This is a genomic window from Rhizobium sp. M10 (genome assembly GCF_002531955.1).
GTDB lineage: Bacteria > Pseudomonadota > Alphaproteobacteria > Rhizobiales > Rhizobiaceae > Rhizobium > Rhizobium etli_C.
Genome location: NZ_NWTA01000004.1, coordinates 228,425 through 342,604 on the forward strand (window position 1 = coordinate 228,425; position 114,180 = coordinate 342,604).

General features: G+C 62.0%; 110 protein-coding genes (2 of these 110 only partly in view). 36 read left to right on the plus strand and 74 right to left on the minus strand.

What is annotated here, in order from left to right:
* The 3 genes from CO671_RS08755 to CO671_RS08760 form a co-directional block, all read right to left on the minus strand.
* Positions 1-2,204 carry the 5' portion of a methyl-accepting chemotaxis protein gene (locus CO671_RS08755; RefSeq protein ID WP_097605610.1) on the minus strand. Its footprint begins 328 nt before the window's first position, so the window shows 2,204 of its 2,532 coding nt (coding positions 1-2,204); it begins with the start codon at positions 2,202-2,204; its stop codon lies off the left edge, out of view.
* A gap of 311 nt (positions 2,205-2,515) precedes the next feature.
* Entirely contained in the window at positions 2,516-2,659 is a 144-nt protein-coding gene (locus CO671_RS33690) for a hypothetical protein (RefSeq protein WP_170964951.1), read from the minus strand.
* A 176-nt stretch (positions 2,660-2,835) separates the two neighbouring features.
* Positions 2,836-4,056 carry an NAD(P)/FAD-dependent oxidoreductase gene (locus tag CO671_RS08760; protein ID WP_097605611.1) on the minus strand — a complete coding sequence of 407 codons (1,221 nt, stop codon included), beginning with the start codon at positions 4,054-4,056 and terminating at the stop codon, positions 2,836-2,838.
* Between the two features lie 87 nt (positions 4,057-4,143).
* Between CO671_RS08760 and CO671_RS08765 the strand changes: the two genes are divergently transcribed.
* The 5 genes from CO671_RS08765 (at position 4,144) to edd (ending at position 11,094) form a co-directional block, all read left to right on the plus strand.
* Complete coding sequence (locus CO671_RS08765) at positions 4,144-5,580, plus strand: glutamine synthetase family protein (RefSeq protein ID WP_097605612.1); 1,437 nt, start codon at positions 4,144-4,146, stop codon at positions 5,578-5,580.
* A gap of 10 nt (positions 5,581-5,590) precedes the next feature.
* On the plus strand, positions 5,591-6,886 hold the full coding sequence (locus CO671_RS08770) for an FAD-binding oxidoreductase (protein ID WP_097605613.1): 1,296 nt from the start codon (positions 5,591-5,593) through the stop codon (positions 6,884-6,886).
* Positions 6,887-7,021: 135 nt separating this feature from the next.
* Positions 7,022-8,497: a glucose-6-phosphate dehydrogenase gene (zwf, locus tag CO671_RS08775; protein ID WP_097605614.1), complete on the plus strand. Its 1,476-nt coding sequence runs from the start codon at positions 7,022-7,024 to the stop codon at positions 8,495-8,497.
* 10 nt (positions 8,498-8,507) lie between these two features.
* Entirely contained in the window at positions 8,508-9,206 is a 699-nt protein-coding gene (gene pgl, locus CO671_RS08780) for a 6-phosphogluconolactonase (protein ID WP_097605615.1), read from the plus strand.
* A 67-nt stretch (positions 9,207-9,273) separates the two neighbouring features.
* The gene (edd, locus tag CO671_RS08785; RefSeq protein ID WP_097605616.1) at positions 9,274-11,094 is read left to right on the plus strand and encodes a phosphogluconate dehydratase; all 1,821 of its coding nucleotides are present in this window, start codon (positions 9,274-9,276) and stop codon (positions 11,092-11,094) included.
* A gap of 84 nt (positions 11,095-11,178) precedes the next feature.
* Here the strand turns inward: edd and CO671_RS08790 are convergent, their stop codons facing one another.
* The 6 genes from CO671_RS08790 to CO671_RS08815 all read right to left on the minus strand — a co-directional run bounded on the left by CO671_RS08790 (position 11,179) and on the right by CO671_RS08815 (position 18,232).
* On the minus strand, positions 11,179-11,532 hold the full coding sequence (locus CO671_RS08790) for a hypothetical protein (protein ID WP_020920408.1): 354 nt from the start codon (positions 11,530-11,532) through the stop codon (positions 11,179-11,181).
* Positions 11,533-11,708: 176 nt separating this feature from the next.
* Positions 11,709-12,797, minus strand: a complete 1,089-nt coding sequence (gene ugpC, locus CO671_RS08795) for a sn-glycerol-3-phosphate ABC transporter ATP-binding protein UgpC (protein ID WP_097584623.1) — start codon at positions 12,795-12,797, stop codon at positions 11,709-11,711.
* A gap of 21 nt (positions 12,798-12,818) precedes the next feature.
* Positions 12,819-14,471, minus strand: a complete 1,653-nt coding sequence (locus CO671_RS08800) for an alpha-glucosidase (RefSeq protein WP_097605617.1) — start codon at positions 14,469-14,471, stop codon at positions 12,819-12,821.
* A gap of 34 nt (positions 14,472-14,505) precedes the next feature.
* The gene (locus tag CO671_RS08805; RefSeq protein ID WP_097605618.1) at positions 14,506-15,669 is read right to left on the minus strand and encodes a carbohydrate ABC transporter permease; all 1,164 of its coding nucleotides are present in this window, start codon (positions 15,667-15,669) and stop codon (positions 14,506-14,508) included.
* 1 nt (position 15,670) lies between these two features.
* Positions 15,671-16,684 (minus strand): sugar ABC transporter permease, encoded by a 1,014-nt coding sequence (locus tag CO671_RS08810; RefSeq protein WP_064681102.1) that lies wholly within the window; start codon positions 16,682-16,684, stop codon positions 15,671-15,673.
* A gap of 186 nt (positions 16,685-16,870) precedes the next feature.
* Positions 16,871-18,232: an ABC transporter substrate-binding protein gene (locus CO671_RS08815; RefSeq protein WP_097605619.1), complete on the minus strand. Its 1,362-nt coding sequence runs from the start codon at positions 18,230-18,232 to the stop codon at positions 16,871-16,873.
* A 298-nt stretch (positions 18,233-18,530) separates the two neighbouring features.
* Here CO671_RS08815 and CO671_RS08820 point away from each other — a divergent pair, with 298 nt between their 5' ends.
* Positions 18,531-19,565: a substrate-binding domain-containing protein gene (locus CO671_RS08820; protein WP_097605620.1), complete on the plus strand. Its 1,035-nt coding sequence runs from the start codon at positions 18,531-18,533 to the stop codon at positions 19,563-19,565.
* A gap of 8 nt (positions 19,566-19,573) precedes the next feature.
* Here CO671_RS08820 and folD read toward each other — a convergent pair whose 3' ends face one another.
* From folD to CO671_RS08950, 26 genes are all read right to left on the minus strand, one after another.
* Positions 19,574-20,473 carry a bifunctional methylenetetrahydrofolate dehydrogenase/methenyltetrahydrofolate cyclohydrolase FolD gene (gene folD / locus CO671_RS08825; protein WP_097605621.1) on the minus strand — a complete coding sequence of 300 codons (900 nt, stop codon included), beginning with the start codon at positions 20,471-20,473 and terminating at the stop codon, positions 19,574-19,576.
* A 121-nt stretch (positions 20,474-20,594) separates the two neighbouring features.
* Positions 20,595-22,355: a succinoglycan biosynthesis protein exop gene (locus CO671_RS08830; RefSeq protein ID WP_097605622.1), complete on the minus strand. Its 1,761-nt coding sequence runs from the start codon at positions 22,353-22,355 to the stop codon at positions 20,595-20,597.
* A gap of 157 nt (positions 22,356-22,512) precedes the next feature.
* Complete coding sequence (locus tag CO671_RS08835) at positions 22,513-23,352, minus strand: WecB/TagA/CpsF family glycosyltransferase (RefSeq protein ID WP_097605623.1); 840 nt, start codon at positions 23,350-23,352, stop codon at positions 22,513-22,515.
* 294 nt (positions 23,353-23,646) lie between these two features.
* Positions 23,647-24,186 (minus strand): hypothetical protein, encoded by a 540-nt coding sequence (locus CO671_RS08840; RefSeq protein WP_097605624.1) that lies wholly within the window; start codon positions 24,184-24,186, stop codon positions 23,647-23,649.
* Entirely contained in the window at positions 24,186-24,551 is a 366-nt protein-coding gene (locus tag CO671_RS08845) for a hypothetical protein (RefSeq protein ID WP_003545575.1), read from the minus strand. Before CO671_RS08845 ends, CO671_RS08840 begins: the two co-directional genes overlap by 1 nt.
* 124 nt (positions 24,552-24,675) lie before the next feature.
* On the minus strand, positions 24,676-25,239 hold the full coding sequence (locus tag CO671_RS08850) for a rod-binding protein (RefSeq protein WP_097582579.1): 564 nt from the start codon (positions 25,237-25,239) through the stop codon (positions 24,676-24,678).
* Positions 25,240-25,270: 31 nt separating this feature from the next.
* The gene (locus CO671_RS08855) at positions 25,271-25,684 is read right to left on the minus strand and encodes a hypothetical protein (RefSeq protein WP_037114486.1); all 414 of its coding nucleotides are present in this window, start codon (positions 25,682-25,684) and stop codon (positions 25,271-25,273) included.
* A 7-nt stretch (positions 25,685-25,691) separates the two neighbouring features.
* Positions 25,692-26,444 carry a flagellar biosynthetic protein FliR gene (gene fliR, locus CO671_RS08860; RefSeq protein WP_097605625.1) on the minus strand — a complete coding sequence of 251 codons (753 nt, stop codon included), beginning with the start codon at positions 26,442-26,444 and terminating at the stop codon, positions 25,692-25,694.
* Entirely contained in the window at positions 26,441-28,528 is a 2,088-nt protein-coding gene (gene flhA / locus CO671_RS08865; protein WP_038686924.1) for a flagellar biosynthesis protein FlhA, read from the minus strand. The genes fliR and flhA overlap by 4 nt, the downstream gene beginning before the upstream one ends.
* Positions 28,529-28,719: 191 nt before the next feature.
* Positions 28,720-28,986, minus strand: a complete 267-nt coding sequence (gene fliQ / locus CO671_RS08870) for a flagellar biosynthesis protein FliQ (protein ID WP_009992823.1) — start codon at positions 28,984-28,986, stop codon at positions 28,720-28,722.
* 89 nt (positions 28,987-29,075) lie between these two features.
* On the minus strand, positions 29,076-29,510 hold the full coding sequence (flgD, locus tag CO671_RS08875) for a flagellar hook assembly protein FlgD (RefSeq protein ID WP_097605626.1): 435 nt from the start codon (positions 29,508-29,510) through the stop codon (positions 29,076-29,078).
* Positions 29,501-29,950: a flagellar biosynthesis repressor FlbT gene (gene flbT, locus CO671_RS08880; RefSeq protein ID WP_012482697.1), complete on the minus strand. Its 450-nt coding sequence runs from the start codon at positions 29,948-29,950 to the stop codon at positions 29,501-29,503. The genes flgD and flbT overlap by 10 nt, the downstream gene beginning before the upstream one ends.
* Positions 29,947-30,294 carry a flagellar biosynthesis regulator FlaF gene (gene flaF / locus CO671_RS08885; RefSeq protein ID WP_010028573.1) on the minus strand — a complete coding sequence of 116 codons (348 nt, stop codon included), beginning with the start codon at positions 30,292-30,294 and terminating at the stop codon, positions 29,947-29,949. Before flaF ends, flbT begins: the two co-directional genes overlap by 4 nt.
* A gap of 36 nt (positions 30,295-30,330) precedes the next feature.
* Positions 30,331-31,377, minus strand: a complete 1,047-nt coding sequence (locus tag CO671_RS08890; protein ID WP_097605627.1) for a flagellar hook-associated family protein — start codon at positions 31,375-31,377, stop codon at positions 30,331-30,333.
* Positions 31,378-31,380: 3 nt separating this feature from the next.
* On the minus strand, positions 31,381-32,868 hold the full coding sequence (gene flgK / locus CO671_RS08895; RefSeq protein ID WP_097605628.1) for a flagellar hook-associated protein FlgK: 1,488 nt from the start codon (positions 32,866-32,868) through the stop codon (positions 31,381-31,383).
* Positions 32,869-32,887: 19 nt separating this feature from the next.
* Positions 32,888-34,189, minus strand: a complete 1,302-nt coding sequence (locus CO671_RS08900) for a flagellar hook protein FlgE (protein WP_010032828.1) — start codon at positions 34,187-34,189, stop codon at positions 32,888-32,890.
* Positions 34,190-34,313: 124 nt separating this feature from the next.
* Positions 34,314-34,985, minus strand: coding sequence for a winged helix-turn-helix domain-containing protein (locus CO671_RS08905; RefSeq protein ID WP_009993745.1), 672 nt, complete (start codon positions 34,983-34,985; stop codon positions 34,314-34,316).
* A 280-nt stretch (positions 34,986-35,265) separates the two neighbouring features.
* Positions 35,266-35,829: a lytic transglycosylase domain-containing protein gene (locus tag CO671_RS08910; RefSeq protein ID WP_097605629.1), complete on the minus strand. Its 564-nt coding sequence runs from the start codon at positions 35,827-35,829 to the stop codon at positions 35,266-35,268.
* Positions 35,771-37,213, minus strand: coding sequence for a flagellar hook-length control protein FliK (locus tag CO671_RS08915; RefSeq protein WP_097605630.1), 1,443 nt, complete (start codon positions 37,211-37,213; stop codon positions 35,771-35,773). The genes CO671_RS08910 and CO671_RS08915 overlap by 59 nt, the downstream gene beginning before the upstream one ends.
* On the minus strand, positions 37,210-38,505 hold the full coding sequence (gene motC, locus CO671_RS08920; RefSeq protein WP_097605631.1) for a chemotaxis protein MotC: 1,296 nt from the start codon (positions 38,503-38,505) through the stop codon (positions 37,210-37,212). Before motC ends, CO671_RS08915 begins: the two co-directional genes overlap by 4 nt.
* 10 nt (positions 38,506-38,515) lie before the next feature.
* On the minus strand, positions 38,516-39,835 hold the full coding sequence (locus CO671_RS08925) for a MotB family protein (protein ID WP_097605632.1): 1,320 nt from the start codon (positions 39,833-39,835) through the stop codon (positions 38,516-38,518).
* Complete coding sequence (locus tag CO671_RS08930) at positions 39,832-40,461, minus strand: hypothetical protein (RefSeq protein WP_010035517.1); 630 nt, start codon at positions 40,459-40,461, stop codon at positions 39,832-39,834. Before CO671_RS08930 ends, CO671_RS08925 begins: the two co-directional genes overlap by 4 nt.
* Before the next feature lie 201 nt (positions 40,462-40,662).
* Positions 40,663-41,625, minus strand: a complete 963-nt coding sequence (locus tag CO671_RS08935) for a flagellin (protein WP_097605740.1) — start codon at positions 41,623-41,625, stop codon at positions 40,663-40,665.
* Positions 41,626-41,924: 299 nt separating this feature from the next.
* Positions 41,925-42,836 (minus strand): flagellin, encoded by a 912-nt coding sequence (locus tag CO671_RS08940; RefSeq protein WP_097605633.1) that lies wholly within the window; start codon positions 42,834-42,836, stop codon positions 41,925-41,927.
* Between the two features lie 246 nt (positions 42,837-43,082).
* The gene (locus CO671_RS08945; protein ID WP_010035521.1) at positions 43,083-43,991 is read right to left on the minus strand and encodes a flagellin; all 909 of its coding nucleotides are present in this window, start codon (positions 43,989-43,991) and stop codon (positions 43,083-43,085) included.
* A 281-nt stretch (positions 43,992-44,272) separates the two neighbouring features.
* Positions 44,273-45,178, minus strand: a complete 906-nt coding sequence (locus CO671_RS08950) for a flagellin (protein WP_097605634.1) — start codon at positions 45,176-45,178, stop codon at positions 44,273-44,275.
* 431 nt (positions 45,179-45,609) lie between these two features.
* Here CO671_RS08950 and CO671_RS08960 point away from each other — a divergent pair, with 431 nt between their 5' ends.
* Complete coding sequence (locus tag CO671_RS08960) at positions 45,610-47,526, plus strand: glycosyltransferase family 41 protein (RefSeq protein ID WP_097605635.1); 1,917 nt, start codon at positions 45,610-45,612, stop codon at positions 47,524-47,526.
* Between the two features lie 74 nt (positions 47,527-47,600).
* Here CO671_RS08960 and fliP read toward each other — a convergent pair whose 3' ends face one another.
* From fliP to flgF, 13 genes are all read right to left on the minus strand, one after another.
* Complete coding sequence (gene fliP / locus CO671_RS08965; protein WP_097605636.1) at positions 47,601-48,338, minus strand: flagellar type III secretion system pore protein FliP; 738 nt, start codon at positions 48,336-48,338, stop codon at positions 47,601-47,603.
* Entirely contained in the window at positions 48,335-48,841 is a 507-nt protein-coding gene (locus CO671_RS08970; RefSeq protein ID WP_097605637.1) for a flagellar basal body-associated FliL family protein, read from the minus strand. The genes fliP and CO671_RS08970 overlap by 4 nt, the downstream gene beginning before the upstream one ends.
* A gap of 12 nt (positions 48,842-48,853) precedes the next feature.
* Complete coding sequence (gene flgH, locus CO671_RS08975; RefSeq protein ID WP_097605638.1) at positions 48,854-49,570, minus strand: flagellar basal body L-ring protein FlgH; 717 nt, start codon at positions 49,568-49,570, stop codon at positions 48,854-48,856.
* Positions 49,567-50,106, minus strand: a complete 540-nt coding sequence (locus tag CO671_RS08980) for a MotE family protein (RefSeq protein ID WP_097605639.1) — start codon at positions 50,104-50,106, stop codon at positions 49,567-49,569. The genes flgH and CO671_RS08980 overlap by 4 nt, the downstream gene beginning before the upstream one ends.
* Complete coding sequence (locus CO671_RS08985; protein WP_097605640.1) at positions 50,103-51,224, minus strand: flagellar basal body P-ring protein FlgI; 1,122 nt, start codon at positions 51,222-51,224, stop codon at positions 50,103-50,105. The genes CO671_RS08980 and CO671_RS08985 overlap by 4 nt, the downstream gene beginning before the upstream one ends.
* Entirely contained in the window at positions 51,221-51,703 is a 483-nt protein-coding gene (gene flgA, locus CO671_RS08990; protein ID WP_097605641.1) for a flagellar basal body P-ring formation chaperone FlgA, read from the minus strand. Before flgA ends, CO671_RS08985 begins: the two co-directional genes overlap by 4 nt.
* Positions 51,704-51,719: 16 nt before the next feature.
* On the minus strand, positions 51,720-52,508 hold the full coding sequence (gene flgG / locus CO671_RS08995; RefSeq protein WP_064681134.1) for a flagellar basal-body rod protein FlgG: 789 nt from the start codon (positions 52,506-52,508) through the stop codon (positions 51,720-51,722).
* 19 nt (positions 52,509-52,527) lie between these two features.
* On the minus strand, positions 52,528-52,869 hold the full coding sequence (locus CO671_RS09000; protein WP_010029464.1) for a flagellar hook-basal body complex protein FliE: 342 nt from the start codon (positions 52,867-52,869) through the stop codon (positions 52,528-52,530).
* Positions 52,870-52,872: 3 nt separating this feature from the next.
* On the minus strand, positions 52,873-53,289 hold the full coding sequence (gene flgC / locus CO671_RS09005; RefSeq protein ID WP_010029463.1) for a flagellar basal body rod protein FlgC: 417 nt from the start codon (positions 53,287-53,289) through the stop codon (positions 52,873-52,875).
* 5 nt (positions 53,290-53,294) lie between these two features.
* Positions 53,295-53,687, minus strand: coding sequence for a flagellar basal body rod protein FlgB (gene flgB, locus CO671_RS09010; RefSeq protein WP_097605642.1), 393 nt, complete (start codon positions 53,685-53,687; stop codon positions 53,295-53,297).
* 175 nt (positions 53,688-53,862) lie between these two features.
* The gene (locus CO671_RS09015; RefSeq protein ID WP_064681137.1) at positions 53,863-54,405 is read right to left on the minus strand and encodes a hypothetical protein; all 543 of its coding nucleotides are present in this window, start codon (positions 54,403-54,405) and stop codon (positions 53,863-53,865) included.
* 2 nt (positions 54,406-54,407) lie between these two features.
* The gene (gene fliI, locus CO671_RS09020; protein WP_097605643.1) at positions 54,408-55,802 is read right to left on the minus strand and encodes a flagellar protein export ATPase FliI; all 1,395 of its coding nucleotides are present in this window, start codon (positions 55,800-55,802) and stop codon (positions 54,408-54,410) included.
* Between the two features lie 95 nt (positions 55,803-55,897).
* Positions 55,898-56,632, minus strand: coding sequence for a flagellar basal-body rod protein FlgF (gene flgF, locus CO671_RS09025; protein ID WP_010030152.1), 735 nt, complete (start codon positions 56,630-56,632; stop codon positions 55,898-55,900).
* A 253-nt stretch (positions 56,633-56,885) separates the two neighbouring features.
* Here flgF and motA point away from each other — a divergent pair, with 253 nt between their 5' ends.
* From motA to CO671_RS09055, 6 genes are all read left to right on the plus strand, one after another.
* Positions 56,886-57,758: a flagellar motor stator protein MotA gene (gene motA / locus CO671_RS09030; RefSeq protein ID WP_009993223.1), complete on the plus strand. Its 873-nt coding sequence runs from the start codon at positions 56,886-56,888 to the stop codon at positions 57,756-57,758.
* A complete protein-coding gene (locus CO671_RS09035) occupies positions 57,759-58,709 on the plus strand; it encodes a FliM/FliN family flagellar motor switch protein (protein WP_097605644.1) in 951 nt (316 codons plus the stop codon).
* 65 nt (positions 58,710-58,774) lie between these two features.
* Positions 58,775-59,362, plus strand: a complete 588-nt coding sequence (fliN, locus tag CO671_RS09040) for a flagellar motor switch protein FliN (RefSeq protein ID WP_097605645.1) — start codon at positions 58,775-58,777, stop codon at positions 59,360-59,362.
* A 27-nt stretch (positions 59,363-59,389) separates the two neighbouring features.
* Positions 59,390-60,430 (plus strand): flagellar motor switch protein FliG, encoded by a 1,041-nt coding sequence (fliG, locus tag CO671_RS09045; RefSeq protein WP_010029728.1) that lies wholly within the window; start codon positions 59,390-59,392, stop codon positions 60,428-60,430.
* Positions 60,431-60,658: 228 nt separating this feature from the next.
* Entirely contained in the window at positions 60,659-61,738 is a 1,080-nt protein-coding gene (gene flhB, locus CO671_RS09050; RefSeq protein WP_097605646.1) for a flagellar biosynthesis protein FlhB, read from the plus strand.
* Positions 61,739-61,743: 5 nt separating this feature from the next.
* Positions 61,744-62,184 carry a hypothetical protein gene (locus CO671_RS09055; RefSeq protein WP_010030050.1) on the plus strand — a complete coding sequence of 147 codons (441 nt, stop codon included), beginning with the start codon at positions 61,744-61,746 and terminating at the stop codon, positions 62,182-62,184.
* 56 nt (positions 62,185-62,240) lie between these two features.
* On the opposite strand, the gene CO671_RS09060 is transcribed toward CO671_RS09055, so the two are convergent.
* From CO671_RS09060 to CO671_RS09120, 13 genes are all read right to left on the minus strand, one after another.
* Positions 62,241-62,987 carry a helix-turn-helix transcriptional regulator gene (locus CO671_RS09060; RefSeq protein WP_097605647.1) on the minus strand — a complete coding sequence of 249 codons (747 nt, stop codon included), beginning with the start codon at positions 62,985-62,987 and terminating at the stop codon, positions 62,241-62,243.
* A gap of 9 nt (positions 62,988-62,996) precedes the next feature.
* A complete protein-coding gene (locus CO671_RS09065) occupies positions 62,997-63,743 on the minus strand; it encodes a helix-turn-helix transcriptional regulator (RefSeq protein ID WP_097605648.1) in 747 nt (248 codons plus the stop codon).
* A gap of 383 nt (positions 63,744-64,126) precedes the next feature.
* Entirely contained in the window at positions 64,127-65,818 is a 1,692-nt protein-coding gene (gene fliF / locus CO671_RS09070) for a flagellar basal-body MS-ring/collar protein FliF (protein WP_097605649.1), read from the minus strand.
* Positions 65,819-66,017: 199 nt separating this feature from the next.
* Positions 66,018-66,407, minus strand: a complete 390-nt coding sequence (locus CO671_RS09075) for a hypothetical protein (protein WP_097582510.1) — start codon at positions 66,405-66,407, stop codon at positions 66,018-66,020.
* 16 nt (positions 66,408-66,423) lie between these two features.
* Positions 66,424-66,978, minus strand: a complete 555-nt coding sequence (gene cheD / locus CO671_RS09080) for a chemoreceptor glutamine deamidase CheD (protein WP_097605650.1) — start codon at positions 66,976-66,978, stop codon at positions 66,424-66,426.
* Positions 66,975-67,364, minus strand: coding sequence for a response regulator (locus CO671_RS09085; RefSeq protein WP_004672258.1), 390 nt, complete (start codon positions 67,362-67,364; stop codon positions 66,975-66,977). Before CO671_RS09085 ends, cheD begins: the two co-directional genes overlap by 4 nt.
* Before the next feature lies 1 nt (position 67,365).
* Positions 67,366-68,409, minus strand: coding sequence for a protein-glutamate O-methylesterase CheB (gene cheB / locus CO671_RS09090; protein WP_097605651.1), 1,044 nt, complete (start codon positions 68,407-68,409; stop codon positions 67,366-67,368).
* A complete protein-coding gene (gene cheR, locus CO671_RS09095) occupies positions 68,406-69,314 on the minus strand; it encodes a protein-glutamate O-methyltransferase CheR (RefSeq protein WP_097605652.1) in 909 nt (302 codons plus the stop codon). Before cheR ends, cheB begins: the two co-directional genes overlap by 4 nt.
* Positions 69,311-69,778 carry a chemotaxis protein CheW gene (locus CO671_RS09100; RefSeq protein WP_097605653.1) on the minus strand — a complete coding sequence of 156 codons (468 nt, stop codon included), beginning with the start codon at positions 69,776-69,778 and terminating at the stop codon, positions 69,311-69,313. The genes cheR and CO671_RS09100 overlap by 4 nt, the downstream gene beginning before the upstream one ends.
* A gap of 4 nt (positions 69,779-69,782) precedes the next feature.
* A complete protein-coding gene (locus tag CO671_RS09105) occupies positions 69,783-72,068 on the minus strand; it encodes a chemotaxis protein CheA (RefSeq protein WP_097605654.1) in 2,286 nt (761 codons plus the stop codon).
* A gap of 17 nt (positions 72,069-72,085) precedes the next feature.
* The gene (gene cheY1 / locus CO671_RS09110; RefSeq protein ID WP_003570362.1) at positions 72,086-72,451 is read right to left on the minus strand and encodes a chemotaxis response regulator CheY1; all 366 of its coding nucleotides are present in this window, start codon (positions 72,449-72,451) and stop codon (positions 72,086-72,088) included.
* Entirely contained in the window at positions 72,448-72,744 is a 297-nt protein-coding gene (locus tag CO671_RS09115) for an STAS domain-containing protein (protein ID WP_097605655.1), read from the minus strand. The genes cheY1 and CO671_RS09115 overlap by 4 nt, the downstream gene beginning before the upstream one ends.
* 63 nt (positions 72,745-72,807) lie before the next feature.
* Positions 72,808-74,442: a globin-coupled sensor protein gene (locus CO671_RS09120; RefSeq protein WP_097605656.1), complete on the minus strand. Its 1,635-nt coding sequence runs from the start codon at positions 74,440-74,442 to the stop codon at positions 72,808-72,810.
* A 305-nt stretch (positions 74,443-74,747) separates the two neighbouring features.
* On the opposite strand from CO671_RS09120, the gene CO671_RS33330 reads away from it, so the two are divergent.
* On the plus strand, positions 74,748-74,987 hold the full coding sequence (locus CO671_RS33330; RefSeq protein ID WP_141514460.1) for a hypothetical protein: 240 nt from the start codon (positions 74,748-74,750) through the stop codon (positions 74,985-74,987).
* A gap of 78 nt (positions 74,988-75,065) precedes the next feature.
* Positions 75,066-76,487, plus strand: a complete 1,422-nt coding sequence (locus tag CO671_RS09125; protein WP_097605657.1) for a glycosyltransferase family 39 protein — start codon at positions 75,066-75,068, stop codon at positions 76,485-76,487.
* A gap of 361 nt (positions 76,488-76,848) precedes the next feature.
* On the opposite strand, the gene CO671_RS09140 is transcribed toward CO671_RS09125, so the two are convergent.
* Positions 76,849-77,109 (minus strand): helix-turn-helix transcriptional regulator, encoded by a 261-nt coding sequence (locus CO671_RS09140; protein WP_097582495.1) that lies wholly within the window; start codon positions 77,107-77,109, stop codon positions 76,849-76,851.
* Between the two features lie 79 nt (positions 77,110-77,188).
* Here CO671_RS09140 and ybaL point away from each other — a divergent pair, with 79 nt between their 5' ends.
* From ybaL to CO671_RS09160, 4 genes are all read left to right on the plus strand, one after another.
* Positions 77,189-78,997 (plus strand): YbaL family putative K(+) efflux transporter, encoded by a 1,809-nt coding sequence (gene ybaL, locus CO671_RS09145; protein ID WP_097605658.1) that lies wholly within the window; start codon positions 77,189-77,191, stop codon positions 78,995-78,997.
* 54 nt (positions 78,998-79,051) lie between these two features.
* Complete coding sequence (locus CO671_RS09150; protein WP_097605659.1) at positions 79,052-79,432, plus strand: hypothetical protein; 381 nt, start codon at positions 79,052-79,054, stop codon at positions 79,430-79,432.
* 84 nt (positions 79,433-79,516) lie between these two features.
* Positions 79,517-82,063 (plus strand): protein translocase subunit SecD, encoded by a 2,547-nt coding sequence (secD, locus tag CO671_RS09155; protein ID WP_097605660.1) that lies wholly within the window; start codon positions 79,517-79,519, stop codon positions 82,061-82,063.
* Positions 82,064-82,234: 171 nt separating this feature from the next.
* Positions 82,235-82,945, plus strand: coding sequence for a HAMP domain-containing sensor histidine kinase (locus tag CO671_RS09160; protein ID WP_097605661.1), 711 nt, complete (start codon positions 82,235-82,237; stop codon positions 82,943-82,945).
* Between the two features lie 68 nt (positions 82,946-83,013).
* Here CO671_RS09160 and CO671_RS09165 read toward each other — a convergent pair whose 3' ends face one another.
* From CO671_RS09165 to CO671_RS09175, 3 genes are all read right to left on the minus strand, one after another.
* Entirely contained in the window at positions 83,014-83,451 is a 438-nt protein-coding gene (locus CO671_RS09165) for a response regulator (protein WP_010022093.1), read from the minus strand.
* Positions 83,452-83,480: 29 nt separating this feature from the next.
* Positions 83,481-84,185, minus strand: coding sequence for a LuxR C-terminal-related transcriptional regulator (locus tag CO671_RS09170; RefSeq protein ID WP_097605662.1), 705 nt, complete (start codon positions 84,183-84,185; stop codon positions 83,481-83,483).
* A gap of 470 nt (positions 84,186-84,655) precedes the next feature.
* Positions 84,656-85,033 carry a response regulator gene (locus tag CO671_RS09175; RefSeq protein WP_064681162.1) on the minus strand — a complete coding sequence of 126 codons (378 nt, stop codon included), beginning with the start codon at positions 85,031-85,033 and terminating at the stop codon, positions 84,656-84,658.
* A gap of 193 nt (positions 85,034-85,226) precedes the next feature.
* Here CO671_RS09175 and CO671_RS09180 point away from each other — a divergent pair, with 193 nt between their 5' ends.
* Genes CO671_RS09180 through CO671_RS09195 form a run of 4 tightly spaced genes read left to right on the plus strand, consistent with a single transcriptional unit; the run spans position 85,227 to position 91,084 of the window.
* Complete coding sequence (locus CO671_RS09180) at positions 85,227-87,368, plus strand: PAS domain-containing sensor histidine kinase (protein ID WP_097605663.1); 2,142 nt, start codon at positions 85,227-85,229, stop codon at positions 87,366-87,368.
* A complete protein-coding gene (locus CO671_RS09185; RefSeq protein ID WP_064681164.1) occupies positions 87,355-87,780 on the plus strand; it encodes a response regulator in 426 nt (141 codons plus the stop codon). The genes CO671_RS09180 and CO671_RS09185 overlap by 14 nt, the downstream gene beginning before the upstream one ends.
* A 4-nt stretch (positions 87,781-87,784) precedes the next feature.
* A complete protein-coding gene (locus CO671_RS09190; protein ID WP_097605664.1) occupies positions 87,785-89,380 on the plus strand; it encodes a response regulator in 1,596 nt (531 codons plus the stop codon).
* A 21-nt stretch (positions 89,381-89,401) separates the two neighbouring features.
* On the plus strand, positions 89,402-91,084 hold the full coding sequence (locus tag CO671_RS09195) for a VOC family protein (RefSeq protein ID WP_245424963.1): 1,683 nt from the start codon (positions 89,402-89,404) through the stop codon (positions 91,082-91,084).
* On the opposite strand, the gene CO671_RS09200 is transcribed toward CO671_RS09195, so the two are convergent.
* The 3 genes from CO671_RS09200 to CO671_RS09210 form a co-directional block, all read right to left on the minus strand.
* On the minus strand, positions 91,050-91,955 hold the full coding sequence (locus CO671_RS09200; RefSeq protein WP_097605665.1) for a DMT family transporter: 906 nt from the start codon (positions 91,953-91,955) through the stop codon (positions 91,050-91,052). The two genes, CO671_RS09195 and CO671_RS09200, sit on opposite strands and share 35 nt — an antisense overlap.
* A gap of 113 nt (positions 91,956-92,068) precedes the next feature.
* A complete protein-coding gene (locus tag CO671_RS09205) occupies positions 92,069-93,553 on the minus strand; it encodes an FAD/NAD(P)-binding protein (RefSeq protein ID WP_170964954.1) in 1,485 nt (494 codons plus the stop codon).
* Between the two features lie 42 nt (positions 93,554-93,595).
* On the minus strand, positions 93,596-94,024 hold the full coding sequence (locus CO671_RS09210; protein ID WP_097605742.1) for an OsmC family protein: 429 nt from the start codon (positions 94,022-94,024) through the stop codon (positions 93,596-93,598).
* 145 nt (positions 94,025-94,169) lie between these two features.
* On the opposite strand from CO671_RS09210, the gene CO671_RS09215 reads away from it, so the two are divergent.
* The 4 genes from CO671_RS09215 (at position 94,170) to ligD (ending at position 98,120) form a co-directional block, all read left to right on the plus strand.
* Positions 94,170-94,430 (plus strand): hypothetical protein, encoded by a 261-nt coding sequence (locus CO671_RS09215; RefSeq protein ID WP_097582477.1) that lies wholly within the window; start codon positions 94,170-94,172, stop codon positions 94,428-94,430.
* A gap of 74 nt (positions 94,431-94,504) precedes the next feature.
* Positions 94,505-94,735 carry a DUF2188 domain-containing protein gene (locus CO671_RS09220; protein ID WP_010025636.1) on the plus strand — a complete coding sequence of 77 codons (231 nt, stop codon included), beginning with the start codon at positions 94,505-94,507 and terminating at the stop codon, positions 94,733-94,735.
* A gap of 18 nt (positions 94,736-94,753) precedes the next feature.
* Complete coding sequence (locus CO671_RS09225; protein ID WP_097605667.1) at positions 94,754-95,605, plus strand: Ku protein; 852 nt, start codon at positions 94,754-94,756, stop codon at positions 95,603-95,605.
* 1 nt (position 95,606) lies between these two features.
* Positions 95,607-98,120, plus strand: coding sequence for a DNA ligase D (ligD, locus tag CO671_RS09230; protein WP_097605668.1), 2,514 nt, complete (start codon positions 95,607-95,609; stop codon positions 98,118-98,120).
* A gap of 3 nt (positions 98,121-98,123) precedes the next feature.
* Here ligD and CO671_RS09235 read toward each other — a convergent pair whose 3' ends face one another.
* The 5 genes from CO671_RS09235 to CO671_RS09255 all read right to left on the minus strand — a co-directional run bounded on the left by CO671_RS09235 (position 98,124) and on the right by CO671_RS09255 (position 104,184).
* Positions 98,124-98,924: a Ku protein gene (locus CO671_RS09235; RefSeq protein ID WP_097605669.1), complete on the minus strand. Its 801-nt coding sequence runs from the start codon at positions 98,922-98,924 to the stop codon at positions 98,124-98,126.
* A 94-nt stretch (positions 98,925-99,018) separates the two neighbouring features.
* Positions 99,019-100,164 carry a right-handed parallel beta-helix repeat-containing protein gene (locus tag CO671_RS09240; RefSeq protein WP_097605670.1) on the minus strand — a complete coding sequence of 382 codons (1,146 nt, stop codon included), beginning with the start codon at positions 100,162-100,164 and terminating at the stop codon, positions 99,019-99,021.
* 334 nt (positions 100,165-100,498) lie between these two features.
* Positions 100,499-101,521 carry an ABC transporter permease gene (locus CO671_RS09245; RefSeq protein ID WP_097605671.1) on the minus strand — a complete coding sequence of 341 codons (1,023 nt, stop codon included), beginning with the start codon at positions 101,519-101,521 and terminating at the stop codon, positions 100,499-100,501.
* Positions 101,505-103,025 (minus strand): sugar ABC transporter ATP-binding protein, encoded by a 1,521-nt coding sequence (locus tag CO671_RS09250; protein WP_097605672.1) that lies wholly within the window; start codon positions 103,023-103,025, stop codon positions 101,505-101,507. The genes CO671_RS09245 and CO671_RS09250 overlap by 17 nt, the downstream gene beginning before the upstream one ends.
* A gap of 172 nt (positions 103,026-103,197) precedes the next feature.
* On the minus strand, positions 103,198-104,184 hold the full coding sequence (locus CO671_RS09255; protein WP_097605673.1) for a sugar ABC transporter substrate-binding protein: 987 nt from the start codon (positions 104,182-104,184) through the stop codon (positions 103,198-103,200).
* Between the two features lie 315 nt (positions 104,185-104,499).
* On the opposite strand from CO671_RS09255, the gene CO671_RS09260 reads away from it, so the two are divergent.
* The 9 genes from CO671_RS09260 (at position 104,500) to CO671_RS09300 (ending at position 113,811) form a co-directional block, all read left to right on the plus strand.
* Positions 104,500-105,510, plus strand: coding sequence for a LacI family DNA-binding transcriptional regulator (locus tag CO671_RS09260; protein WP_097605674.1), 1,011 nt, complete (start codon positions 104,500-104,502; stop codon positions 105,508-105,510).
* A gap of 209 nt (positions 105,511-105,719) precedes the next feature.
* The gene (locus tag CO671_RS09265; RefSeq protein ID WP_097605675.1) at positions 105,720-106,451 is read left to right on the plus strand and encodes a FadR/GntR family transcriptional regulator; all 732 of its coding nucleotides are present in this window, start codon (positions 105,720-105,722) and stop codon (positions 106,449-106,451) included.
* Complete coding sequence (locus CO671_RS09270) at positions 106,448-108,034, plus strand: ABC transporter substrate-binding protein (RefSeq protein ID WP_097605676.1); 1,587 nt, start codon at positions 106,448-106,450, stop codon at positions 108,032-108,034. Before CO671_RS09265 ends, CO671_RS09270 begins: the two co-directional genes overlap by 4 nt.
* A gap of 74 nt (positions 108,035-108,108) precedes the next feature.
* Positions 108,109-109,068, plus strand: a complete 960-nt coding sequence (locus CO671_RS09275) for an ABC transporter permease (RefSeq protein WP_097605677.1) — start codon at positions 108,109-108,111, stop codon at positions 109,066-109,068.
* Between the two features lie 3 nt (positions 109,069-109,071).
* On the plus strand, positions 109,072-109,947 hold the full coding sequence (locus tag CO671_RS09280; RefSeq protein ID WP_097605678.1) for an ABC transporter permease: 876 nt from the start codon (positions 109,072-109,074) through the stop codon (positions 109,945-109,947).
* Positions 109,948-109,966: 19 nt separating this feature from the next.
* Complete coding sequence (locus tag CO671_RS09285; RefSeq protein ID WP_097605679.1) at positions 109,967-110,884, plus strand: dihydrodipicolinate synthase family protein; 918 nt, start codon at positions 109,967-109,969, stop codon at positions 110,882-110,884.
* 8 nt (positions 110,885-110,892) lie between these two features.
* Positions 110,893-111,912, plus strand: a complete 1,020-nt coding sequence (locus tag CO671_RS09290) for an ABC transporter ATP-binding protein (RefSeq protein WP_097605743.1) — start codon at positions 110,893-110,895, stop codon at positions 111,910-111,912.
* Positions 111,909-112,862: an oligopeptide/dipeptide ABC transporter ATP-binding protein gene (locus tag CO671_RS09295; protein ID WP_097605680.1), complete on the plus strand. Its 954-nt coding sequence runs from the start codon at positions 111,909-111,911 to the stop codon at positions 112,860-112,862. Before CO671_RS09290 ends, CO671_RS09295 begins: the two co-directional genes overlap by 4 nt.
* Positions 112,863-112,872: 10 nt before the next feature.
* On the plus strand, positions 112,873-113,811 hold the full coding sequence (locus CO671_RS09300) for a dihydrodipicolinate synthase family protein (protein WP_097605681.1): 939 nt from the start codon (positions 112,873-112,875) through the stop codon (positions 113,809-113,811).
* A gap of 74 nt (positions 113,812-113,885) precedes the next feature.
* Here the strand turns inward: CO671_RS09300 and CO671_RS09305 are convergent, their stop codons facing one another.
* Positions 113,886-114,180: the 3' portion of a RidA family protein gene (locus CO671_RS09305; RefSeq protein WP_097605682.1), read on the minus strand. The gene runs 98 nt beyond the window's last position; the window shows 295 of its 393 coding nt (coding positions 99-393); its start codon lies beyond the right edge, outside the window; its stop codon occupies positions 113,886-113,888.

A 114,180-nucleotide genomic window follows, 5' to 3' on the forward strand; every position in this document is an offset into this window, starting at 1 on the left:
TTGATCAGTCCCTTGATCTCCTGCGCCGCGGCGGCGGAGCGCTGGGCGAGTTCGCGGACTTCCATGGCGACGACGGCGAACCCCTTGCCGGCCTCGCCGGCGCGCGCCGCCTCGATGCCGGCGTTGAGCGCCAGCAAGTTGGTCTGGAAGGCGATCTCGTCGATAACGCCGATGATCTGCTCGATCTGGCGCGCGGCATCCTCGATGCGGCCCATGGCGTCGATCGCATTGCTGACGACGACGGCGGAATCGTCGGCGCTGCGCTTGGCCTGACGGACGATCTGGTCGGCATCCTTGGCGCGTTCGGCCGACGAGCGCACCGTGACGGTGATCTGATCGACGGCAGCCGCCGTCTCTTCGAGCGAAGCCGCCTGTTGTTCGGTGCGCTTGGAGAGATCCTCGGCCGACTGGGCCATCTGGTTGCCGTTGCCCTGGATCAGTTCGACATTGTCGCGGATCTGGCTCATCGTCGCCTGCAGGCGCAGCATCGAACCGTTGAAATCCTGACGCAGCTGTTCGAGGCGGCCGATGAAGGGCGTTTCGATCGTCGTCGAGATATCGCCCTGCGACATGCGTTCGAGGCCGGCGGCAAGCGCGTTGACGGCAAATTCGATCTGCCGGTCCATCTCGCGCTTTTCGGCGTCGTTGCGCTGGCGCTCGTGTTCGGCGGCGGCGCGTTCCTCGTCGCTCTGCTCCTCGATGCGGATCTTCGAGATGGCATTCTCCTTGAAGATGCCGAGGGCGCGGGCCATGTCGCCGATTTCGTCGTAGCGCTGCTCGCCTGAAATGCTGGTTTCCAGCGACCCTTCGGCGATACGGCGCATGGCGGCCGTGATCTGGCTGATCGGGCGCTGCAGCGTCAGCACCAGGGCGATACCGCCGAGGATCGACAGCAGGATGCCGAGACCGGTGGTGAGCACCGAGATGCTGTTTGCCTGGGTGCGCTCGGTGCCGGCCGTCTGTTTCTGCAGCTCGGCGAAATCGGTCAGCTTCGTCCAGATCTGGTCGAGTTCCTGGCGGGCGGCGGCATAGGCCGAGACGCGCTCACCGATCGTATCGACGATCTTCGAGCCGCCGCCGGAAATGGCGTCCAGCGCCGGCTGGATCGCGCCGGAGATGCCTTCGGCAAAGCCCATGCCCTTGGCGCTGGTGGTCAGTACCTGCATGTCCTTGCCGAGCGTGCCGGCCTGCTGCTGCAGGCGCACGAGGTTGTCCTTGCTCGAATTGGAGAGGAAGTCTGACAGCACGATCTGCAGCGCATAGACGGAATTTTCCAGGCGCCGCGTATCCTGCAGGACGGAGTTGGTCTGGGCGATGCGGCCTTCGAGCTCGGCAAAGCGCTGGGTCGCCTCGCGCATTTTCTGCGTCGCGGTCAGCTGCGTATAGGTCGAGGTCTGGCGGAAGCGGGACACGAGACGGCCGAGTTCGGCGACGTTCTCGTCGGTCGGCGCGGGCATCTGGGCGATCGCCTTGATGCTGTCGATGGTCGCCGCCAGGGCGTCGATGACGTTTTTCTGATTGGTCGGAACCGAAATGGCGATCAGGCGCTGGGCCTTGATGATCTCCGGCATCTGTTCGTTGATGAAGGCGATCTTCTCCTGTGGCGTCGGCGGCTTGCTGAAGCCGCTGGCGACGGTGCCGAGGAAATCGCCGCCCTTCAGCAGGCGGTCGGCGGTGCGAAGGGTGACGGTGGCGGCACTCTCGTCGCGCTGCAGCGCGGTCTGCAATTCCTCGGCCTGGTAGGAGACGGTGAAGCGGGTGCTGATCAGGCTCTTCTGCGCCGCGTCGATCTGCTCGTGCAGCGCGACTTCCTGCTCATGCAGCGCCCAGAGCTTGTCGACGACGCCTGAAATGTCCTTGGTGCGGCTCGAGGCTTCCGCAAGGCTGTCGCGGCCGGCAGCCTGTTCGCCCACCTGGTTCAGCGTCTGGTCGAGCACGCCCTGCTGGGTCTTCAGATCGGTGAGCAGCTTGTCGCGCGCCGGCTGACTGGTGATGCGCAGGAAGTCGTCCATCGAACCGTAGAGATCCTTGAACCCGCTCAGCGACTGCAGCACGCTGTTGGAAATTTCCATGCGGCCCTGCAGAAGTCCGGAAGCATAAAGGCCCGTCAGGCCCACCGCCGAAATGGTCACAACGAAGGGCAGAACGAAGATCAGGACTTTCGTCTTGATCCTGAAGCGGGAAAGAATCTTGTCAATCAACATGGCGTTCCGGGCCTTTCATACACTACTCCTCCCGCGGGCAGCCATCAGGCGCGCCAGCCGAGTGCACATCAACTATTCTCTTTACATCGGGGAACCCGGAAGCCAGGCGGCAGTCATTGCCGGTTCATGTCCAAGCAAGTTGGAGATGCCCAAATAATCGCGGGCAATTGTGTCAGATTAGATATTAATTTTCGGATAAGCGGTGATGGCAGTTAAAAGCCAAGGCGGTGAAATAGTTGCAATTTATGCCACACAGGACCGCGATGTCGCGATCGCAAGGCGGCAAGGTTACTTCAGGATGAAAGGACAGGTCAGAGGACGTGCGCGAGCAACAGCGCCAGGCTGGCGGCTGTGGCGCCGGCTGTGAGCATCAAATATCGCAGGACCGCCATCCTGATGTCAGGCTTTGCCTGGGTGATTGCGATGGCGCGGGCGCGTCGTGCGTGTCTGGTCATGCTCGAAACCTCACTCTTCTGACACAACAATCCAACAAAACGGCTTGCCGGTAAAGCTTAATCTAGGAAGAGCTTTGCAAACCGCCAATTGAGACAGGATGGCGCACCTCTCTTAAGAAGTCTTGAATCGGCATTTCTAATATACGGGTTCCGCCGATATGCAGAAAGCGAAAGCTTCAGGCGCATTCGCCCGCGGCAAATCCCGAGGCCCAGGCCCATTGGAAATTATAGCCGCCGAGCCAGCCGGTGACGTCGACGCATTCGCCGATGAAATAGAGGCCGGGCACGGCCTTGGCCTCCATGCTGCGTGAATCGAGCGCGGCCGTATCGATGCCGCCGAGCGTCACTTCGGCTGTGCGATAGCCTTCAGAGCCGGAAGGCTTGATTGCAAAGCTCTGGGCGCTCGCGGCAAGGCTGAGCAGCGTCTTGTCGGGTAGGTCGGCCATATTGCCGGAGATCTTTTTGCGCTCGACGAGAAACTGCGCCAGCCGCTTCGGCAGGATCTCGCCAAGCGCGGTCTGGGCCGACTGGCGGCCGTTCAGCTGCTTTGCCGCCTTCAGCTGCGCGGCGATGTCGATATCCGGTTCGATGGCAAGGACGATTTCGTCGCCTTCGCGCCAATAGGAGGAGATCTGCAGGATGGCAGGTCCGCTGAGGCCCCGATGGGTAAACAGCAGCGCTTCGCGGAAGGCGGTCTTGCCGTGGCGGATTTCGGCCGGCGCGGAAATGCCGGCAAGCGGGCCAATGCTTGCGAGCAGGCCGGGATCGAGCGTCAACGGCACCAGGGCCGGGCGGGTTTCGAGCACGGCCAGGCCGAACTGCTCGGCGAGGCGATAGGCAAAGCCGGTGGCGCCCATCTTCGGGATCGATTTGCCGCCGGTCGCGACGATCAGCGCGGAGGCTTCATAGCCGCCCTGCCCGGTCGAGACGCGGAAGCCCGCATCGGTCCTTTCGACGCCTGTTATCTCGGTAGCGAGATCGAGTGCCGCGCCGGCGGCGCGCATCTCGTCCAGGAGCATGCGGATGATGTCCTTGGCGCTGTCGTCGCAGAACAGCTGGCCGAGCGTCTTTTCATGCCAGGCAATGCCGTGCCGCTCGACCATGGCGATGAAATCGGCAGGCGTGAAACGGGCAAGCGCCGACTTGCAGAAATGCGGATTGGTGGACAGAAAATTCTTCGGCCCGGCATGGATATTGGTGAAATTGCAGCGGCCGCCGCCGGAGATGCGGATCTTCTCGCCGGGCGCGCGCGCATGGTCGAGAACGACGACCGAGCGACCGCGTTTTCCGGCGCGGATGGCCGCCATCATGCCCGCCGCCCCGGCGCCGATGACGATGACGTCGCTTTTGCGCTGCAAACCCGTTTCCCCAATCAAATCGGTGTCTTCTTTTTCCATCGAAGGGCGAAAGTCAACGTTCTCGCCCCCTCGCCAATTGGCAAAGTCCGGCTATGATGGCGCCACGATCAACCAAACCGGTGTGTCATGTCCCCAAAAAAGACGACGCTGAAGCCTGCCAGAACCGTACCCGCCTCGACGAAAACTCCTCCGGACCCCGGATCCCTGCGCGGCGTTGCGAACTGGAAGGAAGCGGCGCAGTGGCTGAGAGCCAGGGGCATCGAAGACATCGAATGCATCACGCCCGACCTTGCCGGCGTGCCGCGCGGCAAGATGATGCCGAGCTCGAAATTCACCTCGAACACCTCGCTGGCACTGCCTTCGGCGATCTACCGGCACACGATATCAGGCGAATATCCCGAGGAGACGGAGAGCTTCCGCTACGAGCCGCGCGACAGCGACCTGAAGCTGATGCCGGATCTTTCGACACTGTCGGTCGTGCCCTGGGAGAGCGATCCGACGGCGCAGGTGATCTGCGACATCGTCGATTCGGACGGCGGCGAAGTGCCCTATACGCCGCGCAACGTGCTGAAGCGGATCATGAGCCTTTATCACGACCGCGGCTGGAAGCCGATCGTCGCGCCCGAGATCGAATTCTACCTGGTCGCCAAGAACGACGATCCCGACTATCCGCTGCACCCGCCGAAAGGCCGCTCCGGCCGCTCGATCCTCGGCGGCCAGGGTTATTCGATCGCCGGCATCAACGAATTCGACGAGTTGATCGACGACATCTACCATTTCTCGGAGAAACAGGGGCTGGAGATCGATACGCTGATCCATGAAGAGGGACCGGCCCAGCTCGAAATCAACCTGCGCCACGGCAATCCGATCGAGCTTGCCGACCAGGTGTTCCTGTTCAAGCGCACGATCCGCGAGGCGGCGCTGAAGCATGACATCTACGCGACCTTCATGGCCAAGCCGATGCAGGGCCAGCCGGGTTCGGCGATGCATATCCACCAGTCGGTGGTCAATATCGAGACGGGCAAGAACGTCTTCTCCAATGCGGACGGATCGGCCTCGAAGGAATTCTTCCACTTCATCGGCGGCATGCAGAAATTCGTGCCGAGCGCGATGGCGATGCTTGCCCCTTACGTGAATTCCTACCGCCGCCTGCAGCCGGACATGTCCTGCCCTGTCAACAATGCCTGGGGCTACGACAACCGGACCACCGCCTTCCGCGTCCCGGTGTCCGATCCGCAGGCGCGGCGCGTGGAAAACCGGCTGCCGAGTTCGGACGCCAATCCGTATCTCGCGCTTGCCGCCTCGCTCGCTTCCGGCCTGCTCGGCATTATGAAGCAGATCGAGCCGACGGCGCCGACGGAGGATTCGGCCAATGAGGGCTCGATCGACCTGCCGCGCGGCCTCTTGGAAGCCGTGGCGCTGATGGAGGATGAGCCCGCCTTCGAAGAGGTGTTCGGCACGCAGTTCATCGGCCTTTATGCCGGCGTCAAGCGCGGCGAGTTCGAGACCTTCATGCAGGTGATCAGCCCCTGGGAGCGGGAATTCCTTCTGCTCAACGTGTGAGGGGATCGTCATGGCACCACAAGAGATGTGGCAGAGCCCGATCTCCCCGGGCCTATCCTGGTATCAGGCAACCGTCGGCGAGCGGCCCACCTATGCCGCTCTCGACGGAGCGAGAGCATGCGACGTCGCCATCATCGGCGGTGGCTATACCGGCCTGCAGGCCGCCTATCACCTCGCCAAGTCAGGCGTTTCGGTCGTCCTGATCGAGGCCTGCCGCTTCGGCGACGGGGCGTCCGGGCGCAATGGCGGCCAGCTCGGCACCGGCCAGCGATGGTGGCCGGAAGAGCTCGAGGAAAAAATCGGCTATCAACGCTCGAAGGCGCTGTTCGACGTTGCCGAGGCAGCCAAGCGCCATCTCCTCGATTTTGCAAGCGAGCACCAGATCGAGATCGACTTCGTGCCCGGCCAGCTCAATGTCGCCCACAAGGCGAGCTACGAACGCGATTATCGCGAGAATGCCGAGATCGCCGCGCAGCGCTATGACTATCCGCACATCAGCTTCATGGACAAGAAAGAGACGCAGGAAAGGCTCGGTTCGAAGCGCTTCCACTGCGGCGTGCGCGATGTCGGCACAGGCCATATCCATCCGCTGAAGCTGCTCATCGGGCTCGCCCGTGTCGCCGCCGACGCGGGTGCTGATATCTTCGAGATGACCAAGGCGACGGCGATCCGCCAGGGCGGCGGCAAGGTGACGATCGAAACGGAACGGGGCACGATCACCGCCGACCGGGCGCTGATCGCCTGCGACGGGCATATCGACGGCCTCGAACCGGTGACGGCAAGCCATGTCATGCCGATCCGCTCCTTCATCGGCGCCACCGCTCCGCTCGATAAGCATCCCGAAGTGCTGCCGGGCGGCGAGGCCGTCGCCGATTCGCGCTTCGTCGTGCGTTATTTCCGCCGATTCGAAGACCGCCTGTTGTTCGGCGGACGCGAGGCCTATACGGCCGACAATCCGCGAGACATTTCGCAGCACATCCGCCGGCAGATCGGCGAAATCTATCCCGATCTGAAAGACATCGAAATCACCCATGCCTGGGGCGGCAGCGTCGGCATCACCATGCCGCGCCAGCTCTTCGTGCGCGAGGTGATGCCCGGCGTCACTTCGATCGGCGGTTATTCCGGCCATGGCGTCATGCTGTCAAACTACTGTGGCAAGCTCTATGCGGAAACGGTGCTTGGGAAATCCGGCGATCTGGATCTGTTCAAATCGCTCGATATTCCCGCCTTTCCCGGCGGGGCCTGGATGCGGGCGCCGCTGCTTTTCCTCGCCTTGTCGTGGTTTGCGCTTCGCGACAAGTTTTAGTCCGCCTGCGGATTTCCTCTCATGGAAATTCGCTCTAAAACCGGTGCCCGACAGATTCATTGCACTGCACACTGGCTTTTTTAAATCGATTAGATTAAAAGGGCCGTCAACCAAGCCTGATTGAGAGACAAGCTCATGAGCAGCCAGATCATTCCCGTTGAGCCTTTTGATTACGTCGTCTTCGGCGGCAGCGGCGACCTTGCCGAACGCAAGTTGCTGCCGGCCCTCTATCATCGCCAGATCGAAGGCCAGTTCGGCGAACCGACCCGGGTGATCGGCGCTTCGCGCAGCCCGCTGACGAACGAGGAATACCGCAAATTCGCCCGCGATGCGCTGAAGGAACACCTGAAGAAGGGCGAATATGACGAGAACGAAGTCGAAAAGTTCTGCGCCCGCCTCTATTACGTCTCGGTCGATGCCCGCTCCGACGGCGGCTGGGATCAGCTGAAGAGGCTGCTCGACGAGAGCAAGGAGCGGGTGCGCGCCTTCTATCTGGCGGTCGCACCCGGCATCTTCGGCGACATTTCGCAGAAGATCCATGACCATAAGCTGATCACCAAATCGACCCGCATCGTCGTCGAGAAGCCGATCGGCCGCGACCTCGCCTCGGCGCTGCAGCTCAACGACATGATCGGCCGCGCCTTCAAGGAAGAGCAGATTTTCCGCATCGACCACTATCTCGGCAAGGAAACGGTGCAGAACCTGATGGCGCTGCGCTTTGCCAATGCGCTCTACGAGCCGCTGTGGAATGCCAACTACATCGATCACGTGCAGATCACCGTGGCCGAAGCGGTCGGCCTCGAAGGCCGCGCCGGCTATTACGATACGGCGGGCGCGCTGCGCGACATGGTGCAGAACCACATTCTGCAGCTGCTCTGCCTGACGGCGATGGAAGTGCCCTCGTCGATGGATTCGGAAGCCGTTCGCGACGAGAAGCTGAAGGTGCTGCGGGCACTGAAGCCGCTCGATGCCTCGAATGTCGAGCAGGCGACGGTGCGCGGCCAGTATCGCGCCGGCGCCTCGGGCAGCGGCCCGGTCAAGGGCTATCTCGAAGAGCTCGAAGGCGGCGTCTCCAACACCGAGACCTTCGTCGCCATCAAGGCCGAGATCAACAACTGGCGCTGGGCCGGCGTTCCCTTCTACATCAGAACCGGCAAGCGGCTTGCCGGGCGCATGTCCGAGATCGTCATCACCTTCAAGTCGATCCCGCATGCGATCTTCGATCAGGCCGCCGGCCGCATCAGCCAGAACCAGCTGATCATCCGCCTGCAGCCGGACGAGGGCGTCAAGCAGTCGCTGATGATCAAGGATCCGGGTCCAGGCGGCATGCGCCTGCGCAACGTCTCGCTCGACATGAGCTTTGCCCAGGCCTTCAACGTCCGCAATCCCGACGCCTACGAACGCCTGCTGATGGACGTGATCCGCTCCAACCAGACATTGTTCATGCGCCGCGATGAAGTCGAAGCCGCATGGAAATGGGTCGACCCGATCCTGAAAGGTTGGGAAACCACCGGCCAGCAGGTGCAGGGCTATACGGCCGGCACCTGGGGCCCGAGCCAGGCCATCGCGCTGATCGAGCGCGACGGCCGCACCTGGCATGACGATATCTAGGACGACATCGATGGCATCGACCCTGCATTCCTTCGCCAGCCCCGCAGATCTCGCCGGCAGCCTCGCCGACACGGTCGCCGATACGCTTTCGGCGGCGATCGCCGCCCGCGGCGCCGCCTCCATCGCCGTTTCCGGCGGCTCGACGCCAAAGGCCTTTTTCCAGGCGCTGTCGACACGCGACATCGCCTGGGACAAGGTGACGATCACGCTGGTTGACGAACGCTTCGTGCCGGCCGACAATACCCGCTCGAACCATCTGCTGGTCGATGCCAACCTCTTGCAGGACAAGGCAAAGGCAGCCCGGTTCGTGCCGCTTTACCAGCCGGCAGCCTCGGTCGAGGAGGCGGCAAGGCTGGCGACGGAAAAAAGCGCCGAGATCGGCATCCCCTTCGATGTCGTCATCCTCGGCATGGGCGGCGACGGCCACACGGCCTCGTTCTTTCCCGGCGGCAGCAATCTTGCCGAGGCGCTCGATGCCTCGACGCCGCGCGGCGTCATCACCATGGAGGCAGAAGGAGCCGGCGAGCCGCGCCTGACTTTCACCTTCTCCAGTCTTCAGGATGCGGCACTGCTGGTTCTCCATATCGAGGGCGAAGGCAAAAAAGACGTTCTCGCCAAGGCGGAAGGCAGCGGTGACGAGGCAGACATGCCGATCCGCGCCGTTCTGCGCCGGGCCACTTCCCCGGTCGAGATCTACTGGGCTCCCTGATACGGCCTGACGGCCGCCGGAGCCGGCGAACACATTGAGACGAACCAGAACAAGGCAGGGATCTTCCATGTCCGCTCACGCACGCATTGCTGCGATCACCAACCGCATCGTCGAACGCTCGAAGCCGACCCGCGAGCGCTATCTGGAACGGCTGCGCGCTGCCGCCTCCCAGGGCGTGCAACGCTCGGTACTCGGCTGCGCCAACCTCGCACATGGCTTTGCGGTCTGTTCCCCCGCCGAGAAGGACGCGCTTGCCGGCGACCGCATTCCCAATCTCGGCATCATCACTGCCTATAACGACATGCTCTCGGCCCACCAGCCGTTCGAGACCTATCCCGCAATCATCCGTGAGGCGGCCGCCGAAGCAGGCGGCGTCGCCCAGGTGGCCGGCGGCGTGCCTGCCATGTGCGACGGCGTCACCCAGGGTCAGCCGGGCATGGAGCTGTCGCTCTTTTCGCGCGACCTGATCGCCATGGCCGCAGGCGTCGGCCTGTCGCACAATATGTTCGATGCCGCCCTCTTCCTCGGCGTCTGCGACAAGATCGTGCCAGGCCTCGTCATCGCGGCGCTCTCCTTCGGGCATCTGCCGTCGATCTTCGTTCCGGCCGGGCCGATGACCACAGGCCTGCCGAACGACGAGAAGTCGCGGGTGCGTCAGCTCTTTGCCGAGGGCAAGGTCGGGCGCGCCGAGCTCCTGGAGGCGGAATCGAAATCCTATCACGGCCCCGGCACCTGCACCTTCTACGGCACGGCCAACTCCAACCAGATGCTGATGGAGATCATGGGCTTCCATATGCCGGGCTCCTCCTTTATCAATCCCGGCACGCCGCTGCGCGAGGCGCTGACGCGCGAGGCCGCCAAGCGGGCGCTGGCGATCACCGCGCTCGGCAACGAATTCACGCCGGCCGGCGAGATGATCGACGAACGTTCGGTCGTCAACGGCGTCGTCGGCCTGCATGCGACCGGCGGCTCGACCAACCACACGCTGCACCTCGTCGCCATGGCGCGGGCAGCCGGCATCCAGCTCACCTGGCAGGACATCGCCGAGCTTTCGGAAATCGTGCCGCTGCTGGCCCGCGTCTATCCGAACGGCCTTGCCGACGTAAACCATTTCCAGGCGGCCGGCGGCATGGGTTTCCTGATCAAGGAACTCCTGAAGCACGGCCTGGTGCATGACGATGTGCGCACGGTCTTCGGCCAGGGTCTCCAGGCCTATACGGTCGATGCCCGGCTCGGCGAAAACCGCGGCGTGTTGCGCGAGCCGTCGCCGGAAAAGAGCCATGATCCGAAGGTGCTCTCCAGCATCGAAACGCCATTCCAGGCCAATGGCGGGCTGAAGATGCTGCGCGGCAATCTCGGCAAGGCGGTCATCAAGATCTCCGCCGTCAAGCCGGAGCGTCACATCATCGAGGCGCCGGCGATCGTCTTCCACAGCCAGCAGGAACTGCAGGACGCCTTCAAGGAAGGCAAGCTCAACCGCGATTTCGTCGCCGTCGTGCGCTTCCAGGGGCCGAAGGCGAACGGCATGCCGGAACTGCACAAGCTGACGCCGCCGCTCGGCGTGCTGCAGGATCGCGGCTTCCGCGTGGCGCTTCTGACCGACGGGCGCATGTCCGGCGCATCCGGCAAGGTGCCGGCGGCGATCCACGTCACGCCGGAAGCGGTCGACGGCGGCCCGATCGCCCGCATCAAGAACGGCGACATCATTCGCCTGGACGCGATCAAGGGCACGCTGGAAGTGCTCGTCGATGCGGCCGACATGGCCGAGCGCGAGCCGGTGACCGTCGATCTCTCCGACAATGAATTCGGCATGGGCCGCGAGCTCTTCGCGCCGTTCCGCCGCGCCGTCGGCGCTTCGGACCAGGGTGCGAGCGTCCTCTTCCACTGAACGTAACCAACGCAAACAAGCAAAAACCCGCGGGGCGCGCGCAGCGTCCCGCGGGTTTTGCTATTGGCAGTCCCGATCTATCCGTCAGGCGCGGATGTCGAGAACGTAATCCTTGTGCGCCGGATGCGTGCTGTAGACAAAAATCTTGTTCAGCTCCTTCTGCGTCAGCAGGCGCAGGAAGCGGACTTCGATCGTGTTGTTGGCGTTGACCTTCATCAGCAGGCAGCCGACCTTGGTGATGCGGGCATCCGGAATGTCCAGATAGAACTGCTTCGGCAGGCTGAACTGGGTGAGAATTGCGAGCGTCGCGCTGCTCATCGAGATCCGGACGATGTCGCAGCGGCGCGACGCCGCGTGCATGACGCCCTTTTCCGTATATTCGATGCGCGCGGCATTCATCGTGTCCTCCATTTTGAACCGCGCCTCGCGGTCATACATGAAGGATTCTTCCTTGCTCAGGAAATGAGATCTTGGCTGTGACGGATTGGAAGCGGCCACTTGCTTATCCCCCTCATAAATTGACGAGGAAAAAGTAGCAGCCGATCTTTAACAGAAAGTGAGAATTCGGTCCGCCAAGTATAATTCTGGGGATGATTACCCCAAAAATGGCGATCTCATTTCCGGTAGGTGTGGCCGCTCGCATCGAAGAGATGCAGCTTCTGCCGGTCGGCGGCAAAGCGCATCCTCTGGCCCTTATGGACATCGTAAATGCCGGGCAGTTTGACGACGATCGGCTCGCCGGGGACCAGGCCTTCGATGTAAAGCAGCGTCACTTCGCCGAGCGCTTCGACGATCGAGACTTCGCCCTCGAAAACATAGTCGGCGCCGTCGGCGATCCTCAGATCTTCCGGGCGAACACCGAAGCTTGCCTCCTTGCCCTTCTCCGATGCGTCGGTCGCCACATCGAGCGTGACCGACATGCCGCCGGTCAGCGTAACAGTCGTCTGGCTGCCGGTGCCTGATATCGTCGCGGGGATGATGTTCATGGCCGGCGAGCCGATGAATTTCGCCACGAAGAGGTTGGCGGGGCGCTCGTAAAGCTCCAGCGGCGCGCCGACCTGCTCGATATTGCCGGCGGAAAGCACGACGATGCGGTCGGCAAGCGTCATCGCCTCGACCTGGTCGTGGGTGACGTAGATCATCGTCGTATCGGCCATCTGCTCGTTGAGGCGGGCGATCTCGATGCGGGTCGCGACGCGCAGCGCAGCATCGAGGTTGGACAGCGGCTCGTCGAACAGGAAGACCTTGGGGTCGCGGCAGATGGCGCGGCCGATCGCCACGCGCTGACGCTGGCCGCCCGAAAGCGCCTTCGGCAGGCGGTCGAGATATTTGCCCAGTTGCAGGCTGTCGGCCGCCGCCCGCACGCGCCGGTCGATCTCCTGCTTGCTTTCGCCGGCGATCTTCATGCCGAAGGCCATGTTGTCGTAGACGGTCATGTGGGGATAGAGCGCGTAGGACTGGAAGACCATGGCAATGCCGCGCTTCGACGGCGGCACGTCATTGACGAGTTGACCGTCGATATACATCTCGCCGCCGGTAATCGCCTCGAGACCGGCGATCATGCGCAGAAGCGTGGATTTGCCGCAGCCGGACGGACCGACAAAGACGATGAATTCGCCCTGCTTGATATCGAGGTCGATGCCGTGGAGAACGTCCACGGAACCGTAGGATTTGCGAATATCCTTCAGCGTCAGTCCAGTCATGTCTCTCTCCCCTCCTGATCCTTAAGCGAGACGGGCGAAATACGCCCCCCAGGCCGGAATATCGATCTTGTCGCCATAGTTGTTGCTGATAAAGCCGTGCCCCGTCAACGCCTGCCATTCTCCTGCAGGCAGGGTAACGCCTGCTTCGGCCGGGCTCATGTTGAAAATGCAGAGCAGCTTCTCGTCACTGTAGTCGCGGGTGAAGACCAGGATATCGCCCTCAGTCTCCTCGAATTCGATCTCGCCCTTGGCAAAGGCCGGGTGCAGCTTGCGGAAGGCGATGAAGCGGCGATAGTGCTCAAGCACGGAAGCCTCGTCACCCTGCTGGACGTTGACGGCGCGCAGAATATGTTCGACCGGCACCGGCAGCCAGGGCTTGACTGTCGAAAAGCCGCCCTGGGCGACGTGGCTGTCCCAGACCATCGGCGTGCGGCAGCCGTCACGGCCTTTGAACTCCGGCCAGAACTGGATGCCATAGGGATCCTGCAGATCCTGATAGGCGAGATCGGCTTCCGTCAACGCCAGTTCCTCGCCCTGATAGAGGCAGACGGAACCGCGCAGCGTCATCAGCAGCGAGGCATAGAGCTTGGCGAAGGCGTCGTGATCGGCGACCAGCCCGCCCCAGCGGCTGACATGGCGCATGACGTCGTGATTGGAGAAGGCCCAGCAGGCCCAACCATCGGGGGCTGCGGCTTCGAAATCCTCCATCACCTCCTCGACGCGTTCCGGCGTCAGCGGATCGGGCGCCAGGAACTCGAAGGCGTAGCACATGTGCATCTTGTCGTTGCCGGAGGTATATTCGCCGACGATTTCCAGGCCGCGCTGGCTGTCACCCACCTCGCCGACGGCGGCGATTGCCGGATATTCCTCGAGAACGGCGCGGAAGCGCTTCAGGAAGGCGAGGTTCTCCGGCCGGTTCTTGTCGTAGACATGCTCCTGGAAGTTATAGGGATTGACCGCCGGCGCCGTCGAGGCGTTGCGGCGCTCGGGCGCCAATGCCGGATTGTCGCGCAACAGCGGGTCGTGGAAATAGAAGTTGATGGTGTCGAGGCGGAAGCCGTCGACGCCGCGATTGAGCCAGAAGCGCACGACATCGAGCAGGCGGTCCTGCACCTCCGGGTTATGCAGGTTCATGTCCGGCTGCGAGGTCAGGAAGTTGTGCAGGTAATATTGCATGCGCGTCGGATCCCACGCCCATGCCGAGCCGCCGAAGATCGACAGCCAGTTGTTCGGCGGCGTGCCGTCCGGCTTGGCGTCGGCCCAGACATACCAGTCGGCCTTGGCGTTGGTCTTGCTGGAGCGGCTCTGCACGAACCAGGGATGCTGATCGGAGCTGTGCGAGATGACCAGGTCGATCATCACGCGGATGCCGAGGCGATGCGCCTCGGCGATCATCGTGTCGAAGTCCACCAGCGTGCCGAAGATCGAGTCGACATTTTCATAATCGGAGACGTCGTAACCGAAATCGCGCATCGGCGAGGTAAAGAAGGGCGAGATCCAGATCGCATCGACGCCGAGGCTTGCCACATGCGGCAGCCGGGCGGTGATGCCCTTGAGGTCGCCGATACCGTCGCCGTTGGAATCCTGGTAGGAGCGCGGATAGATCTGATAGATCACCGCGCCGCGCCACCAGTCCTTATCGGCGGTCAAGATCGATTGGGGAGCCATGTTCATGGAATATCCTGTCTGAAGTCACGTTCGAAAATGGTCAGCCTCCCTTGACCGAACCCGCCAGCAGACCGCGCACCAGGTAGCGCTGCAGCCCGAAGAAGACGAGCAGCGGCACGACGATGGTGACGAAGGCCGACGCCGTCAAAATCTCCCAATTGCCGCCGCGCGAGCCGAGCAGCGCGTTGAGACTGCCGGTCAGCACGATGTGATCCTTGTCGGTGCCGAGGAAGACCATGGCGACGAGCAGGTCGTTCCACACCCACAGGAACTGGAAGATGGCGAAAGAGGCGAGTGCCGGGAAGGACAGAGGCAAAACGATGCGGGTAAAGATCTCGAAGTCGCTCGCACCGTCGACGCGGGCGGATTCGATGATCTCCTTCGGCAGGCCGGCGATATAGGCCCGCAGCAGAAAGATGGCGAGCGGCATGCCGAAGGCGGTATGGGCAAGCCAGATGCCGGGATAGGTCTTCGACGGCTGGCCGAGCATGGTGCCGATCTCGTTATAGAGGCGCAGCAGCGGGATCAGCGACATCTGCAGCGGCACGACGATGAGACCGACGACGAGCGCGATCAGCAGCGCGCGGCCGGGAAAGTCCATCCAGCTCAGGGCATAGGCGGCGAAAGCGGCAATCAGGATCGGGATGATCGTCGCCGGGATCGTCACCGTCAGCGAATTGATGAAGGACTGGCCGATGCCCTCGCCGGTCAGAACCGTATTATAGTTCTGCGTCGTGAATTCCGGCGGCGCCGAGACGGAGACATAGATACGCCGCGGCCGTTCGTCCGGCGAGAAGGCAGCGTTCTTCATATAGCGATAGCTGCCGTCGCTGTTGATCTGCAGGCTTTCGCCGTCGCCGAGATCGGCCGTCTGGCCGGCCTCGAAGGCCGCCGGCTGCTGCACGCGGTTGCCGAAAGCCTTTACCGAGCGGCCGGCCTGTCCTTCCAGCACATTGCCCGAAATGACGTAGGTAGCGCCTTCCTGCGTTTGCTGGTCCGGCGTGCCCAGGCGCACGGCGACCGTCTGCGTCGAGCCGACGAAGGACGTCCACCAGCCGGACACGACGATCTGGTCCTTGTCGCGCAGGGCGCTGACGAAGATACCGAGCGTCGGGATGAGCCAGATGATGACGATCAGGAGAACCGCAAGGTGAACGAAGAGGCGGGCGGGGCCGATCTTGAAGTAGCTTCCGACAGCGGTCATCTCAGTGGCCTTTCAGTTCGCGGTTGGCGCGGCGCACGTTCCAAACCATGATCGGCGTGACGGCGAGCATGATGATGATGGCGATGACGGCACTTCGGCCGGAATCGCCGCCGCCGCGGAACATCCAGTCGAACATCAGATTCGCCAGGACCATCGTCTGCCACTGGCCGTTGGTCATGGTCAGGACGATATCGAAGACCTTGAGGACGAGGATGGTGATCGTCGTCCAGACGACGGCGATGGTGCCCCAGACCTGCGGCACCATGATGCGCCAGAAGATCTGCCAGCCGTTGGCGCCATCGATGACGGCGGCCTCGATCGTCTCCTCGGGGATACCGCGCAGGGCCGCCGACAGGATGACCATGGCAAAACCGGTCTGGATCCAGATCAGGATGACCATCAGGAAGAAATTGTTCCAGAAGGGAACCGAGATCCACACCTCCGGCGTGCCGCCGAAGAGCTGGACGATGGCGTTCAGGAGGCCGATCTGGACATCGTTGCCGCCGCGATATTCATAGATGAATTTCCAGATAACCGAGGCGCCGACGAAGGAGATCGCCATCGGCATGAAGACGATGCTCTTGGCGATATTGCCCCACCAGATGCGATCGGTCATGACAGCGATGACCAGGCCGAAGAAGGTGCAGGCGGCCGGCACGACGGCGAGCCAGAGGATGTTGTTGAAGATCGACTGGCGGAATTCGCGGTCGCCGATCGCCCATTTATAGTTGGCGAGGCCGACGAACTGCAGACCGGCGCGGTCGTAGAAGGAAAGGATGAAGGTCGCAACGACCGGATAGACGAGGTAGACGAAGAGCAGGAAGAGCGCCGGCCCGAGGAACAGCCAGGGCCTGATGACCGCGCGGCGATTGAGATTGCGCGATGCGGCGCGAATGTCGCCATCCTTCACCGGCAGGGCCAGATCCAGAAGCTTGTTGGAAAAATAGAAATAGGCCGAGCACGCAAAAACGGCGACGACCACGACGCCCAAAGCGGACACTATCTGCGACAGCATTTCGTCCCTCCCCTGCTTCCCCTGATCTTATTCCGACCGGCTTTCATTCTGACGGGGCAACGCCGGTCACCGTCAATCCACTTGTATCGTTCAATCACAATATATCCTGCGATGGCCGGGCGTGCATGAGCCCGGCCACTCAGGCAGGTCATGCCGCCGGCAAGCCGGCGGCATAATTTTGGAAGATTACTTGATGCCGTCCCAGGCGCTCTGGATTTCGCCGGCAGCTTCCTCGGCGGACTTGCCGCCGACGAAATCGACCATGCCGGTCCAGAAGGCGCCGGCACCGATCTTGCCCGGCATCAGGTCGGAACCGTCGAAGCGGAAGGTGGTGGCGGAGGTCAGGATCTCGCCTTCCTTCTTCATCTGCGGATTGGCGTAGGCGTCGACGCTGACGCCCTTATACGGCGTCAGGAAGCTCGACTGCGCCATCCAGACCTCATGCGCGATCGGGGTCCTCAGGAAGTCGATGAAGGCGCGGGCCGTCTTCGAGTCCTTGGCGATGGAAACCAGCGTGCCGGCGCCGAGCACCGGCTTGCCGAGTTCGGGATGCGACGCATAGGTCGGCATGTAGAAGAAGTCGGCATCCTGGCCGAGCTTCGTGCCCTCGGGGAAGAAGGACGGAATGAACGAGGCCTGGTGGTGCATGTAGCACTTCGGCGGAACGGCGAAGAGGCCCTTCGGGCTGTCGCGGAAATCGGTCGAAGCCACGGCCGCGACGCCGCCATCGACGTATTTCGCATTCTTGGCGAACTTGCCGAATTCGTCGATCGCGGCAACGACGGCCGGATCGGTGAATTTCAGCTCGTTGGTCGTCCACTTGTCATAGGCTTCCGGCGGCTGCATGCGCAGCATGATGTCCTCGACCCAGTCGGTCGCCGGCCAGCCGGTGGCGCCGCCGGAACCGAGACCGATGCACCAGGGAACGCCGCCATCCTTGACGATCTGGTCGGTCAGGGCATGCAGTTCTTCCATGGTCGTCGGGATCTTGTAGCCGGCTTCCTCGAAATTCTCCGGAACGTACCAGACCAGCGATTTCACGTCGGCCTTGTAAGGAAAGGCGTAGAAGGCTTCCTTGCCGTCCTTGCCCTTGTAGGTGCCGTAACCGACCCAGCTGTCGCCGGCACCGTAATTGTCCTTGAGCCACTTGGAGTTGTCATCGCCGAGCGGCGTCAGGAATCCCTTGCCGGCGAGGTCGGCGAGGAGGCCCGGCTGCGGCAGAATGGCGATGTTCGGCGGCGAGCCCGCCTGCGTGTCGATGACGATCTGCTGCTCGTAGTTTTCGGAAGAGGAATATTTCGCCTCGATGCCGGTCGCTTCGGTGAAATAGGCAAGAACGCTCATGAAGAACGCCTCGTCTTCGCCGCGCCACGGCCCGAAGATCGTCAGCGGCTGACCCTTCAGATCGGCATGCGCGGCCTTGAATTCGTCATAGCTTTTCCAGTTGAACTTGGAATCCTGTCCCGGGGCAAATTTCAGATCGGCCGCTGACGCAGCACCGGCAAAAAGCGCCGCAACGGCAACGCCCACCAAAAATGACTTTTTCATGTGATCAACCTCCCATCACAATCCCAACCCGCGCCGAATTCCCCGCAAAAAGAAATTTCAAAGCGCTTTGACACCCAACTCATTTCACTTCCAGTGGAATGGAGTCAAGTCAATTCGCGAAAACTCGCCATAAACACGCGGGATATCGCAGCGCAACGGCGCCTATCCGGGAATATGGAGCGATTTTTCTTGAGTCAAGCGCGCGAGATGCTACATAATTGAAAGCGCTTTGGATGCCATTGGGAGGCGGCAGGCCTTTTAGAGCGGCCAACGGGCGGGCCGGGAGGAAGCATAACAGGTGAATCTCAAACAGCTATCGGAATTGCTCGGGCTGTCGCAGACGACGGTGAGCCGGGCGCTCAACGGCTATCCCGAGGTCAATGAAGCGACCCGGGAGCGCGTGCTCCAGGCCGTCAAGGAAACCGGATACCGGCCGAACAAGGCTGCCCAGCGGCTTGCGACCGGCAAGGCAGGCTCGATCGGCCTGGTCATGCCGACGGCGCCCGGCCACCAGTCCGACGTGCATTTCGGCGAATTCCTGGCCGGGCTCGGCGAGGAAGCCGTGCGTCACGATTTCCATTTCGTCATCATGCCGGCCGATCCTGACGACGAGGTGGCAGCACTCCGGCGGCTTGCGATCAGCGGCAATGTCGACGCACTGTTCGTCGCCTATATGCGCGGCCACGATCCGCGGCTTCCCATGCTGAAATCGCTCTCCATGCCCTATGTCGTGCATGGCCGCTCCTTCGGCGCGGAGCCGGATTATCCCTATCTCGACATCGACAATGAAGGCGCCTTCTACGACGCGACCCGGCTGCTGCTGCAGCTCGGCCATACGCGCTTTGCACTGATGAACGGGCCGACGCATCTCGATTTCGCCATCCGCAGAAGGAACGGCGTCATCTCGGCCCTTGGCGAACGCGGTCTGACGCTCGAGGAGGATTGCATGAGCCACGCGCTGATGACCGACGAACAGGGCCTTCTGGCGATGGAACGCTTCCTGCAACTGCCGCAGCGGCCGACGGCGATCCTATGCTCCAGCACGGTCATGGCGCTGGGGGCGATCCGTGCGGTCAACCAGGCGGGATTGCGGCTCGGCGAGGACATTTCGCTGATCGCCCACGACGACGTGCTGCCGCTCTTGAAGCCGGAAAGCTTCTCCGTGCCGCTGACGACCACACGCTCCTCGCTCAGGGCCGCCGGCGCCCGCATCGCCCAGCGGCTGATCGGCACCGTGAAACAGACCGGCCCCTTCCCCGAGCAGGAACTCTGGAAGACCGAACTGATCGTCAGGGCCTCGACCGGCCCGGCCCCGCAGTCCCACGAAGCTTAAGCCCAGCCTCAAAACTGCGGCGGCGTCTGCCCTGCGGCGCGGTGGGCGGCGATGACCGTATTGGCCATCAGCATGGCGATGGTCATCGGCCCGACCCCGCCGGGAACCGGGGTGATGGTGCTGGCGACAGCAGAGACCTCGGCGAAGGCGACGTCGCCGACGAGCCGGGTCTTGCCCTCGCCCCTGTCGGGAGCCGGCACACGATTGATGCCGACGTCGATCACCGTCGCACCCGGCTTGACCCAATCGGCCTTGACCATCTCCGGACGGCCGACGGCGGCCACCAAAATATCGGCGTTGCGGCAGACCTCGGCGAGGTTCTTCGTTCTCGAATGGGCCATCGTCACCGTCGCATTGGCGTTGAGCAGCAATTGCGCCATCGGCTTGCCGAACAGGTTGGAGCGGCCGATGACGACGGCATTGAGGCCCGAGAGATCCTCGCCATGGGTGCGGCGGACGAAGACCATGGCGCCGGCCGGCGTGCAGGAGACCAGTCCGGTCTTCAGGTCGCCGGTGGCGAGCTTGCCGGCATTGACGACGCTCAGGCCATCGACATCCTTTTCCGGCAGGATCGACTGGATGATCGGCTCGCTGGCGAGCGGCTTCGGCAGGGGCAGCTGCACCAGGATGCCGTGGATCGACGGATCGGCGTTGAGGGTGGCAACGAGCGCTGCCAGCTCCTCCTGCCTGGTCTCGGCCGGCAATGTGTGCTGGACGGACTTGAAGCCGCACTCCTTGGCCATGCGGCCCTTGGAGCCGACATAGGCGTGGCTTGCCGGATCGTCGCCGACGATGATGACGGCCAGGCCGGTGGTGACGCCGCTGCTCTTTTCCAGCGCCGCCGTCGCACTCTTGACCGTCTGAATGACTGATGCAGCTACGTTCTTGCCGTCGATTACTGTCGCCACGCGTCTCTCCGCCCTGTTTCGCGCCAATCTATTGATAGTTGGCGAGCGTCAAATGCCCGCTAACGCCCTATCCTGTCGGAAAGCGGCAAGGCAATATCAAACTTGCAAGGAAATGTCGGGTTCAGCGTAGCGGCTGCCGTGCTTCCATCACGTGACGTCGAAGCCGGTCGCGCAGGCCGGAGATCTCGGAGCGCAGAACCTCCATCTCGTCGGCCGCAGCCGGGGCCGGCGCGGGCGCCGGCGGAGAGGCGAGCGAAGGCGGCGCCGGCATTTCCACGCTTGCGGAAGCCGCGGCGGATCTGCGCCAGAACAGCAGAAGGGCGAGGCCAAGACCGAGCGCAAGGCCTGTCGCGGCCCCGGCCAGCACGCGGCCGATCAGACCATTCGTTCCCGGCACCGCCGCCGCAAGCGGCGGTTTCAGGACGGTCAAATGGCCGTCATCGCCTCCCGATGTCGGCGCCGTCTCCTCCAGGCGCGAACGCGCGGCATTCGCCTTTTCACGCAGCTCGATCAGCCGGGACAGATCGACGCCGGTATCCCGGCTCTGGGCGATCAGCGTGTTGCGGCGATCGTTCAGGCCCTTGCGCGCATCGACCGCAGCCTTGGCGGCGGCATTGGCGAGCTGGGACTGACGGGCAAGCTCCTTGCCCATGTTGTCCTTCAGTCCATCGGTTTCGGCCTGCTGCTGCAGCAGGCGCGGATGGCGCGGGCCAAGCTCGGCCGAAAGCTGCGCCAGCGTCGTCCTGGCGACAGCATATTTGTCGCGCCAATCCTGCAGCGCCGGCGAGAGCATATCGGAGGGGAGCGATCCATCCAGCACGCCCGCAAGATTTGCCGCCTTCAGCCCGTCGGCGCGCGCCTTGGTGGCGAGGATATTTTGGTCGGCCTGTTTCAGATCGGCATCGAGCCCGTCGATCTGACGGCGAAGATCGATCGCCACCTTGACGTTGCCCTCGCCGCTTTTGGCCGTGAAGGCGGCAAGCTCCGCCTTTGCCTCGTCATAGGCCTTGCGTAGCGCGGTGTCGGTTTCGGCGCTCCGGCCGGGACCGCTGCCGGCGGACACCGCTTCGCCAAGCCGTGCGGCGATGCGCATGGATTTGCCGCTGTCGCCGGTCGTCACCCTGACAAGGATCGTACCGGCGGCGACATCGGGCATGATCTCGACCGCATGTTTCAGCGCCGCCTCGGCGCGCGAGGCCGGATCGGCGGCAGCACCGGTGGCCGAGAGGAGATCGAGCGCAACGCCGAGCGCATTGGCACTGGAGCCGGCAAATTCCGGATCGTGATCGAGTTTCAGCGCAGCGACCGTCGATGCCATCACGCGCGCCGACAACAGGCCTTTCGCCGCAGCCTGGGTGAAGGCGGCGCGGCTTGCCGCATCCGTTCTTACCGAAAGCGTCGTCTCGGCACGGTAGAGGGCGGGCGAGACCGGCATCAGGGCCGGCAGGCCTGCGCCGAGGATCGTGGCGGCGGCGACCGTCATGGCAAGGCCGAAGCGGCCGGCGCGGTGGCTGGGCGTTGCCGGCCGGGATCTGGCGGGTTCCTCACGGATGACGGCCAGCGGTTCGGGCGGGAGCGCAGGCCGTTCGACCGCAGCGTTCGGCTCCTCATGACCGGCCGGCGCCGGCAGAAGAGCGCCGCCGGCATCGTTGGCAGCCCAAAGGCGGTTGCCGAGGATGGTTTCGATGCGGTCGACCAGCGGCGCCGGACGCGCCGCCATTGCGCGCTGCTCTTCGAGCGCGCGGCCGATCGCGCGCAGCAATTCGGCCTCGGGCAGGGCGATATCGGCCCCCTTCGACCGCCGGCGATAGGCGACGTCGGAGGTGCGCGGCCCCGCGGCTGCGCGATCCTGGAAGCTGTTTCTCGCCCTGATATCGTACATTTGCGCCACATCTCATGCACATGATGGCCGAGTTCAATCATCCGCACGCGAAGCAGATGATTAAGCCACCCTAAATATTCATGGCAAAGAAATGGTTAACCGCGACTGGCAAGAATTGCGGTCCGACGTCTCAAAATTTGAACCGGGCGCTGCCCGTTCAGCTCGCCTTCCTGCGCTCGGCAGCCGGCTGCGAGACGCTGCGAGGCTCTTCCGGCTGGTTGAGAATTCTTTCGCGGCGGCGGAAGCGGTAGCGCAGGACGTGGAAGAGGAAGACCGGAATGCCGATGACGTAGCGCCGCCAGAGGCGCGCGGGCTCCTGTATCAGCCGATAGGCCCATTCGAGACGCATCATCCGCACCGTCTTCGGCGCCCGCGGAACGGCGCCGGAGACGAAGTCGAAGAGTGCGCCCACCGTCAGCACCAGCCGCGCATGGTCGGCGCGGATGTTGTCGTGGACCCATTTCTCCTGCAGCGGCGTCCCCATGCCGACGATCAGAATGTCGAGCTTCTGGCGCTCGATCTCTTCGGTGACATCAGTGGAATCGACCTTGTCGAAAAAGCCGTCGGAAATGACGACAAATTCATGCCAGGGCGTGTGCCTGCGGAAATTTTCCGCCGCCGCCTCGACGACCGGGCGCGTGCCGCCGATCAGGCCGATGCGGCGCGGAGCCTCCATGAAGGTAAGAAAGGCCGGCACGAAATCGGTGCCGTTCAGATTGGCGGGAAACGGCGAGCCATGGGCGATCTGCGATGCAATGTTGAGGCCGATGCCATCAGGCAGCACCAGATTGTGCGACATGATCCGGTAATACTCGTCGTCGCGCAAAGCCGTCAGCATATTGTGGGCGTTGACGAAGCAAACCACGGTCTGACCGACGGGAATGGAGGCCAGCTCGTTGATAAAAACGAGGGCATCGTCCCAGCCGAGATCGCAGACCGGCAGATCGAAGATCGTCCGCCGCGACGCAAGCACCGCGAAGTTTGCAATCAAATTCATTCCTACCTCCTGCCGAGGGTGCGTCATGCGCCCGACATCCCGGAAAACAAGCCCACATTTTTCCGCACCCGGAGGTCTCGAAAGAACCGGTCGCGTCAGGCATGGACGGCGTCGTCCCGATCGCGGAAAACGGCGCATGCCAAGCTGTGACACCCGATATAACAGGAGGCTTTCAAACAACCCTTAGGAAAATTCCTTGGATTTTGATGCTCGTATAAGTGGTTTATTAACCACATCAGCCGCAACGACAAACGGCGCCCGAAGGCGCCGCTCGTGCATCGATGATCCGTTGTTTCAATGGGCGGCGGCTGCCGGCGTGTCCCCGGCCGAGGCGCCTTCGATGATCTTGACCGGAGCGCCGAGCTTCTTCGGCTCACCCGATGCGTTTTGCTTGACCTCTTCCTTCGAGAGATAGTCGAGCTGCTCCAGCATCACTTCGGCGACATATTCGCCGCCGAGGCGCTCGTTCATGCCCTTCTTGATCTCCTCGCGGAAGGCTTTCGGGTCGAAGGATTTGATGTGCGCGAGATCGACCATCTTGTTGCCGACGAGCAGGCTGAAAAGTTCGTCGGTCGTCATCTCGGTCAGCGGCAAGGTCACGCCCTTCAGCATGTCCTTGTTCATCATGAAGGAAATGCGGCCGAGGAAATAACCGGTGATCGCGCCGTTGCCGATGACCGGCACCGTGATCGTTTCACCCTTCACCAGTTCGAGCGCGTTCTGCTTGGAATCGGATATCGCGGGCGCCGGCGCCGTCGCCAGATACACCGAAAAATAGACCGAGGCCAAGGTGATGGCGCAAACCCAGATGCCGGTGAGGACGAGCTTGATCATCAGTTTCCACGCGCGGCGAATTGTTCCTGGGAATAGGTGCCGTCGGCGTCGGCGTCCTGGACGGCATTCTTCAGGAGGTCGGCGACGGCGCGAACCGCTTCGAGATGCGCCTCGACGCGCCGGGCGTTGAGAACCAGCTTCTTCTTCAGGCCGTGCAGCTGATCGAGATGGGCAGCGGCAAGCTCGGCCGGATCGGTATCGCGGAAGAGCATCGACAGCTCGTAGAGGCAGCGGCTCTTATGCGCGTTGGAGACCTTGAGATCGAACTGCGGATCGTTGCCGATCCGGGTATTCTCATTGTCGATGATCATTTCGAGGCGTCCGAGAACGGATTTGATCCTGTATTCGTTCGAAATTATTTCCATTGTACCCTCGATTATGCGTCGCTTAGAGCATGATGCCGAAAAGTGTGCGCGGTTTTCGGACGACATCATGCTCTAACTATTAAATTTAGAACTGGATTCAGATTTCAGGCCAACGGGCCTAAAATCATCCTGTTCTATCGGCCTTGGCGTCCGCCGTCGGCGTGCCAAAGGTCTTGCGCTGGAAGTCGTCGATCATGCTGAGCGCGGTGTTGCGGTCACGATCATCGGTCGAGGCATTGACGATCTTGCCTTCCTGCCGGCGCAGCTGCTCGCTGTACATCTGCTTGGCAATGCCGATGCCGTCGCCCTTGGCCATGGTGTTGCCGAGCTGCTCGGCCATCATGCCTTTCCAGATATCGCCGGTCGCGCCCTTGCCGTAAACGTCTTCACTTTCGCTCGGCAGCATCGACTTGACGAAGTTCTGCAGCACCATGGCCTCGAACTTCCGGTAGCTTTCCGGAACCTCTTCGGTCTTGGTGCGGTTCTGGATGTTGGAGAGGCCGCTCTTCTGGCCGACATGATCGAGAACGTCGACCGTATTGGAGAAGCCCTTGCCGTTCTCGGCGAGGCTCGTTGCGGCAAAGGCCGCACGATTTGCCTTCAACTTTTCCTGGGCTACCTGAACCTCCATGGGGTCGGCAGCTTTGACAACGTCCAGGACCAGATCACTGGGGGGCGAAATAGCCACGTTACAATCCTCTAAATTAAGATCGTAACGATTATGGTTTTTGAAGCTTGCTGGAGGCTGGCGTTGCGAATTGCTGATCGATCACATCGTAGACGGCATTGTCGTCGGCCTCGCGACGCTCGGCGTCCAAGGCCTCCTTCATGCCCTCTTCCAGGCGATCGGCCTTGGCGCGTTCGCGCGTCAGCCGCATCTCGTGGATCTGCTGCATGCCGGTCAGCTGCTGATCCTTGATCGTCAGCCTGCCGAATCGGTCGGCATAATTCTGCGAGAAGGCGTGGTGGACCGGGTCCATCGAACCGAGAGCGACGATGACATCGTCCATCGCCGCATTGACCTCGATGCGCTGACGGCTGGTTTCGGCCAGGTCGTTCTCCGCCATCCTTTCGATATGCCGCTGCACCGACAGCAGACGCTTGAGTTTTTGGGAGCGGCTCTTCTCGATCATATCAGCCTCATCGCCCGATATAGATCGAACTGAAGGCCTGGCCGAGCTGGCTGACCAGCGCCGCGACCGAGACATAGAACAGGAAGAGCCCACCCATCAGCAGATAGGGCGTGGAAATGAAATAGACCGGGATCTGCGGCGCCAGCTTGTTGATGAAGCCGATCGAGACGTTGAAGATCATGCCGTAGATCAGAAAGGGGCTCGACAGCCGCAGCATGATGTAGGTGGTCTGCTCCAGCGTGTCGGTAAAAGAGATCAGCGTCGCGCGCATCTGCGTCAATCCGCCGAAGGGCATGGTCGTGTAGGAATCGACCAGCGCGCGGAAGACGATGTGATGGAAATCCATGATGAAGAGAATCATGATGCCGGCAAAGGTGATGAAGCCGGAAAGGCTGGTCTCCGGCGCGTCTTCGATGACGTCGGCGGAGCCCGGCTGAGTATAACCGACCATCATGGCGATGATCGTCGCGGCGAACTGTATGCCGAGCGTATAGATTCTCGCCAGCATTCCGTACATCACGCCGACCAGTGATTCGCTGAAAATCAGGCCGATATAGGTTGCAGATCCCGTGTGGACAGCCGGATAGACCGTGTCCCAGAGCAGCGGCAAGACGGCGATCGACAGCGCGCCGGCAATGAAGACGCGCAGCTGCTCGGGCACGCGCGCCGAGGAAAAACCCGGAAGAGCCAGCACACAGCCGCCGATCCGGCAGAAAACCAGAAACAGCGCGAGAACGGTCCCTTGCGGGTCTGTTATCATGAAATCGAGCCCAAAATCTTTATCTCGATGCCCTTGGCCAGTTCGACATGCGACAGGACCGGCAGCGTGGCGAACAACCGTTCGATGATCATGCGCACATAGGAGCGTGTTTCCGGCGACGTGACAAGGGCGAATGGCAGGCCGCGATCCATGAACTCACGGATAACTTTGCTGGCCTGCTCGCTGAACTCCTCCAGGCTTCTGGGATCGATGTCGAACTCGATCACCTCGCCCTTGGCGTCGCGCTTCAGCGCCTGGTGGAAGGCGAGATCCCACTTGCTGCCCAATCTCAGCACACGCAGCACGCCGTTGTCGGCAAGATCGCCGCACAGCTGCTGGGCCATGCGGATGCGGACATGCTCGACGATCTGCTCGGTCTTCCTGACATGCGGGGCGAGCTCGGCCACCGCCTCGAGAATGAGATGCAGGTTGCGGATCGAAACGCGCTCGGCAAGCAGGAGCTTGAGCACCGCCTGCAGGCCCGAATAGGACATGTGCGACGAGCAGATCTCGTCGGCGAGCTTCTTATATTCCGGATCGAGGCGGTCGATCAGCACCTTGACGTCCTTATAGGACAGAAGCTGCGGCAGGTTGTTGCGGATGACCTCGCTCATATGGGTGAGCACGACGGAGACGTTGTCGATCGGCTGGAAGCCCTCGCGCTTCAGATCGTCGGCGAAATTTTCGAGGATCGAGACAGCCGGCATGCCGAAAGCCGGTTCGCGGATTTCGTCGCCGGGAATGCTCGGGCGCCGGCCGGCGCCGGTGACGACCAGAACTTCGCCGACGCGCAAGAGGTTGGAGGCGACCGTCGTGCCGTGGATGCGGATCTGGTAGGATTTCTCGGCGATGGCGATATCGTCGGTGACCTTGATCTCGGGCACGACGAAACCGTATTGCGTGGCGAACTTCTTGCGCATCTTGCCGACGCGGAAAGCCAGCTCCTGATGGGCGCCGAGCAGGCGCGTCGAGACCATCTTGCCGAGTGCGAGCTCGATCTCGGAGGTGCGCAGCACCGACTTGACCGAATCCTTCTCCAGTTCCTTGTTCTGGACGACCTTCTTTTCCTCCTGCTCGCGGCGCAGCTTGTTTTCAACCTCGACCTGACGCGGGATGAACCAGGCGCCGAAGGCGAGAAGACTGCCGAGGATCACGAAAGGGACAAACGGCAGGCCCGGCATCAGCGCCAGGACGAACATCAGCACCGCCGAGACGGAGAGCGCGCGGGGATAGCCGCTCAGCTGGTTGACGACCGCCTGGTCGGTGGAGCCGGTGGTGCCGCCGCGGGAGACGAGCAGGCCAGCGGCGAGCGAGACGATGAGGGCCGGCATCTGCGAGACGAGGCCGTCGCCGACGGAGAGCTTGACGAAGACGTCGGCCGCTTCGCCGATCGGCATGCCATGGCGGAAATAACCGATGATGATGCCGCCGAAGACGTTGATGGCGGTGATGATGAGGCCGGCGACGGCATCGCCGCGCACGAACTTCGAGGCACCGTCCATCGCACCGAAGAACGAGCTTTCCTCTTCGAGCTCTCTGCGCCGGCGCTGGGCTTCCCTTTCATCGATGATGCCGGCCGAAAGATCGGCGTCGATCGACATCTGCTTGCCCGGGATGGCGTCGAGCGTGAAACGCGCGCCGACTTCGGCGATACGCGTCGCGCCCTTGGTGATGACGATGAAGTTGATGGTGATGAGGATCAGGAAGACGATCAGACCGATGACGAAGTCGCCCGACATGACAAGACTGGCGAAACCGGCAATGACGCCGCCGGCCGCGTCGTGGCCTTCATTGCCGTGGGACAGGATGACGCGCGTCGTCGCGATGTTCAGCGCCAACCGCGTCATCGTCGCGATCAGCAGAATGGTCGGGAAGGACGAGAAATCGAGCGGCTTCTGGATCCACAGCGCGACCATCAGGATCAGCACCGAGAAGGCGATCGAGAAGGCCAGTCCCATGTCGATCAGGAATGGCGGGATCGGCAGGAAAAGAATGCAGATGATGCCGATAATGCCGAGGGCAAAACCGACATCCCGCAGGCTCGGGGCGACTTTCGGAAGGGGGAGTGCAGGTGGTTGCGCCATGACAGTTCCGTCTCTTCATGAGAGGAGGCGGACCTGAAGTCCGCCCAATTCGGACCGACAGTTAAATGGCGAAGCTTGCGCGAAGGTGGCTGAGAGCGGTTCAGCTTTTCATGGAAGCGTCGAACCGCTCTACCCTTTTGTTTCTACGCAATCCCGGACGCAAAACCGCTGCGCACTTTTGCTGGAATTGCTCAAAAGCCGGATTGAATGCGGGAGAAGACCAGATTGGTGAAAATCGAGATCTGCGAGCCGACAAAGGGCGCGGTGACGCCGACCGTGATGAGCACTGCGACGATCTTCGGCACGAAGGTCAGCGTCGCCTCCTGCACCTGGGTCAATGCCTGGATCAGGGCGATGACGAGACCCACCACCATCGCGGCGATGACGGCGGGACCGGCGGCAATCAGGACGGTCCAGATCGCGGCCTGGAACAGATCCAATGCATCAGCTTCATTCATCTGAAGGCAACCTCATATCGCCTCGAAGCAGCCCCGCCATGGCCGGGCCGCTGTTGATTTGTATCACCCGACGCGTCGGCGCCGCGGTATCAGGTATCGCTGCTGTCGCTGGTCGGCGCCTTGTCAGCAACGGTGATTCCCGCCTGCACGAGTATCTTACCGCCATCCGTGGTCGTCGCAATGATGCCGTCGGAATAAACCTTGACGGATTCGACGGTGCCTTTGACGGTGCCGTCGGCGCTTTCCATATATTTGCCGACGTAGCTGCTCGCCTGGGTGAGGCTCGAGCTTGACAGAAGCGTATCGAGCTTGGTGTTCGTCTGGATCGTCTGCTCAACCTGCGAGAAGCTTGCCAGCTGCGACATCTGCTCGCTGGCATCCATCGGATCGGTCGGATCCTGGTTCTTCATCTGCGCGATGAGCAGCTGAAGGAAATTGTCGTAATTCAACGTCGCTTTTTTCTGGGCCGAACTCGTTGAACTCGTCGTCGACGTGCTCACGCTCGATGTTGCGTCTACCGCCATGGTGCGATTTCCCTGCGAATCTGCTCGACCATCGTCGGCGGCAGCTCGTGGTTGTTGAGGATATTGTCTTCGATCGCGTAGAGACCGCGGATCGCTTTCAACGCGTCGAAAGCGCGGCCGGTCGAGACGAGCGCATCGATACGCTTCAGTTCGGCGAGGATTTCCTCGTTCTTGAAGCAGGTGAGCAGCATGGTGATCGACTTGCGGAACATCGCCGTCGAGTGGTCCTTGCCCTCTGGGTTGATGAGGATCATCTGCGCGATGAAATAGAGCTGGCGCAGAGGCGTCGTCGCGCCTTCCGGCTGGAGGACGTGATTTTCGAGAAGGAACGTCACATCATTCAGGAATTCCAGCGCGACCTTGCGGTCGACACGCAGGACGGCGCCGTTGATGAAGATTCTTTCCCCGGCTTTCAGAGAAATGCGAAGTGTACTTTTCATTTAAGTCCATCCCTGATGATGGTGGTAACGTCGATGATGCCCTGGTAGTTATTCGACAGACGTTTTCTGATCCTGTCGCATTCCTTCAAAATCCAGATTGCGATCGAGATGAGATTGGCCCTGAGCTGAACATCCAGCTGATTATCAGGATGTTTCAGATCCTCGATGAAGCTGATCCACACCCGACGCGTATAAAACAGGGCTTCAATGGCTTCCCGACCGTATTTTTCCTTGTCGCGCGCCAACGACAGCAGTTCTATGGACCGGTCAAGAACCTGCCATTCCCGCTCTTTCGCGTCAGCCACCGAGTCCTGCATGACTTCGGCATATGAGAACTGATACATTCATGCATCCTTCTTTATAATGCGCGCCTTTGCTCATCAAAGGTAGTTTACGAGACTCAACTGCTGGATCTTCGAAACGATCGTGTAAGCGGTTTCAAGCTGCGTTTCCAAAGTCTTGACGAGTGTCGAGGCCTCGTACGGGTCGACGCCCTGGAGATCGACCAGCTTGTTCTTGATGATGTTCGACTGGGCGTCGAGTGCGTCGTTCGACTTCTTGACACGCTCCTGGGAGAGGCCAAGCTGGCTTGCCTGTGTCACCAGGCCGCTGGTCGCCTTGGCCGTGTAGCTGATTGCCTGCTTGGAGACAGTCGTCATTGCATCCGTGCTGAGGTTCTGGCCGAGCAACGCGGAGGTCATGACCGAGGCGAGCGCAAAATAACGCATGCCTTCGGAATTGGCGTTGGTCGAGGATTCGATCACTTCCGAGTTGCTGATGCGGCTCGTCATGTTCTGGCTCGATGCCTGCGACCATCCGGTCGCTGCGTTGGTCCAATTGGCCTGGCTGAACATCGGCTCGACCGTCGTCGTGATGAAGGTTTGCATTTCGGCGCCGGTGAGATCGCTGACGGCCTTCGGGAGACCAGCGGCGTAGCTGTTCAGCGCCGTAACGATGGCCGCACTCGTGGCGGTCGTCTTGTCGGTCAGCGGCTGCACGTCGGTATTGATGCCGGAGAACAGATATTCGCCGTTCACCATGGTATTGGCCGTATCCATCATGGTGGATAACGCGCTGGTCGCCGACTGAATGGCGACGGTGATGCTGCCGGGGTCCTTGCTGCCCTGGAGTGCCGTCAGCTTCGAAACGAGGCCATCGCCGACGTCCTTCATCTTGGACAGACCGAGCTGCGAGGATTCCATCCGAGCAGTGACGAGCGAATTGCTTGATTTGATCGACTCTATTCTGTCGGTCTCGCGGGTGAAGTCGACGCTTCTGGCAGCATTGCCGCCGAGCGAGACACCGATATCCGCATAGACTCCCGTCGTTGCTTCCATCGTCGCCTTGGTCATCTGGTTCTGCGCCTGACGGATCGTCAACCGCATCGCATTCTGAATGGCCGAACTTGAAATAAATGAGCTCTTCATGGCTTAACTCGCGATATCCAGCAATGACTTCAACATTTCATCGACGGCGTTCAAAATCTTGGTCGCCGCCTTGTAGGACTGCTCGATATCGAGGAGCAGCGTCAGCTCCTCGTCGAGGTTGACGCCCGTCTCATTGGAATAGGCTTCGTCGGAGCGCGACAGCGCCGCCGCGGTATTTTCCGCCGCCGTCGTGGCGTTGCTGCGATACTGCTCGAGCCAGCCGAGGGAATTCGTGGCGTATTCCATGATGCTGACATTCGAATCGATGCCCGTCGTCGCGTCGAAACCGACCGGCGCTCCGGCTGCCGGATCGAAATCGATGTCGGCGCTCATCGCGGTATAGAGTCGGTCGAGTTCAGCCGTGTAACCGCTGACGCCTGACGTGTTCAGGACGACGCCGGTGGCGTTGACGCCGCCATCGCGCAGGCGCATCGGGTCGCCGCCCTGCGAGGTGATCACGCGGGTGCTAACGCTGATGGTCGAAGCCATGCCGGCAACCGCGGTGGCACCGGTATTGACCGTGCCGCCGCTCCACGTGAAGAGGCCGGGCACATAGGCCGGGGGCGCAGCGGTATTCTGCTCCTTGAAGAGCGAGACAAGGCCGCGGGCGATTTCGTCGAGCTGCTTCTGGAAGTTGGGAGCGATCTCGTCGCGGATCTGGAGAAGCGACTGGAGGCTCCCCTGCCCCGTCGTGGTCGAGCCCTTGCCGAGCGGCAGCGCAACGCCGTCGATATAGACCGAATTGCCGACGGTGGAGGCGGTATAGACATCCTGGGACTTGAACGTCACCTTGCGCGGGATCGTCTCGAAGAGGATCGTCCCATCGGGCGTGCTCAGCACCATGTCGTTGTTGTCGCGCGTCGTCGCGCTGACGCCGACGATCTGCGAAATCTGCTTCAGGACTTTCTCGCGCTCGTCGAGCGCGCCGGATGCGTCCGTGCCGGAGGCCGTGGCAGTCTTGACCGCATTGTTGGCCTTTTCGAACTGGCTGAGCAGCGTGTTCAGCGTATCGACGGCGGTGGCGATTTCCTTATCGGCGTTGGCGCGAACATCCTGAACGGATCGCGAGGCATTGTTCAGCGAGTTGGCGACATCCTGGGCGGCGGTGATGGCGCCTTGGGCGGCCACCGTGCTGCCAGGCGTGGTCCGAAACGCCTGAAGCTTCTGCTGGAAAACACCGAGATAGGTGGATGGCGACGTTTCGTAGTCGTTGCCACCCATGATCGATTTGAGGTCCTCGAGACCGCCCAGCAAGGCCTGCTGGGCGCTGTCCTGAGAGGACGTCTTGAGGTACTGGCGCAGCAGGGCATCTTCCTGTGCCCGGTTGATCTGCACAACCTGGGCGCCGTTCAGGGACGTGGTAAGCATTGCCTGCCGGCGCACGTAATCTTTGTTGCCGGCATTGGAGATATTATTCGATACGACACTGCTCTGCGTGCCGGTATTGTTGAATATGCTCTGCGCGGTATTAAGTGCGGACGTGAGCGACATGGCTTATCCGTTACCTTACTTATCTCTTGAGATTGACGAGTACGTCCATGATGTCGGAACCCGTCTGGAATACTTTCGAATTAGCGGTGTAGCTGCGCTGCGATTCGATCATCTCTGTCAGTTCGCCGGCGAGGTCGACGTTCGAACCTTCGAGAGCGCCTGACTTGATCGTGCCGAGGCCGTTGGTCTGCGGGAAGCCGGTGACGGTGACGCCCGACTGGCCGTTGGCGCTGTAGACGTTGCCACTCATCAGCGTCAGCTTGTCCGGGCTTGCGACATTGGCCAGCGGAATACGGTACAGCGGCTTGGTGCTGCCGTCTTCATATTTGGCGTAGACGATGCCGTCGCCGTCGATGGTGACGTCCTTGACCGGGGTTGCCGCCTGGCCGTTCGGCGTGCCGGTACCGGAGAAGTCGGCCCCGAGCTGCGTCAAACCGGAGAAATTCATCGCGATCGTTTGGCCCGTTACGCCATCGGTGATGTTGACGGCGCCGCTCGAGGTCATCTTGCCGTTCGAGTCGAAAGTGAGCGTTCCGGTGCCAACCGCGCCACCGACGCTGTAGGGGAAGGACGTCGTGCCGCCAACCGCCGCGTTGGCGTTGCGGAACATTGCCACTTCCCAAGTGGCTGCGGTAGCGGGAGGTGCCGGCGGCGGCGCTGCCGCGACCGATTGCTTGGTGAAATAAAAGTCGTACATAACCTTGTTGCCAAGCCGATCATAGGCGACCATCGAGACCTTCTTCGTGTCGGTCGTCGTTGTGGCGGCGTTAGCACTCGGTAGCGTCGCGGGAGCGACTGGAATCTTTGCGTTCGAATCGAGATTCCCTTTGAATACACCCGATGTCGAGGCAATGGCAGTCAGGCCGTCCTGGTTGACGTTGACCGGAACGAGGCCGTCGAAACCGTTGACAACAACGGCGGGAGAACCGGAGTCGTAGGAATAACCCATCAGTTGGAAACCGGCGGAATTGACGAGGTTGCCCTCGTCGTCCTTCTGGAAGTCGCCGGCGCGGGTCAGGACCGGCGTGCCGTCGGCGCCCTGAACGATGAAGAAGCCGTCGCCCGAGATCGCAAGATCGGTGGTGGATGTGGTGTAGGAAATATCGCCCTGGTCTGAGACGGCCTGGCGGACCGAGGTCTGAACGCCGCCGGAATTGTAGTTGCCGCCCGAGGAAGGCAGAACCAGCGACGAGAAGCTCGTCGACACGGCCTTGTAGCCGGACGTGTTAACATTGGCGATGTTGTCGGCGACGGTGCTGAGGCGGTTCGCCTGCGCGTTCATCCCCGATACTGCCGTCTTCATGCTGCCGAAAATGCTCATCTGAAAACCTCGTTTTACCTGTTAAACTCGAGAGTATTTGTCGGGCCTTGCGTGAAGCTGTCTGTCGTGGCGAGGCGAGGTCAATATCGAGGTCCAGCCGGGCGCCGCCACCCGGCCGAGAAAATCAGGCCCAATCGATGCAGTAGCCAAGGAAGCGCTTGGAATCGACCGGATCGACGCCGAGCTTCTTGCGCAGCTTCTTGCGCAGCTTCGAGATGTGGCTTTCGACGACGTTTTCCTCGACCTCTTCATCGAAGATGCCGTAGATGGCGTTGAAGATCTGGGTCTTGGTGACCCGGCGGCCGCGATTGGCGATCAAATATTCGAGGATGCGGCGCTCGCGCCGGGGCAGTGCGAAGACTTCGCCGTTGATCTCGGGGTCGCGACCATCCGAGAAGACGCGAATGCCGCCGATATCGGTGTAGTTGGCGATCGCCTTCAGCCGGCGTCGGATCGCAGCCGCCCTGGCGAGGATTTCGCGCGGATGGACCGGCTTGCGCACCACGTCATCGACGCCGCAATCGAAAAGCGCAAGCGTGTTTTCCAGCGAGGGCTGGTCGCTGACCGCGATCACCGGCGCCATCGAGCGATCCCGGATCGCCCGGGGCAGCTCCAAGCTGCGCTGGCCCTGACCGATCAGGAAGGCCTCGACAGCCGCAATATCCGAATCGGCGGCGGTCTGCACCCAGTCGCCGAATTCCGATGGATCAAAACCGGTAGAGGGAATGCCCTCCCGGCCAAACAGAGATGTATATCCGTCTTTTACGAGCTCACGCTCATCAACCACTACGATCATTCGTCCGCCTCCGAATCAGTGTGGCACTTCGATGATCTATGGGTACGAATCGCACGAATCGGCGACAACTCGTTAAAGTTAATGGCAGAAATTAATAATTGATTAAGATCTGCGTGGCGATTTGATCTATATATAGTGGGCACACAAAATCATGCACACAAAAATTTCGTGGAAAAGTTAACGGCCCTTTAATTATGGCTTGCGCATGCAATTCCCGCCGGAATCCTGCCATATTATGACACATTTTCGTCACAATATGCCTCTTCTATTTTTGGTTGAATTAATTTCGGCAGAAGTTACTCGCATTGGGAGTCCACTTGCCGTAGCCCGTGGCCACCAGATTGGCGATGACGCGGCAGACATATTGCTTCTGCGCGGGGTCGTTGTTCGGGCCGGCATGGTATCTGGCTACCGCCATGGTCCACGTCTCGTGGCGGTCATGCAGGTTGCGGAGGAACCTCGCCGCATATTCGACGTTGCGATGCGGATCGAACATATCCTCGGCGGAGGCGAAATTCTCGCTGTGATAATAGTGGTTGATCTGCATGCATCCGATGTCGATGAGCTTCGCGCCGCTTCTGCGCGCGACATCGAACTGCCTCATCGCGTCCTCTTCCGAGGGCGGGAAGATCGCCTTGCCTTCGACGTTCATGGCATAGGGATAAAGTGAACCCTTGCGGCCGGTCTCCGTCAGACCGACCGAATAAAGGATGCCTTCCGGGATCCCGTATTTGGCGGCAGCCGACTGGATTTCGCGTTCGCAGGCGCCGGTAGAGGCAGCCGCCTCAGAGGTAAACGCCGCCGGCGCTGCTGCTGCGAGCCCCGCCAACAGAAGCATCTTCAATACCGGTCTCACCTGCGCCATTGAAGCCTCCATCCGTCCGCTGCGCCGTCTGATTGTGGCGCTCGCGCGCCTCGCCGCCCTGCCCCTGCTGGGCAAGCGACTGCTGCTGGGAGGCCTGCCCCTGGCTGCCTGCCTGGTTGCCGGCGTCGGCACGCTCGACGGGAGCCATGCTGATGGTGATATTGTCGACCGCGTAGCCCTGGCTGCGCAGCGCTTCGAGAATCTTGCCGTGATCTTCCTTCAGCTGCCGATAGGCTGCGCCGGTTTCGACCTTGAGGTCGACGTTCAAGGCGTCGCCGGACAGGCGCATGGTCGCCGTCACCAGGCCAAGATCGATCGGGTTCATCTGGATCTTCAGCGTATTGACCACCTTGCCGGTGCTCGTCCATTCCGCCGCGTTGGAAAGCGCCGAACTCGGCTCCATGGCGCGCGCCCATTCGGAATCGCCGGCGAGGGCTACGGTGACGGCAGCGGAATTGGTATTCTGCGCCAGGCCGATATAGCGGCGCGATTCGAGGACCGAGACGTTTTCGACATCGGCCTTCTTCGAGCCGTCCTGCCGCCCGGCCTGATCCGCACCGATGTGAACATCCATCGATACACCGCGGCCGTCGGCGCGGCTGAGCCGGAAGGTTCTGCCGTCAGCGGCGTCGGCGTTCTCCGCACCTGGAGCCCCGATCTCATCCGTCTTGACGTCTTCGACCTTGCCGCTGACGGCGGCCAGGGCGTCGGATGCGTGGCCGCTCGTTTTGGCGTCGGCCGCGGTCTTCTTGTCGACAGGCCCGGCCTCCCCGGCCTTGGCGACGGCGAGATGTGCAGCGGCTGCGGCGGCCGGCAAGGCGACCGCCGCGCCGGCGGGCTCCTGCTTCAGCAGGCCGAGTACATCGGAAATGCCGCCGTCATCGTCCTCGCTGTCCGCATCCGCATCTGTCTTCGAGAGATCGATCTTGGCGTGCTTGACGCCCTTGACCACCTGCCCTGCCTCGTCGGCGGGCGGCTCCTTGGCATCGAGCTTGCCGAGATCGGCCGGCAGTTTGCGCTGATCCTTTGCAGGTTTTGCGGCGGTCTTTTCGCCATTGGCGATCGTTTCCGGCTGCACCTCGGCCTGCGCCTTCAGCGCGGCGTCGCTGAGATCGATCAACGGTTTGGCGCGGCTGCGGATCGTCCGCGCGACCTTCGCCGCGTCGCCATCGGCAACCGCGCCCTGATCCAGCTCCGCACCGTCGGGCGCGTCGTTGGCGGCGCTGCCGCTCGCCTTGGCAAGCACATCGGAGAAGTCGCCCTTCTGACCGGCGGCGTCACCCTTACCAGCCGCCTTGGCGGATTTCGCGGCCGCGGCCGCCTCCGCACCAGAGGCTCCGCCCGAGACGCTCAAATCCATCATTGTTCGTTGCCTTCCTGCGCCAGAAGACCATCGATCTCGTCGAGCTTGGATCGGCTGGTCGTCACAAATGCGTTGAATGAGGGGTCGGTATCCTGGCTCTGGCCAGTCGATGCCACACCTCCCGGAACAGGCTCGGGATGCGCGCCTGGCGCTCCCGCTTGCATGGCTATCGCCGCAGCCTTGTCAGAAGTGATTTCTTGATGAGAAGTATTAGGATCGGATGCTTGCGTCAGGCTTGCCGGATCCGGCGCGCGCAGGATCTGCTCGGCGACGGATCGCGCCGCCGCCTGCAGCGCCTGATCCCGCGGCGACAGTGCATTGCCGTCGATGCCGCTGACATTCTTCGCCGCCTGATCGATATCCTGTGTGGGAAGGCCGGCCATGCCGCCGTAAAAATCGGCGAGCGGGCCGAAGGCGTTGTCGGTGCCTGCGCCAAGCGCCTGCACACGGTCGACCGCCATGCGCGCCAGCTCCGGCTTGCCCGATATCGCGGCAGCACGGGCGATGCGCAGATAGACCTCACGCTGGCGCGGCGCATCCATGAAGGACAGGATGTCGACGACATCCTGCGGTTTCACGTCGCGATCATGGGCGACGACGAGCTTGACGAACAGATCGGCAAACTGGCTGGCATAGGGCGAATGCAGGAAACGGCGAGCATAACGCTGCGAATAGGCCAGCCCCTTGTCGAGCATTCCCTTGTCGACGCAGATGGCAACGGAACGCCGCAAAGCCGCCTCCTCGAGGATCGTGCCCGGCGCGGCAAGACGCGCCTGGTCGTAGAGATCCAGCGCATCTGTCGGCTTCGTGGCGATCAGCACGTTGCCGCCGATCAGCGCCAGGTAGGGACCGATCTTCTTGTCGCGATATTCCCTGGCGGTTTCCTCCAGCGTCTTGGCGACGAGGAGCCCTTTGCCGGTCAGATATTTGCGCAGCACGTCGGTGACGCGGTTGTCGAAATAGCCGTTGACGTCATGGGCGATCAGATATTCGAGTGTCTGGGGATTGCCGCCGCTCATCGCATAGATCAGCGCCGCATCGACATTGCGGTCGTCGTCGTAGATCGACGTATCGGCGGTGCGCAGCCGCTCGTCGATCGTGCCCAGCATGAAGCGCTGCATCTCGCCGGCCGAATGATCGCCGGCGACAACGGAATCCTGCACGAACTGCAGCGACCGCAGCATCTTGTACGGCGAGAGATCGTCCGGATCCTGCGCATTGCCTGCGACAGGCGAAAGCATCACCAGGCCGAGGGCCATAAATCCGACGTAACGATGCTGCCGACGCGCCATCCGACTATCCTTAATCCGCCTGCACCAGGATCTCGATCCGGCGGTTGGCCGCGTTGAAGGGATCGGCAGGCAGCTTCAACCGACGGTCGGCGAAACCAGAGACCTGCGAGATGCGCTTCTCGTCCAGCCCGCCGCGCACGAGCATGTAGTAGGCACTCTGGGCGCGGTCCATCGAAAGCCGCCAGTTCTCGTTCTGCGCGCCCTTGTACTGACGCCCGTCCGTATGACCACGGATGGCAACGGCGCCGCCCCTCTCCTTCAGAATCGTACCGATCCTTTCCATGGCGAGCACCATCTCCTGGCGCGGAACCGCGGAACCGATATTGAACATCGAATCGTCGTTCTGGTCGGAGATGCTGACCAGCAGGCCGCCTTCGGCCGCCGTCACCGTCAGGCCTTCGGCAAGCTTGCCGGCAACGCCGCCGATCTGTTGGGCGATCTGCGCCTGAAGCGCATCCGCTTCCTTCTTCAGCTGTTCGGTCCCGGCCGCGCTCTTGTCGGCATCCTTCTGATGATCGGCGTCCGTCTGAGCTTCCGCCTTCTTCTCGTCAGGCACCTTGCCCTCCGCCTTGGCCTCTTTGGTCTCGGCGGCGCCCTTGGTTTCCTTGCTCTCCTTGGCGTCTTTGGCGGGCTTCTGGTCGGTCGCCAGAGGCACCGGCTTCATATCCTCAGCCTTGGCGACCTCGGTCGCCTCGTTCTCGGCCGGCTGCTGCTCGCTCTTGCCGGGCGGCAGGGTTTTTCCAGCGGTTGTCACTTCGACCTGCTTCGTCCAGAAATCCGGATCGAAGGGATCGCGATAGGCTTCGCCGCCATCGGCGCCGGTCGCCGGGCCGGAATCGGCCGCGCCGCCATCGCCCTTGGCGCTGACATTGGCCTGCTGGCCGACTTCCTGTGCGATCTCGGCGAGAACCGAATAGGGATTTTCGAAGAAGTCGGCTTCGGAATAATTGGTCTGGTCGCCTGAAGTCGACGTCTGGTCGTCACCATCCGCGGCGGACTTGCCCTCGGTCGGATTGTCTTCCTTCTGTTTCGACTTTTCCTTCTTCTCCTCGCCCTCGGCATCGTCGACAGGCTTCTTCAGGCCCTTCTCCGTCGGCTTTTCGTCGGCGAGCTTGATCGGATTGAAATAGGTCGCGACTGCGGCCTTGGTTTCCTCGTTGGCGGCGTTGACCAGCCACATGACCAGGAAGAACGCCATCATCGCCGTCATGAAGTCGGCATAGGCAATTTTCCACGCACCGCCATGGGCACCATCGTGATCACCGCCGCCATGCCGCTTGACGATGATGATCTCGTTCCTGCCGTGGTGATGGTTTTCGCCTTCGCTCATTCGAGAACTTTCTTCAAGCTGGCCGCCCAGGCGGACATACGGGTGACGATGACGGATTCACCGATTTCGACGGCAAGATCGATATCGTCGGCCTCGAGGTGGCGAACGGCCGCGGCATGTTCACCGAGCTCAGCCTTCAAAATGTCGAAGAGCCTGGTCGGCCCCCTGACGACGATCGGCCCGGCAGCCCCCTCAAGAATCGCGTCACGCAGCAATGCGGCGAGGTCTCTAGCAGCCTTGGCCGCAAGCGCTTCCGTCATGACGGGCGCAATGGCCGTGGCCGCGCCGGCGCTGACCAGCTGCGCGACTTCTTCGGCGATATCGCGGACGCGGGATGCGATGACCGCGGCCGCCTCGACTTCATAGCGAAGCTTCAGCTCTTCCAGCTCGCGCGCATGGACCTCGGCCAGATCGCGCGCCTCGCTTTCGTATTTCTCGGTCAAATCAGCGGTCGCCGCAGCATGGCCTTGCGCGTAGGCATCGCGACGCTCCGCCTCGACATCGACCGGCGGTTCGCCCGGCGTTTCGGGAAAAGCATCGCCGGGGAAATCGTCGATGTCGATGATCGGCGCTGACGGTTTCGGTTCGCCGAAATCCTTCAAATACCGAGAAAGCGAAATGCTCATAGAAACCATCCAGCATCCGGGAGACATGCGGCATGCTGCCTCCCGTTCAAAATGACCTTGCGCGCGACATGTCCTTCGCAGCGAACAAGGGCTTGACCTTGCGCCGGCATGATTTCGGACGATGCCTTCATGCCGGAAACTAGGAAGTCAAACTTGCGCGAGGATGAATGGCGCCGCCGCCATCGACGATCGCGCCCAGCTCTATTCCAGCAGAATGAGGATCTTGCTTGCAGCCGTGTTCAGGATCGAAATCGCTTCGACGGCCATCTGCTTCTGGGTTTCGATCGCCTTCTGCCGGATCGAAGCCTCGTCCATATCGGTATCGACGAGCGCGCCGACACTCTTGTCGATCGAATCGGACAGATCGGCAGTGTAATCGATCTGATTGTCGATACGCGCCTTCATCACGCCGATCGAGGCGGCCGTCGTCGTCAGCGAGGAGAGCAGAGAGTCGGTCACATCAAGCATGTCGGCGAGTTGGGCGTCGGTGGTGCTTTTGCTGATCGCGACTTCCGTGCCCGTCGCCGGCGTCGTCGAATCGGCGTCCAGCAGGTAATAGTTCCGCGGTCCCGTGCCGCTGTTGTTGATCGCCTGGGCGTCAATTGCCTTGGTGAACAGGCCGCCGCTCGCATTGTTCTTGTCGATGAGGATGGTCTGCGACGACGGGAAGTCGATGCTCTGAGCCTGGTATTCGCCGCTCGAAGCGCGCACGAAGCCCGAAATGACCGACCATGTCGGCGGCGCCGCCTTGTCACTATTCAGCAGCCAGTTTTCCCCGGCAAAGGACGTCGATTCGACGACGGTCCTCAGCTGGTCCTTGTATTCGCTGATCTCGGCGTTGATCTTGTCCTTGTCGGTGCCGGGCTCTCTTGCCGCAACGAGCTTGGCGCGAATCTGGGTGACGAGATCGATCGCCGAAGTCATCGCCGTATAGGTCGCATCCACCTTGGCGGCGCCGAGACCGAGCGCGTCGCCGATCGTGCCGAGATTGGTGCTGTCCGAGCGCATGACAGTCGCCACCGACCAGTAAGAGGCATCATCGGCCGCCGTCTCGATCCGATATCCCGACGAAACTTGCTGCTGGGTCTGACTGGCTTCTTTGTTGATGCTGCGCAGCACCGCAAGTGCATTCACCGCGGCCGCGCTGGTAATCTTTACGGTCATCGACAGGGTCTCGGAATAAGATGAAAGGGCAGGCCGGGTTGCCGGCGGCGACTGAAGTGGCGTCATGCCTCCGGCGAAATTTCCACCGGGTGTCGCAAAAGCAAATCAACTCAAGGTGAAGTTAACTCGATATCAACCTGTTCGGCAAGAGCGCGGCGGCAAGTGCGACCAGCGAAGCATTCATCCGGGCAAGTTATTGATATAAAAGAAAGAACCGCGCCGTTTCGGGCGCGGTCCAGATGGTTTTCTGCTTGCCGCGGGATGGCGGCGCAAGATTCGGTCCAGCTTCAGCGGCCGATTTAGCTGCGGAACAAGGTGAGGATATTCTGCGCGCTGGAGTTGGCGATCGACAGCGACTGGATGGCCAATTGCTGCTGGGTCTGCAACGCCGTCAGCTTGCTCGATTCCTCTTCCATATCGGCGTCGACGAGGCGGCCGACGCCCGAGTCGATCGAGTCGCTCAGCGCTCCAACGAAGTTTTCCTGGAGTTCGATGCGGGTGGAGATCGAACCGAGCTGCGAGGCAGCCTTGGTCATCGCTTCAAGGCCGGCCTCGATCGAGGTCAGCGCCATGGAGATCTCAACCGTACCGAAGGTGCTGATATCCATCGAGTAGATCGAGCCGATCGTACCGTATGATGTGCCGATAATGCCGGAGCTCGTCTCGATCGTGCCGGTCGAGGTCATGCCGAAGAGAACGTTGCCCGTGGAGCTCGTGTCGAGGACGTAGTCCGTCGTCTTGACCGAGACATTGCCGTTGCCGTCGCGCACGAAGGTCGACACGACGCTCTTGGTGCCGTTAGAGCCGGCAACCCAGTTTTCGCCGGAGAAGGAAGCCGACTGCGCGATGCTCAGGAGCTGCTGCTGCAACTGGCCGATTTCTTCCTGGACCTTGGTCTTGTCGACGCCCTTTTCTGTTGCCGCGACGATCTTCGCCTTGATTTCACTGATCACGTCGATGGCGCTGTCCATGGCGGAGTAAGCGGTGTCGACCTTGGCGGCGCCGAGGCCGAGAGCGTCGGAAACGGCCGAAAGGGCCTTGTTGTCCGAACGCATGGTCGTTGCGATCGACCAGTAGGCGGCGTTGTCGGCGGCCTTTTCGACGCGGTAACCCGAGGATACGCGGTTCTGCGTGCTTTCGAGGCTGTCGTTGATGCCGCGGAGCGTCTGAAGAGCGGCCATCGCCGCGACGTTGGTCAAAATGCTGGTCATGAAATGATTGCCCCTTGTCGGCAGGTGGAAAAAAGGGACATTCCGGAATGTTACCGGGAACGGGGATCAGCCTCATGCCTGTTAACCGGTTGTTAATTTCGGTTAACCCGCCGTCTCGTTGACCTGAGAAAACAGCATTATGGTTAATCAACCGTTAACGGAAATTAAAAAGCCGCGCTTCATCGAAGCGCGGCTCGAATCCCGGGGGTCCGCCGAGGCCGGCGGACCGATGTTTTCTGCGGGTTATTAGCCGCGGAAGAGCGACAGGATGTTCTGCGAAGAGGAGTTCGCGATCGACAGCGACTGGATCGCCAGCTGCTGCTGGGTCTGCAGGGCGCTGAGCTTGGAGGACTCTTCTTCCATGTTGGCGTCGACGAGGCGGCCGACACCGGAGTCGATCGAGTCGCTGAGCGCGTTGACGAAGTCTTCCTGCAGGCCGATGCGGGTGGAGACCGAGCCGAGGGCCGCGCCGGCGCTGGTCATGGCCTTCAGAGCCGATTCGACGTTGGTCAGAGCCGACTGGATCTGGCCGAGCGTGAAGGTGGTGATGCTCATCGAGTAGATCGAGCCGGTCGCACCCGTCGAGGTACCGAGGATACCCGTGGAGGTTTCAACCGCGCCACCGCTCATGCCGAACAGAACGTTACCCATGGAAGTGTTGGAGAGAACGTAGTCGGTCATCTTGACAGAAACGGCGTTGGAGCCGTCGCGGACGAAGGTGGAGACGACGCTCTTGGTGCCGTTAGCGCCAGCAACCCAGTTTTCGCCGGAGAAGGAAGCCGACTGAGCGATGCTGAGCAGCTGGGCCTGGAGCTGGCTGATTTCTTCCTGGACCTTGGCCTTGTCAACGCCGTTTTCCGTTGCGGCAACGAGCTTGGCCTTGATGTTGCCGACGACGTCGATGGCGCTGTCCATGGCAGCGTAGGCGGTGTCAACCTTTGCGGCGCCGAGACCGAGAGCGTCGGAAACGGCCGAAAGGGCCTTGTTGTCCGAACGCATGGTCGTTGCGATCGACCAGTAAGCAGCGTTGTCGGAAGCCTTGCCGACGCGGTAGCCGGACGAAACGTGAGCCTGGGTTTCCTGGAGACCCTGGTTGATGCCGCGGAGAGTCTGGAGGGCTGCCATTGCAGCGTTATTGGTGTTGATGCTCGTCATAATTTGCTTGCCCCTTGTTGGCAGATCTTAAAAAGGGACATTCCGGATTTTGGCCGGCCCACAGCGATCAGCATCATGCCTGTTAACCGTCTTTGTTAGGGTTAACTCGCCGTTTCGATGGGCCTAGAAAACAGCAAGATGGTTAAGGAAAGCTAAACCAAAATCGAAAATAGCCTAAAAATATCTGATACTTAGGAGAGTTTTCATTAACCTTATTTTAAAACATTTCGCGGCCGGGGACGACCCGGCCGCGAAACTTGGAAACCTTGTGCCAACCGATCTTAACGGAAGAGCGACAGGATGTTCTGCGAAGAGGAGTTCGCGATCGACAGCGACTGGATCGCCAGCTGCTGCTGGGTCTGCAGGGCGCTGAGCCTGGAGGACTCTTCTTCCATGTTGGCATCGACGAGGCGGCCGACACCGGAGTCGATCGAGTCGCTGAGCGCGTTGACGAAGTTGTCCTGCAGGTCGATACGCTTGGAGAGCGAGCCGAGAGCAGCGCCAGCGCTGGTCATGGCCTTCAGAGCAGATTCAACGTTGGTCAGAGCCGTCTGGATCTGGCCGGCGGTGAAGTTGGTGATGCTCATCGAGTAGATCGAACCGGTCGCACCCGACGAGGTACCGAGGATACCCGACGAGGTTTCAACCGCGCCAGCGCTCATGCCGAACAGAACGTTACCCATGGAGGTGCTGGAGAGAACATAGTCGGTCGTCTTGACAGAAACGGCGTTGGAACCGTCGCGGACGAAGGAGGAAACGACGCTCTTGGTGCCGGCAGCGCCGGCAACCCAGTTTTCGCCGTTGAAGGAAGCCGACTGAGCGATGCTGAGCAGCTGCTGCTGCAGCTGGCCGATTTCTTCCTGGACCTTGGCCTTGTCAACGCCGCTTTCCGTTGCGGCAACCAGCTTGGCCTTGATTTCGCCGACGACGTCGATGGCGCTATCCATTGCCGTGTAAGCGGTGTCGACCTTGGCAGCGCCTACGCCGAGAGCGTCGGAAACGGCGGAGAGTGCCTTGTTGTCCGAACGCATGGTCGTTGCGATCGACCAGTACGCAGCATTGTCTGAAGCCTTTTCGACGCGGTAACCCGACGAAACGTGGTTCTGCGTGCTGTTGAGGTTCTGGTTGACGTTGCGCAGCGTCTGGAGAGCGGCCTGTGCGGAAGAATTGGTGTTAATGCTTGTCATAAATCTGTCCCCTGGAAACTAGATACAAAAAGGAGGACATACCGGACTGTAGTACCGGCGATGACGGACCAGCTTCATGCTACTCGGCGCCTGCTTGTTTGGCCCAAACCCGTCATGTCCAGGGCAATCTCGCAGCCAATGCTTGCCAACTTCTTAAAAATCGAGGCGCCGTGCCGGCTCCTTACCTCGCATAGTTAATGCTGGCTGAATCTATTCGCTCGCATGCTAACCGACCGGGAAAGAAGGGGTTTTCCCTTGGGAAAGGACGCGGCTTCATCAGACGCACCGGTTTCAAGCAAGCTTCGGATGGCAATGTGGCAGGTGCCGGGATAGCACCATCGGATCATCCACCCGTTTTCGGGGAGGAGGGCCCGTGCCTACGCCGGGCGATCGACAGCCATGCCAGAACATTTCCTTCACGGAGTTGGGTTTTGAACAGCAAAGTTTCGTTCTCTGCGGCATCCAGAGATTATCAGGCGGGCCGCTACACACAGTCCTTGGCGACGCTCAACCAGCTCATGGATATCCAGCAGGACGCCAAGACCTACGCGCTGCTGGCCAAGAACCTCGTGCAGCTCGGCTTCAAAGCCGATGCCGCGAAAGCCTATGGCCTGGCCGGCAATTGCGAAGGACCGAACGCCTACGAATATCAGAAGCAGGCTGCCAAGCTCTATTACGAGACCGGCAACGAGGACGAAGCGCTGCTGATTGCCATGCGCAACCTCAGCAGGGCGCAGGAAGATGCCGAACTCGCCTTCATCATCACCGCGATCTATCTGAAGCGCCAGCAGCGGGATATCATCCGGCCGTTCAAGACGGTGCTGTCGGAAAGCATGAATCCCGATCACATGCGCCTGGCGGCCCTGCTGCTCAGCGACGATCTGAACGACGCGACCAACCAGACGCTTGCGCGCAACCTCTTCAAGCGTTTTCCGGGAAATCACGCCTTCCGCTTTCTCCATCTTGTTTTCGCCCGCGAATTCAACGATTTCGAAGAGGCGGCCAAGCATCAGGCGGTGATCGATGGGGCCCTGGCAAAGGGCGATCTCGAGGTCCTGCGCAAGGACAACCCCTTCTATCATCTGCACTGGTGCGGCAACGAGGATTTCAACCGGTATGCAACGATCGGCACCACGCCGCTCAACCAGGAACGGATAGCTTTCCGCCGCAACCAGCCGCACACATGGTCAGACAAGATCCGGATCGGCTACATGTCGTCGGACTTCTGGGATCGCCACGCGACGATGAAGCTGTTGCAGCGCATCCTCGAGCTGCATGACAAGGACCGGTTCGAGGTGACGCTCTTCTGCCATACCGGCCCGGAATATCTGAAGCACAATGACACCGATCGCAGCCGCTGGGGCAGGATCGTCGACATTCACGGCTTCTCCGACCAGGCGGTGCTGGCAGTCGTGCGCGAGCATAATATCGACATCATGGTCGATCTGAAGGGCCATACGTCAGGCAGCCGCGCGGCAGCCTTCAACCTGCCGCTGGCACCCGTGCACGTCGGCTGGCTCGGCTTTCCCGGCAGCACGGTCAACATCGACCTCGACTACGTCATCGGCGACCATTCCGTCCTGCCCGAAGTCGCAAAGCCTTTCTATCACGAGAAATTCTGCCGGCTGCCGGAGAGCTACCAGCCGAACGACCCGACGCATCGTCCGAAGCCGCGTCCGGTCAGCCGCGAGCAGCTCGGCCTGCCGGAAGAGGCCTTCATCTTCGCCTCGTTCAACGGCAACCGCAAAATCACACCGGAAACGATCAACAGCTGGTGCCGGATTCTCAAGCGGGCGCCGAACAGCGTGCTCTGGCTGATGGCGAATACGCCGCGCAACCAGGCGAACCTGTTGAAGCAGTTCCAGGCCGCGGGCATTTCCCCCAAGCGGATCATCTTCTGCCCGCGCGCGCCCTATGAAGAGCACATCGACCGCCAGCAGGCGGCCGACCTCGGCATCGACACTTTCCCCGTCAACGGCCACACGACCACCTCTGAGCAGCTTTGGGGCGGCCTGCCGGTTCTGACCGTCAAGGGCACCAATTTCGCCTCACGCGTCAGCGAGAGCCTGCTGAGAGCAATCGATCTGCCCGAGCTCGTCGCCGGCGACCTGCAGGCCTACGAGGATCTTGCCGTCGAGCTGGCGCAGAATCCCGGGCGGATCGCCGAATACAAGGCGCGCCTGAAGGAGCAGCGTTATATCGCGCCGCTCTTTGACGCCGAACGTTTCTGCAATCATCTGGAGCAGGCCTACGAAATCATGGCCGACCGCGCCAAACAGCATCTCGCCCCCGAGCACATGGACATTCCGGCGCTGCCGCCGCGCACCGCCCCGTTCGCTTCCGAGTAAGGTTCGACTTGCATGAAAAACCCCGCCGGATCGCTCCGGCGGGTTTTTTGTGGCCAATGATGGGCGGCGGCGTATCAGCTGAACGAGCGCACCAGGCTGCCGACGAGCAGGTTCCAGCCGTCGATCAGCACGAAAAAGAGAATCTTGAACGGCAGCGAGATCGAGGTCGGCGGCAGCATCATCATGCCCATCGCCATGGTGATGGTTGCGACGATGAGGTCGATGACGAGGAACGGCAGCACGACGAGAAAACCGATCTCGAAGCCGCGGCGGATCTCGGAAATCATGAAGGCCGGAATCAGCACCCGGTAATCGATCGGATCTGATGTCTGGATATTCTGGCCGCGTTCGCGCGCCAGATCGACGAACAGCGCCAGGTCCTTGTCGCGGGTATTGGCCGCCATGAAGGTGCGGAAGGGTTCGCCGATACGCTGGACCGCCTCGGTCTCGTTGATCTGGTTGGCCAGCAGCGGCTGCACGCCGTTCTGCCAGGCCTGATCGAAGGTCGGCGACATGACGTAGAAGGTCATGAACAGCGACAGCGACAAGAGGATCATGTTGGAAGGCGTCGAGGAGAGGCCAATGCCGGAGCGCAAGATCGAGAAGGCGATGATGAAGCGCGGGAAGCTCGTCACCATGATCAGGATGCCCGGCGCGACCGAAAGGATGGTCAGCAGGCCGAAAGTGCGGATGATCCACGCGGCGACGGAGCCATCGACCGGCACATTCAACAAATCAGTCGGCAGCTGCTGTGCCACCGCCAGTTCCGGTACCGCCATCATGGCGGCAAGGAAAATTATAAATCGAATCATTCGATGACAAATGTCCTGAACATGACCTTCGATACCCGCCCTTGCGAGCGAAGGTCAACACGTTCCTGAATGTCATCCTTGAGATATTGAAAGCCCCGCGGGCCCTCGATCTGCTGCAGGGAAACGGTCCTGATATAAGCGAGGATATCCTGGTGAATATCCTCCGAAACCTTGACGTCAGGCGGCCCGTTGAACAGCAGCGCGACTTCCAGCCGCACCCAGTTTTCCGAGGGGTAGGCGAGGTTCGAGGTGATCGGCTCGAGCTGGACGACGTTGTTGGCCTCGGTCGAGATGCGCGCCAGGCCTTCCTCGGCCTTCTTCTTGGCCTCGGCGTCCTTGGCCTGTTCGGCCTCCTTGGCGCCCTTGATCTCGGGTGCGACAATCGTGCCGACCGCCCAGCCGCCGCCGGCGCCGAGCAAGGTCAGGATGGCGACGCCGATGATCGTCATCAGCGGGCCGGATTTCTTCTTCGGTTGACCTGCGCCTAAGTCTGCGTCTGCCATCGTCGTTCGGCCTCAAAGCGGCGAGAAAAGGTCGACGGCCTGCTGGCCGCGCGGAGGCTGCTGCACTTCCATCAGGCGGCCGCGGCCGCCATAGGAGATGCGAGCTTCGGCGATCTTGTCATAGGAGATCTGGTTGTCGGCATTGACGTCCTGCGGACGCACGATACCGGCGACGTTCAGGATGCGCAGCTCCTGGTTCAGGCGCACCTCCTGCGAGCCCGATATGACGAGGTTGCCGTTTTCGAGAATGCCGGTGACGACGGCCGCGACCAGAAGGGTGAGCTTGTCGGTGCGCTCGATCTTGCCCTTGCCGTCGGTGCTGGTGTCGGAACCGTAGGTCAGGTCGGTCTTGGATTCGGGCGTCCAGCCGAAGATCTGGGCGTTGATGTCCCAGTTCATGCCGCTCGAATTCGTGCGGCTGCGGTTGGTCTCGTTGTCGAAGGAGGCCTTGTCGTTGATCTGGATGTCGACGGTCAGGATGTCGCCGACGTTGAGCGCGCGCGCATCCTTGAACAGGGCGGCCTGCGAATCGCTCCACAGCGAATAGCCCTGCGCGACGGCGCGCGGCTGCTTCGGATAGAGCGCCATCTGCGGCGTCTGACCATAGGCAAGACCGCTGCCGATCGGGCTCATGGCGGGCGCGCGGCCGATCTCGCTGACCGCCGTCGGGGACTGGCAGCCTGCAAGGAGTGCGAGGGCGGCGATCGCGGCCGAAAAACGCATGTTCATGAAGGATCCTTCGACGTATTGGGATCGGACGCACTGGCGATGACGCTGGCGATGACGGCGGCTTTCTGCGGGTCCATCTCGTTGAGGATGAGGCTCGACTGGCGCGGGCCGAGCCGCATGATCACGGCGGAGGCCACCTCGATCTTCATATCCTGCAGCTGGAGTGCGGCCGCATCCGGCTTCATCTTCCTGTAGATTTCGGTGAGACCGGCTTCCGCCTGCTTGAGGAAGTCGTCGCGCCGCTTCAGCCAATCCTGATATTCGGCTTTGCGCTTGTCCATCTCCGCCATGCGGGCGTCGATGTCGGCGCGAAGCCTTTCCAGTTCCTGCTTCTGCAGGAGGTAACGCTGGTCGCGGGCGGGATCGGCGATGTTGGTGCAAAATTGCTTGATCTCGTCCTCGGACGTGATGTCCCCCTCCGGGTGCTGCTGCGCGAAGGCGCCGGGAATCGACAGAAGGATGAGGCCTGCTGCCGGCAGCGCCAGCCGGCGCAGCAGTTGCAGGACCGTCAGGTCGGGGTTCAGGATCATCTTCATTGCAGCACAAGCTCCGCCTGCAGGGCGCCTGCCGATTTGATGCCCTGGAGAATGGCGATGATGCCATCCGGTTTCACGCCGATATTGTTGAGGCCGGCGACAAGGGTCCTGAGGTCGGGACCGTCGATGATGGCGACGCGTCCTCCGGTCTGCTCAGCCGCGATATCGGTCTGCGGCTGGACCGCGGTCCGACCGCGTGAGAAGGGTTCCGGCTGGATGATCTGCGGCGTCTCGGTGACCTGGACCGTCAGAGTGCCGTAGCTGACGGCGACCGGCGAGACGCGGACGTCGGAGCCGATGACGATCGTTCCGGTGCGCTCGTTGATGACAACCTTGGCCGGCGTATCGGTTTCGACGATGAGGTTTTCGACATCGGCCATCAGCCGGGTGAGATCGGCCTGGCGCGGCTTCTGAATCACCACTTCCTGCGAATCCTTGGCTTCGGCGACCGGGCCCCCAAAACGGGCCGAGGCATAACCGTTGACGATGTCGGCGATGCGGATCGCCGTCGAGAAGTCGGGATTGCGCAGCTGCAGGACGAGATTGACCGAATCCTTGAAGCGGGAGGGCAGCTCGCGTTCGATGATGGCGCCGCCCGGCACGCGGCCGGCGGTGGTCACACCTTCGGTCACGGTCGCCGCCTGGCCCTGCGCCTGAAAGCCGGAGACGATGACGGAGCCCTGCGCGACGGCGTAGATCTGGCCGTCGGCACCGGAAAGCGAGGTCATGACGAGCGTGCCGCCGCGCAGCGACGTCGCGTCGCCGAGCGAGCTCACCGTCACGTCGATACGGCTGCCGGGGCTTGCGAAAGGCGGCAGGTTGGCGGTGACCATCACGGCGGCGGTGTTCTTGGCGCTGGACTGGCCGCCCTGCGTCGAGATGCCGAGATTCTGCAGCATCGCCCGCATCGACTGCTCGGTGAAGGGCGACGACCGGAATCCGTCGCCGGTGCCCTGCAGGCCGACGATGAGGCCATAACCGATCAGCTGATTGTCGCGGCCGGCCTGGAGGGATGCAATATCCTTGATGCGCGAAGTCAGCGCCCAGGCGGGCGCGACGTCGGCCATGCTCATGGCGAGAACCGCGGCAAGGGTCAGGAAACGGAACAACAATCTCATTTTGCCCTCACATGGACCGTGCCGTCGGCAAGCACCGTGCCGCTGACGATGACGCCGGAATCCATATTGCGCGCGCGGATGAGCTGCCCGGTGGCGCCGTCTTCGAGCGGCGTGCCGGCGGCCGAGATCGTCATCGCGCCGAGCGAGAAGACCAGGCGGATCGAAGAGCCGCGCGTCACCGTATAGGGCTCGCGCAGACCCGAAACCGCGATCGTGCGGCCCGGCAGCAGCGTGCGCTTGGAGACCAGGCCTTCGACCTGGGAGATGGATTTGGCAAAATCGCCGGCAAGGTTGGGGTTGGTGACCTCAACCTCCTGGAGCTGGCGGGCCGACAATGTATCGCCGGGGTAGATGATTGTCGTCGGGACGACGGCATAACCCATGCCGGCGTCGGCGCCTGCGGGCATGACGATGCCCGCGACTGCGATCATGGCTGCCGCCACCCATCCCGAGATTTGTCCTGCCCGGCAAAACATCATGTTTCGGCCCTTCCCTTTACTTCAGGTTCTTGCTGACGATGGAGGCCATTTCATCAGCGGTGGTGATCACCTTGGAGTTCATTTCGTAAGCGCGCTGGGCCGATATCAGCTCGGTGATTTCCTTCACCGGATCGACGTTCGAGGACTCCAGATAGCCCTGCTTCATGTAGCCGAAGCCTTCCTCGTCGGGATTGCCGACGACGGCCTCGCCGGAGGCGGCGGTTTCCTGGAAGAGGTTGTCGCCGATCGGCTGCAGGCCCGCCTCGTTGACGAAGTCGGCAAGGGTCAGCTGGCCGAGCACGGTCGTATCGGTGGCGCCCGGCAGCTTGACCGAGACCTCGCCGGAGCGGCTGACGGTCAGCTCGGTCGAACCCTGCGGAATGGTGATGCCGGGAAGGACTTCATAACCATCGATCGTGACGAGTTGGCCCTGGTCGTTCTTGTTGAAGGCGCCGGCGCGGGTATAGAGCGTGGTGCCGTCGGTCGACTGGATCTGGAAGAAGCCCTTGCCGATCAGCGCGATGTCGAGATCGTTGCCGGTCTGGGTGAGTTCGCCCTGGAGATGCAGATTGCGCACCGCAGACGTCTGAACGCCGAGACCGATATTGGCGCCTTCGGGAACGACGGCCTGGTTGGCGCGGTTGGCGACGCCCTTGGCGCGTTCGGTCTGATAGAGCAGATCCGTGAACTCGGCGCGGGCGCGCTTGAAGCCTGTGGTGTTGATGTTGGCGATGTTGTTCGCGATGACTTCCAGATTGGTCTGCTGGGCATCCATGCCCGTTGCTGCAATGGCGAGCGCTCTCATGTGTTCGTCCTCAAATCAGTTACATCTGCATCTTGGTGACTTCGAGAAAGGCCGAGACGACCTTGTCGCGGATGGCAATCGCAGTCTGGAGCGTCTGCTCGGCCTGGAGCATGGAATCGACGACTTCACGGGTCGTCGCCGTGCCCTTGATGCCGGCAAAGGACATGCTTTCGGCGCCCTTCAGGCTGTTGACAGCCTCGGTCGCCATGTTGCCCATGACGGAGGCGAAGCTCATGCCGTTGGCCGCACCCGCGGTGCCCGGCATGGTCGTTGCGGACGATGAGGCGGAATTTTCGGTGTCAACGGCGCCGAGCGCACGGGTCATCGAAAGGTTGCTGACATTCTGGACGCTGCTGATCATTTATTATTGGCTCTTCAGAAGATCGATCGTGGACGAAATGAGGTCGCGGGTCTGCTTGATGGTCTGCAGGTTGGCGTCGTAGGAGCGGTTGGCTTCACGCATGTCGGCCATCTCGACCAGGATGTTGACGTTCGGCAGCTTGACAACGCCCTTCTGGTCCGCAGCCGGGTTGCTGGGGTCGAATTCGGTGCTGAAATCACCTTCGTCGACGCCGACCTTCTTGACGTTGACCGTCTCGACGCCGCTTGCGCGGTCCATCTGCTGACCGAAGGTGATCGTCTTGCGGCGATAGGGATCGGCGCCGGGCGTGTCGCCGGTCGAACGGGCGTTGGCGATGTTTTCCGAGACGATGCGCAGACGCGTCGATTGCGCCTCGAGCCCCGAACCGGCAATTTTCATAGCGGCGGAAAGCGGATCCATGACAATTACCTCCTGACGGTCATCAGCATCATGCGGTTGAAGGAGCTGACCAGCGAGGTGTTCAGATCGTACTGGCGTTTGATGTCGCCCGACTTCGAAAGCTCCTCGGCCAGTCCGACGGTGTTGCCGGATTCCTGGATGCCGATCTCCTGGTCGAGCGCAGCGTCCTTGACATCGATATCGGCGCTGTCGCTGAGATCGTTGCCGCTGAAGTGCGCCGGATTGGTGCGCGCCATGGCGATGTCGGACTTGTCCAGGACAGCGTCAAACGGCGTGACGTCCTTGGCGCGGAATTTCGGGGTATTGGCATTCGCGATATTGCCGGCAACAACCTGCTGACGGATCGTCAGCCATTCCGCCTGTCGCGAAGCCAAGTCGAAAAGTTGGATCGGTTGCATGAGAACTCTCCGTTTTTACTAGCCCGAACCTAGTGCGGTAATCTTGCGTGGGACTTACCGGAAATCGGGCTTGGAGGCGCTTTCGGCGAGGTCGCATAAGAGGGGCCGCATAAGAGAAAGGGCTCCTGCCGGTCTGCGGCGGAGCCCCTGTTGCCTTCGGCCTTTGCGAAGCGGTTCAGTCGTTCTTGTAGATCTCACCCTTGGAGGTGATGATCACCCACTTGCCGTCCCGCTGCTCCAGCGTCGCAAGGCGGCTTTCGTCGGGCAGGACCGAGCCGATGCGCACCACATACATGCCCGAGGGATCCTCGATCAGCGCCCGGCCGTTGGAGACATGCAGCAGACGGAAGGAAGACTTGCCGGGGAAAGGTTGCTCCTCCAGCAAGTCGCCGCCATCACGCGCTTTGCCGAGATCGGAGACCGTTGCCGTCGTCAGCGGATCGACCGGCGGAACCTTCTTGGCCGCCTCGTTCTTGTTGACCATGGCCAGCGGCGAGACGCTGAATACGTTGCGGGCCGGCCAATCCGGCAGTTCGCGCGAATTGCTGCTGGCGGCGACGTTGATGCCGAACTTGTCGGCGTTGAAGAAGACGTACCAGGGGAAAAAGGCCGAAGCGCCGGCAAGCGCCAGGCCGGTGTAGGTGAGAAACCGATCCAGCATGGCGCCCTTCCTGCGCTGCTTCAGCGAAGCGATGCGTTCGTCGTCGAATTCAGCCACGTCTATCTCCTCTGGATGGGTGCGCCCGGATTGCCCATGCCGGCTGCGGCCTTCAGCGCGCCGGCGAGATCGGCAAAGGCGTCGACCGACTGACGATCGCCCGGCGCCTGTTTCAGGACGTCGTAAATGATGGGGACCTGCTTGACCGCCATGTCGAGATCGGGATCGGCGCCCTGGCGGTAACCGCCGATCAGGCGCAGGTCTCGCGTTTCCTCGAAGCGGTGGATCAACACTTTCAGCCGCGACACCAGCTTTTCCTGGTCCGGCGTCCAGGCCTTGCGGGCAAGACGCGAGATCGAGGCGAGCGGATCGATCGGCGGATAACGCCCTTCTTCGGCGAGGCTGCGCTGCAGGACGATATGGCCGTCGAGGATGCCGCGCGTCGAATCGGCGATCGGGTCGTTGTGGTTGTCGCCGTCGACGAGGATCGAGATGATCGCGGTGATCGTGCCGGCGCCCTCGGGGCCTGGACCGGCGCGTTCGAGCAGGCGCGGCAGTTCGGTGAAGACCGACGCGGGATAGCCGCGCGCGATCGGCGGCTCGCCGGAGGCGGTTGCCACCTCGCGGATCGCGTGGGCGAAACGGGTGACGCTGTCGACGATGAAGAGGACGTTCTCGCCCTTGTCGCGGAAATGCTCGGCAATGGTGATCGCCGTCAGCGGCGCCATCTTGCGCAGCATCGGGCTCTCGTCGCTGGTCGCGACGATGGCGATCGCCTTCTTCATATTGCTGCCGAGCGTATCCTCGATGAATTCGCGCACCTCGCGGCCGCGTTCGCCGACGAGCGCGATGACGACCTTGTCGAAGGCGTCGGCGCGGGCGAGCATGGACAGAAGCGTCGACTTGCCGACACCCGATCCGGCGAAAATGCCGAGGCGCTGCCCGAGGCAGAGCGGCGAGAAGATGTCGATCGCGCGCACGCCGGTCTTGAAGCCGGTCCCGACCCGCTGGCGGGTCATCGACGGCGGCGCGGTATTGGAGATCGAGCGGCGATCGAGGCCCTCGACGATCGGACCGAGCCCGTCGATCGGCTCGCAAAGCGAGTTGATGGTGCGCCCGCACCAGCTGTCGGACGGCGAAATGCGGAAGGCGCCCTTGCGGATGACGGTATCATCGATGCCGATCGGCTCGCCGGGTTCGATCGGGCAGACGTAGATCAGCTCCGGCTCGACACGAACGACCTCGCCGAGATGGACGCCGGAGGCGGATTTATGCGCCACGAACTCGCCGAGACGAACATGGCGGGAAAGACCGCGAACGGTGTAGTGGCCGGCGGCGATGGTCTGCACGCGACCGCCATGGGCAACCGCGAACTCCGGCAATGCATATTGCTCGACGAGACCTGCCAGATGTGCCAGCTTCGGGGAGAGGCCATCCTCGGACAGTAGCGTGCTCATGCTTCAATCCCACCGGAAGATGCGACGCATTTTCGGTCTTTGTTCCTATGCATGTCGTCCTCCCAAAACCGCTGGACACTTTTGGGCGACATGCATTAGCGGCTGCCCCCAAGCGTCTGGACGGCTTCCTTGAACGAATCCTCGCTGTCGCGCATCAGTGATGAGATGCTTTCAAAGGCGCGGTTGACTTCGATCAGCTGGGTGATCTCGCGCATGGCGTTGACGTTGGAGTTTTCCAGATATCCCTGCTCGACGCCGACATTGAAGCGGTCGACGACGGCGCGCGGCTGATCGGTGGTCATGATGCCGCTGTTTTCGTAGCGCAGGTAACCCTTGCTGATATCGGCCTCGAACAGCCCGAGCGATCCGACCTGACGGCCGGCCTGATAGATGACGCCGTCGGTGCCGACCGCCGGCTCGCCGGCTTTCGTATCGAGCTGGATCGGCGCGCCGCCAGCGTCGAGAACCGGATATCCCCGGATCGAGACGAGCTCGCCGGTCTCCTTGATCGTGAAGCGGCCGTCGCGCGTCAGCACGCGGCCGGCCGGCGTATCGAGCGAGAACCAGGCGTCGCCTTTGACGGCGAAATCGAGCATGTTGCCGGTATGTTGTAACTCGCCGCTCTGCTCGTTCAGATAATCATTGCCCTGGGAGACGAAGGCAACCTTGGTGTTCAGCTTGTTCTTGGTGGCGGCCACCATCTCGTCGAACTTCACCTCGGTGGCGCGAAAGCCGGTCGTGTTCACGTTGGCCATGTTGTCGGCGATGGTGTTCAGGCGCTTTTCGAGCGCCATCTGCGACGACAGAGAAACGTAAAGACCGGATTGCATGTCGGAAAGCTCCAAGCATTGGCGATGAACGGAACGAAAAGCCGGGCGTCGTCTGATCTGGTTCGGCCGGAATTTCGCTGAGGCGGCATCTCAGAAACGGGCGCGAACGCCCATTCGTCTCCTTCAGATTGACGGCAGATGCTTGCGCGAAGCTGGCACGCTGAAATGCCCGCATGCGGCCGTTTCATCAGCCTCACGCAAGGCAGAAACCCTATCCGTCTCAAAGAAAAGCAACGTTCAGATTGGGCTGACGATGAACATCATTATCGGATTTATAGTGACTTGCGGCTGTGTCATCGGCAGCTTCATGGCGATGGGCGGCCACGTGGAAGCACTGTTCCAGCCGTTCGAATTCGTCATCATCGGCGGCGCGGGTCTCGGCAGCTTCATCATGGCAAACCCGATGAAGGTGGTGAAGGATTCCGGCAAGGCGCTCGGGGAGGCCTTCAAGCACGCCGTGCCGAAGGAGCGCAATTATCTCGACACGCTCGGCGTGCTCTATTCGCTGATGCGTGACCTGCGCACCAAGTCGCGAAACGAAATCGAAGCCCATATCGACAATCCGGCCGAATCGACGATCTTCCAGCAGGCACCCACGGTTCTGAAGAACAAGGAGCTGACGGCGTTCATCTGCGATTACGTCCGCCTGATCATCATCGGCAATGCGCGCAGCCACGAAATCGAGGCGCTGATGGATGAAGAGCTCAACACCATCATGCACGACAAGATGAAGCCCTACCATGCGATCCAGATCATGGGCGACTCTTTCCCGGCGATCGGTATCGTCGCGGCCGTTCTCGGCGTCATCAAGGCGATGGCCCACATCAACGATTCGCCCGAAGTGCTCGGCCACCTGATCGGCTCGGCGCTCGTCGGCACCTTCCTCGGCATTCTCTTGTCCTACTGCCTCTGCTCGCCGCTGGTCTCCCAGATCAAGGTCGTCCGCAACAAGCAGCACCGCCTCTACGTCATCGTCAAGCAGACTCTGCTGGCCTATATGAACGGTTCGGTGCCGCAGGTGGCTCTCGAATACGGCCGCAAGACGATCTCGGCCTACGAGCGTCCGTCCATCGACGCAGTCGAACAGGAAATGATGAACCCAGGCGGCGAAAACAAGGCGGCTTAAATGACCATGAGCGATGCTTCGCATGACAAACCGGCAATGGATCCTGCCCTTCTCGCCAAGCTGACCGGCGGGCTTGGCGACAGGGGCAGAGTATCCAAGATCTGCAGCGCCTTCGGAGAGGTCTACAGCGAGTTCTTTCCCGACGTCATCAAAAGCGAGACCGGCCTCGATGTGACGGTCAACTATCTCGGCTGCGAGATCGGCTACAAGAACCACCTGATCGACGACCTCAGCGCCAACGTCACCCTCGTCGATGCGACCTTGCGCAACTGGTCGCAGAACGTCACGCTTGCCTGCGGCAATGGTTTCGTCATCACGCTGATGGAGCACCTGCTCGGCGCCACCGCCGATACGATCGAGGAACCGGCCGACCGGCTGCTCTCGATCATCGAACTCGATCTGGCGGTCATGGTCTTCGACAAGATCGCCAAGGTGCTGCGCTCGGCGGTCAACGCGCCGGGCGGTTTCGAACCAAGCCTTTCGGCCCCGCACGCCCATGACACGCGCCCCCGGCCGGCGGAAGACAAGCCGGACGAATTCGCCGCCGCCATCAACATGTCGATCACGCTCGCCGGCATCGTTTCGGAATTCTCGTTGATCGTTCCGCAAACGGCGCTGCTGAAGACCCAGGTGACGCCGCCGAAGCCGAAGCGTCAGGCCGGCGGCGCCTCTCCGGAATGGACCGAACAGCTCGGCGATCAGGTCCGCCGCTCGCATGTCACGCTCGAGGCCAGAATCAGGCTGCAGGACCTGACGCTGCGTACGATATCGAAGCTGATGGTCGGCGACGTCATCCCCTTCCGCGACACCGGCGAAGTACGCGTCGAGGTCAGCGCCAACAGCAAGGAATTGTATATCTGCGAGTTCGGGCGCTCAGGCGAAAACTACATGGTCCGCGTCAAGGATACGATGAACTCGGATGACGAACTCATCCGTCATTTAATGAATTAGTCGGTTCTCTGGCTTTTGGGCTGCAAAGGCAGTTTGAGGCAAGTTTCAACTGGAATAGTGATTTCATGGCTACGAAGAAAACACAGCAGAACAGTGACCTCTCCCTGGATGTGCCGGGCAGCGAAGCGGATCTCGACCAGGCGATCGACGATCTGCGCGGCGTGCTGAAGCAGGATGCCGATGGCGACCTGTCGCAGTTTGGCGGCGACCTGGAGAACGATGCCTTCGGAGCAGGAACGGATCTGGCCGCCTTTGGCGGCGAGATTTCGGATTCCCCTTTCGGCGGCGACGATTTCGGCGGCGATTTCGGCGCTGGCAATGCCAGCCCGGCGGCAGGCATGGATTTCGGCGGCAGCTCTTCGTTCGAGGCGTCGCCGGCGCCGCTCGGCAGCGCGCTGACTTCGAACTTCGAAATGATCATGGACATTCCGATCGATGTCCAGATCATGCTCGGCACCAGCCGGATGCAGGTCTCCGGCCTGATGAATCTCAACGAAGGAGCGACGATCGCTCTCGACAAGAAAATCGGCGAACCTGTCGAGATCATGGTGAACGGCCGCAGGATTGCACGCGGCGAGATCACGGTGCTTGATTACGACGACACCCGATTCGGCGTGAAACTGATAGAAGTTTTGAGTACAAAAAAAGCCTGATCCCTGTGGGGACGGAGAGGTTAGACCATGATGGACTTTGACGATTTCGGCGGCGCGCTAGCCGGGAAACCGTTGACCCAGGCTGAAAAGGCGGCGGCGGTCCTTCTCGCCATGGGAAAGGGCGTCGCCGGCCGGCTGTTGAAATATTTCACCCAGGCCGAGCTGCAGACCATTATCGCATCTGCCCAGTCGCTACGCGCCATTCCGCCGGACGAGCTTTTGATGCTCGTCGGCGAATTCGAAGACCTCTTTACCGAGGGCGCCGGACTGATGGACAATGCCAAGGCGATCGAGGCCATTCTGGAAGAAGGCCTGACGCCCGACGAGGTCGACAGCCTGCTCGGCCGCCGCACGGCATTCCAGGCCTACGAAACCTCCATCTGGGATCGCCTCAGCGAGGCCGAGCCGGCTTTCGTCGCCCAGTTCCTGCTGCGCGAACATCCGCAGACCGTCGCCTATATCCTTTCGATGATGCCCTCCTCCTTCGGCGCCAAGGTGCTGCTGCAGCTTCCCGACAACCGTCGCGCCGACATCATGAACCGCACGGTCAACATGAAGACCGTCAGCCCGAAGGCTGCGCAGATCATCGAAAACCAGGTGATGACGCTGCTTGCCGAGGTCGAGGCGGAACGCAACGCCGCCGGCTCGACGAAGGTCGCCGATCTCATGAACGAGCTCGACAAGCCGCAGGTCGACACGCTGCTCACCTCGCTCGAATCGATCAGCCGCGAATCCGTCAACAAGGTCCGCCCGAAGATCTTCCTGTTCGAGGACCTGATGTACATGCCGCAGCGCAGCCGCGTCCTGCTGCTCAACGACATCTCGACGGATGTGCTCACCGTCTCGCTGCGCGGTTCGCCGCCCGAGATCCGCGAATCGGTTCTCTCGGCCATCAGTCCGCGCCAGCGCCGCATGATCGAATCGGATCTGCAGAGCGGCATGGGCGGCGTCAATCCGCGCGAGATCGCCATTGCCCGGCGCGCCGTGGCACAGGAAGCGATTCGCCTGGCCAACGCAGGTCAGATCGAGCTCAAGGAGAAGGAAGGCGACGCTTCGGCAGCGGCCTGATCTTCCGAGACTGTTGACAAATCCGGCCGCCCGAAAGGCGGCTGTTGATCACCGTGCAACAGGCGACTACCCTTCGTCGATAGGCCGCGCTCTATAGCGTGTCGCAGAAAACCCGGTTTTCGCGACGCGCTACAGCTCTTTGTTTTGGTGCATGTCGTCATCCCAAAACCGCTGCCCTTGGGTGGCATGCATTCGCTGCGGCCTGTTACTTTGACGGAGGGCCGCGACTTGGCAGACGATGACAAGGACAGCAAAACAGAAGCCCCGACCGCGAAAAAGCAAAGCGATGCCGCGGAAAAGGGCAATGTGCCGTTTTCGCGCGAGCTGTCGATCTTCGCGACCATCCTTGCCACCTTCATCTATCTGGTGTTCTTCCTTCCCGAAAGCGTTGGGCGCATGAGCGAAATGCTGCGCGATATCTTCGAGCAGCCCGATCAATGGAAGATCGAAACGGGGCCGGATGTCCTGGCGCTCTTCGTGCGGCTCGGCTGGGCAATCGCTGCGCTGCTGGCGCCTGCCTTCATCCTGCTCATGGTGTTCGGCGTCGCCTCGTCGATCTTCCAGAACCTGCCGACGCCTGTGCTGGAACGCATCAGGCCGCAGGCTTCGCGCATCTCGCCGATCAAGGGCTGGTCACGGCTCTTCAGCCTGCCCGGCCTCGTCGAGTTCGGAAAGTCGCTGTTCAAGGTCGTCGTCGTCGGAGTGATTCTGTTCTTCGTGCTGAGGAGCGAATATTTCGGCTCGATCGACGCGATGTTCTCCGATCCGCAGACGATCCTCGTCAGGATGATGACGGCGATGCGCAAGATCATCATCGTCATGCTGATCGCCACCGCGATCGTAGCGATCGCCGATTTTTTCTGGACGCGCCATCATTGGTTCACCGAACTCAAGATGACGCGCCACGAAGTGAAGGAAGAAAACAAGCAGGCGCAGGGGGATCCCTTTGTCAAAAGCCGGCAGCGCTCGCTGATGCGCGACCGCGCGCGCCGGCGCATGATCGCCAACGTGCACCGCGCAACGCTCGTCATCGCCAACCCGACGCACTACGCCGTGGCACTGCGTTACGCGCGTGAGGAGAACGACGCCCCGGTGGTGCTGGCGAAGGGCCAGGACCTCATTGCGCTGAAGATCAGGGAGATTGCCGAGCAGAACGGCATCCCGGTGTTCGAAGATCCGCCGCTTGCGCGCTCCATGTTTGCGCAAGTCTCGGTCGATAGTGTCATACCGTCAGTCTTCTATAAGGCCGTTGCGGAGCTCATACACAGGGTCTACGCCGCAGACGCCAAGAACAAACGGGTAAGATAAGCCGAATGAAAAAATGCCCTCACTCTGCCCAGCGTGAAAAGATCCTCGCAGACGCGATCAGCCCGGTCGCCACCGAACTGCGCCTTCTGGATGCCTCTGACCTTATTTCACTGCTGCGCTTCGAGTATTACGGCAATCTGGCCGATCTCGTCGCTTCGGCCGCGGAGCTTTTCTTTCATCCGGGCACAGTCAATTTCGGCCTGGGCGGAAACTATACGCTGGAATGGGGCGGCAAGCCGGAAGTCGTTCTCGACCTGGAAATCAAGCCGCGCGGCGTCACCGTCTATGCCCAGCTCACCCTTGCCGAGGATCATGCCGGCATTGAAATCAACCACATCGCCTTCCAGGATCCCTCTCCCGACCCCGACGAGAATACCGTCTTCCTGGAAAGGAGCCTTCGGCAAGCCCGCTACAGCGTGAAACCACCGCGCGCATTCGCCAGCTGACCGCCCTCAATCAATCAAGCTTTGCGCTGTCTTTCATGAAAGGCGGCAGGCGCTGCTCAGCTGATGTAGCCGAGCCGGATCGCCTTGGCGATCGCCTGAATGCGGTTGACGGAATCGAGCTTGATCGTCGCCGAGCCGAGATAGGCGTTGACCGTGTGCACGGACAGGCCGAGCTTCTCGGCGATCTCTTCGCTGATGCGACCATCACCGGCAAGCTGAAGACAGGCGATCTCGCGCTCGCTCAGCGCCTCGGCGGCGCCCGTGCGGCGTTCGTCGAGCGAGAGCAGGTCCATCATGATATGGCAGCAGCGGCCGTGCAGCTCGACGATCATGTCGCTCGAAAGATCGATATCATCGCCGGTAAACAGGATGAAGCCATTGCCGACGGCGCCGAGCCGCACCGGAAAGGCAAGACCTGAAAAAGGCAGGATGCCGTCCTTCAAGCGCGTCATGAACGGCGCGAAGTCGGCCGGGCCAGGGGCCGCCCGGTCGTGAGCACCGGCCCATGAAAGCGGCAGCAGCGACTTTTCGATATGATCGAGAAGGATATCGCCATAGGCATCCGTGAAGGCCTTGCCGAAACCGGCATTGGAAGATCCCCAGTTCTCGAGCTCGCAGACGAGGCGCTGCTTTGCCGGCAGGCCGGAGCCGCTGACGCGATAGATGGCGAAGCCTTGAGCATCGGCGAGTTTCTGCATCGCGATCAGCCGCGGAAAAAGATCGGACCGGCTGGAAATCCTGTTCACCCGCACCATGCGCAGCGGATCGGCGCCATTCATCAGCCTGCTTGATGGATGCCCCATGGATTCCCCCTATACGAGATTGTTGCGGACCGCGAAGGCAATGGCCTCCGACCGGGTCTTGGTCGCCGTCTTGCGCATCACGCTGGTGATGTAGTTGTTGATCGTGTTGCGGGAGATTCCGAGGATCATCGCGATCTCGTCGCTGGTCTTGCCCTCGGCGATCCAGAACAGGCATTCCAGCTCGCGGTCGGTCAGTTCGAAATCGCGGTCGACTCTGGCGCCGCCGCAGCGCAGGAAGCTCGCGACATAGCCGGCAAGCAGGCCGACATCCCGCAGCCGCTCCGGCGACAGGATGAACCCTTCGCCGAACAGGAACATCAAGGCCAGCCGCGAGCGGCCGACATTGAAGGTCAATGAACAATATTGGCGGCTGGCGCCCTCCGGCACGTCGGCGCTCTCGGGCAGCAGCGCAAAATTCGGCTGGAAGACCTGCATGCATTTTTCCAGCTCGGTGGAGCGGGCATAGCCGCTGACGAGATTGTTGGCGATGTCCTTGACCAGGTCGAAGGGCCAATCCGAGGCGACGACGAAATCGAGGCCGCTTTCCTGAATGAGATCACAACGCGCCAGGAGATAGTGCGAGGCGCCGACATATTCCGTCAGGGCGCGCAAACCGGACTGCAACCTGCCAGTGCTGGCGACACTGTGCAGCCGCTGGATCAGCTCATCGCGCGGCAACAGAGCCGGCGCCACTGCGCTTGCGAAATTTATCATCTGCCTCTCGCCTTTGCTCGCCTGAAATATATTCATATCCATTGGCAACGTCCTGCGGCTGAGAAACGATCACACTCGGTGCAACGGCAATTTTTCTGTAAAGGATTCAATTCAAGTCCCGCGGGAATCCCATTTCGAATCACCCAAGGGTAAGCCAGCCGATGTAAAGTACCATCTCCGACTTCTGGGGATTTACTTTCGCCGCCGTCCATGCCCTGATTCGAATGCCGATCATGCCTCTCTAGACACGGTCAAGGCTACGGTGATTCTGGCTGTACCGCAACTTGATTCGCGTTTTACGCGAGTGCGCTCGCGGCTTTATCCACCTCGCTGAACGCGCCTTACCGGCCTTTGCGGGAACCGGCAAGCCCCCTGACTGGAAAGCCCGGCACGAACGTGAAAAAGGCCGGTTTCCCGGCCCTTTCTTATGCTGCCTCGTCGATCGCCCATTTTCGGAGGATTTTCGCGGCGCGTTCCTCGTTGATCTCGACCATGCGGGAGAGCTTGCGTTCCGGGCCTTCTTTGACGCGGCGGTTGAAGTTGCCGTCGTCGTCGCCGAGGCTGAGCAGATCCTCGGTGCTGTCGAAGCCGAAGTCGGATCCGAAGCCGTCCATGAGAGCGCCTCCGGGCGCACCTGCCGCCGGCGCGAAGTCCGGGAGCTCGAGGCCGGCCGCTTCCGGCGTGGCGTCGCCGAGAACCGCGCCTGCACCGTTGCCGTTGACGCTGCGGACCAGGGGACGCAGGCCCATCCAGACCACCACGAAGGCGACCGCGACGAAGGCGAGCGAGTTGATGATGCCGGCAAGATTGCGGCTCAGCATGTCCATGACCCGGACACCGCCGGTGGCGTCTTCGAGCAGCTGATTTTCGAGGAAGTCCATGGCCGTGACGGTGACGACGTCGCCGCGCTTGGCGTCGATGCCGGCGGCCGAAGCGACGATCTTCTGCATTTCGGCGAGATAGGCGTCGACCTTGGCCTGATCGGCAGGCTCGCCGACCATCTTGGCGATGCGGCCCTTGTTGACCACCACGGCGATCGACAGCTTTTCGACCTTATAGCTGTTGCGGGTCGTCGCCGTCGTCTTGCTGTTGATTTCGTAGTTGGTCTGCTCTTCGCGCTTGTCGGACTTGTCCTGCGATTCCGGGCCACTGGCGCCGCCGGCGTCGGGGGCTGCCTGCGGAATGTTCTGTTCGACCGTCGTCGCGTTGTCGGACTGCTTCTGCTGCGACTGCTGGGCTTCCTTCGTCGAGCGCACCGAGCGTTCGACCTTGGATTCGGGGTCGTAGGTCGTTTCCTGGATCTGCTGGGCGTCGGTATTCAAGTCGGCGGTGACGCTGGAGCGGAAGTTGTCCATGCCGAGGAACGGCGCCAGCGCCTTGTCAATGTTGGATTCGACTTCCTGCTGAACGTTCTGGACGATGTTGAGCGAGCGGTTCAGCGAGCTGTTACTCGCCTCGTCGCCGGACGCAAGCAGCTGGCCGGCGGAATCGAGGATCGTCACGTCATCGACGTCGAGCCCCGGCACGGCCGAGGCGACGAGATGGCGGATCGAAGTCGCCGCGCCGCGCCCGGTGGCCGCACTGGCGCGAATCATCACGGAAGCCGTCGGTTTCTGCTCCGCCTTGCGGAAGTTCCCGACCTCCGGCATGACGATATGGACGCGCGCGGCTGTTATGCCCGAGATCGACTGGATGGTGCGTGCGATTTCGCCTTCCAGCGCGCGAACCCGCGTCACTTCCTGCATGAAGGAGGTCAGGCCGAGCGAGCCGACATTGTCGAAGAGTTCATAACCGGCATTGGCGCTGTTCGGCAGGCCGCGCTCGGCAAGCAACAGGCGGGCCTTACCCGTCATGCCTGCCGGGACGCTGATGCTGGCGCCGTCCGTGCCGACCTGGAAATCGACGTTGGCTTCGGCAAGCGCCATGCTGATCTGGTTGAGATCGGGAGCGTCGAGACCGACGTAGAGCGTTTCCTGTGCCGGTTTGTTGACGAAAAGGGCAGCCGCAAGGACGATTGCGATGGAAACGGCGCCGACGCCACCCAGAATCATCAGGCGCGTCCGGCCCAGGGCACCAAAGTTCTTAAAGATCTGAACTAATTGATTTAACAGATTCATTCTGTTCTCGCACAATCCGTCAAAGACAAAGCAGGCTTATTGCCTCATCTGACGAATAATCGGCGAAACTTGTGCGAGCGTTTCGTGAAGAGCGCGCGAGAGCGAAAGACTCAAGCCCGTCATGCAGCGATTTTGCGAGAACGACCTCGGTTAAACGAAGGCCCAAGGCGGGAGAAGCGACGCTGAAGGAGTGCGCGCGCTAGAAGAAATCGAAGTCGCCGGCCGCCTTGCTCAGCGGCTGGGAATGGCCGTGGCGGGTGGCGCCGCCCAGCGCCTTTTGCATCTCGGCCAGCTTGACGAGGCTCAGCGCAGTTGCGACGTCGACGGTCCAGCCGAGCGGGATTTCGCCAGTGATGGTGTCGATGAATTCGGCAAGGCCGCGCGATTTCTGCACCGCCAGATCGATGCCCTGCATGACCTTCATGGCGTCAGGCGAATTCAGAACTTCGGCGCCACCGAGGTCGAGGAGCTGCGGTTCGATGCGCTCGATCAGGTAAGCGACATCGTGCAGTTCGGACACGATGCGCATCAGGATGTCGCTCAGCGCTTCCACAGGCGCGGGCGGCTCCATTACCGGGGTAAATGTCATATCAAAATCCTCGCCATCAAAAAAATTCGATACTGGTTTCGGCGGGCTTCTGCGGAGCGGCGGGGCGCTGCTCGAGAGCGACGGTTCTCTGGGTTTCGGCGCCGGTCAATGGATATTGCCGGGCACGACCGGAGACCGGCCAAAATTCGAGCTTGCGCCCATGCTCTCCACCTGTGGAGGAGCCGACCACCGGAATGCCTTCATCCCTGAGGAACTGCATGGCGAAGGCCGCGTTCTGCTCACCGACGTTGGAGAAGGTCGAGATCGTCTTGGCGCCGCCGAAGATCTTTGCCTCCAGCCGGTCGCGCCGGGCGCCCTGCTTCAGGAGACCGTTGATCAGCAATTCCATCAGATGCACGCCGTAGCGCGTGGCATCCCCGCCTGAGGTCGGCGACGTCGCCGAACCGGGCAGCAGAAAGTGGTTCATGCCGCCGATGCCGGCGACAGGATCTCTGAGGCACGCAGCCACGCACGAGCCGAGAATGGTCGAGAGGACCGCATTCGGATCGCTCAGAACCTTATACTCGCCTTGAATGATGTGCACGCGGCGGGCTGCCCCCTCAGTGATCATTTCAGGGCTCCAAACACGGCTTCGATGGCCGCTTTCATCTTCTCGATCGTGAACGGCTTGGCGAGCACGTTGTTGGCGCCGAGCTGGGCGGCCTTCTGCACCAGCGCGCGATCGCCCTGGGCGGTGAGGATGATGAAGGCTGCCTTCTTGGTGTTCGGGTTGGTGCGCACGGCCTGAAGGAAACCGATGCCATCCATCTTCGGCATGTTGAAGTCCGAGATCACCAGATGGTGCGGCTGCTCGGTCATGATCTTCATGCCCTGTTCGCCGTCGCCGGCCGACGTGATCTGCTTGAAACCGAGCTGTGTCAGCGCGTCGCTGAGCAGCAACCGGCTTGTTACCTGATCATCGACGATCAGAACTTTGATTTTCTCCGCGATCGACATTTTATTCGGTCCCTTCCTTTCGGGCGGCTGTCATTTTCAATATTTCCTCACCGATGGCAGACAGTGGCAGCTGCTGCTCAACGGCGCCAAGTTCATGAGCAACCCTTGGCATTCCGTAAACGACACAGGTTTTTTCGTTCTGGCCGAGGGTTCTGGCGCCGGCGTGACGCATTTTCAACAATCCGGCGGCGCCGTCGCGGCCCATTCCGGTCAGAATCACGCCAACGGCGTTGCGGCCGGCCAGTTCCGCAACCGAATCAAAGAGCACGTCCACCGAGGGGCGGTGACCGTTGACCGGGGCGCGGTCGACGAGGCGGCAGCACGGCGCCGAAGCGCCGGTGACCTGGAGATGACGTTCGCCTCCGGGGGCCAGATAGATCTTGCCGATTTCCAGACGGGCGCCGTCGGTCGCCTCCTGCACCACCGGCGCGCAGAGGCGGTTCAGCCGTTCGGCGAAGCTCTTGGTGAAGGTCGGCGGCATGTGCTGGGTGATGACCGTCGGCGGGCAATTGGCCGGGAATTTCTGGAGCACGGCAATCAGCGCCTCGACGCCGCCGGTCGACGAGCCGATCGCGACGATCTTGCGGCCGACGCGGAAATCGGCAACGGAGGGCGGCGGCGCGGCGGCAGCCGCCGGCTGGGAGAACTGGCGCTGCGTGCGGGCGGCGGCCTTGACCTTCTCGGCGAGGTCGCCGAAGGGCCTGGGTTCGCCGGGACCCGGCTTGCCGACGCAATCGAAAGCTCCGATCTCAAGTGCTGCAAGCGTCGCCTCGGCGCCGCGATGGGTCATCGTGGACACCATGATGACGGGCATCGGCCGCAGCGTCATGATCTTTTCAAGGAAATCGAGGCCGTTCATGTTCGGCATCTCGATGTCGAGCGTCACGACGTCGGGGTTCAGCCGCTTGATCGCCTCGCGCGCTTCCAGCGCGTCGCCGGCCTGGCCGATGACGTTGACTTCGGGATCCGAACTCAGGACGGCGGTGATCAGACCGCGCATCGTCGGCGAGTCGTCAACAACGAGAACCCTTGCCGGCGCGCTCATGCCTTCCTCCCGAGACCCTTGGTCGTGTAGCGATAGGTCGTGATGCCGATATTGTCGAAGACGTGTTTCGCCTCGCCGGACACGCGCTCGGAATGGCCGATATAGAGATGGCCGCCTTCCGGCAGCAGGCCGGCGAAACGCTGCCAGATCTTCATCTGCGTCGGCTCGTCGAAATAGATGACGACGTTGCGGCAGAAGATGACGTCGAACTTGCCCTTGAACGGCCACTGCGCCATCAGGTTCAGCTCGTTATAGGTGATCAGCCGCTTGACGCGGTCGTCGACCTGGAATTTCCGGCGGCCCTGCACCTCGACTTCGTTGAACCATTGCTTGCGCATGGCGGGCGACACGGTTTCGAGCGCGGTTTCGTCATAGGCGCCGGCGCGGGCGATCGCCAGAATCTTCGGGTCGATGTCGGTCGCCAGGATCTTGAAGTCGTAATCGGCGACATTCGGCATCAGCGACAGCACGGTGAGCGCGATCGAATAGGGTTCCTGCCCGTCGGAGGAAGCGGCCGACCAGATGCGCACCCTGCCGCCGGCTCTCGCGCGCTGCAGAAGCTCCGGCAGCACATGATCGCGCAGATGCTCGAAATGATGGTTTTCGCGGAAGAAGCGGGTGAAGTTGGTCGTCAGATGCGACAGCATTTCGCGGCGCTCCGCCGCACCCGCCGGCGAAGCGACGAGTTCGCAATATTCCCGGAAGCCGGACAGGCCGAGATTGCGGATATGCTTCGACAGACGCGAATAGACCAGCGAGGCCTTCGTCTCGTTGAGGAAGATGCCGGCATCCGAGTAGATCATGGCGGCGATTTCCGTGAGGTCGCGGCGCGTCAGCGGATATTCTCCGCTCGCCAGCACCTCGTCGGCTCCCTGCCTCTGATCCTTTGCACCCATTGCACTCATGCGGCTTCGCTTTCGGTCTCGGAAAAGAGGGCTTCAAGTTCGATCAGGCAGATCATGCGCTTGTCGATGGCGAGAACGCCTCGGGCAAATTGGCGCTCGAGGTCGGAGGAGATTTCGGGTGTCGGCTGAACGATCTCGTCGGTCACCGTCAGAATGTCGGAGACGGCATCGACCAGGAGGCCGACGACCTTGCGGTGGACCTGGGCGACGATGATGACATGACGGGCGGTCGGATCGGCCGGCTTCATGCCGAGGCGGACGGCAAGATCGATGATCGGCAGCACCGCGCCGCGCAAGTTGATGACACCAAGCATATAGGCAGGCGAGTGCGGCATCGCGGTCGCCGGGGTCCAGCCCCGGATTTCGCGAACCGACATGATGTTCACGCAAAATTCCTGATCGCCGATACGGAACGCGATCAGCTCGCGGTCCCCTTCGCTCAGACTTTTTACGGTGTACGACATTGCCTTACCCTACCGCTGCTAACGACATTTCCGCTTTCAGCGACTGGCCGCGCGAAGCGCCGACAACCGCGTCGACATCGAGGATCAGAGCCACGCGGCCGTCGCCGAGGATGGTGGCGGCGGCAATGCCCGGCACGTGGGTGTAGTTGGCTTCCAGGCTCTTGATGACCACCTGACGCTGCCCCTGGATGGCATCGACCATCAGGGCGCGCTGGCCGCCGCCTTCGGATTCCACCAGAAGCGCCACGCCTTCCACAGGATTGGCCTGGGTCGCGCGGAAGTTCAGGATGCGGCCGACATCGACCAGCGGGCAGAAGGAGTTGCGGATCGAGATCAGCCGGTGGTTGGCGCCGAAGGAGTGGATCGCGGCAGCTTCCGGCTGCAGGGTTTCGACGATCGCAGTCAGCGGCACGACCAGCGTCTGGCCGGCAACGGTGACCACCATGCCGTCGAGGACGGCGAGCGTCAGCGGCAGGCTCATGGTGAAGACCGAGCCGTGGCCGGGCTTGGACGTGATGTTGATGCGGCCGCCGAGTGCCTGGATCGAACGCTTGACGACGTCCATGCCGACGCCGCGGCCGGAGATGTCGGAGATCTTGTCGGCGGTCGAGAAGCCCGGCAGGAAGATCAGGTTGTCGATTTCCTCGTCCGACAGGTTGGCGTCGGCCGGGATCAGGTCGTTGTCGATCGCCTTCTGGCGAACCTTCTCGCGGTTGATGCCGGCGCCGTCGTCGGCAAGCTCGATCAGGATGCGACCCGAACGATGCTTGGCGGTGAGGCGGACGGTGCCTTCGGTGTTCTTGCCGGCGGCCGCGCGCTTTTCCGGCGTCTCGATGCCGTGGTCGACGGCGTTGCGGATCATGTGGGTCAGCGGCTCGGCCAGCTTGTCGATGACCGTCTTGTCGACTTCGGTGTTTTCACCTTCGGTGATCAGGCGGATCGACTTGCCGGTCATGTCGGCGATTTCGCGGACGATACGCGACATGCGCTGGAAGACCGGCTTCACCGGCTGGGCGCGGATCGCCATCACCGAGTCCTGGATCTCGCGGGTGAGCTGCTGCAGCTCTTCGAGGCCCATGTTGATCGAGGAGGTGCCGGTCGTGTCGTTCTCGATGACGCTCTGCGACAGCATCGCCTGGTTGATGACCAGTTCGCCGACGAGGTTGATGAGGCGGTCGACACGGTCGAGATCGACGCGGATCGTCTGGCCGGCGCCGGCGGCATTGTTCTGGGCGGCGGCATTTGCCGCGGCGGCCGCGGCAGCGGCCGATTCCTTCTTCTCGACGCGGGCGGCGGCTGCCGCCATCTGCGTGACGTTGGATGCGGTCTCGGCAGCGGCAACGGCGGCCGTCGCATCTTCGGACCGCGCGGCGGAAACCTGTTCCGTGGCGTCCGTCTCGTCGAGGATCGACAGGTCGAAGGGAACCGGCACCATCGGCAGTTCCTCATGGCCGGCCGCGCCGGCGCTTGCTGCCTCGACCGGCTTCACCGTCAGGTCGCAATCCCATTCGGCGAATTCGAAGACGGTACGGATGGCGTCTTCGCCCTTGTCCGTCTTGATCGTGACGTTCCAGAAGAAATAGGCGCCTTCCGGATCGAGCTCCTCGAGACCCGGCAGCTCATCCATATTGCAATAGATGGTCATCTCGCCGAGACGCGAGAGATCGCGCAGCAGAAGAGTGGCGTCATTGCCCTTGGAATAGAGCTCGTAACGCGGCTTGAAGGTGACTTCATAGGCCGGCAGGTCGGAGCCCGCTTCGTCGCCGCCGAAATCGTCGAAGGAAAAGGGGATCGGCTGGAAGCCGCTGTCATCGGTCGGTTTGGGGGTCGGCGCCGGAGCAGCCGGGGCCGCTTTTGCCGCGGCCTTCGGCGCGGGCGCCTCAGCGGCGGCCGAGGGAGACGGCAATTCACCGTTGGCCAGCGCTTCCAACTCCTTGACGAGGCCGCGGCTGCGGCTCTCATCGACGCTGCCGCCGTCGCGCGCGGCATTGGTCAGATCGGCGAGCACGTCGGCCGACTTCAGCATCACCTTCAGGACGTCCTGGGTCGGCTCGAGCTTGTTGGAACGAACGCAATCGAGAGTGGTCTCGAACACATGGGCGAAGGCAACCAGATCATCAAGGCCGAAGGCGCCGGCGCCCCCCTTGATCGAATGCACGGCACGGAACACCGCATTGACGGTTTCCGGATCGCGATCGCCATCGTTCATTTTCAGAAGACCGGATTCCAGCTCGGCGAGCTGTTCCTCGCACTCCTGGAAAAAGATCTCTTTGATTTCGTTCATATCCATAGGAGCAAATCCTGGGTTTAAGCGGTTACACGCTCAATTGCATCGATCAGCTTGGCCGGGTCGAAAGGCTTGACGATCCAGCCCGTGGCGCCGGCCTGGCGGGCGCGGTTCTTCTTTTCCGCGTCGCTCTCGGTCGTCAGGACCAGGATCGGGATCGCCCGATATTTCTCGTTGCGGCGGACACCTTCGATGAAGCCGAAACCGTCGAGGCGCGGCATGTTGATGTCGGTCACGATGACGTCAGGATTGGACTCTTCGAGAACCTCGAGACCCTCGACGCCGTCTTCCGCCTGGATGGTCTCGAAGCCGGCATTGTTCAGGGTCACGAGCAGCATGTTTCGGATGGTGCGGGAATCATCCACGGTCAGTACTTTTTTCTTCATTGCCGAATCTCCTTGGCAAGCAGGTGGTCAATATTGACGCCAACCAGCTGCATGGTTTTTTGAAATGCGTCGGACACCTTGGAGAAGGTGAACGGCTGCTGGTCCTGCGCCCAGGTCTTCTCGGCGGACATCAGGACCTGTGCGCAAAGAGCACCGATCCGCTCAACGCCGGACGCGTCGATCGAAAGACCGCTGCCCCTGAACGAGAGGAGTTTTTCACGCAAGGCGGAAGCCTCGTTGAGGTCGAGCACCGCTGTCAAATTCAGCGTCTTGCCACTCTTCTTTGCTACCATCAGCTTGTCCTTGTCCCCTTGTCCCCGGCCCGAAAAGATGAGCTGAGGCGATAATCCGATAGGTTAGTAAACATTCCGCCCACCTCCGACGCTTGCGAGCGACTGGGGAAGGCCAAAATCGTCATTTTCATATTCGTCCTCGACCGTTGCGGCGCGGGCGGCGGCGTCGACGACGCGCGACGGCGCCACGCGGACCGGCGCCGGCCGGCCGGCATGGGCGTTTTCGCGGGCGATGCGGAACTCGCGCACCGTGCGGCCGAGCTCGAGAATGACGGTGTGGAGATGGTCGGCGCCTTGCGTCGAACGCTCCGCAAGGCCGGCGCTATCGGCCATCTCGGCGCCCAGGCCCTTGACGTCCGCGGCCACGCCGTCGAGGCTTGCGGCATGTTCGCCGGTCCTTGTGGCGATGCCTGAGATGGCGGCATTGATGTCGGTGACCTGGCGCACGATGCTGCCGATCGAATCCTGCGTACGGCCGACCATCTGCACGCCGGCGTCGACCTGCGCCTTGGTGGTCGTCACCAGCGTCTTGATCTCGCGGGCGGCTTCGGCCGAGCGCTGGGCCAGTGCCCGGACTTCCTGGGCGACGACGGCAAAACCGCGGCCGGAATCACCGGCGCGCGCCGCCTCGATGCCGGCATTCAGCGCCAGAAGATTGGTCTGGAAGGCGATCTCGTCGATCGCGCCGATGATCTGGCCGATTTTTTCGGCCGACTGCTCGATATCGGCCATGGCGCTGATCGCGCGGCCGACGACCTCGCCGCTTTCCTCGACGGCTGCACGCGTCGAGGCGGCCGCCTGTTCGGCGGCGCGGCTGTCGGCGGCGCCGTCACGCACGCTGCCGGCAATGCCGGCAAGGGCGGTGGCGGAATGCTGCAGCCGGTCGGCCTGGCCGGACGCACTGCCGGCGAACTGCCGCGACAGGTCGGCAAGCGACGCCGTTGCCGCTTCAGCCTTGACCGTGCGTCCGGTGATGTCGGCGAATTCGGCCCGGAGACCATCCAAGGCGCCGTTCAGCGCGGCGGCGATCCCGGCATAGGCGCCGTCGGCATCGACGGGAGCGCGCCGGGTCAGATCGCGGGCGGCCAGGCCTTCAATGACATCGCCGAAGATCCTGACGATCTCGGCCTCATTATCGGCGCGCTGATCGGCAAGCGCGCGATGCTGGGCGGCGCGCAGCGCATTGAAGCGGAGCGACACGGCGATTTCCACATCGACCATGACGATGCGGATGATCGCCGTCATCAGTTCGGAGATTTCGCGGGTGCGGCGCTTGGCCGACGGCAGCAGCGGCCGGCCGGCGATCTCCTCGGCGAGGCCGGAAAGGACGTGCTCCAGCATGACGCCGTGACCGGCGACGTGCCAGCGCGGGTCGAGACCCATCTTGTTTTCGGTATCGGAGAGAACCTTGACGCGCTCGGCATAGAGGCTGTCGAAGCGGGCATCCGTCAGCACGTCCCAATGCGAGGACTGGAGATCATGCAGGCGTTCGACCTGGCGCTCGCTCTCGAAATTGCGCGAGGCGTCGGGGAATGACTGGAACCGGTGGAAGAGGTCACGCAGCCCGGCCTTCAGATAGGCTTCGAGGGCCGGCCGGTTGCGGCGCACCAGCTCGCACTGCTCGGCATCGAGACCGGCAAAACGCAGGCGGTCGCGCAAGCTGCCTGCCTGCGCTCCACGAGCCTGATCTGATGGCATGTCCTGCCTCAACGCCTGTCCCCAACCCACTTTTCCAGGCGAATGCCCGGCTAAAACTTTCGCTGCATCCGATGAACGCAAAGCGTGGAGACGGTCCCTGGCCTCCGGTACAACCGGCGGCTCAAAACCCCCTGATCAGCCATGTTTCGGAGCTGTCTGAAGAGATGGATACCGGATCGACCCGGTACGGCGGTACGGCGTCATGCCTGGTGGGAACGAGTGCATCTTCCCATTCCGACGTGTAACCCAATGTTTATGGTTAATTCCTTGCCTGAAGGTTAATAAGCCTGTCCAGGCGCCGGCTTTTGAAGCAATTCAAGGCAGTTCGCGAAAATACTGCCGGAGAGTTGCACGGCTGCTACAAGGCACACGCAAGCTCCGTGTTATATGCCGGTCGACAACCAAGACATGACGTCGACAAGGACAGAGCAATGATTGTTCTCGGATTGGGTTCCTGCTTGATCGCAATGGGCGTGCTTGCAGCCATCGCCCGGCTCGATTCCCTCGCCGCAAACCGCGACATCCGCATGCTTCGCGTGTTCTGACTTCCCTTCCCCGTTGGCAGTCCGGCGCCTTTGGTGTAATCGCACTCGCGCCTTTCATGTCAGCGGAACACTAAGTTCATGTCCCCCAGATCTGGTCTTCTCATCGTTCTCGGCTTCACGCTCTGGCGCGTCGTCACGCTCAATTTCGATGCGACGGACCTTTTCGTCGATGAGGCGCAATACTGGTTCTGGGCGCAGAATCTCGATCTCGGCTATTACTCCAAGCCGCCGATGATCGCCTGGGTGATCCGGGCGATGACCGAGCTTTCCGGCTCCAACGCCATCTACTTCATCAGGCTGCTCGGGCCATTGATCCACATGGCGGCGGCACTGGTGCTGATGAAGGTGGCGAAGCGTTTCGTCGGGCTCGAGATCGAAGGCTGGACGGGCGCCACCTATATCACGCTGCCAGGGGTGGCGCTTTCCTCGGTGTTCTTCTCGACCGACGTCATCCTGCTGTTCTTCATCGCCATCGCCCTGCTTGCCTATTTCGGCCTGACGCAGCGGCGCTCGGTCGGGCTGGCGCTCGTCATGGGCCTCGGGGTCGGCCTCGCCTTCCTGACGAAATATGCCGTGCTGTTCGTCGTTCCGGGCGGCGCACTCGCCCTGCTTCTTATTCCGGCGGCGCGCATCGCCATCCGGGATTTCATCATCGCCGTCGCGGTCGCGGCGATCGTTGCCTTGCCGAACCTCTGGTGGAACCTGCAGCACGACAATACGACGGTGCGTCATACGCAGGATATCGCCCATTGGAGCGACCTCGGCATCAATTTCCGCCGCGGGCTTGAATTCTTCGCCGCGCAGTTCGGCGTCGTCGGGCCGATCATCTTCTTCGCGATCCTCTGGGCGGTCTACCGGATGATCAAGGGCCGGAGCGACGACCGCGAGAAGATGCTGGTCTGGCTGTCGATGCCGGTGGTGGCGCTGATCACCCTGCAGGCGACGGTCGCCAAGGCCTATGCCAACTGGGCCGTGACCGCCTATGTCGCGGGGACGATCCTCGCCGTCTGGCTGCTTTATCGGCTGTGGCCGAAGGGGCTCAGGCTGTCGCTCACCATCAACGGCGTCGCAAGCCTGCTCTTTCCGCTGGCGACGATGTTTCCGCAGCAGGTGCTGCTGCCGAACGGCGACGAATTGATGAAGCGTTATCTCGGCCGCGCCGAGGTCAGCCGCGAGGCCGCAGCGCTCGCCGATCAGGCCGGCACCGACATCATCGTCACCAACAACCGCGACATGGTCGCCGATCTTTTCTATACGCTGCGCGACGCATCCTACCGGATCTATGCGCGGGCGCCGGCAGGCCTTCCGGAGAGCTATTACGAGCAGGAATTCGCCCTGCCCGCCGAGACCGCCGGCAAGGTGCTTTTCCTGACGGACGGTCCCTTCGCCTGCGCGGCCGAAACGCCCGAGGTGCTGAAGAGCTGGCAGCCGACCGCAGGCTACTACAAGGGCAAGACGCTCTATATCTACAAAGTCTCGGCCACCTGCCTGGCGCCCTGAGTCCGGTTTAGAGCCTTTCCTGGTTAGATTGAAGCATTCTGTTGGCTCAAACGGAGTCGGATGGTCGACCGGCCGGCGCGCGTCGTAGCCCAGTCCTACGGCCAAGCCGGCCGGTCGATCAGCCGGCCCGTTTCAGCCAACCCTCCCGCAGATTTGCCTGGCAAATCTGCAAGACTTGGGAAGCGCCGGACGCACTTGTCGCTCCGCCATAGCGAAGCGGTGCGGCCGGTGGGCCGGGCATCTCTAGCCAGGATCAGAGGCGATCGGCTCGGACGTACCTTGGGGTATGCCCGTCGCCAATCGCCTCTGCCCTGACGAAAACCTGCTCCGGCAGAATGCTTCAATCTAACCAGGAAAGGCTCTAGCCCGGCCGATCGGGAAGGCAGAGGCCGGTGCCCGCGCCTTCGATTTCGACGAACCTGACGCCACCCTCTTCGAAGGCGAGGCGCAGCTGCGCCTCCGTCGCGCGGTGGATGTCGTGGTGGCGTCCCTCGTAATCGCGAATGGTGCTGCGCGAGACGGCAGCCCTTTCGGCCAGGTCGGTCTGGGTCCAGTCGAGCAGGCCACGCGCCGCGCGGCAGAGAGCGGGCGTGAGAATTGTCGCCCTTGCGCCTTGACCCATGATTTTAAGTCACCCATATTGGTTGATATAGACCATATATGTCATATTCAGCGCGGGATTTCCAGATCAGGAGACAGTGATGCCACACGATACGCCCTTGATCTCGACAATCGTCGGCGGCCTTGTGCTGGCTTTCATCTTCGGCGCACTTGCCCATCGGCTGCGCATGCCGCCGCTCGTCGGTTATCTCATCGCCGGCGTGCTGGTCGGGCCGCATACGCCGGGTTACGTGGCCGACCAGAACCTTGCGCCGGAGCTCGCCGAAATCGGCGTTATCCTGCTGATGTTCGGCGTCGGACTGCATTTCTCGCTGAAAGACCTGATGTCGGTGCGCGGCATCGCGCTACCCGGCGCCATCGCACAGATCGCCTTTGCGACATTGCTCGGCTGGGGGCTCGGCGCCCTCATGGGGTGGCCGACCGGCGGCAGCCTGGTGTTCGGCCTGGCGCTTTCGGTTGCCTCCACCGTCGTGCTGCTGAAGGCGCTGCAGGAGCGGCGCCTCGTCGAGACGGAGCGCGGCCGGATCGCCGTCGGCTGGCTGATCGTCGAGGACCTTGCCATGGTTCTGGCGCTGGTGCTGATCCCGGCGGCAGCCGGCATCGGCGGCGAAGGTCATGCTCCGGTCGAGCCGCTTTCGGCCGGGCTGAAACGCCTGTTCGGCCTCGATCTCGGCATTGGCGGCATGATCGCCATGACGCTGGTGAAGGTGGCGCTGTTCGTGGCGCTGATGCTGGTCTTCGGTCGCAAGCTCATTCCCTGGGCGATGCATCGCATCGCCCATACCGGCTCGCGCGAACTCTTCCGGCTCGGCGTGCTGGCGATCGCGCTTGGCGTCGCTTTCGGCGCGGCCAAGCTCTTCGGCGTGTCGCTGGCGCTCGGCGCCTTCTTCGCCGGCATGGTGCTGGCCGAAAGCGAGCTCAGCCATCGCGCCGCGCAGGAAAGCCTGCCGCTACGCGACGCCTTCGCCGTGCTCTTCTTCGTCTCGGTCGGCATGCTGTTCGATCCGAACATCCTGATCGACAGGCCGCTGCTGATCCTTGCTACCCTCTTCATCATCGTTATCGGCAAATCGGTCGCCGCCCTGCTGATCGTGCTCGCCTTCAAGAGGCCGCTCGGCACGGCGCTGACGATTTCGGCGAGCCTCGGCCAGATCGGCGAATTCTCCTTCATCCTCGCCGCCCTCGGCGTCGACCTCGGACTGTTGCCGGAGGAAGGCCGCGACCTGATCCTGGCCGGCGCCATCATCTCGATCATCCTCAATCCGCTGCTGTTCTTCCTCTGCGACCGCATGCGCCCGTTGCTCGAACGGGCAAAACGTCAGGAGAGCGCAGCCGAGCCCGCTGACGCACCCGCTGAAGAAGCGGTGCCGACTGAAGATGACGAGGTGCATCCGAGCAGCCTTCACGGCCACGCCATTGTCGTCGGTTACGGGCGGGTCGGCAGAATCGTCGGGCAGAACCTGAAATCGGCGGGCACGCCCTTCCTCGTCATCGAGGATTCCGACAAGCCTATCGGCGAGCTGAAAGCCCAGGGCATCGAAGCTTTCATGGGCAATGCCGCGGCCACGGAGACGCTCGATCTCGCCAATCTGCCGGCGGCGCGCAGCATTGCCATCGCCATCCCGAACGCCTTCGAAGCCTGCCGCATCGCCGAGCAGGCGCGCAGCGCCAATCCATCCATTCTCATCGTCGCCCGCGCCCATTCCGACGCCGAAGTCGACGCGCTGAAGCAATATGGCGCCGACACCGTCATCATGGGCGAACGCGAAATCGCACTGGGCATGGTTGACCGGCTCGCTCAAGTGCATCATGAGAGTGTGGCCTATGAAGACGATCATGGGCCTGATACAATTGTCCCGACGGATGACCCTCCGCCGGAAAGAGAATGAAAGATTGGCGCGCTTTTGAGCCGATACGGAAGTGACATTGCCGGGACGGAGGAGATGGAGCTGGACCAGCGCCGTCTGACGAACCGTATCGCTGCTTCCCTGCTCTTCGCCGTCCTTGCCTATATCGGCCTGCTTTTCGGCGGCAATCTCATCATCGCGCCGGCCACCGCCGTCAACACGCTTTCCTCGTCCGGCCGCGATCCGCAGCCGCCGCAACTGAGCGCGCGCGATGCCGTGCGCGGGGTGCTTGCCGCCGAGCGCAAGCTTGCGCCGAAACAGGCCGCCTACGACGCCGGGTCGCCTGCCCTTGCCGCTGCCCCGGCTCTCGATTTCGCCGGCTGGAACAGCGCCTCCCCTCTCCCGGCATTCGAAGCTCCGCTTCATGATTCAGTTTTCAGGGCCCATCAGCCGCGCGCACCGCCGGCCGCCGCCTGACATTGCGCCGAGCGGCGCTTCCGAGCATTGACGACATGCCGCCAGCGCCCGAGCGCCGGCCCTCGATTATCTAAGGAATACAACATGCGCAATTCACCCTGGCTGGTGTTCACCTATTCGGTGATCATCGTGATCGGCCTATTGATCGCCCTGCCGAACGCCCTGCCGCAGTCCGTCCTCCAGCGCATCCCCGCATGGCTGCCGCATGAGCAGGTGTCGCTCGGCCTCGACCTTCGCGGCGGTTCCCACCTCGTCCTGGAAGTCGACGAAGCCGACCTGACCAAGGAGCGGCTGCAATCGCTGCTTCAGGACGCGCGCCGCGTGCTGCGCGAAAAGGGCATCCAGCCGAAGGCCGTCGTGCGCAGCCAGAACCAGATCGTCGTAACGCTCGCCGATGCCGCGCAGAGCGATGCGGCCGTCACCGAACTCAAGACGCTCGCCAACCCGATCAGCACCGGCCTCAGCGCCGGCCAGGCGGATCTCGCCGTCACCGCCAACGGCGCCACCATCACCGTCGGCTTCTCGCCGGCCGGCATCTCCGCCAATGTCGATAATGCCGTCCAGCAGAGCCTGGAAGTCATCCGCCAGCGCGTCGACCAGGTCGGCGTCTCCGAGCCGACCATCCAGCGCATCGGTGCCAACCGCGTGCTCGTCCAGCTTCCCGGCGCACAGGATCCGACGCGGCTGCGCCAACTTCTCGGCTCCACGGCCAAGATGTCGTTCCACATGCTGGCGCCGAACAACCAGCCCGGCCCCGGCGTGACGATGATGCAGGACGACGAAGGCCGAACCCATGCTGTTCTCGACCGCGTCGAAATCTCCGGCGACCGCCTTTCGGATGCCCGCGTCAGCTTCGACCCGAACACGCGCGAACCGATCGTCAGCTTCCGCTTCGACAGCGCCGGCTCCACCCGCTTTGCCGAGATTACCCGTCAGAACGTCGGCAATCCCTTCGCCATTGTCCTCGACGACAAGGTGCTGAGCGCCCCCGTCATCCGCGAGCCGATCACCGGCGGTTCCGGCCAGATCTCCGGCAACTTCTCGGCCGACAGCGCCACGACGCTTGCCGCCATGCTGCGCGCCGGCGCCTTGCCCGCAAAGCTGACTGTCATCGAAGAGCGCACGGTCGGCGCCGACCTCGGCGCCGACGCCATCAGGATGGGCCTCTATTCCGGCATCGTCGGCTTTGTTCTCGTCGCAGCCTTCATCTTCGTCCTCTACGGCACCTGGGGCATCCTGGCGAATGTGGCGCTGTTGATCCACACGATCCTGACCCTCTCGGCCCTGACGCTGGTCGGCGCAACGCTGACGCTGCCGGGCATTGCGGGTGTCGTTCTCGGCATCGGCCTTGCGGTCGACGCGAACGTTCTGATCAATGAGCGTATCCGTGAAGAGACCCGCAAGGGCAGGAGCGCCTTTGCCGCCATCGATACGGGTTTCAACCGTGCCTATTCGACCATTATCGACGGCAATATGACGGCCCTGATCGCCGCGAGCATCCTGTTCTTTTTCGGTTCCGGGCCGGTTCGCGGCTTTGCGGTGACCATGGCGCTCGGCCTGATCATCTCAATGTTCACCTCGGTCGCCTTCGTGCGCGTCGCCATGATCGAGATCACCCGCCGCCGCAAGTTCAAGGTGCTGAACATCCGGCCGCTGATCCCCTTCAGCCCGTACGACAAGCATATCCAGTTCATGAAGGCGCGTTTCTTCGGCGTCACCGTTTCGGCGCTGCTTTCGATCGCCTCCGTCGCACTCTTCATCTATCCCGGCCTCAACTACGGCGTCGACTTCCGCGGCGGCATCCAGATGTCCGTCAAGACCCAGGGGACGGCCGATCTGGCGAAGTTCCGCGAAGGCCTGGACAGTCTCGGCCTCGGCGAAATCACGCTGCAGTCCTTCGGCGGCAACAACAGCATTCTCGTGCGCGCGCAGCGCCAGGAGGGCGGCGAAGAGGCGCAGACGGCGGCGGTCACCAAGCTGAAGGCCGAAGTCGCCAGGATCGATCCGACCGCCACTGTCGAAGGCACCGACGTCATCGGTCCGAAGGTCAGCGGCGAGCTTGCCTCGGCCGGCATTCTGTCGGTGGTGATCGCAAGCTTGGCGATGCTGATCTATATCTGGGTGCGGTTCGAATGGCCGTTTGCCGTCGGCGCCATCGTCACGCTGGTGCTCGACGTCACCAAGGCGATCGGCTTCTTCGCGATCACCGGCCTCGACTTCAACCTGACGGCTATCGCCGCCATCCTGACGCTGGTCGGCTATTCGGTGAACGACAAGGTTGTCGTCTATGACCGCATGCGCGAAAATATGAGGCTCTACAAGTCGATGCCGCTGCGCGAGATCATCGACAAGTCGATCAACGAGACCCTGGCGCGAAGCCTTTACACCAACGCGACGGCCTTCCTCGCGCTGGTGCCGATGGCAATCTGGGGCGGCAGCGCCGTCTCGAGCTTCGCGATCCCGATGGTGTTCGGCATTCTGGTGGCCGGCGCCTCGTCGATCTTCATCGCCGCCCCGATCCTGCTCTTCCTCGGCGACTGGCGCCGCCGCCACGCCAAGGCGCCGGCAACCGATGCGGGCGTCGATATCATCCCGCCGGAAGAGGGCCGCTCGCGCAAGTCGGCGAGCTGAAACGGGTCGTTAACGCATCCTTGAACAGGGCGCCGGTTGCAGAACCGGCGCCCTGTTTTTATTGTTGCCTATTGCCAGGATAAAATTATGCAGCAATTCAAGATATTACAGCGTCCGCCGCGCCCTTGAAAAAGGCCTGACGGACGCAGCAGAGATCGGGGAAACCGCCAGATGTCACCCAACCCGACGCGACCGCTTGAGACCACCGGCGACAACGAAGAGCGCATCAAGCGTTTTCTCGCCACCGCCTCGCACGACCTGCAATCGCCGCTACGCCATATCGCCATGTATGCCGAACTGCTGCTCGACGATCTCGGCGAGACGCTCGACGGCGAACAGCTTCAGAGCCTCAGGACGATCATGGAAAAGGCGCAGGCCGCGCAGCGGCTCACCAAGGCATTGATGAGCCTTGCCGGTGGAGCGCCTCAGGTCACGCCCGAAGAGGTCAACCTGCAGGCGCTGGCCGAACATGTCTGGCCCGAACTGGTCGATGAAACAGGGGCGCACGACGCGACGCTTGCCTGCCGGGGGCTGCCCTCCATCCGCACCGACCCTGCCCTGTTCGGTCTGGTGCTGAGGCAGCTCATTTCCAACGCCCTCACCTATCGCGGTTCATCGCCGCCGCATGTGGCGATCACGGCGGAACAGCAGGGAGAAAACTGGTTGATCCGGATTTCCGACAACGGAACCGGCATCGATCCCGCCTATCGGGAGCGGATCTTCGAGCCGTTCTGGAAACTGCCGAAGGCGGGGACAGCCCCCGGCGCCGGCCTCGGCCTGACGACGGCGCAGGAGCTTCTGAAGGCGCTTGGCGGGGATATCAGCCTCGAACGTTCGGACGAAAGCGGCAGCCGCTTCACCATCCGCCTCCCGATTGCCTGAGGCTAAAGCCCTTTGTTTTTATGCATGTCGTTGTCCCGGAACCGCTGCACGCTTCTGGGCGACATGCATTAAATGCTGTAATCGTCCTTCCAGAAATCCGGGACGTCGTAGGTCACATATTCGCGGATAATGTGCTGCAGCGTCTGGGCGTCGATTTCATCCTTGCCGATGCGGAAGTCGACGCCGTAATCGGGAAACTCCTGGAAATAGCCGCCAGATATATCGGTCGAGACGACGCCGATCGGGCCGGTATAGCCGATGCCGCGCAGCTCGGGCACCGTTTCGCGGAAATCGGCATTTGGCAGAAGGCGGTTGTCGAGCAGGATGAGATCGAAGCGCGCCGCGCGGATCTTTTCCAGCGCGTCGCCGATCGACGGCGAATATTCGACTTCGACCAGCGGCTCGGAGAGATCGGCGATCTTCTTCTTGAGCGCGCGGAATTCGATGAACTCGTCGTCGACAAAGAGAACCTTTACCGCATTCTTTCGGACCGTTTCGCTGGTCATCTCATTTTCCCCAGTCCCGAAGTCCATTTTCACGACACCAAACCGTTTCTCAGGGCGATCGCCACCATGTGGACGCGATTCACCGCGTCGAGTTTGCGCGCGGCCGCGGTGATATGCGAATTGACCGTGTGCTCAGACAGACCAAGAATGATGGCAATTTCCGCCGAGGTTTTGCCTTCGCTCGTCCATTTGACGATTTCCGATTCGCGCTGGGTCAGCCGTCCGGACATTTCGTGCGTCAGGATTTCCTCGTAGAGCTTATCGAAAATCCGCATGGCGTCGAGAAGCAGGTCGGCGATCTCGCCCTGATCCGGCTCTTCACGCTCGCCGCTCAGCACCAGGCAATATCGCCGCCCTTCCGGCGTGAACAGCGGAATGAAAAGGAAGACGCCGTTGCGGAACTCGTTGAACAGGCGATCGGAGGGATAGGTAACCGGCTCGGCACTTCTGCCATGGACCGGCGTTGCCAGAAACTGGGCGCTCTTTGCCCGGACAGTCCCGAGCGCCTCTCTCAACGTCGCGATGAAAAGGCCGACGCGGCGCTCGTGGACATTGGTGATGACGACATCGCGTTCACCGAAAGGAGCCGAAGCTTCGGAAATGCGGGCAAGCGCGAAATTGTCGAAGTGATAATGCTGTGCCGCCGCTTTCAGCAGACGGAAAAAATCGGTGCGGTTGATCGCCCGGCTCAGCTCCGGCCCGGCATGAAAAGGAGTTGCCGCGGCATTGCTCATTCCCAATCTTCCTCTCCTCCCCCGATCCCCAAATCTTGGGATATACGTCCTAAACGCGAAGAGCTACAAAAATTGCGAGACGGTTGATGAGAGATATCGAAACGGGGACTTTCGGTACGCAAGGCGGAAATCATCAGTTATCTCAACTACAGGTGATGCACGGGCAGGTTATACTGAGGGGCAGTAGTTCTTACCTGGGTATCGTAAATCTTCACGCGTTCAACATCCATGAATGCGAGAAGGCAGTGCCAGACGTAAGCGCGAGAGAGCCGATAGGCCCATTTAGCTAAGGGGTTGGCTGAAGTTCGTGGCGGCGAACGCGGGTCCATTCGGTTCTCTCAGCGCTTATTTTTAATTCCGTCCGCTTCGTTTCGGTTGCATCTTGGGATGCACACTCGGCCTTGTCAATTGCGGTTTGTCATATCGCCCGGACGAACGCCAGGAAACGCACCATCGGTTTTTGCCGTTTCCTACACTTCAAGATTGAGAACGATCGCGGCGAGGTCAAGCGGCTTCTCGAGGTAAAAATCGGCGCCGGCCTCGAGCGCGCGGGCGCGATCCTCATCGGCATCCGATCCGCTGCAGATCGCAAGCCGCATCGCGCTGAACCGATCGTCGCCGCGCAGCCTGCTCACCAGACCGATGCCGCTGTCGAGCGGCATGTAGAGATCGGCGATCAGCAGCTCCGGCGGAGCCCAGCCTTCGGCCACGCGCTGCTTCAGCGCCTCGAGCGCTGTCTCGGCCGTCGAAAAACAGAACAGATCGACGTCTATCTGCTGCTTCTTGCGGATATAGTCGAGATAGAAGAGATCATCCCTGCTGTCGTCGACGTACACGATGGTAGGCATCCAGCACCATGATTTGGATATTGTTCGATGAACCTCGCCGTCCTTCGCCCTCACGATATCGCGATTTCACGAAAATTCGATCTATCTTATCGAAAAATCATTTCGCAAAAAGCGCGGTGGCGGCTTCGCCTGCCTATTGAGTATTCCTCGATTTCGGAAAAAATGGCCGCGCGAACCGAAGGAGGATACACGGGTGCAGGATAAGGGCAACGTGGACCTGCAGGATCAGCGAAGGCGGCGCTACCGCGCCTTCGCGATTGCTGTCGGCTGCCTGATGTTGCTTCTCGGCGCCAGCGCGCTGGCCGGCTGGCTGTTGCAGATGAAGATTGTCATCTCGCTGATCCCCGGCTTCCCGTCGATGGCTTTCAATACCGCCCTTTGTTTCGTGCTTTCCGGCGTCGGGCTTGCCGTCTCGACGCTGGCCGGCCGCCGCTTTCGCATGGCGGCAACGGTCATGGCGGGGTTTGCAGCGGCGATCGCGGCGGCTCGGCTCGTGGAAATCGCCACGCTCGGGCGGCGCTTCCACAATGTCGACATGCTGATCTCGCAGCTCTTGGTACCGCCCGACTTCATCGCCGAGATCGGCGGCGGCATGGGCCCCAACACGGCATTGATCTTCCTGATCGCCAATTTTTCGCTGCTGCTGTCCCTCTACCTCGAGACGTCGAAAAGCCAGGTGGTACAGGAGCTGACCAGCTACGTCGTCATCACGCTCGGCATGATCGCGCTCGCCGGCTATGTCACCTATGCCGAACAGGGCTACCGCTGGGGCCCCTATGCGGCGATGGCGCTGCATACGGCGATCGGCCTGGTGCTCTTCGGCTCGGGCCTTCTTGCCCGCTCCTGGTGGCTGCAGCCGGCAAACCGGGCGCAGATCCCGCTCTGGATCCCGGCGGCGGTCTGCTTCACCGGCCTTCTTGTCGATCTCTATACGCCGCTTGGCCTTGCCAACGGCATTCTCTACGTGCCGCTGGTGTTGACGGCCCTCTGGTTCGGCAACAGGAATGCGCCGCTCTTCTTCGCCTTTGCCTGCACCGTGCTGCTGATGCTCGGCTTCCTCGCCGTCCGGCACGACGAAGCGGGCTTCTGGCAGGAGATCGCCAACCGCACGATCACCGCCGCCACGCTCTGGCTGATCGCGATCCTCGTCTTCTATTTCCTGCGTAACCACCACAATCTCGAGGCCGAGCGCATCCGCTTCGGCGCATTGGTGCGCAGCACGCCCGATGCCGTCATCGTCATCGACGCACGTGGAACGATCAAGAGTTTCAATCCGGCGGCCGAAAGCATGTTCGGCTATTCCCCGCAGGAGACGATCGGCCGGAACATCAAGATGCTGATGCCCGAGCCCTATCATTCCGAGCACGACGGCTATCTCACCCATTACCGGCAAACCGGCGAGGAGCGCATCATCGGCACGACGCGCATGGTCTCCGGACGGCGCAAGAACGGCATCGTCTTTCCGATCGACGTGTCCATCAGCGTCGTCGTCAGCGGCCAGACCAAGACCTTCGTCGGCATCGTTCGCGACATCAGCGAGCGCGCCCGGCAGGAAGAGCGGATGAAAACGACGCTTGCCCAGCTCGAGGCCTATACCGCCGAACTCGAGCGCAGCAACCACGACCTCGATGAATTCGCCTATATCGCCTCGCATGATCTGAAGGAGCCGCTGCGCGGCCTGCACAACCATTCCCGCTTTCTGCTCGAAGACTATGAGGACAAGCTCGACGATGACGGCGTGCGCCGGCTGAACCGTCTGGTGCGCCTCAGCCAACGCATGGAGAAACTGGTCAACGACCTGCTTTACTTCTCCCGGCTCGGGCGACAGCAGCTGGCGGTCAAACGCGCCGATATCGGTCTGATCGTCAAGGATGTGGTCGCGACAATGGAGCTCCTGCTGGAGGAGCGGCATGCCAAGGTCGTCATCGACGGCCGGCTGCCGGACGTGGTCTGCGACGCGCCGCGGCTGACCGAAGTGTTCCGCAATCTCATCACCAACGCGATCAAATACAACGACAAGCCGGCGCCGCTGGTCTCGATCGGTTATCTCGAACGCTATGTCGGCGAGGACGGCACGGTTGCCCGCAACGTGTTTTTCGTTAGGGATAACGGCAAAGGCATACCCCAGGAATTCCATGAGGATATTTTCCGCATTTTCAAACGTCTCGAAAAGTCGCAGGATTCCGACGACGGGACCGGAGCAGGCCTCACCTTCGTCCGCAAGATCATCGCGCGGCACAACGGCGATATCTGGCTGGAATCCGAAGTCGGCGCCGGCACCACATTCTATTTCACCCTGGGAAAAAAGCGCGAGGGGCAGAATGCAGCAGCGTGACACGCAACCGATCCTCATCGTCGAAGACAGCGAAGACGATTTCGAAGCGACGATGCGCGCCTTCAAGCGCACCAACCTGCGCAACTCGATCCGCTGGGCAGCCTCCGGGCAGGAAGCGCTCGACATGCTCGCGACGATGGTGCCGAAACCCGGGCTGATCCTGCTCGATCTCAACATGCCCGGCCTTGACGGCCGCAAGACCCTGGAGGCGATCAAGTCGAATGACGGCTGGCGCAAGATTCCGGTGGTGATCCTGACGACCTCCGATGACGAGCGCGACATCGAAGGCTGCTATGCGCTCGGCGCCAATACCTATGTGCAGAAGCCGGTCGATCTCGACGGCCTCTTCGCCGCGATCCAGCGGCTGAAGGAATACTGGTTCGAAATCGCGATCCTGCCGCTCGAGGACTGACGCTTTGGCGGAAGACTGCTGCATTCTCATCATCGACGACAATATCGACGATCGCGAGGTCTATCGTCGCATATTGGGCCGCGTCTCCAGCACCGCCTACACCGTCGTCGAGGCGGAAACCGGCCAAGAGGGCCTTGCGCTAAACGGACGCAAGCGGCCGGACTGCATCCTGCTCGACTATTCGCTGCCGGGGCGCGACGGGCTCGGCGTGCTTGCCGATCTATTGGAGGACGACCCTGCCGCCAATGTCATCATGCTGACCGGCCAGGGCAGCGAGACCGTCGCCGTCGAAGTGATGAAAGCCGGCGCGCGCGACTATCTCACCAAAGATTCGCTTTCGCCGGAAACGCTGCATCGCTGCATCCAGAACGCCATCATGCACGGCATGCTGGAAGCACAGCTGGAGCAGAAGCGGCAATCGCTCGAGATCTTCACGCGCGCCATGGCCCATGATCTGAAGGAGCCGCTCCGGACGATCAAATCCTTCAGCCGCATCCTGCACGGTTCCGCGGCACTTCCGGCCGAAGACCGGGAACTGCTCGACTATGTGCTGAGCGCCGCCGACCATATGGAAGACCTGATCGTCAAGGTCTCGGGTTTCACCAAGCTCGAAGCCTATGGCGGGCCGGAGCTGACGCCGGTCGCGCTGTCCGATGTACTCAACCAGGTGGAGGACAATCTGCGCCAGCAGATGGAGAGCCGCGGCGCCGCGATCATTCGCGGGGCGCTGCCGGAGGTCATGGGCGATGCGACGCTGCTGACCCAGCTTCTGCAGAACCTGGTGTCGAATGCCATCCGCTATTGCGATCAAAAAGCTCCGGAGGTGACGATCTCGGGCGAAGCGCAGGGAGATAGCTGCCGCCTGACGGTGCGTGACAACGGACCGGGCATCGATCCCCAGCACCGCGAGCTGATCTTCCAGCCGTTCAAGCGGCTGGTCGGCCGCGGCATCGAGGGCACCGGGCTCGGCCTTGCCATCTGCCGCCGCATCGCGCAGCTGCATGGCGGCGCGATCTGGTGCGAACCGGACAAGGGGCCTGGCGCCACCTTCATCGTCGAAATACCGCTCGCCGCGGCGCGGCCCGCGCCGCCGGCCGCATCGGCCGTTCCGCCCAGCGCAAAGCCTGCGGAGCAGCCGGGCGAAGGTTCCGGCAGGCTTGCCGAAGTGCTGCTCGTCGAAGACAGCCCGGCCGACATCCAGATTCTGAAGATCAAGCTGATGCGGCGGGAGAAGGTGACCTTCAACCTGCATGTCGCCACCAACGGACGCGAGGCGATGCGGCTGCTCGAAGAGCGCGCCGGCATCGCCGACGTGCCGCAGATCGACCTGATGCTGCTCGACATCAACATGCCGATCATGGACGGCTTCGAGGTGCTGAACGCACTGTCGGCCGACGCCCGTCTGAAACGGATTCCCGTCTGCATTCTCAGCACCTCGAGCGATGAGACCGACATGCAGCGGGCCAGAAATCTCGGCGCGCGCGCCTATATGGTCAAGCCGCCGACCCTGCAGCAACTGGAAGAGGCCCTCGAAGATGTCGATCATTTGGAACTGCTGCAGCGCGGCGATTTGCTTGCGCTTTGTGCGGAACAAAACTAAGCGGTGGTCATTGGCAACGGTATGATCTTCGCAACTTTCATACTCGCGCTCCTGACGACGCCGCTTCAATCAGGACTGCTCTCGATGGTATCAGGCATACATCACGTGACGGCCATCACCCGAAAGGTGCAGGCAAACGTGGACTTTTACGCCGGCTTCCTCGGCATGCGGCTCGTCAAGCAGACGGCCGGTTACGAGGACGCGACGCAGCTCCATATCTTCTACGGCGATGCGGCGGGGACGCCGGGTTCGCTCGTCAGCTTCCTCGTCTGGGAGGACGGCGCCCCCGGCCGGGCAGGCTACGGCCAGATCAGCGAGATTTCGCTGGCGATCGATCCGGCGAGCATCGGCTACTGGCTGACGCGCGCCATGAGCTTCGGCCTGCGCTCCGAGGGGCCGGCCGACGAATTCGGCGAGCCTGTTCTCCGGCTGAAAGACCCCGACAATATCATCCTCAAGCTCGCAGGCGCCAAGAACCTCACATCGCCGGCAGCCTGGGACGGCGCCTCGATCCCGGTCGAACATGCCGTCCAGCGCGTGCGCGGCGCGACCATGTTGACGGAAAAACCCGCCGACAGCCGCGGCTTTCTCGAGCGGCATTTCGGTTACCGCTTCCAGGCCAGCCGCGGCACGATCGACAGGCTGGTTTCGCAATCCGGCGACGTCATCGACGTACGCGATGCGCGCGGCTTCTGGTCGGGGGCGCCGGGCACCGGCACCGTCGATCATGTCGCCTTCCGCGCCCCCGACGAGGAGACGCTGCGTTCGGTATCCAAGGCGCTGGAGAAGACCGATGCATCGCCGACCAACATGCACGACCGCAAGTATTTCCGCTCGCTCTATGCCCGCGAGCCGGGCGGCACGCTGGTGGAGCTGGCAACCGACAAGCCCGGCATGATTGTTGACGAAGAGCATGCGGCCCTCGGCAGCAAGCTGTTCGCGCCGCCGGAAGCGATCACCAATCTCGACGACCTGAAGGTGATTCTGCCGCAATTTTCGATGCCCGGCCAACCGCGCATCAATTACCGCGAGCTGCCCTTCGTCCATCGCTTCTACACGCCGCCGAATCCCGACGGCAGTGTCTTCGTGCTGCTGCACGGCTCAGGTGGCAATGAGACGACCTTGATGCCGCTGCTGAACAAGGCGGCGCCGCGCGCAACCCTCATGGGCGTGCGGGGCCGTGCGACGGAAGAGGGTTTTCCGCGCTGGTACAAGCGCATCACGCCCTTCTCCTTCGACCAGAACGACATCAAGACCGAGGCGGAGGCCTTCGCGGCCTTCATCGAAGGCGCCGTCAAATCTTATGGGCTCGATCCGAAGAAGGTCGTCTATGTCGGCTATTCGAATGGCGCGAACCTTCTGAACTCGCTGCTCTATCTGCATCCGAACCTCGTTCACAAGGCGGTGCTGCTGCGCTCCATGCCTGTCCTCAGCGACTATCCGCATGCCGATCTCAAGGGCACGGACCTGCTCGTCATCAGCGGCAAGACGGATGCCTACGGCAAATATGCGAGCGAACTGGAAGAGAGGCTGAAGAGTTCGGGCGCCACTGTCGATTCCGACGTCATCCCCGGCGGTCACGACCTCGGTGATGCCGATGTGCCGATCATCCAGAAGTGGCTGCTCCAGAGTATGGGCGATGATCCCCCGCCACTGGAGCAGCAAGCGGTCAAGCCGACGAGCGAGACGCTCGGGCGACCATGATGCCGGCAAGCACCACTGCGGCGCCGAGCGCCTGCATCGTCCCGATCGCCTCATTGAGCAGCGCCCAGGCGAGGATCGCGGCGACGACCGGCTGAAGCAGCAGCGTCAGCGATGAAAAGGCGGGCGGCAGATAGGCCAGCGCATAGGTGATCGCCACCTGGCCGCCGGCATGGCTGATGAAGGCGAGGCCGAAGAGCATCGACCAGCCGTAAAGGGTGGCCGGCAGCATCTGGCCTTCGAAGAAGAAGGCTATCGGAAAGATGCAGACGGCAGCCGATGCCGTGCTCCACAGCATGATGCGGATCGTATCGAACCGACTGCGCAGCCTGCCGATCGCCAGGATATAGCAGGCATAGAAGAAGGCGGCGATCATCGCGGCGCCGTCGCCGCTCAAATCGCCATTGCCGAGCCCTGCCGGACCGCCTTTCAGAATAACGACCCCGGCAAGCGCCAGAAGCAGCCCCAACAGGAAGACGCTGCTGGTTCTCGCCCTGAAAAACAGGACGGCGATCAGCGTGACGAAAACGGGCGCGAGATTGGCAAGCAGCGTCGCGTTGGCGACCGAGGTCATGGTGAGCGAAAGGTGCCAGGCGGCAAGGTCGAGCGCCAGCATGACGCCCGGCAGAACCAGCATGCCGGAGTCGGCAAGGCTTTGCGGTCTGGGTCCGGCATTCTTCTTCAGCAGCGAGACGATGAAGATCGGGATCAGCGCCAGCGTCACGCGCCAGAAGGCGGTGGCCATCGGCCCGACCTCGGACAGCCGCACGAAGATCGGCGAGCCGCCGATTGCCGCGCCGCCGAGAACGAGGGCCGCAAGAGCGAGACGATTGGAAGGCGAGGCCTCGGAAAGGGTGGAAGCGGTCTGCGACATGATCTCGATATTTCCGATCGCCGCCCGAACACCGGCAGCGGGCCACTGATTGCCGAGTGCGTAGCAGAAGTCGACCGCCGGGGACAGCCGATGAGCGACATCGAAATGGAAAATCAGGCGGGATGCGTATTCGGCGCGGCCAGCCGCAGCTTTGCGGCGATTTCGGTCGCGACGAAGAAAGCATGCTCGGTCACCTGCGGCAGCCCCATCAGTTCACCGAAGGTGCCGCGCGCCAAGGGACCGGAGATCAATAGCGAAGGGTCCGCGGTCCCCGACGGGCCGATCGCCTCCGAGCGCTCGGTGCAGGCAAGGCCGAGGCCTGCGGGATCGAGCGACAAGTGGCCGCTTGCCGCGAGCGCCGCGAGCCAGGGCTGAGTTTCGAGAATGCCGCCATGGGCCGGCCCGGTGGTGACGACGACGGCGTCGTAGCTGCGCTCCAACGGCTGGCGCCGGTGGCGCGGCTGCAGGGTGCACGCAATGCGTTCGCCTTCGATACGCGCATCGGCGACGGAGCCGGCGAGGATTTCGAGACGACCGGCTACGATCGCCGCGTCGAGCACGGCTTCCACCTGCGGCGCGATGCGGAAACGATGCACATCCCAATAGGCACGCAGATGGCGGACGACACGGCGCCGTTCGGGCATCGGCAGCGCCTGCCAGAGATCAAATCCCTGCGCCCGCACCTGATCGATCACCCCATGCCAGCTTATGCCCTGCGCCTTCGCCGCGTCTATGGCGGCGCGGATTCCCGCCAGCAGCGAAACGGCGGTGGGAGCCGCATCGGCAACGAAATCGCCATAGAGCGGCTGCGGCACCGACGCATGCCCGCGCGAGCGCAGGCCACGGCGCGAGATCGCCGTCACCGGACCATCATGTCCGCGCCCGGCAAGCGAGGCAATGACGTCGGCGGCGGTCAGGCCGTTGCCGATGACCAGCACCCGGTCGTGGGGACGGATGACGTCGAGCGCGCCCGGCTTCGTCGTGTCGGCGACGAAGCGGGGATGGGCGGCCAGAAGGGTTGTAAGCCGGCCGGGAGCGGCCGGCGGCGGATGGCTGGTGGCGATCGCGACGATATCGGCTTCCGTCACGCCGCCCTTGTCGTCGCGGATCGACCAGCGGCCGGCCCGGCGCTCGACATGGGTCACGGCCGCGCGGCAATGGCGCACGCTGCCGTCGTCCAGGAACGATTTCAGCAGGGAGGCGACATAGTCGCCGAAGAGCCGACGCCGAGGAAAGATCTGGCCGTCGGAACGCCTTGCCTCGGGGTCGCAGGCGACGGCGTCGCGGGCGTCGATCCAGGTCTGGAATTCGCCCTGGTCGTCAGGCTGCAGGCTCATCTTGGCGGCCGGAACATTGATGCGATGGGCCGGGTCGTCCGTGTCATAGGCCAGGCCGCGACCGAGCTCGGCGCGCGGCTCGAAGACGACGATGACGGCGTGCGCGTCGTCCACCGCCCGGGCGAGATGATAGGCGACGCCCGCGCCGGAGACGCCACCGCCGATAATGGCGACGACGGGTTTTCCGGACGTCGGCAGAGGCTTGGGCTGCATGATGGCCGAGACCGTTGCTTCGATAGCTTGAGCATAGAAGCCGGGGATTGCCCGCGCAATCCTCCGTTTGCGCTTGTCTATGTGTGCATATCAGCCCGATATCGTCGTCGAGAATTCGGGATTGCCGCGGATGGTGTTGCTGACCGTGCAGATTTCGTCTTCGGCGGCATGGACGATCTTGCTGCGTGTCTCCTCGTCGATATCGCCCTTGATCGAGAAGACGATGTTGAACTTCGCAACGCGTGACAGCCCTTCCGTCGCCTTTTCGCCGGTGACGTCGGCAGCGATCTCGCTGATCCTGTCGAGAACGCCCATCTGGCTGGCGGCGATGCGGGCGCTGAGCACGAGGCAGGCGGAAAGCGAGGCATAGAGCAGATCGAGCGGGCTGAAGCCCGGCTGCGACGGCGCGGTGACGATATCGATCTCACCTCTCGTGGTGGAGGTGACATGCGGAAAACCGGTGCGGCCGAGGGTGGCGGTGGCGCCGGTCGGACGGGGACGAGCCTTGAGATCAGCCATGAAGAAATCCTCTGACAACAACCTCGCAGAGATAGTGCGATCCGCATTCGCCCGCAACGGCGCCGGCGACGCTCGATCACGGAACCTTTCCATCCGTCATCAGTTGATTACACCGGAGCGAAATCAGCAACGAAGGTGCACCGTGATGCCGCATGTCCGCAAGATGGATCGTCAGGACCGGCGGATGGACGCCCGCGACCGGCTGATCGTCGCGCTTTATGCGCAGCTGAAGGCCGAGCGGGAAACACGCGAGACGCTGGAATGGGCGATCCGCAACGGCGCCATCTCGCAGGAAGTGCTGGAGGCGATTGCGGCCGATCCGGTCCCCGTCGTCACCAGCGAGGATATCGCTTCGCTCGAGAAGATCATCGCCCTCGATGAAAGGCGCAAACCAAATCGGAACTAAGCAATTCCAACCAAGCTGCGCAGCGGTCCTGAGGCCCGAATGCGCAAAAGAGGTCGCAGAAGAGGAGATCCGAAATGGCCGACATCACCTATCAAGTCGTCCCGCATGACAATGGCTGGGCCTACAAGCTCGGCGACACGCTGTCGGAGACCTATGCGACGGCCGACGAAGCGATCGTCCGCGCCAAGGACGCCGCGTCGCGCCAGAAGATCGGCGATGGCGACGCGCTGCTCGCCTACCCCTCACCCGACGGCGGCTGGGCATTCCAGGAGCTCGAAACCGACAAGAGCAGCAGTCGGCTCTGATTTGTCACGGAGGATGGAATGGCCGCGCGGGCAAGCTGGAAAGGTCATCTGAAGGTAGGCGACCTTGCTTGCGCCGTCGGGCTCTATACCGCGATTTCCTCCTCGGACCGCGTCTCCTTCAACATCATCAACCGCAGAACCGGCCATCGGGTGGAACGACAATTCGTCGACAGCGAGACCGGCAAGCCGGTGGAGCGGGACGATCAGGTCAAGGGCTACCGGATGGAGAATGGCGAATACATCGTCATCGAAGGCGACGAAATCGCCCAGATCATGCCGGAAAGCGACAAGGTGCTCAATATCAAGGCGTTCATCGCCTATGACGATATCGACAAGCTCTATTTCGACCGTCCCTATTACCTCGCACCCGTCGACGAACATGATGAGGAAGCACTGTCGCTGATCGTCCGCGGCATGCGCGACGGCAAGGTCGCAGCCCTCGCCGAAGCTGTGCTTTTCCGGCGCAACCGAACGCTGCTGATCCGGCCCCATGACGGCCACATCGTCGCGACCATGCTGAACTTCGACTACGAGGTGCGCTCGGCCGACACCGTCTTCAAGGACATTCCCGACATCAAGTTCGACAAGGAGATGCTCGAACTCGCCGGCCACATCATCGAAACCAAGCACGGCAGCTTCGACCCGAGTGCCTACGAGGATCGCTACGAAGCCGCTCTCGTCGAACTGGTGAAGGCGAAGATCGAGGGCCGGGCGCCGCCGAAGAAGAAACCGGCGCCGGAACGCAAGGTCGTCGATCTGATGGAGGCGCTGCGCCAGAGCGCCGGGTTGAGCGGCAAGGGTGCGACGAAGAAGGCGCCGGCAAGGAAGAAGGCGCCGGCGCGCAGCGACAGCCAGAAGAAGGCAGGCTGAGATGGCTCTCGAGACCTATCAGGCGAAGCGCAATTTCAAGCTCACGCCGGAGCCGCGCGGGCGCAAGGGCCGCAGCAGCGGCAACAGTTTCGTCATCCAGAAGCACGACGCCACCAGGCTGCATTATGATTTCCGGCTGGAAATGGATGGGGTGCTGAAGAGCTGGGCGGTAACGAAGGGGCCGAGCCTCAATCCGGAGGACAAGCGGCTGGCCGTGCATGTCGAAGACCACCCGCTGTCCTATGGCGATTTCGAAGGCATCATCCCGAAGGGACAATATGGCGGCGGCACCGTCATCGTCTGGGATCGCGGCACCTGGACGCCGCTCGGCGATGTGCACAAGGCCTACCGCAAAGGCCATCTGGAATTCGAACTCGACGGCGAGAAGCTGAAGGGACGCTGGCACCTCGTGCGCATGCACGGCCGGCCGGAGGAGAAGCGCGAGAACTGGCTGCTGATCAAGGGGGACGACGCCGAGGCGCGCCATGACGGCGGCGACATTCTCGAGGAACGGCCGGAATCGGCCAAAACAGGCCGGCAGCTCGAAGAGGTGGCGGAAAATCCCGATGCGACCTGGAACTCCAAATCCGGAAACGGCAAGGCGGTTGCCGTCAAGAAGCCGGCGCAAAAGGCGAAGCCGTCAGTACCCCGAGAACGCAAATGGCCCAAGGGTGCGCGCAAAAGCGCCATGCCCGATTTCATCGAACCGGCGCTGGCCAAGCTGAAACCGAAGCCGCCGGCGGGCGATCACTGGATCCACGAGATCAAGTTTGACGGCTACCGGCTGCAGGTCAGGATCGAGAACGGCAAAGTCAGCATGCTGACCCGCAGCGGCCTCGACTGGACGGCGAAATTCGGCAGGGAGGTGCTTCAGGCCTTTGCCGCCCTGCCGGTGCGCTCGGCAGTGATCGATGGCGAGATCGTCGTCGAGCGCGATACCGGCGCCTCGGATTTCTCAGCGCTCCAGCGCGATCTGAGCGAGGGCCGCAACGATCGCTTCGTCTTCTATGCCTTCGACCTTCTCCATCTCGACGGCCACAGCCTGCTTGGTGTGACGCTCATCGATCGCAAGCAGCTGCTCGAAAGCCTGCTGCCCGGTGATAACGGCAAGCTGCGGTACAGCGCGCATTTCAACGAAAGCGGCGAGCTGGTGCTCGACCATGCCTGCCGGCTCAGCCTCGAAGGCGTGATCTCAAAGCACAGCGACAGCACATACACGTCGGGACGCAAGGGCGATTGGATCAAATCGAAATGCTCGCACCGGCAGGAATTCGTCATCGGCGGCTATGTACCGTCGACATCGATGAAGGATGCGATCGGCTCGCTGGCAATGGGCTATTACCAGGGTGACGAGCTCAAGCATGTCGGCCGTGTCGGTACCGGATATACGGTGGCAACCGCGCAGATGCTGTACGAGAAACTGTCACGGATGAGGCAGAACGAGAGCGCCTTCGACAACAAGCTCACCGCCGAGGAGCGGCGCGGGCTGATCTATGTCAAGCCGCAGCTGGTCGGCGAAGTCGAGTTCCGCGCCTGGTCGGCCGACGGCAATTTGCGCCATGCCGCCTTCCGCGGCCTGCGTGAAGACAAGCCCGCCAAGGATGTGACCCGCGAGACGGAAAAGACCGCGGCCCGTCCCCTGCCGAAATCGGCGGTGGCGCTCACCCATCCCGACCGCATCTACTGGCCGGACGAGGGTGTTACCAAGGAGGGACTGGCGGATTATTATGCCCAGGTCTGGCGCTTCATGGCGCCTTATGTCGTCAACCGCCCCTTGGCGCTCTTGCGCCTGCCGGACGGGATCAATGGCCGGCAGCGGTTTTTCCAGAAACACGCCTGGAAGGGCATGAACCCGCATATCGAGCAGATCATCGATCCGAAGGACAAGCAGGGCGAGAAGCTGCTGCGGATCACCGATTTCGATGGCGTCGTGGCGCTGGTGCAGTCGGCGGTCCTTGAAATCCACCCGTGGGGCGCGACGACCGACAATTGGGAAAAACCCGACATGATCACCATGGACCTCGATCCGGGCGAGGAGGTGGCGTGGGAGAATGTGATAGCCGCGGCTTACGAATTAAAGGCGCGGCTGGAAGCCGAAGGTCTCGCCGCCTTCGTCAAGACCTCAGGCGGCAAGGGGCTGCATGTGGTGACGCCGCTGACGCCGAAAGCCGGCTGGGTGCAGGTGAAGGCCTTTGCCAAATGGCTGGCCGACAGCATGTCGGCCGACGATCCCGACCGCTATCTGGCGACGGCGACGAAGGCCAAGCGCAAGGGGAGGATCTTCATCGATTATTTGCGCAACGGCCGCGGCAATACGGCAGTTGCGGCCTATTCGACGCGGGCAAGACCGGGCGCGGCGGTCTCGATGCCGCTGGAATGGAGCGAGCTGACCTCCGACATCGGGCCGGCCTATTTTACCGTCGACAATACGCCGACGCGGCTCGACGCCCTGCCCAGAGATCCCTGGGATGGATTTTTCGCGGCGGCGAAACCGCTGGAAACGAGGAAACGATAGCAATTACCGCGGCTTCCCGCCGCCTTCCGCCAGGCTCTTCTTCAGCGCGTCCATGATGTTGATGACGTTGCCGGTCGATTTCACCGGCGGCGGTTTTTTGGCGGGGGCGGCCTGCTTCAAGCTCTTCTGCTTGCCGCGGATCATCGACTTCAGGCGTTTCTGGATCGGGTCCTGCACCATGGTCGGGCTCCAATCCTTGGTCTCTTCCTTCACCAGCTGCTTCATCAGCGTCAAAAGCTTGCTGTCGATCTTTGCCTTGTCGTCGATCTCGGCCAAGGGTTCGCGCACCTCGTCGCCATAACGCAGGGTCCAGAGAATGATGCCCTTGCCTTGCGGCTCCAGCAGCACGGCGCGCTCGCGGCGATAAAGCACCAGACGGGCAATGCCGACGACATCGTTCGCCTTCATCGCCTCGCGGATGACGCAGAAGGCTTCGACGCCGACCTTGTCCTCGGGCGCCAGGAAATGCGGTTTGTCGTACCAGATCCAGTCGATCGAGCCGCGCGGCACGAAACTGTCGATATCGATTGTGCGGGTGCTTTCCAGCCCGACCTCCTCGATCTCCTCGTCCTCGAGGAGAACATAATCGTCCTCGCCGCGCGGATAACCCTTCACCTGGTCCCTGTCGGCCACCGGCTTGTGGGTCACGCTGTCGACATAGCGGCTTTCGACACGGTTCTTCGTCTGGCGATTGAGGACGTGGAACCGCACCTTGTTGCTGTCGGTCGTCGCCGGCGTCAGCGAGACGGAAGCGGTGACGAGCGAGAGCTTGAGATAACCTTTCCAGAATGTCTGGCGTGCCATGGCTGTCCCGTCTCCCGATACGGTGAGGCATGGCAATCAACGGTAAAGCCGGCCTTTGGTTCCGGGCCGGGCGTGATCGGCGGCGGTGCGGCGCTCAGATCGTGAGATACCGCTTCTGCCAGGGGAGCATTTTCTCCTGCCATGCGCGCGGCGTGAATTCGTCATAGGCGGCCTCGGCGATCGCCAGCATCCAGTTGCGGCCCTTGCGGGCGAGCAGCACGCAGGACAATTCCATGCCGGGCTCGACGGCAATGGAAGGCCGGTTGGCGCCTGGGATATCCACGCCCTTGTCACGCCACTGGATCACGATTTCATCGGGCTCGGATGTCCATTCACCCGAGGCGACGGAGGCTTTTCCGTCGGCATTGAAGCGAAGCGGCGGCGGCGTAACGTTCAGGAAGCTGCCGTCATTATGATAATTGCGATCAATCTGACCGGCGGTGGCTTCGCCCGTTCCTTTCAAGAGGACGTCCTGCCGGCACCGCATGAATATGTTGCGCCGGAGGCTGCCCGACCACGGACGATTGGCGAAGAAGGCGACGTCGCATGCGCTGATGACGTTGTCGTGGATATCGATATCCTTGCGGAATGCCCGCTCCTGGTCGGAAAAGCCACTCAGGCTGATGCCGCGATTGTTGTTCTCGATCCAGTTGTCGTAGAGGTGATGGCCGGCATGACCGACCTTGTCGCCGATGCCGTAGCCGAAGGAATAGTCGTTCATCCTGCCGTCACGCATGATGTTGCTACGCACCACGGCATCGTCGCCGATCGACGAAAAGGAGAAATTCTTGCCGCCGATGAAGTTGTATTCGACGCGGTATCTCCGGGTTTTATCACAGACCAGCGCGCCCTTGTTCGACGCGCTTGTCGGCGACTGCAGGAAGAGGTTGCCGCGGATCACGATATCGGAGCTGATATTGTCGTCGCTGTTTTGATAGGCGAACTGGCAGCAGTCGGCGCCGTCGCCCGGTGCGGCGCCCATGCGGTTGTTTTCCAGAAGCACGTTCGACGTCTTCGTCAGATAGATGCCGTCGCCCCTGACATTTTCCGTTGCGCAGCGCCTGACGACGAGGTTCTTGCCGTTGTGAAACTTGAAGCCGCGCGGCGAGTTCTTGACGACGACGTCTTCGACCACCGTATCGGAAAACACCTGATAGGCGACGCCGATATCCTCGGCACCGTCGATGACCTGCGCCCGCGTGGAGACGCCATGAGATTTCTTTCGCAGGATTGCGGGCATCGGATCTCCATCGGCGCGATTACCTGGGCACTGCGCTTCTTCTCAGAGGCGCAAGGATGCGGTAGCGCATTGAGCTGCTGCATGGCTTATCCTTAAATCAATTCCGATTTAAGAAACACGCAGTCGCGCCGAATTAATGCAGGGCATGTGGCAGGAGTTTGACGGCCTGCTTCACTTCGCAGGCCGTCATGCGATCTCAAGAGCATGACGCCGAAAAATGTGAGCGGTTTTCGGATGACATCATGCTCTAACTCTTTAATTTAGAACAGGATTCAGATTTTAGGTCGACCGGGCCTAAAATCATCCTGTTCTAAGGCCAAAGTCTTGCAATCGGTCACCGGGTCTCGAGTATCCGCATCAGCCGGCCGCGATAGCTATCAAGGATAACCGCAAGCACGATGACGGCGCCGATGACGATCGGCTTGATGTTGTCGTCGGCGCCGAGCAGCTGCAGCCCCGTCGACAGCACCTGCAGAATGCAGGCGCCGACCAGCGTTCCGACGATCGAACCCTTGCCGCCCGAGAGGCTGGTTCCGCCGATGATGACCGCGGCGATCGCATTCAGTTCATAACCGATGCCGGCAACCGGGCTGCCGACGTTGAGGCGCAGCAGATAGACCATGGCGGCAATGCCGGCGGTCAGGCCGGAGATGGTGAACACCGCGATCTTGTAGCGTTTCGGCTCGTGTCCCGACAGCCGCACGGCCTCTTCATTGGTGCCGATCGCGAAGACGAAACGCCCGAAGACCGTGTAACGCAAGACGAACCAGCCGACGAGGACGACGACGATCGCAATCAGAAAGATCGACGGGAAGATGCCCCAGAAGATCAGATTGCCGAAATCGACGAAGGGCTGCGGCAGGCCGGTGATGGTGGAGTTGTCGCTGACGACGCGTGCCAGGCCGCTTGCCACATTCAACATGCCGAGCGTGACGATGAAGGACGGAAGCTTCCACTTTTCACAGACCCAGCCGTTGATGGCGCCAAGGATCGCGCCGGTGCCCATCGAGGCGAGCGAGGCCAGCACGATCGCCTGCCAGGGGGAGAGCCTGGGGTCGATCATGATCGTCGCGCCGATGACGGTGCAAAGAGCGAGCAGCGAACCGACCGAAAGATCGATGCCGCCGACCAGGATGACGTAGGTCATGCCCGAGGCGAGCACGGTGTTGATGGCGATCTGCACGAAGATCTTCAGGAAATTCTCCGGCGTGGCGAAATAGGGCGCTGTCGCCGAGAAGAATATGAGGATCAGGACGAGGGCGATGGCAACGCCTGCCTCCTTCATCGAGATCCGAATGAGCTTGTCCCAGAAGCCCGTCTCTTTCGCTTCGATCTTGGTTTCAATGTTGCCGGACACGACTGTACTCCTTGTAAGCGAGTGAGAGGATCCTGCTCTCTTCGAATTGATCCCGCGCTATTTCGCCGGCGATCTTGCCGTCCGACAGGACGATGATGCGATGGCAGATGCCGATGAGCTCCGGCAGATCCGAGGAGACGACCAGAACGCCCTTTCCTTCGGCGGCGAACTTCCACAGAAGTTCATAGATTTCCGCCTTGGCGCCGACGTCGATGCCGCGGGTCGGCTCATCGAAAATCAGCACGTTGGGACCGCGGAACAGCCATTTGGCAATCACGACCTTTTGCTGATTGCCGCCCGAAAACGTCCTGACCATCTGATGGATCGACGGGGTTTTTATGCGCAGCTCGCGCACGAGGCGCTGCGTGTGCTCGTTCTCCGCCCTTCGGCTGATCAGCCCCTTGCGGGAGATCTTGCCGAGATCGGTCACCGTGGCGTTTTCCGCGCAGCTCATGTCGAGCATCAGGCCCTGCAGCTTGCGGTCTTCCGTCGCCAGGCACAGGCCGGCGGCAACCGCGTCTTTGGGCGAATTGATCGCAACCGGCTCGCCGTCAACGCGAATTTCGCCGCCGGCTTTGGCGTCGGCGCCGAATATGGCGCGCACCGCCTCCGTCCGGCCGCTGCCGACAAGGCCCGCAATGCCGACGATTTCTCCCTTGGCGACGGAAAACGACAGTTCCGGGCTGTTGCGCGTGACCTTCAGGGCGGAGACGCCAAGCGCTTCGCCGAACACGGCGCTGTCGCTGCGAAAAATGCCATGATCCGAAAGCGTCCGTCCGACCATCAGCTCGACGATGTCGGGGATCGCCAATCCGGACAGCGGACGGGTGATGACATGCTGGCCGTCACGCAGCACCGTGACATCGTCTCCGACTTCGAAAATCTCCTCGAGCCTGTGGGATATGTAAAGCGTCGTGACGCCGCGCGCCTTCAGCCGCTTCAGAATTTCGAACAGCCGGTCGACTTCCTTGGAGGTCAGGGTCGCCGTCGGCTCGTCGAGCACGAGCAGCTTGCTTTCGTAGCAGAGCGCCTTGGCAATCTCGAGCAGCTGCAGCTGCGCGACGCTGAGGCGGCTGGCGAGCGTCGTCGGCGCCACATCGAGGCCGACTTCCGCCAAAAGTTCCGCCGCCCGCCTGTTCATCTGCCTGTAATCCACCAGGCCGTATCGGCGCGGGAGATGTTCGAAAAGCAGGTTTTCGGCGACGGTGAGATTGGAAAGGGGATGGAGTTCCTGGTGAATGACGCGGATGCCGGCCTTGAAGGCCTCCAGCGGTGAGCCCGGATGATAGGGCTTGCCGTCAAACGATATGTGGCCGTCATCCGGCTTGAAGACGCCGCCCAGCAGGTTGATCAGGGTCGATTTACCCGCGCCGTTCTCGCCGAGCAGGATGTGGCCCTTGCCGCGGCCGATCCGCATGGAAACATTGCGAAGGGCGACGACGCCCGGGAAGCGTTTGCCGATCCCATCCAGCTTCAAGATGTAGTCGTCTGCTGCGTCTGACACGTCCACCTCGTGCACGATCCGTTGAAATTCGAGATGGCCACCATCCGCACAATACGCAGTCTGCGAGACCCGCAATGAGCCTCATTCGCAGCGATCATCATGCAATCGGTTGGCAGCGGTCAGCGCCGGCCGGCGGCCGGCGCCTCCTGTGGCATCAAGCCGACAATTTCAATTATTTGAGGTCGCCGGCAGTGACGAGCTTGATGTCGGTCTTGACCCAGCCGGTGAATTTTTCGCCGGCAAGTTCACGCATGCCATAGTCGATGCCCATGACCGCCATCTGCGCGCCATACTGTTCGACGGTGGCAAGCATCTTGCCATCCTTGATCAGCGGCTGCACCGGCGGGATGTTGTCGAAGCCGACGACCTTGATCTTGCCGGCCTGGCCGGTTGCATCGAGAGCCTTGACGACGCCAAGGGCCATGGAGTCGTTGGCGGCCATCACACCCTGAATATCCTTATACTTCGTCAGGAAATTGGTCATGACGGTGTTGGCTTCTTCCGTCTCCCAATGGGCGGTCTTGCTGTCGAGCAGCTCAAGCTTGCCCGACTTGACGGAGTCCATGAAGCCTTCCTTGCGCTCCTTGGCATTGTCGGCCTCGGGATTGCCCTCGAGGATGACAACCTTCGCGCCCGGGCCCAGATCCTTGGCCAGCGCGTCGCCGGCAAGCTTGGCACCTTCCTGATTGTCGGGGCCGAAGAAGGCCAGATCGATACCGGCCGCCTTCTTGGCATCGGCGTCGAGCGGCACGTCGATGTTGATGACCTTGACGCCGGCCTTTACGGCCTTGGCGAGCGGCGTTGCCATCGCTTTCGAATCGGCCGGGGCAACGACGATGATGTCGTATTTCTGCGTCACGAAGTTTTCGACGGCATCGACCTGGGCGGCGAAATCACGCTCGTCCTTCATGCCGACGGCCTTGAAGTCGAACTTGTCCTTGTTCTCAACCGCATACTTATCGGCGCCCGCCTTCATCTGCTTGAAGAACTCATTGGACAGAGACTTCATGATCAGGCCGACCTTGGGCTTGTCGGCCGCAAACGCGGGCGACAAGCCGCAGGACAGGGCGAGCACCAGGGTGCCGGCAAGTCCAAGCTTCAATGCCGCACGGCGCGGCGCACTCATCAGGACGGAATCACGCTTTGTAGAATGGGACATTTCTCTCCTCCGAACGGTTCCGGGCCTATCCTCACCTGAGTGCCTTCGCGGATGAACCGTTTCCAACATCAATTGGGTAACAATGCTGGAAACGATTGTCAAGGCACCGGAAATCGGAGGGAAGCGGCGAAAATCAGACTGATCCCCGCCCTTTGCAGGCTGCAGCGATGAACCGTTTCCATTGAATGCGAACCATCCCCATGCTATGGAAATGTCATCACGTTTGACGAAGGCGCTGGAGACCATTAGCTGAAAGCTCGTTCGGGCGCCTTCGGGCGTCCCGAAAATGAAGATGAAGGGACATGTTCTTCCATTATGCCAAAGGTCGGAATTCGAGACGTAGCCAAGCTTGCCGGTGTTTCCACCGGAACCGTCTCACGGGTCTTGAATGACCATCCTTCGGTGACGGATGAGCTCAGGGCACGCGTCAGACGCATCATCGACGACCTCGGCTATATGCCCGACCCGTCGGCGCGAAGCATGCGCAGCAAGGTCAGCCGCCTGATCGGCATCGTCATCCCGGATCTGACCAATCCGTTCTTCTCCGAACTCGTACAGTCGGCCGAACAGGCGGCGGCAAGTCATGGCTACAACATCATCGTCATGACGTCGTTTGACGATGCGGCCAAGGAGGCCGACCGCATCGGGCAGCTGACAAGCCGGAAGGTGGACGGGATCATCCTCGTTCCCAGCAATAATTTCCATACGCTCAAGCTGCCGAAGACTCTGCCCATCGTCGTCGTCGACCGCCTCATGCCGGGATATTCCGGCATCGCCTCCGATCACCGCAACGGGGTGCGGCTCGGCGTCGAGCATCTCTTGAAGCTCGGCCATCGCCGCATCGGCTTCATTTCGGGCCCCCGACATTCCGTGCCTGCCAATGATCGCCTCAAGGGTTACCTTGATGCGATGGGGCAGCCCGATGACGGCGGAGAGATTCAAGCCTCGCCGCTGATCGCCGAGGCGGCCTTCGACTATGAAAGCGGCCGATCAGCCGGAAATTATCTGCTGGCGCGGGCGCGCAGCGAACGGCCGACCGCCATCTTCGCAAGCTCGGATCAACAGGCGATCGGCTGCATGAGAGCGGCGCATGATCTGGGAATTCCGGTTCCCGCAGCCCTTTCCATCGTGGGGTTCGACGGCATTCCGCTGTCGAGCATGACGACGCCGCGGCTGACGACCGTCAAACAGCCGATTCAGAAGATCGCCGCAGCGGCGGTCGCGGTTCTGTTGAACAAGCAACCGACGCCCGGCATCGGCCACCCCATCTTGCTCGACTGCGAACTTTCGGAAGGGGAAACCACCTCTTCCCCGCAACCCGACTGAACAGGTCGGCTGCCAGGCGTTCTTCGGGCTTTCACCAATCATAGACTCCGCTCGCACGGTCCAGACCCAAGCCACGGGCTGCACCTGTCGAAACGTATCCACCTTCCTCTGCCGCGACGCTGATCTGTGATCAAAAACAAATCCATTTGACGGATATCCTACAAGTGGATATGTCTTAACGGTCGTCATTGCAGACCAATGGGAATGGCATGTCGCTGAAATCCATGAAGCCCCTCGCCCGCGCGCCTCTGCTCCACGTGTCCGTGCAGGAAAGCCTGCGGGCCTATATCAGCGACAACGGATTGAAGCCCGGCACGATGCTTCCGGCCGAATCCGACCTGGCGAACCAGCTCGGCGTCAGCCGCAATTCCCTGCGTGAGGGTATCAAGGCGCTGGAATCGCTGGGTGTGCTGGAATCGCGCCGCGGCATCGGCATCTTCGTCAAAGCCTTCTCATTCGAACCGCTGCTCGACAATCTCGCCTATGGCCTCGGCGGCGCCTTGCGCCAGATCGAGGAAGTGATCGAGATCCGCCGGACCCTGGAAGTCGGCCTGATCGGCAAGACGGTCGAGATGATCGACGACGACGATATCGCCGAGCTGCGCGCCACGGTGGAGCGCATGCGGGTCCATGCCGAGCGCGGTCAATCCTTTGCCGACGAAGACCAGCTTTTTCATACCCTGCTGTTCCGCTGCCAGAACAACGAGACCCTTGCCCGGCTGATCGATGTGTTCTGGCTCGCCTTCTACAAGGCCTCCGATTTCGTCAATCTCGACAATGTCGATCCCGTCGCGACCTGGAGGGATCACGCGGCGATCGTCGATGCCATCGAGGCGAAGGACGTCGCGCAAGCGCAGAACCGCCTGGACCGTCATTACGACGGCATCTCCCGGGTGATCGCCGCCAATAAGAAAAGTGCCAATGTGGGAGGAGCACAATGAGAGGACTGTTCAGATTATCATCCGCCATCGCGCTTGCTGCGATGATGGCGACGACCGCCATTCCGGCCTTCACCGGCCCGGCGCAGGCCGCCACGCTGTCGGGCGGCTTCGATGTCGGGCCCGGCGGTTTCCAGGGCAATTTCAACCCGCTCGCCGCGACGGGCGGCTTCACCTGGCTCAGCGTCTATTTCGAGCCGCTGGTGACCTATGACGAGAAGCTCGAGAAAGTCGTCGGCCAGCTCGCCTCGTCCTATGAGGTCAGCCCCGACCAGATGACCTACACGCTCAAGCTCGCCGATGCGAAATGGCATGACGGCAAGCCCTTCACCGCAAAGGATGCCAAGTTCACCATCGAGCTTGCCAAGAACGCCAAGACCGGCTCGGTTCTCGCGGCTCGCCTGAACGCCGTTTCCTCGGCCGAGGCCAAGGACGACAAGACGCTGGTCATCAAACTCTCGGCTCCGTCGGCAAGCCTGATGGACACGCTGACGAAGGTGATGCTGCTGCCGGAGCACGCGCTGTCGCAGATCCCGGCGGACCAGCTCGCCAAGAACACATGGTGGTCCACCGCGCCGATCGGCACCGGGCCGTTCAAATTCACCAAATACGTCACCGATCAATATGTCGAACTTGCCGCCAACACCGACTACCGGGGCGGCAAGCCGGCGCTGGAAAAGATCATCAACCGCTATTTCGCCAATCCGGCTGCGGCGATTGCCGCACTGCGCGCCGGCGAGATCCAGTTCACCTATGTCGATTCGAACGACTTGACCGCCTTCAACAACAACAAGGATTTCCGCGTCATCGAAGGCAATTCCTTCGTCGTCAACTATCTCGGCTTCAACCACGACTCGCCGATCTGGAAGGATGTCCGGATCCGTCAGGCGGTGATGTATGCGATCAATCGCGATGCAATCATCCAGAGCCTTTACGGCGGCGCCGCCAAACCGGCAAACTGCGCCTATATCGCCGACCAGGTGGTGCCGAAGGGCATCGAAACCTATGCCTACGATCCGGAAAAGGCCAAGCAGTTGCTGAAGGAAGCCGGCTGGGATCAGGTCAACGGCGACAAGCCGATAACGCTTCTGACCTATTACACGACGCCGCTTGCCGCCAATGTCATGGCTGCGGTCCAGGCAATGCTCGCCCAGGTCGGCATCAACGTCACGCCGCGCGCCGTCGACACCCCGACCTATAACAGCATCGTGCTCAACCCGACGCCCGACGTCGCGCAATTCCAGATGGTTTATGCCGGCCTGCAGAACGGCCCTGACCCGGGCAGCATCAATGTCGGCCTCAACGAAAAGCAGATCCCGCCGGCCGGCCCGAACGTCGCCCGCGTGCGCATGCCGGTGCTGACCGCCGCTCTCGACGCAGCGCTTAGCGAGACGGATGCCGCAAAGCGCGAGGCCCGCTACCAGGAGGTCTGCAAGGTGATGAACAAGGAACTGCCCTGGGGTCCGCTCTGGGTGGCCAAACGTTATGGCGTCGCCTCCTCCAAACTGAAGGACTTCGTCTGGACGCCGGCCCCCGGCGGCGGCCCTTACCAGGCGCATCCGGAAAAATGGGCGATCGCCGAATAGGGCGTAATGCATCCTGAAAAGCAAAGGGCGGCCAGGTCGGCGAACCTGTCCGTCCGCACAGGAACGGGTTTTTCATGCTGAGATACAGTCTCCGGCGCCTGCTGATCGGCGTGGGCATGCTGCTTGCCTTGAGCGTGCTGATCTTCGTCATGCTGCGGCTTACCCCCGGCGATCCGATCGACGCCTATATCGATCCCAATGTGCCGATGTCATCGTCGGATCTTGCGGAACTGCGCGTCACACTCGGCCTCGATCAGCCGCTGCCGCTGCAGTATGTCGCCTGGCTGGGGCAAGCGCTGACGGGAAATCTCGGCTATTCGATCAAACGGCCCGACCAGCCGGTGCTCGGTCTCGTGCTCTCGCGTGTCGGGCCGACGGTCCTCTTGATGGGATCGGCGATCGCGATCGCGATCATCGCCGGCATCGCGACCGGCATCGTCAGCGCTGTTCGCCGCAATTCGATCGCCGACCTGTCCTTGTCGGTCTTTGCCGTCACCGGCATTTCCAGTCCGCCCTTCTTAAGCGCCTTGGTCGGCCTCTATCTGTTTTCGGTCTATTTCCGCTGGATGCCCTCCGGCGGCATGCTGACGCCCGGCCGCGAATTTTCCGTCGCCGACCTCCTCCATCACCTCATCCTGCCCGCGACATTGCTGGCCGTGGCGCAGACAGCGCTGATCATGCGCTACATGCGCGCTTCCATGCTCGAGGTCCTGAACCAGGACTATGTGCGCACGGCGCGCGCCAAGGGCGTCTTCGAATTCTGGGTCATTACCAAGCATGCGCTGCGCAATGCGCTGCTTCCCGTCATCACCCTGATCGGCTCGACGATCGGCCTTGCGATCGGCGGCGCGATTTTCATCGAAAGCGTCTTCAACTGGCCCGGCATGGGCCTGCTGATGGTCGATGCGGTGGAAGGCCGCGACTATCCTGTTATCATGGGTTCGACGCTCGTGATCGGCGCCTGCGTCATCGCCGTCAACCTTCTGACCGATCTCGCCTATGCGCTGGTCGATCCGCGGATCAAGGTGGGCTGAGCGATGCCGGCACGAAACCCTGCCCGCAGTCCGGGCCCGATCGCACGCTCCCTGCATCGCTTCCTGCTGAACCGGGCCGCCTTCGCCGGCCTGTGCATGATCACGCTGGTGATCGTGGCGATCCTTTCCTATCCGTTGTGGTGGAGCTTCAAACCCAACGACATCGATCTGCTGGCGATGAATGCGCAGCCGGGACCGAGACACTGGTTCGGCACCGACGGCGTCGGCCGCGACATCTTTGCCCGGGTGATGGATGGCGGCCGGATCTCGCTTTTGGTGGCCCTCACCTCGACCGTCATTTCCGCCGTCATCGGTTTCATGGTCGGCGCGGTCTCGGCGCTTGCGGGCCGCTTTGCGGATGCCGTCACCATGCGTTTCGTCGATCTTGTCATGACGCTGCCGCCGGTCATCTTTCTGCTGGTGCTCGCCTCGATCGCCGGCACCGGCATCTGGCCGACGGTCTTCGTCATCTCGCTGCTCTCCTGGCCGCTACTGGCGCGCATGGTGCGCGCGCGGCTGCTGGAACTTCGCGAGCGTGACTTCGTGACGGCGGCAAGGGGCATGGGAGCGGGTCTGCCGCACCTGCTCTTCCGTCACGGCCTGCCGAACTCGATCGACATCCTGGTCGTCTTTGCGACGCTGCAGATCGCCAATGCCATCCTGCTCGAGGCCGGCCTTTCCTTCCTCGGGCTCGGCATTGCGCCGCCGGCGGCAAGCTGGGGCAACATGCTGAATGCCGCCCGCTCCACCGCAGTGCTCGAACAATATCCCTGGCAGTGGCTGTTTCCCGGCGGCTTTCTGGTGCTTGCCGTCCTTGCAATCAACTTCATTGGCGATGGTCTTCGCGATGCCTTCGACCCTCGCGCCGAATTAAACTGACGATCGAAAGAAAGCGAATATGAGCAAATTCAAGGGTGTCGTTCCTCCCGTCGTAACCCCGCTGAACAAGGATTACACCGTCGATTACCCGTCCTACACGCGGGTGCTGGAAAACCTGATCGAGGCGGGATGCCATGGCCTTTTCGTGCTCGGCTCGACCAGCGAGGTGATCTTCCATGACGAGCAAACCCGGCAGGAGATCATCGAACATTCGGCCAAGGTCATCAACGGCCGCGTGCCGCTGATCGTCGGCGTCATCGATCCGACGACCGACCGGGTCATCAACCATGCCAGGATCGCCAGATCGGCCGGCGCCGACGCGGTGGTCGTCACGGCGCCGTTCTATACGGTGACCAGCCAGGCCGAGACCATCGATCACTTCCGCTATATCCGCGATGCCGTCGACGTGCCGCTGATCGCCTATGACATTCCCGTCTGCGTGCATGTGAACCTGCAGCGCCAGACCAGCGTGACGCTGGCGAAGGAGGGAACCATCATCGGCATCAAGGACTCGAGCGGCGACGACGGCAATTTCCGTTACCTGCTGCTCGATCTTGCCGACAACAAGGACGTCTTCCTGATGACCGGCTCCGAAATCGTCGTCGACACGGCGCTGCAGATGGGCGCCCATGGCGTCGTGCCCGGCATCGCCAATGTCGATCCGCACGGTTACGTCAGGCTCTGGAATGCCGCTCAGCGCGGCGACTGGGTCGCGGCCCGCAAGGAACAGGAGCGGCTCTGCCGGCTCTTCGAAATCGTCTGGGTCGGAGCGAGCCGGGTCAGCGGCGGCGCTGCCGGCATCGGTGCCTTCAAGGCGGCGATGAAGATCCTCGGCATCATCGATACAGCGCTAATGCCGCGCCCGCGTGCGGCCCTCAACGAGGCCGAAACTGCAAGGATCAACGAAATCCTGCGCGCCACCGGCCTGCTTGCCTGATGGACACAATGCAGAAGACCGCCGACACCATTCTCGACATCAAGGGGCTGCGGACCGTCTTCCGCATCCGCTCGGGCGAGGTGACGGCGGTCAACGGCATCGATCTGAGTGTGGCTGCCGGCGAGACGCTGGCGCTCGTCGGCGAGTCCGGCTCGGGCAAATCGGTCACCAGCCTTTCGGTCATGCGGCTGCTGACCCGCAACATCGGTGCGATCGCGGCCGGCAGCATCGATCTGAAGCGCAAGGATGGTACCGTCAGCAACCTTGTCTGCCTCCCCGAGCAGGAAATGCGCGCCGTTCGCGGCAATGATATCGGCATGGTCTTCCAGGAGCCGATGTCGAGCCTCAACCCGGTCTACACCATCGGCGACCAGATCTCGGAGCCGATCCGCATTCATCGCCGGGCGAACCGGAAAGCCGCCATGGATGCGGCCGTCGCGCTTCTCGACAGCGTCGGCATTCCCGATGCCAGGCGCCGTGCCGGCCAATATCCGCACGAATTATCCGGCGGCATGCGCCAGCGCGCCACGATCGCCATGGCCCTTGCCTGCGACCCGACGCTGCTGATCGCCGACGAGCCGACGACGGCGCTCGACGTCACCATCCAGGCGCAGGTTCTGGCCCTGCTGCAGAGGCTGCAGCGTGAACGCGGCATGGCCATGCTCTTCGTCACCCATAATCTCGGCGTCGTCGCCGAAATCGCGCATCGGGTGGCGGTCATGTATGCCGGCCGGATCGTCGAGACGGGACCGGTGGCCGAGGTTTTCCGCAATCCGCGACATCCCTATACGATCGGCCTGCTGGCCTCGATGCCGAAATTCGGTGATGCGAGCCGGATGAGGCAGGCGGGCGAAAGGCTGGCGGCCATTCCGGGCGTCGTGCCGAGCCTGATGAACATGCCGGCCGGCTGCGCTTTCCAGCCGCGCTGCCAATTTGCCGTCGACGCCTGTCGCGCGGCCGTGCCGCCGCTGGCCGATGTCAATCCGCGGCACAAGAGCCGCTGCATTCGCTGGCAGGAGATCAGATGAGCGAGTCCCTTCTCTCGGTCCGCGACCTCGGAAAAGATTATACGTCCCGCGGCGCCAGGCTGACCATCCTGCAGGCCATTTCCTTCGATATCGGCAAGGGCGAGGTGGTTGGGCTGGTCGGCGAATCCGGCAGCGGCAAGACCACGATCGGGCGATCGGTGCTGCGCCTCATCGAACCCTCCGCCGGCAGCGTCCGCTTCGACGGCACCGAACTCACCAGCCTGTCTTCATCGGCAATGCGGCGCCTGCGGCCGCGGATGCAATATATTTTTCAGGACCCGTTCGCGAGCCTTTCGCCACGTATGACGATCGGCGAAATTCTGACCGAGGGACTGAAGATCCAGGGCCTTGGCACGGCAAAAGAGAGACTGGAACGCGCCCGCGCCGCACTCGAACAGGTCGATCTGCCGCCGGACGCCGTCAATCGTTACGCTCACGAGTTCTCGGGCGGCCAGCGGCAGCGGATCGGCATCGCCCGGGCGCTGACGCTCGCGCCGGAATTCATCGTCGCCGACGAGCCGGTCTCCGCACTCGATGTCTCGATCCAGGCGCAGGTGATCAATCTTCTGCGTGACCTGCAGCAGCGACTTGGCCTGACCATGCTGTTCATCAGTCACGATCTCGCCGTGGTCGAATATATCTGCGACCGGGTGATCGTCCTCTATCTCGGCCGGATCATGGAAATCGCGCCAAGCGCTGCGCTTTATGCCAGGCCGCTGCATCCCTACACGCGGGCGCTGCTCTCGGCGATCCCCTCGCCCGATCCCGATGCGCCGCGCGACCGCCAGATCCTGAAGGGCGATATTCCGAGCCCCGCCGATCCGCCGAGCGGTTGCGTCTTTCGCACGCGCTGTCCGAAGGCGCTATCGGCCTGCGGCGAGACCGTGCCGGCGCTGCGCGAAATGACGCCGGGGCATTTCAAGGCCTGCATCCGCGATGACCTCGACTGAAGGAAATGAGATGAGCATGACAACCCGCCGCCATCCTATCGCGGGCAACTGGGCAAGCCTGCTCCTGCCGATCGCTGAGGACGACAGCATCGATTTCGAAAAGCTCGGCGAGGAAATCGACATACTGATCGCCGCCAAGATCGACGGCATCTATTCGAACGGCACTGCGGGTGAATTTCACAACCAGACGGAAGCGGAGTACGAGCGAATTCAGGAGATGCTGGCGTCGCGTTGCCGGGCCGCCGCAATGCCCTTCGTCATCGGCGCCTGCCAGCCCGATCCGATCATCATGCTCGATCGCCTGCGCCGCGCCACTGCCCATAAGCCATTGGCAATCCAGGTGATCCTGCCCGACTGGTGGCCGCTCACCAATCTCGAAGCCGTCGACTTCCTGCACCGGGCGTCGGAGGCCGCCGACGGGATCCCGCTCGTCCTATACAATCCGCCGCATGCGAAACGTGTCCTGTCGCCAGCCGAGCTCAGCGACGTTTGCGGCCCCTGCCCGTCGGTGGTCGGGATGAAGATCGCCGATGGCGACGACGCCTGGTATGCGCAGGCGCACGCATATCTCGGCGAATTTTCCCTGTTCATTCCCGGCCATCATCTCGCCACCGGCATCAAACGCGGCGTTGCTGCCGGCGCCTTTTCCAACGTCGCCTGCCTCAGTCCCCATGGTGCCCAAGCCTGGACAGAGCTGATGCACGCCGACATCGACGCCGCGTTGGAGATCGAAGGCCGCATCCGCGCCTTTATGGACAGCCACGTCGTCCCGTTTCGACGTGACCACGGTTATTCCAATGCAGCGCTCGACAAATTGCTCGCGGCGATCGGCAACTGGGGTCCCGTCAGCACCAGGCTGCGTTGGCCTTACCGCTTTATCGGCGAGCAGGAAGCGAAAGGTCTGCGCGATCGGGCCCGCGCGATGATCCCGGAACTTTTCGCTCAGTAGAGAGAGCGGCCTGGCCCGATCAAGGTGAGTGCTTCCGCGAGACCGAGCTTTGCGTCGGGCTGTCGCGACAGGCATCATGAAGGGATGCGGGCGATCACCTTGATCTCGAAATCGAAGCCTGCCAGCCAATTCACGCCGATCGCGGTCCAGTTCGGATAGGGCGGCTTGCTGAAAATCTTCTGCTTGGCGGCCATGATCACTTCGAACTGGTTTTCGGGGTCGGTGTGGAACGTCGTCACATCAACCAGATCCTCAAACGTGCAACCCGCGGCGTCCAGCGTCGCCTTCAGGTTTTCGAACGCCAGCTCGACCTGGCGTTCGAAGTCGGGCTCCGGCGTGCCATCGGAACGGCTGCCGACCTGACCGGAG

Bases quoted from the DNA above. Each gene is read 5' to 3' on its own strand.
- CO671_RS33690 (WP_170964951.1), bottom strand. From the start codon at position 2,659: ATGACCAGACACGCACGACGCGCCCGCGCCATCGCAATCACCCAGGCA.
- CO671_RS08760 (WP_097605611.1), bottom strand. From the start codon at position 4,056: ATGGAAAAAGAAGACACCGATTTGATTGGGGAAACGGGTTTGCAGCGC.
- CO671_RS08765 (WP_097605612.1), top strand. From the start codon at position 4,144: ATGTCCCCAAAAAAGACGACGCTGAAGCCTGCCAGAACCGTACCCGCC.
- CO671_RS08770 (WP_097605613.1), top strand. From the start codon at position 5,591: ATGGCACCACAAGAGATGTGGCAGAGCCCGATCTCCCCGGGCCTATCC.
- zwf (WP_097605614.1), top strand. From the start codon at position 7,022: ATGAGCAGCCAGATCATTCCCGTTGAGCCTTTTGATTACGTCGTCTTC.
- pgl (WP_097605615.1), top strand. From the start codon at position 8,508: ATGGCATCGACCCTGCATTCCTTCGCCAGCCCCGCAGATCTCGCCGGC.
- edd (WP_097605616.1), top strand. From the start codon at position 9,274: ATGTCCGCTCACGCACGCATTGCTGCGATCACCAACCGCATCGTCGAA.
- CO671_RS08790 (WP_020920408.1), bottom strand. From the start codon at position 11,532: ATGTATGACCGCGAGGCGCGGTTCAAAATGGAGGACACGATGAATGCC.
- ugpC (WP_097584623.1), bottom strand. From the start codon at position 12,797: ATGACTGGACTGACGCTGAAGGATATTCGCAAATCCTACGGTTCCGTG.
- CO671_RS08800 (WP_097605617.1), bottom strand. From the start codon at position 14,471: ATGAACATGGCTCCCCAATCGATCTTGACCGCCGATAAGGACTGGTGG.
- CO671_RS08805 (WP_097605618.1), bottom strand. From the start codon at position 15,669: ATGACCGCTGTCGGAAGCTACTTCAAGATCGGCCCCGCCCGCCTCTTC.
- CO671_RS08810 (WP_064681102.1), bottom strand. From the start codon at position 16,684: ATGCTGTCGCAGATAGTGTCCGCTTTGGGCGTCGTGGTCGTCGCCGTT.
- CO671_RS08815 (WP_097605619.1), bottom strand. From the start codon at position 18,232: ATGAAAAAGTCATTTTTGGTGGGCGTTGCCGTTGCGGCGCTTTTTGCC.
- CO671_RS08830 (WP_097605622.1), bottom strand. From the start codon at position 22,355: ATGTACGATATCAGGGCGAGAAACAGCTTCCAGGATCGCGCAGCCGCG.
- CO671_RS08835 (WP_097605623.1), bottom strand. From the start codon at position 23,352: ATGAATTTGATTGCAAACTTCGCGGTGCTTGCGTCGCGGCGGACGATC.
- CO671_RS08840 (WP_097605624.1), bottom strand. From the start codon at position 24,186: ATGATCAAGCTCGTCCTCACCGGCATCTGGGTTTGCGCCATCACCTTG.
- CO671_RS08845 (WP_003545575.1), bottom strand. From the start codon at position 24,551: ATGGAAATAATTTCGAACGAATACAGGATCAAATCCGTTCTCGGACGC.
- CO671_RS08855 (WP_037114486.1), bottom strand. From the start codon at position 25,684: ATGATCGAGAAGAGCCGCTCCCAAAAACTCAAGCGTCTGCTGTCGGTG.
- fliR (WP_097605625.1), bottom strand. From the start codon at position 26,444: ATGATAACAGACCCGCAAGGGACCGTTCTCGCGCTGTTTCTGGTTTTC.
- flhA (WP_038686924.1), bottom strand. From the start codon at position 28,528: ATGGCGCAACCACCTGCACTCCCCCTTCCGAAAGTCGCCCCGAGCCTG.
- fliQ (WP_009992823.1), bottom strand. From the start codon at position 28,986: ATGAATGAAGCTGATGCATTGGATCTGTTCCAGGCCGCGATCTGGACC.
- flgD (WP_097605626.1), bottom strand. From the start codon at position 29,510: ATGGCGGTAGACGCAACATCGAGCGTGAGCACGTCGACGACGAGTTCA.
- flbT (WP_012482697.1), bottom strand. From the start codon at position 29,950: ATGAAAAGTACACTTCGCATTTCTCTGAAAGCCGGGGAAAGAATCTTC.
- flaF (WP_010028573.1), bottom strand. From the start codon at position 30,294: ATGTATCAGTTCTCATATGCCGAAGTCATGCAGGACTCGGTGGCTGAC.
- CO671_RS08890 (WP_097605627.1), bottom strand. From the start codon at position 31,377: ATGAAGAGCTCATTTATTTCAAGTTCGGCCATTCAGAATGCGATGCGG.
- flgK (WP_097605628.1), bottom strand. From the start codon at position 32,868: ATGTCGCTCACGTCCGCACTTAATACCGCGCAGAGCATATTCAACAAT.
- CO671_RS08900 (WP_010032828.1), bottom strand. From the start codon at position 34,189: ATGAGCATTTTCGGCAGCATGAAGACGGCAGTATCGGGGATGAACGCG.
- CO671_RS08905 (WP_009993745.1), bottom strand. From the start codon at position 34,985: ATGATCGTAGTGGTTGATGAGCGTGAGCTCGTAAAAGACGGATATACA.
- CO671_RS08915 (WP_097605630.1), bottom strand. From the start codon at position 37,213: ATGATGGATTTGAGCGTCTCGGGCGGAGCCTCTGGTGCGGAGGCGGCC.
- motC (WP_097605631.1), bottom strand. From the start codon at position 38,505: ATGGCGCGTCGGCAGCATCGTTACGTCGGATTTATGGCCCTCGGCCTG.
- CO671_RS08925 (WP_097605632.1), bottom strand. From the start codon at position 39,835: ATGAGCGAAGGCGAAAACCATCACCACGGCAGGAACGAGATCATCATC.
- CO671_RS08930 (WP_010035517.1), bottom strand. From the start codon at position 40,461: ATGAGCATTTCGCTTTCTCGGTATTTGAAGGATTTCGGCGAACCGAAA.
- CO671_RS08935 (WP_097605740.1), bottom strand. From the start codon at position 41,625: ATGACCGTAAAGATTACCAGCGCGGCCGCGGTGAATGCACTTGCGGTG.
- CO671_RS08940 (WP_097605633.1), bottom strand. From the start codon at position 42,836: ATGACCAGCATTTTGACCAACGTCGCGGCGATGGCCGCTCTTCAGACG.
- CO671_RS08945 (WP_010035521.1), bottom strand. From the start codon at position 43,991: ATGACGAGCATCAACACCAATAACGCTGCAATGGCAGCCCTCCAGACT.
- CO671_RS08950 (WP_097605634.1), bottom strand. From the start codon at position 45,178: ATGACAAGCATTAACACCAATTCTTCCGCACAGGCCGCTCTCCAGACG.
- fliP (WP_097605636.1), bottom strand. From the start codon at position 48,338: ATGATTCGATTTATAATTTTCCTTGCCGCCATGATGGCGGTACCGGAA.
- CO671_RS08970 (WP_097605637.1), bottom strand. From the start codon at position 48,841: ATGGCAGACGCAGACTTAGGCGCAGGTCAACCGAAGAAGAAATCCGGC.
- flgH (WP_097605638.1), bottom strand. From the start codon at position 49,570: ATGAACATGCGTTTTTCGGCCGCGATCGCCGCCCTCGCACTCCTTGCA.
- CO671_RS08980 (WP_097605639.1), bottom strand. From the start codon at position 50,106: ATGAAGATGATCCTGAACCCCGACCTGACGGTCCTGCAACTGCTGCGC.
- CO671_RS08985 (WP_097605640.1), bottom strand. From the start codon at position 51,224: ATGAGATTGTTGTTCCGTTTCCTGACCCTTGCCGCGGTTCTCGCCATG.
- flgA (WP_097605641.1), bottom strand. From the start codon at position 51,703: ATGATGTTTTGCCGGGCAGGACAAATCTCGGGATGGGTGGCGGCAGCC.
- flgG (WP_064681134.1), bottom strand. From the start codon at position 52,508: ATGAGAGCGCTCGCCATTGCAGCAACGGGCATGGATGCCCAGCAGACC.
- CO671_RS09000 (WP_010029464.1), bottom strand. From the start codon at position 52,869: ATGATCAGCAGCGTCCAGAATGTCAGCAACCTTTCGATGACCCGTGCG.
- flgC (WP_010029463.1), bottom strand. From the start codon at position 53,289: ATGGATCCGCTTTCCGCCGCTATGAAAATTGCCGGTTCGGGGCTCGAG.
- flgB (WP_097605642.1), bottom strand. From the start codon at position 53,687: ATGCAACCGATCCAACTTTTCGACTTGGCTTCGCGACAGGCGGAATGG.
- fliI (WP_097605643.1), bottom strand. From the start codon at position 55,802: ATGAGCACGCTACTGTCCGAGGATGGCCTCTCCCCGAAGCTGGCACAT.
- flgF (WP_010030152.1), bottom strand. From the start codon at position 56,632: ATGCAATCCGGTCTTTACGTTTCTCTGTCGTCGCAGATGGCGCTCGAA.
- motA (WP_009993223.1), top strand. From the start codon at position 56,886: ATGAACATCATTATCGGATTTATAGTGACTTGCGGCTGTGTCATCGGC.
- CO671_RS09035 (WP_097605644.1), top strand. From the start codon at position 57,759: ATGACCATGAGCGATGCTTCGCATGACAAACCGGCAATGGATCCTGCC.
- fliN (WP_097605645.1), top strand. From the start codon at position 58,775: ATGGCTACGAAGAAAACACAGCAGAACAGTGACCTCTCCCTGGATGTG.
- fliG (WP_010029728.1), top strand. From the start codon at position 59,390: ATGATGGACTTTGACGATTTCGGCGGCGCGCTAGCCGGGAAACCGTTG.
- CO671_RS09055 (WP_010030050.1), top strand. From the start codon at position 61,744: ATGAAAAAATGCCCTCACTCTGCCCAGCGTGAAAAGATCCTCGCAGAC.
- CO671_RS09060 (WP_097605647.1), bottom strand. From the start codon at position 62,987: ATGGGGCATCCATCAAGCAGGCTGATGAATGGCGCCGATCCGCTGCGC.
- CO671_RS09065 (WP_097605648.1), bottom strand. From the start codon at position 63,743: ATGGATATGAATATATTTCAGGCGAGCAAAGGCGAGAGGCAGATGATA.
- fliF (WP_097605649.1), bottom strand. From the start codon at position 65,818: ATGAATCTGTTAAATCAATTAGTTCAGATCTTTAAGAACTTTGGTGCC.
- CO671_RS09075 (WP_097582510.1), bottom strand. From the start codon at position 66,407: ATGACATTTACCCCGGTAATGGAGCCGCCCGCGCCTGTGGAAGCGCTG.
- cheD (WP_097605650.1), bottom strand. From the start codon at position 66,978: ATGATCACTGAGGGGGCAGCCCGCCGCGTGCACATCATTCAAGGCGAG.
- CO671_RS09085 (WP_004672258.1), bottom strand. From the start codon at position 67,364: ATGTCGATCGCGGAGAAAATCAAAGTTCTGATCGTCGATGATCAGGTA.
- cheB (WP_097605651.1), bottom strand. From the start codon at position 68,409: ATGAGCGCGCCGGCAAGGGTTCTCGTTGTTGACGACTCGCCGACGATG.
- cheR (WP_097605652.1), bottom strand. From the start codon at position 69,314: ATGAGTGCAATGGGTGCAAAGGATCAGAGGCAGGGAGCCGACGAGGTG.
- CO671_RS09100 (WP_097605653.1), bottom strand. From the start codon at position 69,778: ATGTCGTACACCGTAAAAAGTCTGAGCGAAGGGGACCGCGAGCTGATC.
- CO671_RS09105 (WP_097605654.1), bottom strand. From the start codon at position 72,068: ATGGATATGAACGAAATCAAAGAGATCTTTTTCCAGGAGTGCGAGGAA.
- cheY1 (WP_003570362.1), bottom strand. From the start codon at position 72,451: ATGAAGAAAAAAGTACTGACCGTGGATGATTCCCGCACCATCCGAAAC.
- CO671_RS09115 (WP_097605655.1), bottom strand. From the start codon at position 72,744: ATGGTAGCAAAGAAGAGTGGCAAGACGCTGAATTTGACAGCGGTGCTC.
- CO671_RS09120 (WP_097605656.1), bottom strand. From the start codon at position 74,442: ATGCCATCAGATCAGGCTCGTGGAGCGCAGGCAGGCAGCTTGCGCGAC.
- CO671_RS09125 (WP_097605657.1), top strand. From the start codon at position 75,066: ATGTCCCCCAGATCTGGTCTTCTCATCGTTCTCGGCTTCACGCTCTGG.
- CO671_RS09140 (WP_097582495.1), bottom strand. From the start codon at position 77,109: ATGGGTCAAGGCGCAAGGGCGACAATTCTCACGCCCGCTCTCTGCCGC.
- ybaL (WP_097605658.1), top strand. From the start codon at position 77,189: ATGCCACACGATACGCCCTTGATCTCGACAATCGTCGGCGGCCTTGTG.
- CO671_RS09150 (WP_097605659.1), top strand. From the start codon at position 79,052: ATGGAGCTGGACCAGCGCCGTCTGACGAACCGTATCGCTGCTTCCCTG.
- secD (WP_097605660.1), top strand. From the start codon at position 79,517: ATGCGCAATTCACCCTGGCTGGTGTTCACCTATTCGGTGATCATCGTG.
- CO671_RS09160 (WP_097605661.1), top strand. From the start codon at position 82,235: ATGTCACCCAACCCGACGCGACCGCTTGAGACCACCGGCGACAACGAA.
- CO671_RS09165 (WP_010022093.1), bottom strand. From the start codon at position 83,451: ATGACCAGCGAAACGGTCCGAAAGAATGCGGTAAAGGTTCTCTTTGTC.
- CO671_RS09170 (WP_097605662.1), bottom strand. From the start codon at position 84,185: ATGAGCAATGCCGCGGCAACTCCTTTTCATGCCGGGCCGGAGCTGAGC.
- CO671_RS09175 (WP_064681162.1), bottom strand. From the start codon at position 85,033: ATGCCTACCATCGTGTACGTCGACGACAGCAGGGATGATCTCTTCTAT.
- CO671_RS09185 (WP_064681164.1), top strand. From the start codon at position 87,355: ATGCAGCAGCGTGACACGCAACCGATCCTCATCGTCGAAGACAGCGAA.
- CO671_RS09195 (WP_245424963.1), top strand. From the start codon at position 89,402: ATGATCTTCGCAACTTTCATACTCGCGCTCCTGACGACGCCGCTTCAA.
- CO671_RS09200 (WP_097605665.1), bottom strand. From the start codon at position 91,955: ATGTCGCAGACCGCTTCCACCCTTTCCGAGGCCTCGCCTTCCAATCGT.
- CO671_RS09210 (WP_097605742.1), bottom strand. From the start codon at position 94,024: ATGGCTGATCTCAAGGCTCGTCCCCGTCCGACCGGCGCCACCGCCACC.
- CO671_RS09215 (WP_097582477.1), top strand. From the start codon at position 94,170: ATGCCGCATGTCCGCAAGATGGATCGTCAGGACCGGCGGATGGACGCC.
- CO671_RS09220 (WP_010025636.1), top strand. From the start codon at position 94,505: ATGGCCGACATCACCTATCAAGTCGTCCCGCATGACAATGGCTGGGCC.
- CO671_RS09225 (WP_097605667.1), top strand. From the start codon at position 94,754: ATGGCCGCGCGGGCAAGCTGGAAAGGTCATCTGAAGGTAGGCGACCTT.
- ligD (WP_097605668.1), top strand. From the start codon at position 95,607: ATGGCTCTCGAGACCTATCAGGCGAAGCGCAATTTCAAGCTCACGCCG.
- CO671_RS09235 (WP_097605669.1), bottom strand. From the start codon at position 98,924: ATGGCACGCCAGACATTCTGGAAAGGTTATCTCAAGCTCTCGCTCGTC.
- CO671_RS09240 (WP_097605670.1), bottom strand. From the start codon at position 100,164: ATGCCCGCAATCCTGCGAAAGAAATCTCATGGCGTCTCCACGCGGGCG.
- CO671_RS09255 (WP_097605673.1), bottom strand. From the start codon at position 104,184: ATGTCCCATTCTACAAAGCGTGATTCCGTCCTGATGAGTGCGCCGCGC.
- CO671_RS09260 (WP_097605674.1), top strand. From the start codon at position 104,500: ATGCCAAAGGTCGGAATTCGAGACGTAGCCAAGCTTGCCGGTGTTTCC.
- CO671_RS09265 (WP_097605675.1), top strand. From the start codon at position 105,720: ATGTCGCTGAAATCCATGAAGCCCCTCGCCCGCGCGCCTCTGCTCCAC.
- CO671_RS09270 (WP_097605676.1), top strand. From the start codon at position 106,448: ATGAGAGGACTGTTCAGATTATCATCCGCCATCGCGCTTGCTGCGATG.
- CO671_RS09275 (WP_097605677.1), top strand. From the start codon at position 108,109: ATGCTGAGATACAGTCTCCGGCGCCTGCTGATCGGCGTGGGCATGCTG.
- CO671_RS09280 (WP_097605678.1), top strand. From the start codon at position 109,072: ATGCCGGCACGAAACCCTGCCCGCAGTCCGGGCCCGATCGCACGCTCC.
- CO671_RS09285 (WP_097605679.1), top strand. From the start codon at position 109,967: ATGAGCAAATTCAAGGGTGTCGTTCCTCCCGTCGTAACCCCGCTGAAC.
- CO671_RS09290 (WP_097605743.1), top strand. From the start codon at position 110,893: ATGCAGAAGACCGCCGACACCATTCTCGACATCAAGGGGCTGCGGACC.
- CO671_RS09295 (WP_097605680.1), top strand. From the start codon at position 111,909: ATGAGCGAGTCCCTTCTCTCGGTCCGCGACCTCGGAAAAGATTATACG.
- CO671_RS09300 (WP_097605681.1), top strand. From the start codon at position 112,873: ATGAGCATGACAACCCGCCGCCATCCTATCGCGGGCAACTGGGCAAGC.